Origin of the sequence: Paenibacillus sp. FSL M7-1046, assembly GCF_038007405.1 — a bacterium.
GTDB lineage: Bacteria > Bacillota > Bacilli > Paenibacillales > Paenibacillaceae > Paenibacillus_AQ.
On record NZ_JBBOXB010000001.1, the window covers coordinates 2,825,068 to 2,940,410 of the forward strand.

Annotated in this window: 103 protein-coding genes and 1 riboswitch (1 of these 104 running past the window's edge); of the genes, 88 read left to right on the forward strand and 15 right to left on the reverse strand. The window is 47.9% G+C overall.

Features of this window, described 5'->3' with window-relative positions:
* The 4 genes from NYE29_RS12335 to NYE29_RS12350 form a co-directional block, all read right to left on the reverse strand.
* A protein-coding gene (locus tag NYE29_RS12335) for a carbohydrate ABC transporter permease (RefSeq protein WP_038597501.1) crosses the window boundary here: on the reverse strand, positions 1–105 show its start. The gene continues 735 nt to the left of window position 1, outside the view; only the first 105 of its 840 coding nucleotides appear in the window; it begins with the start codon at positions 103–105; its stop codon lies beyond the left edge, outside the window.
* Complete coding sequence (locus NYE29_RS12340) at positions 98–1,042, reverse strand: carbohydrate ABC transporter permease (protein ID WP_052092358.1); 945 nt, start codon at positions 1,040–1,042, stop codon at positions 98–100. The genes NYE29_RS12335 and NYE29_RS12340 overlap by 8 nt, the downstream gene beginning before the upstream one ends.
* Positions 1,043–1,154: 112 nt before the next feature.
* Positions 1,155–2,420, reverse strand: coding sequence for a response regulator (locus NYE29_RS12345; protein WP_340896195.1), 1,266 nt, complete (start codon positions 2,418–2,420; stop codon positions 1,155–1,157).
* Positions 2,420–4,216 (reverse strand): sensor histidine kinase, encoded by a 1,797-nt coding sequence (locus tag NYE29_RS12350; protein WP_340896196.1) that lies wholly within the window; start codon positions 4,214–4,216, stop codon positions 2,420–2,422. Before NYE29_RS12350 ends, NYE29_RS12345 begins: the two co-directional genes overlap by 1 nt.
* Before the next feature lie 317 nt (positions 4,217–4,533).
* Here NYE29_RS12350 and mobA point away from each other — a divergent pair, with 317 nt between their 5' ends.
* The 4 genes from mobA to NYE29_RS12370 all read left to right on the forward strand — a co-directional run bounded on the left by mobA (position 4,534) and on the right by NYE29_RS12370 (position 8,833).
* Entirely contained in the window at positions 4,534–5,187 is a 654-nt protein-coding gene (mobA, locus tag NYE29_RS12355) for a molybdenum cofactor guanylyltransferase (protein ID WP_340896197.1), read from the forward strand.
* 115 nt (positions 5,188–5,302) lie between these two features.
* A complete protein-coding gene (locus NYE29_RS12360) occupies positions 5,303–7,168 on the forward strand; it encodes an ABC transporter ATP-binding protein (RefSeq protein ID WP_340896198.1) in 1,866 nt (621 codons plus the stop codon).
* Positions 7,098–7,778 (forward strand): response regulator transcription factor, encoded by a 681-nt coding sequence (locus NYE29_RS12365; protein ID WP_340896200.1) that lies wholly within the window; start codon positions 7,098–7,100, stop codon positions 7,776–7,778. The genes NYE29_RS12360 and NYE29_RS12365 overlap by 71 nt, the downstream gene beginning before the upstream one ends.
* Positions 7,775–8,833, forward strand: a complete 1,059-nt coding sequence (locus tag NYE29_RS12370; protein WP_340896201.1) for a sensor histidine kinase — start codon at positions 7,775–7,777, stop codon at positions 8,831–8,833. The genes NYE29_RS12365 and NYE29_RS12370 overlap by 4 nt, the downstream gene beginning before the upstream one ends.
* Here NYE29_RS12370 and NYE29_RS12375 read toward each other — a convergent pair.
* The 3 genes from NYE29_RS12375 to NYE29_RS12385 form a co-directional block, all read right to left on the reverse strand.
* Positions 8,826–9,569, reverse strand: a complete 744-nt coding sequence (locus NYE29_RS12375) for an SDR family oxidoreductase (protein ID WP_340896203.1) — start codon at positions 9,567–9,569, stop codon at positions 8,826–8,828. The genes NYE29_RS12370 and NYE29_RS12375 overlap by 8 nt on opposite strands.
* Positions 9,570–9,722: 153 nt before the next feature.
* Entirely contained in the window at positions 9,723–10,328 is a 606-nt protein-coding gene (locus tag NYE29_RS12380; RefSeq protein ID WP_340896206.1) for a TetR family transcriptional regulator, read from the reverse strand.
* Between the two features lie 63 nt (positions 10,329–10,391).
* The gene (locus tag NYE29_RS12385; RefSeq protein WP_340896208.1) at positions 10,392–11,972 is read right to left on the reverse strand and encodes an aminotransferase-like domain-containing protein; all 1,581 of its coding nucleotides are present in this window, start codon (positions 11,970–11,972) and stop codon (positions 10,392–10,394) included.
* Between the two features lie 228 nt (positions 11,973–12,200).
* Between NYE29_RS12385 and NYE29_RS12390 the strand changes: the two genes are divergently transcribed.
* Positions 12,201–12,812, forward strand: a complete 612-nt coding sequence (locus NYE29_RS12390) for a LysE/ArgO family amino acid transporter (RefSeq protein WP_340896209.1) — start codon at positions 12,201–12,203, stop codon at positions 12,810–12,812.
* A 91-nt stretch (positions 12,813–12,903) separates the two neighbouring features.
* Here NYE29_RS12390 and moaA read toward each other — a convergent pair whose 3' ends face one another.
* Positions 12,904–13,905, reverse strand: coding sequence for a GTP 3',8-cyclase MoaA (gene moaA, locus NYE29_RS12395; RefSeq protein WP_038597474.1), 1,002 nt, complete (start codon positions 13,903–13,905; stop codon positions 12,904–12,906).
* 384 nt (positions 13,906–14,289) lie between these two features.
* On the opposite strand from moaA, the gene NYE29_RS12400 reads away from it, so the two are divergent.
* Positions 14,290–14,967 (forward strand): TorD/DmsD family molecular chaperone, encoded by a 678-nt coding sequence (locus NYE29_RS12400; protein ID WP_038597471.1) that lies wholly within the window; start codon positions 14,290–14,292, stop codon positions 14,965–14,967.
* A 133-nt stretch (positions 14,968–15,100) separates the two neighbouring features.
* Here the strand turns inward: NYE29_RS12400 and NYE29_RS12405 are convergent, their stop codons facing one another.
* Both NYE29_RS12405 and NYE29_RS12410 read right to left on the reverse strand, forming a co-directional pair.
* Complete coding sequence (locus NYE29_RS12405; RefSeq protein WP_340896214.1) at positions 15,101–18,301, reverse strand: efflux RND transporter permease subunit; 3,201 nt, start codon at positions 18,299–18,301, stop codon at positions 15,101–15,103.
* A 114-nt stretch (positions 18,302–18,415) separates the two neighbouring features.
* The gene (locus tag NYE29_RS12410; protein ID WP_340896215.1) at positions 18,416–19,330 is read right to left on the reverse strand and encodes a TetR/AcrR family transcriptional regulator; all 915 of its coding nucleotides are present in this window, start codon (positions 19,328–19,330) and stop codon (positions 18,416–18,418) included.
* Positions 19,331–19,557: 227 nt separating this feature from the next.
* On the opposite strand from NYE29_RS12410, the gene cls reads away from it, so the two are divergent.
* Positions 19,558–21,066, forward strand: coding sequence for a cardiolipin synthase (gene cls, locus NYE29_RS12415; RefSeq protein ID WP_340896217.1), 1,509 nt, complete (start codon positions 19,558–19,560; stop codon positions 21,064–21,066).
* A 110-nt stretch (positions 21,067–21,176) separates the two neighbouring features.
* Here cls and NYE29_RS12420 read toward each other — a convergent pair whose 3' ends face one another.
* Positions 21,177–22,712, reverse strand: a complete 1,536-nt coding sequence (locus NYE29_RS12420) for a phospholipase D family protein (RefSeq protein WP_340896218.1) — start codon at positions 22,710–22,712, stop codon at positions 21,177–21,179.
* A 258-nt stretch (positions 22,713–22,970) separates the two neighbouring features.
* Between NYE29_RS12420 and fni the strand changes: the two genes are divergently transcribed.
* From fni to NYE29_RS12690, 54 genes are all read left to right on the forward strand, one after another.
* A complete protein-coding gene (gene fni / locus NYE29_RS12425) occupies positions 22,971–24,101 on the forward strand; it encodes a type 2 isopentenyl-diphosphate Delta-isomerase (protein WP_445322206.1) in 1,131 nt (376 codons plus the stop codon).
* Positions 24,102–24,142: 41 nt separating this feature from the next.
* A complete protein-coding gene (locus tag NYE29_RS12430; protein ID WP_340896220.1) occupies positions 24,143–24,613 on the forward strand; it encodes a GNAT family N-acetyltransferase in 471 nt (156 codons plus the stop codon).
* 150 nt (positions 24,614–24,763) lie between these two features.
* Entirely contained in the window at positions 24,764–26,107 is a 1,344-nt protein-coding gene (locus NYE29_RS12435) for a S41 family peptidase (RefSeq protein WP_340896221.1), read from the forward strand.
* 189 nt (positions 26,108–26,296) lie between these two features.
* The gene (gene ychF, locus NYE29_RS12440; protein ID WP_038597457.1) at positions 26,297–27,397 is read left to right on the forward strand and encodes a redox-regulated ATPase YchF; all 1,101 of its coding nucleotides are present in this window, start codon (positions 26,297–26,299) and stop codon (positions 27,395–27,397) included.
* Positions 27,398–27,750: 353 nt separating this feature from the next.
* A complete protein-coding gene (gene prfA, locus NYE29_RS12445; protein ID WP_076109669.1) occupies positions 27,751–28,818 on the forward strand; it encodes a peptide chain release factor 1 in 1,068 nt (355 codons plus the stop codon).
* A 25-nt stretch (positions 28,819–28,843) separates the two neighbouring features.
* Positions 28,844–29,863, forward strand: a complete 1,020-nt coding sequence (locus NYE29_RS12450; RefSeq protein WP_340899692.1) for a N5-glutamine methyltransferase family protein — start codon at positions 28,844–28,846, stop codon at positions 29,861–29,863.
* 129 nt (positions 29,864–29,992) lie between these two features.
* Positions 29,993–31,177 (forward strand): FtsW/RodA/SpoVE family cell cycle protein, encoded by a 1,185-nt coding sequence (locus tag NYE29_RS12455; RefSeq protein WP_340896225.1) that lies wholly within the window; start codon positions 29,993–29,995, stop codon positions 31,175–31,177.
* A gap of 233 nt (positions 31,178–31,410) precedes the next feature.
* Complete coding sequence (locus tag NYE29_RS12460) at positions 31,411–32,622, forward strand: FtsW/RodA/SpoVE family cell cycle protein (protein WP_076109666.1); 1,212 nt, start codon at positions 31,411–31,413, stop codon at positions 32,620–32,622.
* A gap of 108 nt (positions 32,623–32,730) precedes the next feature.
* Entirely contained in the window at positions 32,731–33,480 is a 750-nt protein-coding gene (gene spoIIR, locus NYE29_RS12465; RefSeq protein ID WP_340896226.1) for a stage II sporulation protein R, read from the forward strand.
* 130 nt (positions 33,481–33,610) lie between these two features.
* Entirely contained in the window at positions 33,611–34,888 is a 1,278-nt protein-coding gene (locus NYE29_RS12470) for an L-threonylcarbamoyladenylate synthase (protein WP_340896227.1), read from the forward strand.
* Positions 34,889–35,105: 217 nt separating this feature from the next.
* Positions 35,106–35,678 (forward strand): manganese efflux pump MntP, encoded by a 573-nt coding sequence (locus NYE29_RS12475; protein WP_076109663.1) that lies wholly within the window; start codon positions 35,106–35,108, stop codon positions 35,676–35,678.
* Between the two features lie 52 nt (positions 35,679–35,730).
* Positions 35,731–36,318 carry a low molecular weight protein arginine phosphatase gene (locus tag NYE29_RS12480; RefSeq protein ID WP_076109662.1) on the forward strand — a complete coding sequence of 196 codons (588 nt, stop codon included), beginning with the start codon at positions 35,731–35,733 and terminating at the stop codon, positions 36,316–36,318.
* A 50-nt stretch (positions 36,319–36,368) separates the two neighbouring features.
* Positions 36,369–36,451: riboswitch (ZMP/ZTP riboswitch) on the forward strand.
* Positions 36,452–36,684: 233 nt separating this feature from the next.
* Entirely contained in the window at positions 36,685–37,275 is a 591-nt protein-coding gene (locus NYE29_RS12485) for a TIGR01440 family protein (RefSeq protein WP_445322207.1), read from the forward strand.
* 87 nt (positions 37,276–37,362) lie between these two features.
* Positions 37,363–38,613, forward strand: a complete 1,251-nt coding sequence (glyA, locus tag NYE29_RS12490; protein WP_038597437.1) for a serine hydroxymethyltransferase — start codon at positions 37,363–37,365, stop codon at positions 38,611–38,613.
* Between the two features lie 460 nt (positions 38,614–39,073).
* Complete coding sequence (gene upp, locus NYE29_RS12495; protein WP_038597434.1) at positions 39,074–39,703, forward strand: uracil phosphoribosyltransferase; 630 nt, start codon at positions 39,074–39,076, stop codon at positions 39,701–39,703.
* Between the two features lie 66 nt (positions 39,704–39,769).
* The gene (gene wecB / locus NYE29_RS12500; RefSeq protein ID WP_038597431.1) at positions 39,770–40,930 is read left to right on the forward strand and encodes a non-hydrolyzing UDP-N-acetylglucosamine 2-epimerase; all 1,161 of its coding nucleotides are present in this window, start codon (positions 39,770–39,772) and stop codon (positions 40,928–40,930) included.
* 179 nt (positions 40,931–41,109) lie between these two features.
* Positions 41,110–41,343: an AtpZ/AtpI family protein gene (locus NYE29_RS12505; protein WP_052092354.1), complete on the forward strand. Its 234-nt coding sequence runs from the start codon at positions 41,110–41,112 to the stop codon at positions 41,341–41,343.
* Entirely contained in the window at positions 41,336–41,713 is a 378-nt protein-coding gene (locus tag NYE29_RS12510; RefSeq protein ID WP_038597428.1) for an ATP synthase subunit I, read from the forward strand. The genes NYE29_RS12505 and NYE29_RS12510 overlap by 8 nt, the downstream gene beginning before the upstream one ends.
* Before the next feature lie 29 nt (positions 41,714–41,742).
* On the forward strand, positions 41,743–42,510 hold the full coding sequence (gene atpB / locus NYE29_RS12515) for a F0F1 ATP synthase subunit A (protein WP_076109661.1): 768 nt from the start codon (positions 41,743–41,745) through the stop codon (positions 42,508–42,510).
* Positions 42,511–42,617: 107 nt separating this feature from the next.
* Complete coding sequence (gene atpE / locus NYE29_RS12520; RefSeq protein WP_036699216.1) at positions 42,618–42,830, forward strand: F0F1 ATP synthase subunit C; 213 nt, start codon at positions 42,618–42,620, stop codon at positions 42,828–42,830.
* Between the two features lie 97 nt (positions 42,831–42,927).
* Positions 42,928–43,416 (forward strand): F0F1 ATP synthase subunit B, encoded by a 489-nt coding sequence (gene atpF, locus NYE29_RS12525; RefSeq protein WP_076109660.1) that lies wholly within the window; start codon positions 42,928–42,930, stop codon positions 43,414–43,416.
* Positions 43,413–43,964, forward strand: a complete 552-nt coding sequence (locus tag NYE29_RS12530) for a F0F1 ATP synthase subunit delta (RefSeq protein ID WP_340896236.1) — start codon at positions 43,413–43,415, stop codon at positions 43,962–43,964. Before atpF ends, NYE29_RS12530 begins: the two co-directional genes overlap by 4 nt.
* Before the next feature lie 11 nt (positions 43,965–43,975).
* Entirely contained in the window at positions 43,976–45,487 is a 1,512-nt protein-coding gene (gene atpA, locus NYE29_RS12535) for a F0F1 ATP synthase subunit alpha (RefSeq protein ID WP_076109659.1), read from the forward strand.
* A 153-nt stretch (positions 45,488–45,640) separates the two neighbouring features.
* On the forward strand, positions 45,641–46,507 hold the full coding sequence (gene atpG, locus NYE29_RS12540; RefSeq protein WP_076109658.1) for an ATP synthase F1 subunit gamma: 867 nt from the start codon (positions 45,641–45,643) through the stop codon (positions 46,505–46,507).
* Between the two features lie 120 nt (positions 46,508–46,627).
* Positions 46,628–48,025, forward strand: a complete 1,398-nt coding sequence (gene atpD, locus NYE29_RS12545) for a F0F1 ATP synthase subunit beta (RefSeq protein ID WP_038597411.1) — start codon at positions 46,628–46,630, stop codon at positions 48,023–48,025.
* 65 nt (positions 48,026–48,090) lie between these two features.
* Complete coding sequence (locus NYE29_RS12550) at positions 48,091–48,507, forward strand: F0F1 ATP synthase subunit epsilon (protein WP_038597409.1); 417 nt, start codon at positions 48,091–48,093, stop codon at positions 48,505–48,507.
* 196 nt (positions 48,508–48,703) lie between these two features.
* Complete coding sequence (locus NYE29_RS12555; protein ID WP_038597407.1) at positions 48,704–48,961, forward strand: DUF1146 family protein; 258 nt, start codon at positions 48,704–48,706, stop codon at positions 48,959–48,961.
* A gap of 197 nt (positions 48,962–49,158) precedes the next feature.
* Entirely contained in the window at positions 49,159–50,535 is a 1,377-nt protein-coding gene (murA, locus tag NYE29_RS12560) for a UDP-N-acetylglucosamine 1-carboxyvinyltransferase (RefSeq protein ID WP_076109655.1), read from the forward strand.
* A gap of 278 nt (positions 50,536–50,813) precedes the next feature.
* Entirely contained in the window at positions 50,814–51,965 is a 1,152-nt protein-coding gene (spoIID, locus tag NYE29_RS12565; protein WP_340896239.1) for a stage II sporulation protein D, read from the forward strand.
* A 61-nt stretch (positions 51,966–52,026) separates the two neighbouring features.
* Positions 52,027–52,767: a M23 family metallopeptidase gene (locus NYE29_RS12570; protein ID WP_076109653.1), complete on the forward strand. Its 741-nt coding sequence runs from the start codon at positions 52,027–52,029 to the stop codon at positions 52,765–52,767.
* A gap of 225 nt (positions 52,768–52,992) precedes the next feature.
* A complete protein-coding gene (gene spoIIID / locus NYE29_RS12575) occupies positions 52,993–53,280 on the forward strand; it encodes a sporulation transcriptional regulator SpoIIID (RefSeq protein ID WP_038597396.1) in 288 nt (95 codons plus the stop codon).
* Between the two features lie 128 nt (positions 53,281–53,408).
* The gene (locus NYE29_RS12580) at positions 53,409–54,407 is read left to right on the forward strand and encodes a rod shape-determining protein (protein ID WP_038597393.1); all 999 of its coding nucleotides are present in this window, start codon (positions 53,409–53,411) and stop codon (positions 54,405–54,407) included.
* 50 nt (positions 54,408–54,457) lie between these two features.
* The gene (locus NYE29_RS12585) at positions 54,458–55,333 is read left to right on the forward strand and encodes a flagellar hook-basal body protein (RefSeq protein WP_340896241.1); all 876 of its coding nucleotides are present in this window, start codon (positions 54,458–54,460) and stop codon (positions 55,331–55,333) included.
* Positions 55,334–55,347: 14 nt separating this feature from the next.
* Positions 55,348–56,169 (forward strand): flagellar hook-basal body protein, encoded by an 822-nt coding sequence (locus tag NYE29_RS12590; protein WP_340896242.1) that lies wholly within the window; start codon positions 55,348–55,350, stop codon positions 56,167–56,169.
* A 56-nt stretch (positions 56,170–56,225) separates the two neighbouring features.
* The gene (locus tag NYE29_RS12595; RefSeq protein ID WP_340896244.1) at positions 56,226–56,408 is read left to right on the forward strand and encodes a DNA-directed RNA polymerase subunit beta; all 183 of its coding nucleotides are present in this window, start codon (positions 56,226–56,228) and stop codon (positions 56,406–56,408) included.
* Between the two features lie 293 nt (positions 56,409–56,701).
* Positions 56,702–57,124: a 3-hydroxyacyl-ACP dehydratase FabZ gene (fabZ, locus tag NYE29_RS12600; RefSeq protein ID WP_038597382.1), complete on the forward strand. Its 423-nt coding sequence runs from the start codon at positions 56,702–56,704 to the stop codon at positions 57,122–57,124.
* A 48-nt stretch (positions 57,125–57,172) separates the two neighbouring features.
* Positions 57,173–58,891 carry a phospho-sugar mutase gene (locus tag NYE29_RS12605; protein ID WP_340896247.1) on the forward strand — a complete coding sequence of 573 codons (1,719 nt, stop codon included), beginning with the start codon at positions 57,173–57,175 and terminating at the stop codon, positions 58,889–58,891.
* A gap of 160 nt (positions 58,892–59,051) precedes the next feature.
* Complete coding sequence (locus NYE29_RS12610) at positions 59,052–61,088, forward strand: DUF5693 family protein (RefSeq protein ID WP_340896248.1); 2,037 nt, start codon at positions 59,052–59,054, stop codon at positions 61,086–61,088.
* Entirely contained in the window at positions 61,064–62,191 is a 1,128-nt protein-coding gene (gene csaB / locus NYE29_RS12615; protein WP_340899693.1) for a polysaccharide pyruvyl transferase CsaB, read from the forward strand. Before NYE29_RS12610 ends, csaB begins: the two co-directional genes overlap by 25 nt.
* Entirely contained in the window at positions 62,192–62,956 is a 765-nt protein-coding gene (locus NYE29_RS12620) for a WecB/TagA/CpsF family glycosyltransferase (protein ID WP_379145783.1), read from the forward strand. It begins immediately after the preceding gene.
* A gap of 113 nt (positions 62,957–63,069) precedes the next feature.
* Positions 63,070–64,197: a glycosyltransferase family 4 protein gene (locus NYE29_RS12625; RefSeq protein ID WP_340896249.1), complete on the forward strand. Its 1,128-nt coding sequence runs from the start codon at positions 63,070–63,072 to the stop codon at positions 64,195–64,197.
* A gap of 214 nt (positions 64,198–64,411) precedes the next feature.
* Positions 64,412–68,317 carry an S-layer homology domain-containing protein gene (locus NYE29_RS12630; RefSeq protein ID WP_340896250.1) on the forward strand — a complete coding sequence of 1,302 codons (3,906 nt, stop codon included), beginning with the start codon at positions 64,412–64,414 and terminating at the stop codon, positions 68,315–68,317.
* 255 nt (positions 68,318–68,572) lie between these two features.
* A complete protein-coding gene (locus tag NYE29_RS12635; RefSeq protein ID WP_340896251.1) occupies positions 68,573–68,914 on the forward strand; it encodes a hypothetical protein in 342 nt (113 codons plus the stop codon).
* 502 nt (positions 68,915–69,416) lie between these two features.
* Positions 69,417–72,146, forward strand: coding sequence for a hypothetical protein (locus NYE29_RS12640; protein WP_340896252.1), 2,730 nt, complete (start codon positions 69,417–69,419; stop codon positions 72,144–72,146).
* Between the two features lie 101 nt (positions 72,147–72,247).
* Complete coding sequence (locus NYE29_RS12645; RefSeq protein ID WP_340896253.1) at positions 72,248–72,787, forward strand: hypothetical protein; 540 nt, start codon at positions 72,248–72,250, stop codon at positions 72,785–72,787.
* 149 nt (positions 72,788–72,936) lie between these two features.
* Positions 72,937–73,209: an alpha/beta-type small acid-soluble spore protein gene (locus NYE29_RS12650; RefSeq protein WP_340896254.1), complete on the forward strand. Its 273-nt coding sequence runs from the start codon at positions 72,937–72,939 to the stop codon at positions 73,207–73,209.
* A 280-nt stretch (positions 73,210–73,489) separates the two neighbouring features.
* Entirely contained in the window at positions 73,490–74,692 is a 1,203-nt protein-coding gene (gene metK, locus NYE29_RS12655) for a methionine adenosyltransferase (protein ID WP_076109642.1), read from the forward strand.
* A 208-nt stretch (positions 74,693–74,900) separates the two neighbouring features.
* On the forward strand, positions 74,901–78,929 hold the full coding sequence (locus tag NYE29_RS12660) for an Ig-like domain-containing protein (RefSeq protein ID WP_340896256.1): 4,029 nt from the start codon (positions 74,901–74,903) through the stop codon (positions 78,927–78,929).
* A 357-nt stretch (positions 78,930–79,286) separates the two neighbouring features.
* The gene (locus NYE29_RS12665; RefSeq protein ID WP_445322162.1) at positions 79,287–82,019 is read left to right on the forward strand and encodes a stalk domain-containing protein; all 2,733 of its coding nucleotides are present in this window, start codon (positions 79,287–79,289) and stop codon (positions 82,017–82,019) included.
* Positions 82,020–82,076: 57 nt separating this feature from the next.
* Positions 82,077–83,234: a sensor histidine kinase gene (locus NYE29_RS12670; protein ID WP_038600984.1), complete on the forward strand. Its 1,158-nt coding sequence runs from the start codon at positions 82,077–82,079 to the stop codon at positions 83,232–83,234.
* A gap of 4 nt (positions 83,235–83,238) precedes the next feature.
* A complete protein-coding gene (locus tag NYE29_RS12675; RefSeq protein ID WP_038597350.1) occupies positions 83,239–83,961 on the forward strand; it encodes a response regulator in 723 nt (240 codons plus the stop codon).
* Between the two features lie 240 nt (positions 83,962–84,201).
* Positions 84,202–84,645 carry a glycosyltransferase family A protein gene (locus NYE29_RS12680; RefSeq protein ID WP_340896259.1) on the forward strand — a complete coding sequence of 148 codons (444 nt, stop codon included), beginning with the start codon at positions 84,202–84,204 and terminating at the stop codon, positions 84,643–84,645.
* A 94-nt stretch (positions 84,646–84,739) separates the two neighbouring features.
* A complete protein-coding gene (locus tag NYE29_RS12685; RefSeq protein ID WP_340896261.1) occupies positions 84,740–86,818 on the forward strand; it encodes a DEAD/DEAH box helicase in 2,079 nt (692 codons plus the stop codon).
* Complete coding sequence (locus NYE29_RS12690; protein ID WP_076109638.1) at positions 86,815–87,681, forward strand: ComF family protein; 867 nt, start codon at positions 86,815–86,817, stop codon at positions 87,679–87,681. Before NYE29_RS12685 ends, NYE29_RS12690 begins: the two co-directional genes overlap by 4 nt.
* Positions 87,682–87,686: 5 nt before the next feature.
* Here NYE29_RS12690 and NYE29_RS12695 read toward each other — a convergent pair whose 3' ends face one another.
* The 4 genes from NYE29_RS12695 to NYE29_RS12710 all read right to left on the reverse strand — a co-directional run bounded on the left by NYE29_RS12695 (position 87,687) and on the right by NYE29_RS12710 (position 91,068).
* The gene (locus NYE29_RS12695; protein WP_340896263.1) at positions 87,687–88,394 is read right to left on the reverse strand and encodes an ABC transporter permease; all 708 of its coding nucleotides are present in this window, start codon (positions 88,392–88,394) and stop codon (positions 87,687–87,689) included.
* A 1-nt stretch (position 88,395) separates the two neighbouring features.
* Positions 88,396–89,307, reverse strand: coding sequence for an ABC transporter ATP-binding protein (locus NYE29_RS12700; RefSeq protein ID WP_340896264.1), 912 nt, complete (start codon positions 89,305–89,307; stop codon positions 88,396–88,398).
* 97 nt (positions 89,308–89,404) lie between these two features.
* Positions 89,405–90,364, reverse strand: a complete 960-nt coding sequence (locus tag NYE29_RS12705; protein ID WP_340896265.1) for a sensor histidine kinase — start codon at positions 90,362–90,364, stop codon at positions 89,405–89,407.
* The gene (locus NYE29_RS12710) at positions 90,361–91,068 is read right to left on the reverse strand and encodes a response regulator transcription factor (protein ID WP_340896267.1); all 708 of its coding nucleotides are present in this window, start codon (positions 91,066–91,068) and stop codon (positions 90,361–90,363) included. The genes NYE29_RS12705 and NYE29_RS12710 overlap by 4 nt, the downstream gene beginning before the upstream one ends.
* A 168-nt stretch (positions 91,069–91,236) precedes the next feature.
* Here NYE29_RS12710 and NYE29_RS12715 point away from each other — a divergent pair, with 168 nt between their 5' ends.
* The 27 genes from NYE29_RS12715 (at position 91,237) to NYE29_RS12845 (ending at position 115,110) form a co-directional block, all read left to right on the forward strand.
* Positions 91,237–91,647 (forward strand): TIGR03826 family flagellar region protein, encoded by a 411-nt coding sequence (locus NYE29_RS12715; RefSeq protein ID WP_340896269.1) that lies wholly within the window; start codon positions 91,237–91,239, stop codon positions 91,645–91,647.
* A 103-nt stretch (positions 91,648–91,750) separates the two neighbouring features.
* Entirely contained in the window at positions 91,751–92,038 is a 288-nt protein-coding gene (flgM, locus tag NYE29_RS12720; protein ID WP_038597336.1) for a flagellar biosynthesis anti-sigma factor FlgM, read from the forward strand.
* A 12-nt stretch (positions 92,039–92,050) separates the two neighbouring features.
* Complete coding sequence (locus NYE29_RS12725) at positions 92,051–92,551, forward strand: flagellar protein FlgN (RefSeq protein WP_340896273.1); 501 nt, start codon at positions 92,051–92,053, stop codon at positions 92,549–92,551.
* Positions 92,552–92,568: 17 nt separating this feature from the next.
* Positions 92,569–94,149, forward strand: coding sequence for a flagellar hook-associated protein FlgK (gene flgK, locus NYE29_RS12730; protein WP_340896275.1), 1,581 nt, complete (start codon positions 92,569–92,571; stop codon positions 94,147–94,149).
* 21 nt (positions 94,150–94,170) lie between these two features.
* Positions 94,171–95,079 carry a flagellar hook-associated protein FlgL gene (gene flgL, locus NYE29_RS12735; protein WP_340896277.1) on the forward strand — a complete coding sequence of 303 codons (909 nt, stop codon included), beginning with the start codon at positions 94,171–94,173 and terminating at the stop codon, positions 95,077–95,079.
* Positions 95,080–95,164: 85 nt separating this feature from the next.
* Complete coding sequence (gene fliW, locus NYE29_RS12740; protein ID WP_340896279.1) at positions 95,165–95,614, forward strand: flagellar assembly protein FliW; 450 nt, start codon at positions 95,165–95,167, stop codon at positions 95,612–95,614.
* Positions 95,614–95,847: a carbon storage regulator CsrA gene (csrA, locus tag NYE29_RS12745; protein ID WP_340896280.1), complete on the forward strand. Its 234-nt coding sequence runs from the start codon at positions 95,614–95,616 to the stop codon at positions 95,845–95,847. The genes fliW and csrA overlap by 1 nt, the downstream gene beginning before the upstream one ends.
* 222 nt (positions 95,848–96,069) lie before the next feature.
* Positions 96,070–96,837, forward strand: coding sequence for a flagellin N-terminal helical domain-containing protein (locus NYE29_RS12750; protein ID WP_340896281.1), 768 nt, complete (start codon positions 96,070–96,072; stop codon positions 96,835–96,837).
* Positions 96,838–97,000: 163 nt separating this feature from the next.
* Positions 97,001–97,375, forward strand: coding sequence for a flagellar protein FlaG (locus NYE29_RS12755; protein WP_340896283.1), 375 nt, complete (start codon positions 97,001–97,003; stop codon positions 97,373–97,375).
* An 11-nt stretch (positions 97,376–97,386) separates the two neighbouring features.
* Positions 97,387–98,913: a flagellar filament capping protein FliD gene (fliD, locus tag NYE29_RS12760; protein WP_340896285.1), complete on the forward strand. Its 1,527-nt coding sequence runs from the start codon at positions 97,387–97,389 to the stop codon at positions 98,911–98,913.
* An 18-nt stretch (positions 98,914–98,931) separates the two neighbouring features.
* Positions 98,932–99,324: a flagellar export chaperone FliS gene (fliS, locus tag NYE29_RS12765; protein ID WP_340896287.1), complete on the forward strand. Its 393-nt coding sequence runs from the start codon at positions 98,932–98,934 to the stop codon at positions 99,322–99,324.
* The gene (locus tag NYE29_RS12770; protein WP_340896289.1) at positions 99,314–99,658 is read left to right on the forward strand and encodes a hypothetical protein; all 345 of its coding nucleotides are present in this window, start codon (positions 99,314–99,316) and stop codon (positions 99,656–99,658) included. Before fliS ends, NYE29_RS12770 begins: the two co-directional genes overlap by 11 nt.
* Before the next feature lie 123 nt (positions 99,659–99,781).
* On the forward strand, positions 99,782–101,575 hold the full coding sequence (locus NYE29_RS12775) for a motility associated factor glycosyltransferase family protein (protein WP_340896290.1): 1,794 nt from the start codon (positions 99,782–99,784) through the stop codon (positions 101,573–101,575).
* A gap of 1 nt (position 101,576) precedes the next feature.
* Positions 101,577–102,590: a UDP-N-acetylglucosamine 4,6-dehydratase family protein gene (locus NYE29_RS12780; protein ID WP_340896291.1), complete on the forward strand. Its 1,014-nt coding sequence runs from the start codon at positions 101,577–101,579 to the stop codon at positions 102,588–102,590.
* 71 nt (positions 102,591–102,661) lie between these two features.
* Positions 102,662–104,194 carry a UDP-2,4-diacetamido-2,4,6-trideoxy-beta-L-altropyranose hydrolase gene (pseG, locus tag NYE29_RS12785; RefSeq protein ID WP_340896292.1) on the forward strand — a complete coding sequence of 511 codons (1,533 nt, stop codon included), beginning with the start codon at positions 102,662–102,664 and terminating at the stop codon, positions 104,192–104,194.
* Positions 104,181–105,242 carry a pseudaminic acid synthase gene (gene pseI, locus NYE29_RS12790; protein WP_445322163.1) on the forward strand — a complete coding sequence of 354 codons (1,062 nt, stop codon included), beginning with the start codon at positions 104,181–104,183 and terminating at the stop codon, positions 105,240–105,242. Before pseG ends, pseI begins: the two co-directional genes overlap by 14 nt.
* Before the next feature lie 23 nt (positions 105,243–105,265).
* Entirely contained in the window at positions 105,266–105,991 is a 726-nt protein-coding gene (locus NYE29_RS12795; RefSeq protein ID WP_340896293.1) for a glycosyltransferase family protein, read from the forward strand.
* A 51-nt stretch (positions 105,992–106,042) separates the two neighbouring features.
* On the forward strand, positions 106,043–106,990 hold the full coding sequence (locus NYE29_RS12800) for a GDP-mannose 4,6-dehydratase (protein ID WP_340899701.1): 948 nt from the start codon (positions 106,043–106,045) through the stop codon (positions 106,988–106,990).
* 75 nt (positions 106,991–107,065) lie between these two features.
* Entirely contained in the window at positions 107,066–108,208 is a 1,143-nt protein-coding gene (gene pseC / locus NYE29_RS12805; protein WP_340899702.1) for a UDP-4-amino-4,6-dideoxy-N-acetyl-beta-L-altrosamine transaminase, read from the forward strand.
* A 48-nt stretch (positions 108,209–108,256) separates the two neighbouring features.
* Positions 108,257–109,804, forward strand: a complete 1,548-nt coding sequence (locus NYE29_RS12810; protein ID WP_340896294.1) for a glycosyltransferase family 4 protein — start codon at positions 108,257–108,259, stop codon at positions 109,802–109,804.
* Positions 109,805–109,842: 38 nt separating this feature from the next.
* Positions 109,843–110,976: a dTDP-4-amino-4,6-dideoxygalactose transaminase gene (rffA, locus tag NYE29_RS12815; RefSeq protein ID WP_340896295.1), complete on the forward strand. Its 1,134-nt coding sequence runs from the start codon at positions 109,843–109,845 to the stop codon at positions 110,974–110,976.
* Positions 110,977–111,020: 44 nt separating this feature from the next.
* On the forward strand, positions 111,021–112,010 hold the full coding sequence (locus NYE29_RS12820) for a ketoacyl-ACP synthase III (protein ID WP_340896296.1): 990 nt from the start codon (positions 111,021–111,023) through the stop codon (positions 112,008–112,010).
* Between the two features lie 21 nt (positions 112,011–112,031).
* Positions 112,032–112,268 (forward strand): acyl carrier protein, encoded by a 237-nt coding sequence (locus NYE29_RS12825; protein ID WP_340896297.1) that lies wholly within the window; start codon positions 112,032–112,034, stop codon positions 112,266–112,268.
* A 2-nt stretch (positions 112,269–112,270) separates the two neighbouring features.
* Positions 112,271–113,344 carry a 3-oxoacyl-ACP synthase III family protein gene (locus NYE29_RS12830; protein ID WP_340896298.1) on the forward strand — a complete coding sequence of 358 codons (1,074 nt, stop codon included), beginning with the start codon at positions 112,271–112,273 and terminating at the stop codon, positions 113,342–113,344.
* Positions 113,345–113,347: 3 nt separating this feature from the next.
* Complete coding sequence (locus NYE29_RS12835) at positions 113,348–114,094, forward strand: SDR family NAD(P)-dependent oxidoreductase (protein WP_340896299.1); 747 nt, start codon at positions 113,348–113,350, stop codon at positions 114,092–114,094.
* A gap of 20 nt (positions 114,095–114,114) precedes the next feature.
* On the forward strand, positions 114,115–114,645 hold the full coding sequence (locus NYE29_RS12840) for a GNAT family N-acetyltransferase (protein WP_340896300.1): 531 nt from the start codon (positions 114,115–114,117) through the stop codon (positions 114,643–114,645).
* A 267-nt stretch (positions 114,646–114,912) separates the two neighbouring features.
* Positions 114,913–115,110, forward strand: a complete 198-nt coding sequence (locus tag NYE29_RS12845; RefSeq protein WP_019915069.1) for a cold shock domain-containing protein — start codon at positions 114,913–114,915, stop codon at positions 115,108–115,110.
* The last annotated feature ends 233 nt before the right edge of the window (positions 115,111–115,343 follow it).

The window sequence follows — 115,343 nt, forward strand, 5'->3', positions numbered from 1 at the left end:
GGAGATAGCCCATAGAAAAGGAACGAGTACAAAGATCAGCGTTAAGGCCAGCGGAATGTAAAAGAGCAGCCTGCTGCCTATTTTGCGGCCGGTAGTCTTATTCATCCTGCATTCCTCCCCGGTTGAGTCTCAGGTACAGAATGACAAAGAGCATCAGGAACAGGAAGGTGACGACGCCAAGCGCCGAGCCGTATCCGTAGTTGCCCTCAAGGATCGAGGTCTTCATCATATAAATCGGCAGCGTTGTCGTCATATCCATCGGGCCGCCGTTCGTCATCGTAAAGATCATGTCGATGGAGTTGAATTCCCAGATGGCTCTGAGCAGGGTGGCGAAAATAATGCTCTCCTTCAGATATGGAAGAGTGATATGAAACAGCTTCTTCAGGGGCCCGGCACCGTCCACCTCGCAGGATTCGTACACTTCGTGCGGAATGGTCTGCAGTGCGGCGAGCAGGGTGATCGCAAAGAACGGAATACCCCGCCACAGCTCGGCGAAGACTACGGAGCCGAACACAGTGCTCGGATTAGCCAGCCAGGCGATGGCTTCATCAATGATGCCAAGCTTCATCAGGATGTCGTTGATGATCCCGATATGCTGGTTGAACATGAGCGACCACAGCATGGTCGTTAGCACGCCGGATACGGCCCAGGGAACCAGCACCAGCGAGCGGACCAGGCCGCGCAGCCGGAAGGACTGGTTCAGCAGCAGGGCAACAATCAGCCCGAAGACCAGCTGAAGGGCCACCTCGGAAAACACCCATTTCAGCGTAGTGACCAGTGTGGTGTAGAACAAATCGTCTTCCGTGAAGATATGGCGGAAATTCTCCAGTCCGATATAGCCTGCTTCCTGCAGACGGGTGAAATCGTAGCTTTGAACACTCAGGTCGAATACCCGGAATATCGGAAAGATCAGGATGCCCGCAATGAGCAGGACTGTGGGGGCGATAAGTAAATAGGGAAGCCACCCGTCCCCTTTGATGCGTTTTCTTTTTCCCGGTTTGGATAAGGCAAGCTTGCCCCCGGTTTGTCGCGTAATATCCATAACTGCACCTCCAAAACAATCGTAATTCAGATAGCGGATCAGCTGAATAAGATATATTTCAAAGGTTGTTTGTTTTCTTTAACAGTTTGCGTATAAGTTAGCGGCTGCCGGCTTAACCCTGCTGAGCCTTACGGTAGTCCGAAGGGGACATGCCGAAGTGCTTTTTGAACAGCACGCTGAAGTATTGAGGATTAGGGTAGCCTACCTTTTCGCTAATTTCATAGGATTTGTAATCTGTCTGCTTCAGCAGCTCCGCCGCCTTTTCCATCCGGATACCGGCGATATATTCGATTACGTTGATCTCTCTGTATTTTTTGAAGAGAGTGCTTACGTACGATGGTGAGATATGAACTTCACCGGCAATTGCCGCGAGACTCAGCTTCTCATTAGCGTAATGTTTGATAATATACTGCTCCATTTGCTTCAGCAGCATGTGATGCGAATGCTGTGAATGGCGCATTTCATCACAGAAGAACAGGCCGGGTTCGCCGGCAACATCCTTCATATGCGCAGCCGTCAGAGCTTTATTGTAGGAGTGGGGGATCTGGGCGAAACCTTCGCACACGCTGCCTACACCGATGCTTACCGGAATTTTAAGACAGGCCTCAATTGTATTCCTCATCTCCTCCAGCAATTGGGCAAAGGAACCGTCCGGTTGGTCCGCCTCGCCCGGTTTCTCCAGGTTAAAGAGAATATTGATTCTGTGATTGTAATGGACGAAAAAAGGCTTTGGAGCCCGGCCGCTGAACTGTTCAACGCCTATATTGCGGATGGAGAACAGCAGCAGCTCGGCGTTCTCCTCAATGCCGGGCCGGGAGAAGCGCCGCAGATCTTCGGGCTGGATTACCGCGACCCGGAAGTAGTTGCCCTCCCAGCGGATGCCGAGAAGATCCATTTCGCGGCGTGCCCAGTCGATGCTGGGAACACCGGACAGCAGATCGGAGAAGAACTTGTTTTCAATCAGGGTTTGGCTTTTTTGAGCCTTCTCCGATTCCCGCAGCTCCTGCAGCAGACTGCGCCCGGCCGCGGCCACGGACTTCAGGATGGTATCATTGTCCTCGTATTTCAGAATGTAGTCGGAAGCCTGCAGGTGGAGAGCTTTCTTGGCATAAGAGAAATCATCATAGCCGGTCAGGAAAATAATCCGGGTCAGCGGATACTCCCTGTTCACCATCTCCGCCAGCTGGAGCCCGTCCAGCAGGGGCATCTGAATATCGGTCAGCAGGATATCCGGACGGAGCTGCTGAACAAGCAGCCAGCCCTCTTCCCCGTTCGCGGCGGTTCCGGTCACCTCGATGTCTTCAGTACTCCATTTCACATTGGCCCGTATGCCTTCCCGGATCCATTTATCATCATCCACAATCAGCAGTTTCAGCATTATAATCGTTCTCCTTTCGTATCGCCTGTATAAGGGAGGTACACCTTTACCTGTGTGTACAGGCCCTCTTCGCTGTCGAGCTTTAATCCATAGCGGCTGCCGAAATGCAGGACAATCCTGCGGTGGGCGTTCCACAGCCCGTAGGTGATGGCTTCATGTCCTACCGTCTCTGATTCCAGCGAGGCGCGGAGCTGTGAGAGCTTGTCCCGGCTGATCCCGTGCCCGTTGTCATACACTTTAAAGACAGCATAATCCCCCTCACGGCGGCCGGAAATGGAGAGGAAGCCGTGGCCGTGCTTATTTTTGATTCCATGGTAAATGGCATTCTCCACCAGCGGCTGCAGCGTAAGCTTCAGAATGGGTAGCTCAAGCAGCTCGTCTTCGACTTTAATCTCGAAGTCAAATTCCTGGCTGTACCGGATGTTGAGTATCATCAGATAGCTGCGCACATGCTCCATCTCCTCACGGACCGGAATAATCTCACGGCCTTTGCTGATGCTGATCCGGAAATAGGAGGTCAATGCACTGACCATGGTGGAAGCGCGCTGCCGCTCATTCATATCAATCAGATGTTTGATGGAGCTTAGCGTGTTGTAGAGAAAATGGGGCTGGATCTGGGCCTGCATAGCCTGCAGCTCGATCTGGCGTTTCTTCTCCTGCTCACTGCGTACTGTCTCGAGCAGCTGGGCTACCGAAGCCACCAGGCCGGAGAGCCCGCGGGCCAACACGCCAATTTCATTATGCTGGTCCAGCTCAAAGCTGACGCCGAGGTCTCCCCGCTCGAAGCGTTTGACCTGCTTGGACAGGTAGCGGAGCGGGTTGCTGAGGTTGCGGGCGACAACCGCGGCAGCCACGATGAACACAATTAGGATAAACAGGATCAGAACCAGGGAGATGTATTTGATGCGGGTTGCTCCCTCCAGAATATCCTTCTCCGGCACAACCGCTGCAAGCACCCAATGATTGAGCGGCAGGGTATTGTAGGCAATGGCCATTTTCCGGCCCGCCTTGCTGTCGGCTGTCAGGCTGCCGCTGTCCTGTGATCCGTTTCTTAGTGCGTTAATGGTTTCCCCGCTGAGTTCATATTCGGCATCCAAGGTCTTGGAGTACAGCTCGCCTTCCGGGCTGATCAGCATCAGTGTCCCGCCCGGACTGATCTTTACATTCTCCATAATCTCGAGAAAATAGCTTTCACGTAAATTAATAAGGACAATGCCGCTGGCGGGGGAATGTTCGGTGCCGATCATTTTGAAGCTGCTCATAACTCTCCGCTGCTCCACCGTCTCAAAGATCGTATCCTTATGGCTGTTCAGCCAATAGTAGCCTTTCTGCGAGGTATTATAGCGTCTGAGCCAATCGTTCAGATCAATATGGACCTGCCGGGGGACATATTCCTGCTGCAGGTTGAAGGATCTTCCGTTATTGAACGCGACGAAGATGGAATCGATCATCTGGAAATAGGAATGGTACACATCGTCAAGCTGGTCGTGCAGCTTAATGAGATCGTCATACCGGTTCTGGTCGGCCGCCTGGCCTTCTCCCGAGAGAATGCTCTGCAGGGCATCATTATCCTCCAGGCGCACCAGCTGTTCGAAGATTGTGAGAAACTTGTCGTTCATGAACAGGGCTGTCTGATGAGTGGTGTCGGCGAGGGCGTAGAAAGCGTTTTCTTTTAATTGCCGACTGGACGAAAGATAGGAGAAGAATCCGGTCAGCACGACGGATAAGACCAAAATGGGCAAAAAACAGATTAACAGCTTCGATTGGATAGGCCTGTCTACGAGGTAACGTTTCATGGGATAACTCCTTTTTGCAGATAAGATTTCCATAATGTTTACGTGAACATTTATGGAATGAGCCTCGCTTATCCTTAGGCAGCTGCCGGAACCGGCGCTTAGGAGGCCTTGAATTTAGAGTCTAGCACAGACCTCTGCAAAATCAACCAGTGTCTATATTTTTTCGAATTTTGAAAAAGTTCGCCCGCGTAATAAATTTCATTTCTTTCCTGCAGCAAAGGATATTTGAAGTGATAACTCGTCAGACTTGCTGTTTTCGCGCTGTAAAGTTTGATACGATACCCATAGAGAACAGGAGATTTCAGCGGGAGGAAAAAATGACACAATACACGGGAATTATTCTGACAGGGGGGGCTTCGAGGCGGATGGGCAGCGATAAAGCGCTGCTTACACTTGCCGGAGAACCTGTGATTGCCCGGCTGGCGGACGAGTTGGCCAAGCTCGCCGAAAGTACGGTCATTGCCTGCGGCCCCCGGGAGCGCAGGGAGTACGACTTCTTGCAGCTTCCCCAGATCACGGACCATTATCAAGGCTGCGGCCCTCTGGCCGGTCTTCATGCGGCGCTCAGCCATTCACCGACGGAATGGAATCTGGTGGCGGCTTGCGATCTGCCGTTTGCTTCGGCGTTATTTCTGCAGTACATACTCAGCTGCCATGCGGCAGCGTATCCCGAGACAGTGAGGCATAGAGCCGGTTTCGGCGCGCCTGCCGCTGTTCCGGTGTCCCCCTCCGGCCGGACGCAGCCCCTGCTCGGGCTGTATCATAAGCGGACACTTCCGGTGCTGGAAGCAGCGCTGAGCGGTGGAAGATTCAAAGTCATGGAGTGCCTGGAGAAGCTGGACGTTCTATATGTTCCAGAATCCGGCTTTACGCCTAGCCAGCCGGCGCCCTCCCCTTTGTACAATATGAATACAACGGATGATTATTTGGCTGCCGTCAAGCTGCTGCCACAGTTCAAGGGTCCTTGCTGAGAGCACTAATTTTTCCTTCGTTTAACTTCAGTTTACAAAGCGGCGTTAATGTGGAGAGGAAGGCGGACAGGAGCGGGACAGCCCGAGATCTATCCGTCAGAAAAGAGGAAGTTCTATGAATAAATCCAAATCTTCACGGAAGCAGGGAGCGTCCTTGAAGCCGTTCCTGAAGCTGCTGCATGAGACTAAACCCTCCTACGGGCTGCTAGCTCTGGCGGTAGGGCTTAGTATGATATCGACGCTGGTGGGTCTGGTCATTCCTATGTTCACCAAGAATCTGGTGGACGGCTTCTCGCTGGCCTCCATCAGCAAGCTGCAGATTGCGGGAATTGCCGGAGCTTTTGTAGCCCAGACGATTGCCGGAGGCGTCTCCATTTATTTGCTGAACTACGTAGGGCAGAAGATTGTTGCGGGACTGCGCGACCGGCTGTGGCGCAAATTTCTTGTGCTGCCGGTGGCCTACTACAATGATAACCGCACAGGTGAAAGCGTCAGCCGGATGACGAACGATACCGGAATTCTCAAGACGCTGATCTCCGAGCATTTGGCCAGCTTGTTTACCGGGGTAATCTCCATCGTCGGTTCGATATCGGTGCTGCTGTATCTGAACTGGAAAATGACGCTGGTGCTGTTCACGGTGCTTCCACTGTCCGCACTCATTCTGGTGCCGCTGGGCCGGCAGATGTACAAAATCTCCAAGGGCACTCAGGATGAAACAGCATCCTTTACCGCTACACTGAGCGGTGTGCTGTCCGAAATCCGGCTGGTGAAATCTTCGGGCGCAGAGCAAAGGGAATATGAAGCCGGGCGGACCGGAATTATGAATCTGCTGTCCTTCGGCATCCGGGAGGGCAAAATCAGTGCGATGATCAGCCCGCTAGTCTCGTTTGTGTTCATGATGCTGCTGGTCGTCATTATCGGCTATGGCGGCATGCAGGTGTCCTCGGGTGCCTTGACTGCAGGTGAATTGGTAGCCTTTATTCTGTATTTGATCCAGATCGTAATGCCGCTCACGCAGCTGACCCAGTTCTTCACCCAGGTGCAGAAGGCCAAAGGTGCCTCAGAACGGATCATTGAAACACTGGCTGCGGAAGAGGAGATTTACGAAGGGGCAGAGGAAGCGGATGGATTGCAGGGACCGATTGCTATAGAGGATTTAAGCTTTGGCTATAAAACAGGTGAACAGGTGCTGGACAAGGTCAGCTTCTCCATGCTGCCGGGTCAGGTTACGGCGATTGTCGGACCAAGCGGAGGCGGTAAAACGACGTTATTCTCAATGCTGGAACGGTTCTATGAACCGCAGCATGGCGTCATCAAGCTGGGCGGGAAGCCGGTGTCGGCGTTTTCCCTGCGTTCCTGGCGCAGGCTGATCGGGTATGTCTCGCAGGAAAGCCCGCTGCTCTCCGGCACGATTGCCGATAATCTCGGCTATGGGCTGGACCGGAAGATCAGCGAGGAGGAGATGCGCCGTGCTGCAGCCATGGCCTATGCCGACGGCTTTATCCGTGAGCTGCCGGACGGCTATCAGACGGATGTGGGGGAACGGGGCGTGAAGCTGTCCGGCGGACAGCGCCAGCGGATTGCCATCGCGAGGGCGCTGCTGCGTGATCCGAAGATTCTGATGCTGGACGAAGCTACCTCCAGTCTCGACAGCCAGTCCGAAGCAGTGGTGCAGAGTGCTTTATCGAACCTTATGCAAGGCCGGACCACGATCGTGATTGCCCACAGACTGGCAACCGTGGTGAATGCGGATCAGATTATCTTTATAGAGAAAGGCCGGATCACCGGCAAAGGAACGCACGAAGAGCTGCTGCGCAGTCATAAGCTATACCGGGAATTTGCGGAACAGCAGCTGCAAATGAACACACCGCAGCTTTTGGAGGGCGGCAAAGAGGAGGCTACAGCAGAATATGGCCAAAATACTTGTAGTGGACGACGATCCGCACATCCGCGAATTGGTGGAGCTGTTTCTGAGAGCTGAGGGGATGGATGAGGTCTATGGCGCTTCCGATGGGGTGGAGGCGCTGCGGCTGCTTGAGGACAACAGCGTGGATCTGGCGATCATCGATGTGATGATGCCGAAGATGGATGGCTGGGAGCTGTGCCGCGCGCTGCGGGAAAGCTATGATTTTCCCATTCTGATGTTGACAGCCAAAGGGGAAACCTCACAAATTGTTAAAGGCTTCGAGCTGGGTACGGACGATTATCTGGTGAAGCCGTTTGAACCGCTGGTGCTGATCGCCAGAGTTAAAGCGTTGCTGAAGCGGTACCAGATTTCCTCCGCACAGAGTGTAAACGTCGGAAATTTGCGGATGAACCGCAAGACTTATGAAGCCTCCTCGGAGTTTGGGGAAATCACGCTGCCGCTGAAGGAATTCGAGCTGCTGTTCAAGCTGGCAAGCTATCCCGGGCAGACATTGACGCGCGACAGGCTGATTGAAGAAATCTGGGGTTATGATTTTGGGGGCAATGAACGGACGCTGGATGTGCATGTGGGCCGTCTGCGCGAACGTTTCCCCCGGGAAAAATATGGCTTCAATATCCGTACCATCCGTGGGCTGGGTTACCGTCTGGAGGTGGTTAATGGATGAGAAGACTTGGCAGGATTGTGAGAGAGATCCTTGGAATGGGGATATTGATCGCTGCCCTCTATGTTTCCTGGAATGGAGGATATTACGGAGTAAAGCTGCTGTCGGGACATTTTGAATGGTCCCTGTCCCCTTATAGATCGGGGCTGCTTATTATGGCGCTGCAGTTTCTCATTTTTTTCGTTGTGGGCGGTATCGTAGCTCTTATCGGACATGCCAGGGGGGATGAGAGAGCTTTCTATATTCCCATCCTGACAGCAATGCGGCAAATTTCCAAAGGCAATTTCAAGGTGGAGCTGGAAAACAGCAAGCGTTACGGGCAGTTTGGCGGAATCGTGGAGGGGATTAATGAAATGGCCAGCGAGCTGGGCCGGATGGAGATTATGCGCCAGGATTTCATCTCCAACGTCTCACATGAGATCCAGTCGCCGCTGACCTCGATTCGCGGATTCGCCCGTGCGCTGCGGGAAGAGGGCCTTAGTGCAGACAACCGGAGACATTATCTGGACATCATCGAAGCAGAGGGCAGCCGGCTCTCCGGGCTCAGCGACAATCTGCTGAAGCTGTCGGCATTGGAGGCGGGCAGCTTTCCGTTTGAAGTGAAGTCATACCGGCTGGACAAACAGCTGCAAGATATGATTCTGGCCTCGGAGCCGCAGTGGCTGGATAAAGAGATCGAGTTGGAAGCCGAGCTGGAGGAGATTTCGGTGGACGCTGTGCAGGATCTGATGAGCCAGGTATGGACCAATCTGCTGCATAACAGTATCAAGTTTACCCCTGAGGGCGGGCATATCACCATACGTGTGCATCACGCAGAGGGTCAAGCCATTGTGGAAATCAGGGACAGCGGCATAGGCATCGCCGAGGAGGAGCTGCCCCGCATCTTCGAACGATTCTACAAGGCCGATAAAGCAAGAAGCGCCAGCGGAGGCGGGAGCGGACTGGGATTGTCACTGGTGAAGAAAATCGTAGATTTGCATAACGGGACGATAAACGTAACAAGCCGTCCCGGCGAGGGGACGGCTTGTACGGTGAGCCTGCCATTGCGGCTTAAATAAATCCGCCGTTTACGCGCAGCGTTTGTCCGGTAATCCACTGGGACTCTTCCCCGGCGAGAAAGCTGACGGCTCCGGCAATATCCTCAGGCTGGCCCAGGCGGCCAAAAGCATTGGCTTTCTTCAGCCCTTCAAGCTGTGCTTCGGATTTGCCTTCGAGGAATAAATCCGTGGCAACCGGCCCCGGCGCAACTGCGTTGACCGTAATGCCTTTGGCCCCGAATTCCTTGGCGAGCTGGCGGGTGAATTGTTCTACTGCACCTTTCGTTCCGGCATAGATGCTGTAAGCCGGGAACATTTGGCCATTGACCGAGGTGGAGAAATTAATGACCCGGCCGCCCTCTTCCAGATGGAAGAAAGCCTGCTGGCAGGAGAAGTAGGTCCCTTTGACATTGATAGCAAACTGCTTGTCGAATTCCTCCTCAGTAGCTGCGCCGATGAGGCTGTTTATCATGATTCCGGCGTTGTTGACCACGATATCAATCTTGCCGAACAGCTCCTTGGTATCCTTGAACAACTGCTCAATCTGCGCGGGTTTGCTGATGTCGGCCTGAAGGGCGGCTGCCTTTCCGCCTTTTCCCTGAATACCCTGCACCACAGCCTCAGCTTGTTTAGGACTGCTGGAATAGTTAATGATTACAGCGGCCCCTTGCTCCGCCAATCTCTCCGCAACGCTCCGTCCGATCCCTCTAGAGGACCCCGTAATGATAGCTACCTTACCCTGCAGGTTTTGATTCATGAATTGTTCCTCCTTAAAGTTTTGTTAGCGTTACTTCATAAGAATCTGCTTCGGAAGCATTCGCTTAGTTTTGTTAGCGTTACTTCATAATAATCTGCTCCGGACAAAACTGGCTTCGGAAGCATTCGCTTAGTTTTGTATAAGATACCGGGTTTAACTGGTGACAGCCGCGAGGCCTCTGGCAAGTATTGTCCAGAGCTGTTCAAATTCCTGTCCGATGCTCCCGCGATGCCATTCATAGGCATGGGAAGGATGGTGGAACCGGGCCGTCGCGTGAAAAAGTGAACGGGCAATCGTCTCCGTACCGGCGATTGGCATAATCATGCCTTCCTGAATGCCTTTGTCAATTACACTGCCCATCTGGCTGATAATCCGCTGAATATGGGTGTCAATGAGCTCGGAGGCTTCTTCCGTAACAGATGCATACATCTTGAACATTTCGCTGTCCTGCTCGGCGTAGTGATGTTTAAGCTCGATCAGCTTCGCGATATATTTCCTTAGCTGCTCCAGAGCATTACCGGCTGCAGCTGCCGCGATCTCTGTCAGAGGGGCAAGAATCAACTCGTCCAGCCATCTTTCCGTTACAGCCTCCCGCAATGCCGCTTTGCTGGGAAAATGCCGGTACAAGGTACCATGGCTGACGCCCAGCAGCTTGGCTACATCGGTCACTGAGGTTTTGTCAGGGCCGAACCTGCGCAAGGTCTGTTCAGCGGCGTCCAATATTTCCGTCTTGCTTAAAAAAGCGCTTGGTTTGTTCACGGGTGGATTCTCCCTTCGGTAGGTACAGCTTAACATGGTGGCTGACAAATGACAAATATTAATTTATGTCATTTGATTATTTATGATATTTGCCAAGGCTGCTATTCCGTGCTCCATCTCATCCTCAGAGGCATAGGCGAAGGACAGGCGGAGATGTCTGCTGTCGCTGCGGTCATACAGATCCCCTGTATTCAGGAGTACTCCAGCCTGTAGTGCAGCCTTGAAGAGCCGGCGCAGCGAAAGAGTTCCATTCAGAGAGAGCCAGATGTAGAAACCTCCGGCCGGAATATTCCAGGAAGCCAGCCCCGCAAAATGGATATCAAGCAGCTGCAGCATGAAATCACGCCGCTGACGCAGTTTTCCGCGCAACAGGACGAGATGCTGCTCATGATAACCGCCTTCCAGCCAGCGCGCAGCGGCGAGCTGCGACAGGGAGCTTGCGCCGTAATCGGTCTGCATCTTGATATCGGCCAGCCGGCGGACTACCGGCTCCGGGCCGACAATCCAGCCGATGCGCAGGCCGGGGCTCGCCGCCTTCGACAGCGTGCCCAGATGGAGCACTCTTCCCTCGCGGTCCCGGGCTTTCAGGGGGTTGGGCGGGCGATCATCAAGCCATAGATCCTGATAAGCCCCATCCTCGAGAATGGGCAGTCCAAGTCCGCCTGCAATGTCCATTAAGGCGTCCCGTCGTCCCGCATCCATCAGAATTCCGGTGGGATTATGGAAGCTGGGGATGGTATAGAGCATGGCCGCCTTGCTCCGGATGGCTGCGGCTGCCAGCTGATCCGGTAAGAGGCCGTCTTTGTCCATCGGCAGGCCGCTGAATTTCACCCCCGCCGACTGGAAGGCGTGGATGGAATACAGGTAGGAGGGCTTCTCCAGCAGCACCGTCGAGCCGCGCGGCAGCAGGCCCAGCGCAATGAGCTGCAGACCCTGCAGCGCGCCCGAGGTAATGAGGATGGAAGACGGATCGGCCTCTATTCCGTTCTTCGACAGCTCCTGGCTGACCGCTCTGCGAAGACTAAGGCTGCCAAGCGGCTCCTCGTAGGAGAGTGGCGGAAGCGGGTTCTGTGCCAGCTCGAGCAGCACCTGGCGCATCGACTCGCCGGGCAGCAGCCCGGGCGCAGGCTCACCGGTGCCGAGACGGATTAGCCCCGCTTCATATTCAAGCCTGTTGATGGCTTGTACCGCAGGCAGGTTAGGGTAGTGGATGCCTTCCTCCACGTAGTCATTCCAGTTGCCGCCAAGCTGGCCCGCAGCTCCAGTGGAGCGGGCCGCTGCATCCGGCCCGGAGGCTCCAGCCCTGCTTGAAGCGGCAACCCGGGTTCCTCCGCCCCGGCTGCCTTCGATCAGGCCGAGTGCAGCCAGCTGCCCGAGCGCGGTGACAACTGTGCTGCGGTTGACGCCAAGCTGACGGCATAGCTCGCGCTGCGGGACAAGCCGCATGCCGGGAGGCCAGGCGCCGCTGGAGATTTTGCCGATGAAATAGGCCGAGATTTGTCTGTGCAGCGGCAGCGGTGAAGAGGGGTCCGGCTTCCAATGGTCGCTTAAGCTTGCAGAATCATCAAGGGAAGCGGATTGGACAGGGGGAACTGCTGAGGGTGAGGCTGTAAGTGGATGGTCTGATTGGCGTTGGCGCGTCAAAGGACTAGCTCCTTTTTATAGGGTGTAAATGCTGTTGGAACAAGAATTTTGTTACTTGGAGTATATCACGCTTCGTCTGGACTTCTATATTTGGTTGGGTAGTATCCTATGGATTTGGATGGTTACCTGAGCCGTTAGGGGGAGTAGGATCAATAGTGCAGCGAAGGACGTGTATGCTGCTGCCATACGTTGATTTGAAATAGACAGCAGGCTGGAAGGAGCCGGATGATGGCGGAAGCAATAGTGCATGGAATAATATTGGCTTTTGGGCTTATTTTACCGCTGGGGGTACAGAATATATTCGTCTTTAATCAAGGAGCACTGCATCCGAAATTTCGAAGTGCCCTGCCCGTTATTCTGACGGCTGGCCTGTGCGATAGTCTGCTTATTGCCGCTGCTGTCGGCGGGGTGTCGCTGGTTCTGCTCTCACTGGATTGGCTGACGCCGGTCGTCTTGGGGGCGGGCATCCTATTTCTTTGCTTTATGGGCTGGAAAATATGGTCCGCCGCTCCGGCAAAAGGAGAAGCAAAACGGCTATCGCTGAAAGGGCAGGTGGGTTATACCTTGTCGGTGTCCCTGTTGAATCCGCATGCTCTGATGGACACGGTTGGTGTTATCGGCACCAATGCACTGCAATATGCCGGGAGTGAACGCTGGGTGTTCGCGGCAGCTGCCGCAGGGGTATCCTGGGTATGGTTCATCGGACTAGCGGCGGCAGGGAGAATGCTCGGGAAAGCCGACTCCTCCGGCAAGGCGGTCAGGCTGATGAACAAGGCTTCGGCGTTGCTGATCTGGGGAATTGCCCTCTATATGGGCTTTCAATTGTGGGAAAGCTTTTAGCTCCGATTCTGCTGTTGTGAGTTGTTTTCTCGAAAAAAAACGGATACCCTGCTGCCTGCAGGGTATCCGTTTTGACTTGCAATCATAAAGGCTAGCCGCCGATTTGCGACATGCGGCGAACCGTCGGAGTATGGCTCTGCGCCTTTTTCTCCAGCGCCAGCGCCATCTCATGGTTATGCGGCTTGTTGCCGAGCGCCTGGCGGAACAGGGCTTGAACCGCTGCCGGATCAGCGGTCAGAGGCCGTACGTTATACTCATCCGCCCAATACAGGCAGGCTTTGATATGACCGTCCGCAGTGAGCCGCAGCCGGTTGCAGTTATCGCAGAAATGCTCGCTGACGGGGTGGATCAGCCCGAAGGTTCCCTGCGCTCCGACCACACGCCGGTTCTGGGATGGGCCGTTGCCCGAGGGCAACTCCGCTTCCTCGGTTGCCCAGCCTGCTTCGGTACAGGCTTCTACGACCGTCTCCAGCGGCAAATAAGTCTGGCGCCAGGAATCGCTTGCGCTGCCGATCGGCATATATTCGATGAACCGCACATTCAGCGGGCTGTGCAGGGTCAGCGAGATGAAATCCTTAATTTCATCATCATTGATGCCTTTCATCAGCACAACATTCAGCTTGATCGGGGAGAGCCCCGCCGCTTCAGCGGCTTCTATGCCTTTCAGCACCTTGGCGACATCTCCGCCGCGGGTAATCATCGCGAAGCGCTCCTGTTTGAGCGAATCGAGGCTGATGTTCACCCGTGACAAGCCTGCCTGTTTTAGCAGTGCAGCTTTAGCCGGCAGCATGAGACCATTCGTGGTTAATGATATATCTTTAATACCCGGTATGGCAGAAATCATGGATACAAGCTTCTCCAGATCCTTGCGGACCAGCGGTTCTCCCCCGGTCAGCCGGACTTTGCTCAGTCCCAGGGGCGCCAGCGCCTCCACCACAGCGGTAATTTCTTCATAGCTCATAATCTCGTCCTGCGGTTGGAATTGCATTCCTTCCGCCGGCATACAATAAATGCAGCGCAGGTTGCAGCGGTCTGTAACCGAAATGCGGATATAGTCATGTAAACGTCCAAAAGGGTCCGTCAGCGGTTCCATAGCGTTGCTCCCTTCATTTGTGTATCTTATTTAAATTTTAAAGATTGCTTCCGCTGCCGTCAATGGTGCCGTACATTGTTAGCTTTCTCGATACGCTCTGTGGGAGTATAACGGTTGTACGGCAGGCAAAAAGAACAACCTAAATAATAGGGGACAAAAGAGGAACGGCAAAGTCTAAATTTGACAATAGTACGACAATTACGGGGAATGGTCATAAAATGCTCACTGAAAGCGCTTTACAATTTCGATATAATTTAGGTGTGAAAGATTCGTCTCTATTCTATGTTCACTTTTGCGCAGCTCACAGCTATGATACCGGGGCATGCACGTGGCAATAACAGCGGGTGCGGCATCCGGTCAAACCAAGTAGGGAGGATTTGCAAAATGACGATAACAACAGTTCCATCACTTGTCGTGCCGGAGGCATTTAGCCGCTGGCTGGAGAGCCGGGGATTAATATATCAGATTTTAGTTGATTTTTACGGGAGAAAACCAACGCTTTCGCTGGTTGCCCAGTGGAGCCGCAACCGCCAAATGAGCGTAGCCGCGGAAATGACGGAGGGCGGAAGAGAGCTGAAGCGTTATCTGTGCAGCCAGGAGCCTGCCCAGCTTCCGCTGATCTGCGAGAAGGAGAACCGCGAATACAAACGGCTGATGAACGAACTGCCGCGTGAAGCTGCCCAGTTGGGCCGTGAGCAAGAATTCTGCAACGTGCTCTCCGATGTGTACGCTTCGGCGGGGATCGTGTTCAAGAAATGCGGCGGCGAAGCCGATGACCATATCGCTATTGAGCTGGAATTTATGGCCGTGCTGCATGAACGGATGCTGTATAACAGCTTCTCGGTGAGAAGCGCCATGGAATTGCTGGAAATCCAGGAGAACTTCCTGGAAGAGCACTTACTGAGATGGACACCACAATTCTGCGAAAGACTGAATGCAGCTACAGACAGTCCTTTATATCTGGGGCTCAGCCATATGCTGGAGGAATTTCTGCCGCAGGATCTCCAGATGCTGCGCGCCTGGAAGTCTTCGCTGGAGAGCAGCGCGGCAGCCATGGTTTAGCCTGGATCAAGTAACGGTAACCGGCTGCTATCTATAGACTATGTTTACTTTCATATTAAGCACAAACAAAAGGCGCCTCTCCAATTGTGGAAAGGCGCCTTATTTATGAACTTTTGGTTAGTGTTCTTGAGTTCTATTCAATAACCTTTTTGCTGCGGAATTTCATCAGGAATTCATAGACTACAGGTACAACGACCAGTGTCAGCAGGGTGGAGCTGATCAGACCGCCAATAACGGTCACGCCAAGTCCTTTAGAGATAATGCCGGCGCTGTTCTCAAGTCCTGTAACCAGCGGCAGCAAAGCGCCAATCGTGGCGAGAGCCGTCATTAGTATTGGACGCAAGCGGGTGCCTCCGGCTTCAAGCAGTGCCTGACGGGTAGACATCCCTTCTTTTTCCTTGTGAATTACCCGGTCAATCAGTACGATCGCATTCGTTACGACGATACCGATCAGCATCAGTGCCCCCATCAGTGAAGAGACGTTCAGGGTTTCTCCTGCCAGCAACAGAGCGACGAGTGCTCCGATCACAGTGAATGGCAGTGAGAACAGGATCGCGAACGGTGCCAGACCGCCGCCGAAAGTAACAACAAGCACAAAATATACAATGGCAATAGCGGCCGCCATCGCAAGTCCGAGCTGGCCGAAGGTTTCATTGATTTGTTCGGTAACGCCGCCGAAGGAGATGGTAACTCCGTCAGGCAGCTCCAGGGCTTCGATCTTTTCCTTCACGTCATTTGAAGCGCTGTTTACATCGGTAGCAATGATTTCAGCGGTCACATTAACGCTCATTTTACCGTCAATGCGGGTAATCGAGTCCGGCGATGTGCCGTTCTCAATCTTCGCTACTTCGCCAATCGGCACTGTAAAGCCCAGCGGTGAGGTCAGTGTAGCCTCTTCCATTTCCTGAATACTGCTGTACGTATGAGTGTCGGCTTCAATATAGACATTATAGTTTTTGCCATCCACTTCCACCTCTGTCATTACAGGGCGGGCATTAACCGGACTCAGCTTCATGGCAATCTGTCCGGCAGTGAGGCCAAGCGAACTTAGCTTCGCTTGATCGGCAACCACGGTGTATTGTTCGTAACCTTCAGCAAGGCTGGTTTCCCCATCCTTGAAATTAGCGGTATCTGCATTCACGATGCCTGCTATCTCATCGGCTACCGGTTTCAACTGATCCAGAGTGTCGCCAAAAATATTCACGGTCAGCGTATTGCCGCCAAGGCCTCCGCCCATCATGCCGGACATATCGCCCCACACGCCTTCCGGCACCTCTTTGGTCAGCCCTTCAATCAGATTTTCCTTAACTGTGTCGAAATCTGGAGTATCACTGTCATAGGTAATATAGAAGAGACCTGAATTGCTGGAGCCCATTCCCATAAATCCACCGCCACCGATGGAGTATTGCATGTTGTCGATATGCTCTTGGGCCAGAATGTACTTCTCAGCCTTCAGTCCTTGTTCCTGGACATCTTCAGCGGTTTGTCCGGCTTTAGGTGCATAGGTCATGATGACACTCTTATCTTCCTGTGAAGGCATGAAGCTTACCCCGATTGGTTTGATCAGGAACAAGCTGCCAACCAGTAACAGAACCGCGACCCCGAAAGTAACCAGCTTATGGGAAAGGCACCAGTTCAGAATCTTCTGATAACCCAGAGCCATTTTGCCCGGTTTCTCTTCATGGTTTTTCTTGCCTTTCTTCAGTCCGTTACGGAACAGCGTATGCGCCAGTGCCGGCACAAGTGTAATCGCCACAACCAGAGAAGCGAGCAGGGAGAATACCATGGTCAGTGCAAACGGCAGGAACAGTTCGCCCACCATGCCGCTGACAAAAGCAAGCGGAAGGAATACGGCGATCGTTACAATTGTAGAAGACATAATCGGCACGAACATTTCGCTTGTAGCCGCGCTGATCAGCTCCCGGCCGCGCAGCTTCTCACCCGACAACGTCATACGCCGGTATATATTCTCAATGACGACAATCGAGTCATCGACAACCCGCCCGATGGCGACGGTCATCGCTCCCAGCGTCATCATATTGAGCGTGATATCCATTTGCCGCAGGCATAGAACAGCGATAAGCAGCGACAAGGGGATAGAAATGATCGAGATAATAGTTGAACGGATATTCCGCAGGAACAGCAGAATGATCAGTACGGCGAACAGAGCGCCAAAGACTGCCTTGGACAACATAGTATTTACGGAATCCTCAATCGGCTTGCCCTGGTCGAGCAGAACCGTAAGATCCATAGATTTATACTGCTGCTTTAATTCTTTCGTTGTATCTTTAACGCTGTTTACAACTTCAACGGTGTTGGCGTCATTGGACTTAACAATTTGAATCCCGATAGATTCTTTGCCGTTGGTACGGGAGATGGATTCGGACTTGCCGATAACCTCAATGGAGGCAAGCTCACCCAGCTTCACCGTCGGCAGGCCTGTTGGTACTGCAGCACCTGCGCCCGCGCCTGTTCCAGCGGCACCAGTACCAGTACCGGCTGCACCGGCACCACCGGCAACAGCACCACCACCGGCACTAGCAGCACCACCAGCAGCACCTGAACCTGCTTGTGCACCCGCAGCTGAAGGCACAAGCGGAATCGTCAAATTCTTAAGATCGTCTACTGTGGTAATATTGCCGTCTACAACAACGGCCTTTTGTGATTTCTCCATTTCGAACAGTCCCAGCGGAACACGCAGAGAGGAGGCTTGAACGAGGCCTTTAATGGTATCCTCTGTCAGCCCGTATTGCTTCAGTTTTTCCTGGTTGAATTTCAGGGAGACTTCCTTGACGTATTGTCCGGAAATCTGCACGGAAGCAACACCTTCGATATCCTCCAGGGCAGGACGGATATCATTCTCCGCGATGCGGGTCAGCTCTTCCAGATCCCCGGACTTGTCATCGGACAGACTCAGCGAGATAACCGGCAGTGAGCTAAGGCTGAAGCGGGAAATGGTCGGCTTCTGGGCATCATCCGGCAGAGCGACATCGTTCAGGGCTTCACGAACGGCTGCTGTGGCATTATCCAGATTCGCGCCGTAATCAAACTCGATTTGGATGTTGGAAGCATTCTCGAGCGAGGTGGAAGTGATCATCTTGACGCCATCCACATTGCGGAGCTTCTGCTCCAGCGGCTTGCTGACATCATTCACAACACCCTCCGGTGCTGCACCTGGATAAATCGTTGTTACACTGAGATAAGGTATACTGATATTAGGCAGGGTTTCCTGCTTCATGGTCAGGCCGCTGTACAAACCGGCGAATACGATAATAATGGTTAGCAGCCATATCGCGAATTTGTTCTTAAGCGAGAAATTAATTAAGCTTTTCATAAGTAGTGTTTCTGCTCCTCTCGGACTTTCCTATGGAAAGCCTCTATTTATAATTTACTGGTACTGCCTATCCGGACTTCCTCTCTCTGTTTCCACTTCCTTTGGTCTTAAGGGTTAATATAAACCGCATGTGTTCTGCATGTAAGGAGAAATCAGCTTATTCAAATCCTGCAGTTCCTTGTCCAGTACAGGGTAGCTCTGCAGGTTGGCCAGCATTCCCCGGATAATTGCCTTACGTGGGTGTGGCATGAGAATCTCACTTTCCAGAATCCCCAGAGATTCAAGCCCTTCTTCCAGACTTTGCGTGTCTACGGCGGGAGTAGCGCTGAGCAACACTTTCATTTCTTTGATCAGCTGCAGCGGACTTTTGCGCGGGGTGTCCCCATGTTCCTCGAGCCACTGTGTGAGGTAGGTAGAGGAGATCAGGGGATCAGGCTTATCGGCGAGCAGGCCCGAGACGACGATGTCCAGCAGATCCACTAGATGGTCGGCCATACGTGCGATTGATACAGGTGACCCTTGATTGAAAATAACCCGGATATAGGAGTGGATCATCCCGCTCCCAAGCAGGCTTAGGTCTCCTGTGTAAGCCAGAATATCGGGCCCGTACAGGGTTTCGAGTTTATTCTGGAACCAGGTCAGCAGGGGAGCGTTGCTCTTGCGCAGCCATTCCGGCACTTCCATTACGCCTTTTCCGGCAAATTCCTGAATTTGACGCTGCAAAAACTCGCGAAGCTCGTATACATGATTAAGCACGATCTCGATCTGGTTACGCAGCTTCTCCCGCGGGCTTCTCCGGCTCTCCAATTCCTCACGCTGCAGGGGATCACGAATCATGCGGAAGCAATATATGTAAATGCTGCGTTCCAGCTCTTCCTTAGACTTGAACACCAGGTACAGGCTGCCCTTGGAGATTCCGCATAGCTCAGCAATTTCCTGCATGGAGGTGGAGGATGAGCCTTTTACAGCGAATAGCTGCATGGCTGTTTTGATAATCTGTTCTTTTTTGTTTGCGTTTTTGTCAATCACAAAGAGGTATAACTCCTTTCCTGACTATTGGGTTCTGTAAATGACCCTAAGGTCAAGCCGATTATATTATATATTTTGCGGCAATACAAATTTCTGTATGGAGAGTTTAGCTTATTATTGTAATTTTTGTTTTGCAGACGATTCCAGTAGGAAGAAAGAGATTATTCATGTAATATATAAATGTGTCATTTTAGTGATGTACGGAAGAAAGAGAAGGTAGGTTGCATATGAGAAGAGGATTGCAGGCGATAATCATTATCGGGGCTTTGCTGGCATTTTATTATTTTGGTTTTGGTTTACTTGGAAGTACCGCCGGTACGATCATCAGTATTTTCTCCACGTTGACCGTCATCTCGATCGGGCTGGGGATTTTTATGGAGAATCGCAACCCCTCCACAACGATGGCCTGGATTCTGCTGCTTGCCCTGATTCCGGTAGTGGGACTCGTCTTTTATTTCCTGTTCGGACAAAATGTGTTCAAACGGCGTAAATATGATAAGAAGGCCCAGCGGGACCTCATGGCTTATGAACGGATTGAGAATGATGCCCTGCGCATGCACCAGGACTGGTCGGTCTTTGATCCTGCCCGCCAGAAGCTGCTGGGATTATCGCAAAGGCTCGCGCGGACGCCGGTTTCTTTTAATTCAGAAACGCGGATTCTTACCAATGGGGAAGAAACCTTCGGCACCCTGCTGCTGGAGCTGCGGCAGGCTCAGCATCATATTCATATGGAATATTATATTTTTCGGGCCGACCATATCGGCACCCGCATTCAGCAGATTCTGATCGAGAAGGCCCGTGCGGGCGTTACGGTCAGATTTATGTACGACGCTGTAGGAAGTATTCAGCTTTCCAAAGCGTTTCTTAAGGAATTAAGCGATGCAGGAGTGCAGGTTGCCTCATACGGCAATTCCACATCTTTTTTCTCCAGCAGGGTTAATTACCGGAATCACCGCAAAATTGTTGTCATAGACGGCGATGTCGGATTTATGGGCGGGCTTAATGTTGGTGATGAATACTTAAGCCGCAGCAAGACGTACGGCTTCTGGCGCGATACCCACATGCTGCTCAGAGGCGAGGCAGTACGTACGATGCAGATTATCTTCCTGCAGGACTGGATGCATACAACGGGTGAGAAAATACTGGAGCAGGACTACCTCTCGCCACAGCTGCGGTTCACAGCCGGGGATGGAGCTGTGCAGATTATTGCCAGCGGACCGGATAACGAACGGCGTGCGCTGAAGAATATCTTCTTCTCCATGATTACCTCCGCCGAGAAATCGGTCTGGATTGCCAGCCCTTACTTTATTCCGGATGAGGATATCTTGACCGCACTGCGTGTAGCGGCAATGTCCGGGCTTGATGTGCGGCTGCTGTTCCCCGCCAAACCGGATAAATGGCTGCCGTTTCTGGCGTCGCATTCCTATTTCCCGGCCTTGCTGGAATCGGGTGTGAAGATCTACGAATACGAGAAGGGCTTCATTCACTCCAAGCTGCTGATTACCGATGGCGAGATAGCCACAATTGGTACTGCAAACATGGACATGCGCAGCTTTCACTTGAACTTTGAGGTCAATGCGCTGCTGCTGCAGACAGAGAGCGTCTCCCGGATCGTTGCTGATTTTGAACGGGATCTGCTGTCAACCCGCCAGATTGTACATGAGACCTTCATGAATAAACGTCTCCTGGAGCGGATGCTGGAATCTGCAGCCCGGCTGATGTCGCCGCTGCTCTGAGTACGGAATGATAACGGACAAGTAAAAAAACGCCGGAAGAAGCTGAGTGCAGCTTTCCGGCGTTTTTTTTGAAAATATAAGAAACAGGAACTGCTTGATGTTTCTGTAGATCAGAATGTTGTCAGACCCAGGCGGGTCTGCATCCGGTAAATTATATATTTGAGCCAGGTCACCTCGCTTTGGTAATCCTCCAAGGGCAGACTGTACTCCGCCCCCTCATTGTTCCAAAGTGTGTTGAAGTAGCTCTCCATCTCCGCATAGAGCGGCTGATCCTGCGGCACGGATACCCAGAGATTATTCTCCAGATTGTAGTCGTCCAGGTTGCGGGCCGTGAAGTTGGTGGAGCCGCCCAGGACGATTGAGTTGCCGGCCGCTTTGGCAATGAACAAGAGTTTGGTATGATACTGCTCCTTGCCCGTATTGTACCAGCGGATGGCAATGTTGCCATCCGAACGCCGGTTCAGTTCCCAGGCCACCGGACGGTTCGGGATGCCGATTTTATCACGGCCGAAGGCGTTTTGGTTCGGGTCCAGCAGGAGGCGCACCTCTGCGCCGCGTGCGGATGCTTCCTGCAGTGCATCAATAATGGTGTCGTCGGCAAGATAGAACATGCCCATCCAGAGGATGTCGCCCTTCTGGGCCGCACGGATTCCTTCAAGGGCGTATTTGTTTACCTTGCCCTCAGTTAAATATCGTACCTCCAGCGGACCGTCTGCTGCAGTTTCGCTCCCCGTGAGTACGGGGTCTTTGCCAAGCAGCGGACCTGCTCCGGACAGGTCTGCCGCGGCCTGCTCAGTCTTCAGGATATCGGCAATAACGGGACCGCTTACCTCCAGTGCGATATTGGAATGGTAAGCACTGGCATCGTGGACATTGCCGGAGGAGATCAAAGCTGTATTCTCGCTGACTACAACTTTGCGGTGATTGGCCTTTACATTCAGCAGCTTCATATATGAACGGGCTGTGATATCAGGCCCTCCGCTGGCCATAAGATTAGGAATCCAGCCTGTACCGGTTTGCCCAAACCACTGGATGAAGGTCCGCCATACGGCTGAGTAGGCAGGAGTAGAGTCGCGCAGCGCGTCTACATCAGTCAGAATGACTTTGATTCCCGCGGCTTTCATCTCTTCCAGCAGAGGATTGGGGGCAGAGCCGTAATTAGTGTTGACCTCATCGGTGATAAAGACAACATCCATAGCGGGGTACGCTATTTTCTGCGCGATAAGCTTATCGGAAAGCTCCCGGCTGACCGCAGGAAACTGCTGATCCTTATGGGTATACCCATTGAACAGAAATAAGTCAACGACCAGAAACTCCCGCGACTCTTCGATAATTTGCAGCATCCTCGGCAGGATCTGCTCTTCCCGGTGCTGCGACCCGTTGTCGCCCTGGTAGGTCAAATCATGCCAAAAGTGTACATTTTGAACCTTGTACACTGGGCTTTCAGAAGAAAGGCCCGGAGGCAGCGGTTTATGGGTCTGGTAAATCATTACACCGGCTAACCATAACACGAGCACAGTAGCAGCAAGCAGCCATAAGCGGCGGCGTGGGAAGAGGCGTTTTTTTGCAGCAAAGGATGAGTCCAGTTCCATATTATAAGTAGATTGAAGGGTTCCGGGCATAATGGGATGTTTGCGTCGATTCATGGGTTAATCCTCCTGAGTGTGCCGCAGTGTCAAGCCAGTTCTTGCAGCCTGCGTTGGCATTGTAACAACCTATTAACGCCCGTGGGGGAGAAGTGAAGCAGCACCTGCGAAATCGACCAATCTATAGTATGGCTGAACCTCTGATACCTTATGCCATTGTCCTGACGTGGTACAAGGGGGCTCCCATTCTGTAAATTGCTCTGCGGCGATGCTATAATGAAGCATGCTATGGAAATGGAGGGAGTCAGGATGAATCATATGCCGCAGGATGAAGGGCCCCGGCAAGTAAAGGAACGTTTCAGCCCGGAGCCTGGCGGAGATCCGCAGACTGCAGACAGTGCAGGGCATACATCTCTGCTGCCTTCATCCACAACGGGTGAGCGCAAAATTGAGCATGTACGCCTCTGCCTGAACGAGGAGGTCGGCGGCACCGGGATAACGAGCGGGTTCGAGCATTACCGGTTCCGGCATAATGCGCTTCCGGAGCTGAACTTTGACGATATCGCGCTGCGTGCGACCTTCTTGGGGAGGGAGCTGCGCACACCGCTGCTGATCAGCTCCATGACCGGCGGGAGCAAAGCTACCGGGGCAATCAATGCCCGGCTGGCGGAAGCAGCCGAGCGCCGGGGCTGGGCGCTTGGTGTAGGTTCGGTGCGTGCGGCTGTGGAACGCTCTGAGCTGGCCGAGACCTTTCATGTACGCAGCATGGCCCCGGGAATTCCGGTTATCGCCAATATTGGCGCTGTGCAGCTAAGCTATGGCTTTGGCGTGGAAGAATGCCGCCGGGCGGTGGAGATTGCCGGCGCCGACTGGCTGGTGCTGCACCTGAACGGGCTGCAGGAGGTATTTCAGCCGGAAGGCAACACAGGTTTTGCTTTCCTGCTTCAAGAGATCGAGAAGGTATGCCGGACGCTTGAGGTGCCGGTAGGCGTGAAAGAAGTCGGCTGGGGCATCGACGGCGAGACAGCGGTCAGGCTGTACAATGCCGGTGCGGCTTTTATCGATGTGGCCGGTGCAGGCGGCACCTCCTGGAGCCAGGTCGAGAAGTTCCGCAGCAGCGATCCGGTGCGGCGCGCGGCGGCGGAGGCCTTTGCCGACTGGGGAATCCCCACCGCCGAATGTATTGCCGAGGTGCGGGCGGTTTCACCGCAGGGCGCGCTTATCGGCAGCGGCGGGCTGAGGCATGGAGTAGATGCGGCGAAGGCGCTGGCGCTTGGCGCTGATCTGGCCGGCTTCGGTCGGAATCTGCTGGGCCCGGCAGTGCAGTCTGAGGAAGCGCTGGACCATGCGCTGGCACAGGTGGAGCTGGAGCTAAGGACGGCGATGTTCGGCATTGGCGCGCCGGATCTTGCAGCTCTGCGCGGCAACCCGCGACTGATCCGCAAGTAGGGGCGAGCGAAGATTATGGAGTTAAGGAAGGATTACAAATCATGATTAAATTAGTCCAAATGGACGAAATGGCTTTTCAATTTTTCTGGAGTCAATCGACCCGCGATTATGCGGAGGATAAGATCAAAGCGGGGGCATGGGATGCCGAGACTGCGCTCAGGCAGTCTCAGGAAGAGATGGTGCGTTTCCTGCCCAAAGGACTTCACACAGACGGGGCCTACCTGTATTCTGTTATGGAAACAGAAAGCAATACTCAGGCCGGTTATATCTGGTTTAATGTAACGGAAGCACGCACCGGACGGGAAGCTTTCATCTATGATATTTATATTTTTGAGCCGTATCAGGGCAAAGGTTATGGCAAACAGGCCCTGCTTGCGCTTGATGAGTCCGCCCGGGAGATGGGTGTTTCCAAAATCGGCCTGCATGTCTTCGGACAGAACAACCGCGCTTTCGAGTTGTACAAAAAGATGGGCTACCTCGTTACGGACATCACCATGTCCAAAACGCTTTAAGAAGCCCGGCTCATCGCAGCACACAGAGACCTCGTAAAGGGGTCTTTTTTGGCGTTCTCCAGAACGCTTTGGATTAGAAAAATGTGACTTATCTGATTTAATTCGGATGAAAAGGAAAATATGATTGTCTTTATTAAGGAGAGATAAATTATGCAAAAGACAATTCATTCTAACAGAGCAACGGTAGGTTTAAGCCTTATTCTCTTATTGGCCTTGACCGGCTGTAATGGCGGGAATTCGGGCAATCCGGATGGTGCTGCCGCCTATCCTGATTCAGGATCCGGTCCCGGGACCGCTGCGGCAGAGGTTGCTGCTGCACCTTCTGCAGTTCCGGCAACCGCACTTTCGGCCGAATCCACCTTGACCAGAGAGCAGAAACATGAGGATTTTGAATACATGTACAAGATTCTGCAGGAAAACTATCCGTTTTTTGAAGTAAACAAGCGGGCAAATGGTGTCGACTGGCTGGCGGACAAAGATAAGTATTTGGAGAAAGCTGAAGAAACTCCGACGGACCTTCAGTTCTATGGGGCATTAAATGAAATCCTTGCGGATTTGCACAATGGACATACTTATATGCTGGAAAAAGAAACGTACCAGTATTACCGGCAGATCTTTGATGGCAATCCTGTCTATAAACCATGGAGCGATATCTTGGAGCAGAAACAGGTAAAGGATCGTTACGGGGCTGTCGAAGCTGCGGCCACACCTGGGGAGAGCAGCCGTGGAAGTCAGGCTGAACCCACAGAATCCTCCACCCTTTTCCACCGAATCCTTGAACCCGGGAAATCGGCTTATTTGCAGGTGGAAAGTTTCGGGACGGAATACACAGAACAGGATGGGCCTGCCATTGCGGATTTTTTAAGCGAGATCAAGGACTATCCAACGCTTATCCTCGACATACGGGGCAACGGTGGTGGAGATCAGTGGTACTGGATGAGCAATATTGTAGCAAAGCTTACGGATAAAAAACTCCCGTATAAAGAATATTTGCTCTTTAGAGGCGGAGAGTATGAGCAGCCGTTTCTGGCAAGCAGAGGGTTTGGGGAGGTGCCCGTTAAGGGACTGGAGCAGGAAAAGCTGCCGAAGCTTCCACCTGAAGCTATGACGGATTTCAAATCTTATTTTGTGAATACCTATGATATTACTCCCGACCCTGTAGGGTTTAAAGGCGAGATCTATTTGCTCGTTGACAGGAATGTTTACTCCTCATCGGAGAGCTTTGCGACCTTTGCTAAAAGCACGGGGTTTGCTACCCTGGTGGGTGAGAAAACGGGTGGGGACGGCATCGGGGCCACACCGCTTATCGCTGCTCTGCCTAATAGCGGATTTGTGCTCAACTTTCCGGTGGTTCTTGGTCTGACTGCAGATGGATCCGCTAATGATGAATTCAAGACCATGCCCGATGCTGTTGTGAATGCCGAAAAAAACAGAGACTGGCACAAAGACGAAGCGATCCAGAAGGCACTGGAGCTGGCTGCCTCACGGCAATAAGCACGGCTATCTAATGCCAGCCGTTTAACCGCCATGCGCAGCGAAAAGCCTGCCGCCTCCGCCCTTTATCTGACACATCCCCCGGACATCCGCTGTTGCTGGAGATTTTGTTCTAATATATAATGGTTTAGATCAAGTCAGTAATTATGCGGGCGATCAATACAACCGAAAATAGGAGTTGTCATATAAATGGCTTTGAAAGCTGGAATTGTTGGACTTCCAAATGTTGGTAAATCCACTTTATTTAATGCAATTACGCAAGCGGGAGCAGAATCCGCAAACTATCCTTTCTGTACGATTGACCCTAACGTCGGTGTTGTAGAAGTGCCGGATGAACGTCTGGATAAGCTGACCGAGCTGGTGCAGCCGAACAAGACAGTTCCGACTGCTTTTGAATTTGTGGATATTGCCGGACTTGTGCGCGGCGCGAGTAAAGGCGAAGGTCTTGGCAACAAGTTTCTGGCCCACATCCGTGAAGTGGATGCCATTGTTCATGTCGTACGCTGCTTTGTGGATGAGAACGTAACGCATGTGGACGGTAAAGTGAACCCGATCAGCGATATCCAGACGATTAACCTGGAGCTGATTCTGGCAGATCTGGAAAGCCTTGAGAAACGGATTGAGCGGTCCCGCAAAAATATCAAGGGCGGCGACAAGAAATATGCCCAGGAAGTTGAACTGCTGGAACGAATCAAGGAAGCCCTGTACGAAGATAAACCAGCACGCAGTGTAGAATTGTCCGATGATGAGCTCCTGATCGTGCGCGATCTGCATCTGTTGACCTTGAAGCCGGTGCTGTATGCGGCGAATGTGGGCGAAGATGAAGTGTCCAGTGCCGACAATAACCCGTACGTCCAACAGGTCCGTGAGTTTGCCGCTGCCGAGAATGCAGAGGTTGTGCCTATCAGCGCCAAAGTGGAAGCGGAAATTGCCGAGCTGGAAGGTGAAGACAAGGCGATGTTCCTTGAAGAGCTGGGCCTGCAGGAATCCGGCCTGAACCGCCTGATCAAAGCAGCCTACAAGCTGCTGGGATTGTATACGTATTTCACAGCCGGCGTGCAAGAGGTTCGTGCCTGGACCATCCGCCGCGGAACAAAAGCACCTGGCGCAGCCGGTGTCATTCATACCGACTTCGAGCGCGGCTTCATCCGGGCGGAAGTTGTAGCGTATGCTGATTTGGTAGCCGCAGGTTCGATGAACGGTGCCAAGGAACGCGGACAGCTGCGTCTGGAAGGTAAGGAATATCTGGTACAGGACGGCGATGTCATGCATTTCCGTTTCAACGTATAAAACGTGTAAACAGTCTTTGCTTTGCGTTTAAACGTCAAGAAGGGGAGCCATTTCGGGGTGGATGTTCACCTCCGGATGGCTCCTTTTTATAAATAATAGAAGTGTTTATATGCTTCAAGCTATAAATTATCCTTTTATTTCTCGCTGGAACGGCAGAATAACCTCACCGCAGGTTCTGCATAATAAGGTGCGGAAGCTCTGTGTTAAAAAATCCCTCAAATCTATACGGGGGCAATGTAGCCAATTGGCATAATCGGTGGTATAATATAAAGTCGTATATCTATTTTTATTGTATCTAATAATGCAAACATTATTTATTGAATATGAAATTGAATCAGGAGAGGTGAATTCCCTTGTTGGACCGATTGCAATCCCTGGCGGACCGCTATGAGAAACTCAGTGAACTGCTTTGTGACCCGGATGTTGCAAACGACAGTAAGAAACTGAGGGACTATTCCAAAGAACAATCTGATTTGCAGCCTGCTTTTGAGGCTTATACCGAATATAAGAATGTAATGGAAGAGCTGGAAGCGGCAAAGATGATGCAGGCTGAGAAGCTCGATGATGAAATGAAGGAAATGGTCAAGATGGAAATCGACGACCTGTCCTCACGCCAGACCGTGCTGGAGGAGAAGATCCGCCTTCTGCTGCTGCCTAAAGATCCTAATGATGAGAAGAACGTAATTGTGGAAATCCGCGGCGCTGCCGGCGGAGATGAAGCAGCTCTGTTTGCTTCCGATCTCTACCGCATGTATACCCGTTATGCAGACGCACAAGGCTGGCGCGTAGAGCTGATGGATGTGAATACAAATGACCTGGGCGGCTTCAAGGAGGTCATCTTCCTTATTAACGGCCGTGGTGCTTACAGCAAGATGAAATTCGAAAGCGGAGCACACCGTGTGCAGCGCATTCCAACGACGGAATCAGGCGGACGTATCCATACGTCTACTTCTACCGTTGCAGTTATGCCTGAAGCTGAAGAATTTGAGATCGAAATTCATGATAAAGACATCCGTGTCGACACCTTCTGCTCCAGTGGTGCGGGCGGACAGTCCGTTAATACTACCAAGTCTGCCGTACGCGTAACCCATGTGCCTACAGGCATCGTGGCTACCTGTCAGGATGGTAAATCGCAGAACTCCAATAAGGAAAAAGCGCTGCAAGTGTTGCGTGCCCGGATCTCAGACTTGAAACGCCAGGAAGAGGAAGCTAAATATTCCGGCGAGCGGAAGAGCAAGGTCGGCACAGGTGACCGCAGTGAGCGTATCCGTACGTACAACTTCCCGCAGAGCCGGGTTACCGATCACCGGATCGGACTTACGCTGCACCGTCTGGAACAAGTAATGAACGGAGATATTACCGAAATTATCTCAGCACTGTCTATTGCGGAACAAGCGGAATTGATGGAAAAAGGAGAATAATGCTTTGAAACACGACTCTTATGTCATGCCTTACGTGCAAAGCATCCGGGAAGCCTTTGCGGAGGCTTCTTCTTTTTTGGCCGGACATGGGTGCGTTGAGCCGCAGCGCAGTGCGCAGCTTCTGCTGGAGCATGTGCTGGGCCTGACCGGGGCGGCGTATTATATGGCGCTGGCTGATCCTTTTCCGGCAGCGGTGAAGGATGCCTGGGAAGCCGGAGTTACCCGCCGTGCAGCTGGGGAACCGGTGCAGTATATTATTGGCGAGCAGGAATTTTACGGACGGGCCTTTGAGGTGACGCCGGATGTGCTAATCCCCCGGCCGGAGACGGAGCTGCTCGTCGAAGCCATTCTGCGCTACGCTGCGGAGCTGTGGCCGGACGGGATGGTGAATGCAGGAGCGGGAGAAGCGCAGGGAGCTGCGGACAGCTCCGTGCATACAGGCAGTGCAGCCGGAGCTGAAGCGGCTGCACCCAGCACAGAGGCAGGCGGCAAGGAAGCCAGCCCCGCCAGCGGCGCAGGGGAAGCACGCGCCGCCCGTCCGCTGACCGCCGTCGATATCGGCGCCGGCAGCGGAGCGATCTCCGTCACGCTGGCGGCGGAAGCGCCGGCGTGGGTGGTCTGCGCCGGCGATATCTCGCCGGGCGCACTGGCGGTGGCCGCGCGCAACGCGTTGCGGCACGGCGCGGCAGTGGACCTGCGGCTCGGCGATCTGCTCGAGCCGTTTGCGGGGATGGAGACGGATATTCTCGTCTCCAACCCGCCGTATATTCCCGGCGGCGACATCGCCGGGCTGCAGCGCGAAGTGCGCGACCATGAGCCGCGCACCGCGCTGGATGGCGGCGATGACGGGCTTGACCCTTACCGCCGCATGATGGAGCAGCTGCCGCTGCTCCCGGCCCCGCCGCGGCTGGTCGGCTTTGAGCTCGGCCAAGGCCAGGCCGGGCAGGTGGCCGCGCTGCTTGCGGCGGCGGGCCACTGGAACGAGATCGTGACCGTTGACGATCTCGCCGGAATTCCGCGCCATGTGCTGGGCATCGCACGATAGGAAGCAGGAAAGTTAAGTGTTAGAAGATGGAATTTTATTTTTGCTGCCCCTTCCTTTACAATAGATTTTGACGGAACTTCCCTGCAGGCATGAATCTGGAAGAACCAGTACAGAGTAAGGAGACAGAATATGCTTCAGAAGATTAAAAAGATTGACGGCGTCATCGTAATGATTCTAGTGCTGTTGATGGTCGTCAGCATTTTTTCCATATACAGCGTCACGCATGGAAGGGAAAAACTGGACGGGGCACATCTCCGGATGATCAAATTTTATGTGCTCGGCATTATTGCTTTTGTCGGACTGACGTTTGTGGATTACCGGATACTCGTTAAATACGCTTTGTATATTTATATTACAGGGATCGGAATTCTGGTTCTGGTCAGCTTTGTGGGCGCAGAGCAGAATGGCGCCCAGGGCTGGATTAAGTTCGGAGGATTCAGTCTACAGCCCGCGGAGCTGTTCAAACTGATCCTGATTCTTTTTCTAGCGGCCGTGCTTGTCCGCAAGAACAGAAACAAACTCCGCTTCTGGAGTGATGTCGTACCATTGGGCCTGCTTACATTACTGCCGTTTATGATCGTCATCAGCCAGAATGACCTGGGTAACGCGCTCTCTTATCTTGTGATTCTGGTGGGGCTGTTATGGATCGGCAATATCAAATTTTCACATGCGCTCATTGGACTGCTAGTAATAGCCAGCGCTGCTACCGCTGGGATTATGAGCTATATTCACTATCACGATGAAATTAAGGGGTTCCTTGACGATATTGGGCGTTCACACTGGATTGAACGGTTTGATCCTTGGCTTGTGCCCGATAAAGCAACGGCCAAAGCGAGCTATCATACCAAAAACGCCAAATTGGCAATTGCCTCGGGCGGCATGAGCGGCGAAGGGTATATGCAGGGGACTTCCGTACAGACGGACCGTGTGCCGTACACCTATTCCGACTCCATCTTTGTTGCGATTGCCGAGGAATTCGGCTTTGTCGGCTCGGCGCTGCTGCTGCTGCTTTATTTTATTCTGATTCACCGGATGATCCTGATTGCGCTGGAGTGCAAAGACCGGGGCGGGCCTTTCCTGATTGTAGGGATTGTCGCAATGATGCTATATCAAATCTTCGAGAATATCGGGGCTTTTATCGGTTTAATGCCGCTTACCGGAATCACCCTGCCGTTTGTCAGCTACGGGGGCACCTCGCTTATGATTAATATGGCCAGTATTGGCCTCGTCATGAGCGTGCGGCTGCATGGACAGGATATTGAGGAGGATTTGCCGACATCTACTTTATACCCTTCCCCTGCCAAGCAAGGATAGTTTCGCTACTAAATAACAAACCGCTGGAGAACATCTATGCAGATGAACTCCGGCGGTTTTTTTCTATGATTAGGTTTGAAATGGGAGTGTGAGTGATCAGGAAGATTATGGGCCTAAGCTATAAAATTGTATCCAGGCTGTAAAATGTTTTACAATGGGAATAAGTGGCTGCTATACTGTGCTGTTATGTTGTACATAAGTCCAAAATCCGGATAACTTAAGGAGTTCGCCCTATGCTGCAAAGGCTCAAAAAAATTGACGGCGTCATCATTGTTATTCTGCTCTTGCTGATGTGTATCAGTATCTTTTCTATATATAGCGTCACTCAGGGAAGAGAAGGCATGGGCGGAATGCATATTCGAATGATCAAATATTATGGGGTGGGTTTTGTTGGCTTTGCCGTGCTGATGATATTTGATTACCGGCTGCTCGTTAAATATGCGCTGTTTATTTATATTATGGGCATTGGGATCCTGCTGATGGTCAGCTTCTTTGGAAAGGTGAAGAACGGGGGCCAGGGGTGGATCGGAGTCGGTGAATTAAGCTTTCAGCCGGCCGAGCTATTTAAGCTGATTTTGATTATTTTTCTGGCTGCCGTGCTGGTACGCAAAAATAAAAATCAGCTGCTGTTCTGGCGGGATGTCGTGCCGCTCAGTCTGATCGCACTGGTTCCCTTTCTTCTCGTCATCAGCCAGAATGACCTTGGCAATGCGCTGAGCTATCTCATCATTCTGCTGGGCGTCCTGTGGATTGGCCATATTAAATTTTCGCATGCCCTGATTGGGCTGCTTATTATCGGAGGCTCCGCGACCGGCTTTATTTTGACCTATATTAACTATCATGATCAAGCAGTAGTTTTTATTAAAGAAACTCTGGGGCGCGATCATTTTATCAGACGCTTCGATCCTTGGCTCGTTCCTGATGTGGCGAGCAAGGATGCGAGTTATCAGACCCGGAATGCCAAGATTGCCATTGCTTCCGGAGGGATGAACGGAGAGGGGTACCTGGAGGGAAGCTCCGTGCAGAACAATATGGTGCCTTATTTGTATTCGGAATCAATTTTTGTGCAGATCGCGGAGGAATTTGGATTTGTTGGATCGGCAGTACTGCTGCTGCTCTATTTTATCCTGATTCACCGGTTGATTCTGATAGCCCTTGTCAGCAGGGACCGGGCAGGACCGTTTCTCATCGTAGGGATTGTAGCCATGCTGCTGTATCAGATTCTGGAGAATATCGGGGCTTATATCGGTTTAATGCCGCTGACGGGAATTACCCTGCCCTTTATCAGCTATGGAGGAACTTCGATTCTGATTAATATGGCCAGTATGGGCATTGCCATGAGTGTGCTTTTATACGGACAGGATATGGAAGAGGATCTGCCGATGCTTGCCGCTCCCTCAGCCCCTGCCGGCAAATTCAGCAGCATGATTCCGTTTGTGAAATAGCGGATATCGAACTGCTAATTATAAATTAATAGATTGCTAGGTTTGCAGCCTCTCTTCCCTGGACATACTAGGGACATAAGAGTTTCATAGGGAGAGGGGCTGCAGGAGATGGATGTCAATAAACCGGGAATACAGGATTCCTTGCGCGTAACCGTTAAGTATACTGCCATTTTAGTTTGTTTTTTTATGATCCTGATGATGGCCTGGGAAGGGCAAAAAAGCGATGCGGCGATAGCGGAGGTTACCATTCCTCAGGATTCGATCCGTTTGCGCATTCTGGCGAACTCGGATATGACGGGCGATCAGCTGGTCAAACGCCAGATCCGGGACTCCATTGTTGAACAAATGAACCAGTGGGTAGCGGAACTGGAAGATCCCCAGAGCCTGGAGCAGGCGCGGACATTGATCCGGGGTCATCTGCCGGAGCTGAATGCGCTTGTCGCGGACGAATTGGAAAAGCGGGGGATTGAGTACACCTATAAGGTGGAACTGGGTGTGGTTCCTTTCCCGACCAAAATGTACGGTGGTACGGTGTATCCGGCCGGGGAATATGAAGCGGTACGGGTTACGCTCGGTGCAGGCAAAGGGCAGAACTGGTGGTGCGTACTGTTTCCGCCGTTATGCTTCATTGATGCAGGCTCGGGAGATGCGGCTGCCTCCTCCAAAGGAGCAAAGACCGTTTCCGCTGCTGGAGCGGAGGATGGAGCCAAGGTGAAGGCTGCGGAAGCGGGCAAGGTGGCAACCGTTTCGGCTGAGAATGGCAATGGGGATGAACAAGCTTCGGCTCCGAAAGTGCGGTTCTTTATCTGGGAACTGCTGCACAATCTCTGGAGCTGGATCAGCGGATTATGGTCTTGAGCAGATATTAGTCTTTCTGGCTCGTGGTTGCGAGATATGTTACGATATATGATGAACTTGAGCGGATTTGCTGCGGCCCCACCTGGTGGGGCCGTTTTTAAGATTTAAAGAGATGATAAGGTGATGAAAAATGACAGAGCAGAAAGATTACCCGTTCGCGGCCCAGCGCCGGAGCGGAAACATAAAGAATACGGTTTACTGGGAGCTGGATTCCGTAAAGGAAACTGGAGATCACCCGGCTGCGGCTCCGGTGCTGCGGAGTGAGGCGGATGAGCGGGCAATCACGGCGGCTGCAGCCATGCTGCGCGAAGGCGGCACGGTCGCATTTCCGACCGAAACGGTGTACGGGCTTGGTGCGGATGCCCGGAATACCTCTGCAGTAGAGGCGGTTTTTGCGGCCAAAGGGCGCCCTTCCGACAATCCTCTAATCGTGCATATTGCGCAGCGGGCGGATCTGGATGACCTTGTGACGGAAGTGCATCCGGTGGGCGCGGCATTGATCGACGCATTTTGGCCCGGTCCGCTGACGCTCGTACTCCCGGTTCGGCCCGGCGTGTTGTCTCCGCTGGTGACGGCCGGGCTTGATACGGTCGGCGTGCGTATGCCTGACCACCCGCTTGCGCTCGCGCTGCTGGGCGAAGCCGGCTGCCCGGTTGCCGCGCCCAGCGCCAACCGTTCCGGGCGGCCAAGTCCGACACTGGCCGCCCATGTGATGGAAGACCTCGCCGGATACATCGGCGGGGTTCTGGACGGCGGCGCCGCCGGGGTCGGCCTGGAGTCGACCGTCGTGCAGGTGCAGCCGGACGGGACGGTCGCTGTGCTCCGTCCGGGCGGCATTACCGCCGAGCAGCTGGCGGCGGTTGCGGGTGCCGGGGCTGTGGACACCGCCCCGGCCGCTGCCGTGGACTTTGCCGCCGGTGCAGCCGGCCCGTCCACGGCCCGAGTGGATGCGGACGCCGGTACCGGCTCCGCCTCCGGCCAGCCTGCCGGCGCGGCGCAGGCCGCCGGTAACAGCAGCCCGGCGCCGCGCGCGCCGGGCATGAAGTACACGCACTACGCTCCGCGCGGCTGGCTAGGCGTAGTGCGCGGCGTTTCCCCGCAGCGCGTGGCGGGGACCGCCGCAGATCTGCTGCAGGCGGCGCAGCGGAACGGCGAAGTGACGGGCCTGCTCCTCTTCGAGGAACACCGGGCCCTGTATCCCGCCGTTCCGGCCGCCTGCGTCGTTTCCCTCGGCTCGCTGGACTCGCCGGAGGAAGGGGCGCGCTCCCTGTATGCCGCGTTGCGGCGCTTCGATGAAGCGGGAGCGACCTACATCCTGGCCGAGGCTTGCCCGGAGGCCGGTCTCGGCGCAGCCATCATGAACCGGCTGATGAAAGCAGCCGGTGGATCTGTGATCGACGCCGGATAATTTCCGGCTCCGCTCACAGAGTGCCCTGCGTTGAAGTCCCGCAGGGGCACCACGGTCCGGTGCAATGCCGGTCGAGTCCCTCCCGGCCGCCTGATTTTTAACCAAAATCCTTTCACCCAGCGGTTTCCCCGCCTCCGGCCTCTCCCGCTCAGTCATGATTGCCGTCTTGTCCGCATATCGTTGTTGTACAAGACTATCGGACTTTGGGGGTATAGGCATGGGCATAGCAGGGGAATATGCTGGCTGGGGCCAGCTTGTAACGATTGCCATTATGGCAATCGCACTCGGGATGGACGCATTTTCGCTCGGTGTAGGAATCGGGATGAAAGGCATCCGTCTTTTGCATGTGCTGCATCTCAGCCTGCTTATTGCTTTTTTTCATGTGCTGATGCCGCTGCTTGGCTTGTTTACCGGCAGCTATGTGGGACATCTGCTTGGCCAGGTAACAACTTTCGCAGCCGGGGGGCTGTTAATTCTGCTCGGCGGACATATGGTGTTCAACTCTTTCCGGGCCGGTCATGATGGAACACGGTCTATGGATCACCAGACCTTCTGGGGCATGCTGCTTATCTCACTGAGTGTAAGCGTGGACTCTTTTTCTGTTGGGGTATCGCTTGGTATGTTTGTGAATAGCATAGTTTTAACTGTTCTGGCTTTTGGCGCCTGCGGGGGACTTATGGCGATTACCGGTCTGCTGCTGGGCAGGCGGGTCAGCCGTGGACTGGGCGATTACGGGGAGGCGCTGGGCGGAGCGATCCTGCTGGCGTTTGGATTGCTGTTCATCTTCTGATACAATAACGGCAAAAGAAATTTATTTTATATTTTATTTGGAGGTGGAAAGCATGCTGCATATTTTATTCGTCTGCACCGGGAATACATGCCGCAGTCCTATGGCTGAAGGGCTTCTGCGGAAACTTGCGAAGGAACGCGGAATCGAGCTGGAAGTGCGGTCTGCAGGCGTATCTGCCATTTCCGGCACTTCCATATCCAGACACGCTGGAGCAATCTTGCGGGAAGAGGGCATTAATGATCAGATTATCTCCTCACAGCTGAACGCAGAGATGGTGTCCTGGGCGGATCTGGTGCTGACCCTGACGGGGGGGCATAAACGGCATTTGCTGCAATATTTTCCTAGCGCGGTTACGAAGACGTATACCTTGAAAGAATATGTCCATGATGAAGAGGCGGTTAATAGCGATATTCAGGAGCTGGACAGCTTGTATGCAGATGCGGAACTAAGCATAGCACTGGGCGGAGAGCCGAAGGCGACCGATTTGCAGCGGATAATCGAGATCCGCCAGCGGATTCCAAGCTTTGATATTACCGACCCTTATGGCGGTTCCCGTGAGGATTATGAGCTGGCAGCAGCGGAAATCCGTACCGCTCTTTACAATCTGCTTGATAAATTGGAATCCTTACGCCGTTTGTAAAGAAGGTTGATTTTTCGCAGCCTTTCCTTTAAGATGAAATAAATATTATCCGGTTCCGGTGTAACTGGCGACAAATGTGGATCAAACCACGATGGAGCACTGGAATAAACGGCCGGTCGCCTGGGCAAAAGAGCACATCCGCAGCTTCCTGCGGACTGCTCTTTTTTGTTTAAAATGTATGTAAGATTAAGCTGCGCTTTATCTTTCAGCGTTCATTCCCTGCTGTGGCGCAGCGGTACCTCTGCAGTAAAAACACGGTTTGGCTTGAACTGAGTTGCAGTCAACGTTGAGGAGGCAGAAGTGATGGATGAAGTCATGAAGCAGGACTCTTGGGAAGAACGCGCTCCCGGCAGTCCGGCCGGGGAAGTGGTGGAACCGGGGGGGACTGAGCTTTCCTTGGCTGCTGCCACCGCAGCAGTCGTAGGCGAACTGGCGGAAGCCGGCAAGCTGGGGCCGGGAAAAATCCTGGTCGTCGGAGTCAGTACAAGCGAAGTAGCCGGCGTCCGGATTGGAACCGGCGGGGCGCTTGAAGTGGCAGAGCAACTGCTGCAGGGTGTTCGCCAGGTTGCTGATAAATGGGGGTTTCATCCCGTATACCAATGCTGTGAGCATTTGAACCGTTCGCTTGTCATGGAGCGTTCTTTGCTGGAGTCGCTCGGACTGAGGGAGGTTTCGGCGGTGCCGATACCGGGAGCCGGCGGTTCAATGGCTGCCGCAGCGTACCGCTCGATGGCCGACCCTGTTTTGGCTGAAACGGTGGAAGCCCATGCCGGGATTGACATTGGTGAGACGCTGATCGGCATGCATCTGCGCCGGGTGGCGGTTCCGTTTCGCCCGAGTTTGCGCTATATCGGTTCGGCCAGAGTCAATGCGGCCTGGAGCAGACCGCCTCTTATCGGAGGGGAACGTGCGGTATACCGTACACCGGAAACCAGTGGTGCACAGCTCTGCGATTAAGCAGGGCAGCGGCTTTTAGGCAATACATTAACAATCAGGGATTAAATAAGTACAACATAAACTAAAGCACTAGGGAGGAAATCAAAAATTATGGAACAATTGCGTAAGAGTGACCCTGCAGTACTGGAAGCCATGGGACTGGAACTAAGCCGTCAGCGTGCCAACATTGAGCTTATCGCTTCGGAAAATATCGTCAGTGAAGCAGTAATGGAGGCCATGGGCTCCGTACTCACGAATAAATACGCCGAAGGTTATCCTGGCAAACGTTACTATGGCGGTTGTGAAGATGTGGATATCGTGGAGAATCTGGCCCGCGACCGTGCCAAACAACTGTTTGGTGCCGAACATGTCAATGTGCAGCCGCATTCCGGCGCTCAGGCCAATATGGCAGTTTATCTTGCCGCGCTGAATCCTGGCGATACTGTACTGGGGATGAACCTGGCGCATGGCGGCCATTTGACACACGGCAGTCCTGTGAATGCCTCCGGCTTGCTTTATAACTTTGTTGCTTATGGTGTGCAGGAAGACACATTCCTGATCGATTATGATGAAGTGCGCAAAGCCGCCTTCAAACACCGTCCTAAATTGATTGTAGCCGGTGCAAGTGCGTATCCGCGGACGATTGATTTTGCAGCACTCGGTTCCATTGCGAATGACGTAGGTGCACTGTTCATGGTCGATATGGCTCATATCGCAGGGCTGGTTGCTGCTGGTGTTCATCCGAGTCCGGTTCCGCATGCCCACTTTGTCACTACAACAACGCACAAAACCTTGCGTGGTCCGCGCGGAGGCATGATTCTCTGCAGACAGCCATGGGCCGCGGCCATTGATAAAGCTGTATTCCCTGGTTCCCAAGGCGGACCGCTGATGCATGTGATTGCCTCCAAAGCGGTTTCCTTCGGCGAAGCATTGCAGCCATCCTTCAAGACCTATGCCGAGAATGTGGTGAAGAACGCTAAAGTACTTGCGGAGACGCTGATCGGAGAAGGAGTTAACATCGTTTCCGGCGGTACGGACAACCATCTGATGCTGCTGGATACCCGCAATCTGAGCATTACCGGAAAAGATGCGGAGAAAGTACTGGATTCCATCGGTATTACCGTGAACAAAAATGCAATCCCGTTTGATCCTACCAGCCCATTTGTAACCAGCGGCATCCGGATCGGAACACCTGCGGTTACTTCGCGCGGCATGGACGAGCAGGCTATGGTAACAATCGGCCGTATTATCGCAAACGTGCTGAAGAATCCGAAGGATGAAGCTAAATTGACTGAAGCGGCCCGTGAGGTCGCCCAGCTTACAGATCAATACCCGATTTATCCGGGTCTTCAGTACTAAATATCCACTTTGCGGCCAGACTATTCCGAGCTTAAAAACTTTCGCCTCCGTTGCGCCGGTATCCCGGCTGCTTCGGGGGTTTTTTTGGAAGATGATATAAAGAAGCGAGGTCTTCATGTGACATAATGTTCACATTTTAAAATTGAAAACAGACTGATGTTGTCGTGAAATATTCATGAAAGTTCATGGAGTTTTCATTAAAATAAGTGAAAAAAATGTGAATAGTATTAAATGCATCAAATAGAACAAACTAAAGCGCACTCTATTTCCAAAGTACTCGGGATTTTCCTGACTGTACTGGAAGGAATAGCTTGCCTTTGTTTATGCTTCCGTGAAAAGGACTAAGTCATCGTAGGTGAAAAGAGCCTCCGGTGATGATATAATAGACAGGATTTAGCCACGGAAGAAGCAAAAGCGCTTTCTATGGCGAACAAGACTCACAATTACCGGAGGGACAGAAATGGGAAAATTGGTGATTTGCGATCATCCTTTGATTCAGCACAAACTAACATTTATTCGCGATGTGCGGACCAACACGAAAGAATTCAGAGAGCATGTCGATGAAGTTGCTACACTGATGGCTTATGAAATCACGCGGGATATTCCGCTGGAGACAATTACTGTGCAGACGCCGGTGGCCGAAACACAGGGCAAGGTTATCTCAGGAAGAATGCTTGGCTTGGTACCGATCCTGCGGGCCGGCCTGGGAATGCTTGAAGGCGTTCTGAAGCTGCTTCCGGCAGCTAAAGTAGGACATGTAGGTTTGTTCCGTGATCCGGAAACCCTTCAGCCTGTCGAATATTACATTAAGCTTCCTACGGATGTGCAGGAACGGGAATTGATCGTTATCGACCCGATGCTGGCAACAGGCGGCTCTGCAATTGCAGCAATCACTTCTTTGAAGAACCGCGGCTGTACCCAAATTAAGATGATGAATCTGATTGCCGCCCCTGAAGGTGTTGCCGCTGTACAAGCAGCCCATCCTGATGTGGATATCTATGTGGCAGCACTGGATGACCATCTGAATGAACACGGGTATATCATTCCGGGGCTTGGCGATGCCGGAGACCGGTTATATGGAACCAAATAATCTCTAGAGAAGTAATATAGAATAAACGTAAAACAAGCATCTATTTTAAAAGAGAGGGTGGGGGTTATGTCCAAAATTAAAGTAATGACGATTTTCGGAGTGCGCCCCGAGGCGATCAAGATGGCGCCTCTGGTCCTGGAACTGAACAGGCATCCCGAGCACATCGAATCTGTTGTATGTGTGACCGCGCAGCACCGTGAGCTGCTGGATCAGGTGCTGGAGGTCTTTAAAATCACGCCTGACTACGATCTGGATGTGATGAAGGACCGCCAGACGTTGAATGAAATCACCATTCGGGTGCTGGAAGGACTTGAACCTGTACTGCGTGAGGCCAAACCTGATCTCGTGCTGGTGCATGGAGATACACTGACGACTTTTCTGGCCAGTTATGCCTCTTTCCTGCAGCAAATTCAAGTAGGACATGTTGAGGCGGGACTTCGGACCTGGAATAAATTGTCCCCGTATCCTGAGGAAATGAACCGCCAGCTTACGGGAGTCCTCGCGGATCTGCACTTTGCTCCGACAGATTTGTCGGCAGGGAATTTGAGACACGAGAACAAAAAAGAGTCAAGCATTTATATCACAGGCAATACAGTTACCGATGTGTTTCAATATACCGTACAGCCGGACTACCGGCATCCTGTACTGGATTTTGCTTCAGGAAAAAGACTAATTTTAATGACGGCGCACCGCAGAGAATCTCAAGGCGAACCGCACCGTCATATTTTCCGTGCTGTCAAAAGAATCGCTGATGAATTTGAAGATGTAGCCATTGTTTATCCTGTGCATCCGAGTCCGGCAGTCAAGGAACCGGCGCATGAGATATTGGGCGGACACCCGAGAATCAAGCTGATTGATCCGCTGGATGTCGTTGATCTGCATAATTTTTATCCGCATACCCACCTGATTTTGACCGACTCCGGCGGCCTGCAGGAGGAAGCTCCCTCCTTTGGAGTTCCTGTGCTTGTGCTGCGTGATACAACCGAGCGCCCGGAAGGGATCGAAGCCGGAACATTGGAGCTTGTGGGAACGGACGAGGAGAAGGTGTATCAACGGACACATGCTCTTTTGACCGATCAGAATCTGTATCAGTCGATGAGCCGGGCCGCCAACCCGTATGGAGACGGCAAAGCCTCCGAGAGAATTGTCAATGCGATTTTGCACCATTTTGGAGCCGTTGAAGAGCGTCCTGAGGAATTTCACAGAATGTTCACAACTAATAATTAATGGCACAACGACTAATATACTAAAGTGAATAAAAACAGCATACAGTGAAACTGTACGGTTTATATGGTTTTGGTAGGCTTTGCTGTGATTATTTTCATGTTTTCAAGCACTTTTGAGCAATTTTCAATGAATTGACAAAGAGTCTGGATATTCAGTAAAATTAGTTGGGATTGTAGCCTATGAAGGAACAAAAGGACGAAGCCGGACTGGGACGGACCGCTTTAGTCATCGGAAGTGCAGGCACTTTGCTTGCCGCTTACATTATTATAGGTTTTTTTGCGGCAAGATGGCTGCAAAATCAGATGGACGGCCCCAAATCCTGGCTGGCCATCGGTACAATCACCGGGATGCTTCTCGGGATCGTTAACGTCGTCCTGCTAATCAAAAAATTTCTGGGGGAGCAAAATGGATAATATGACTCCCATGATCAATTCCGTTACCAGGATTACTCTCGTTGTGATGTCCGGATTGTTAATGGGATGGGCACTTCATCATGAGACCCGTACCGTGACACTGGGAATGGCGCTTGGTTTGTTAGCGGGATTGGTCAACTTTCGTTATCTTGCCGCCAAAGTAAGGCGGGTAACAAAGTCGGCTGCAAACCACGAGGGGAAGGCATTCAGCCTTGGTTTTCTTACACGGATCTGTTTTGCGATTCTGGTCACCATGTTTTCGGTCAAGATCGAGCATTTCTCGCTGGAGGCAACCATTGCCGGCCTGTTCATTCCCCAGCTTCTCTCTATTCCTGTGGGGATATATTTAGGTATTAGGAATAAGTTGTAGCCAGATTAAAGAGAAAGGGGGATGATACTATGCATGAAATGCCATTAATCTATTTCGGCGGAATACCGATTGATTTATCCGCTGTTCTGATGCTTTTAATCAGTTCGCTGGTAGTGTTCATATTGGTGATGATGTCTGTCCGCAACCTGTCCGTTGAGAATCCGTCCAAACTTCAGAACTTTATGGAGTGGGTGGTGGAATTTGTACAGGGAGTCATCAGCAGTGCCATGGACCTGAAGAAAGGGAAACCTTACATTTCACTGGGGTTGACGCTGATATTGTTTATCTTTGTCTCCAATCTCCTGGGTCTGCCGTTTTCCTTCATCACTGAAGCTGATAAACCGGTGTACATCTTCGGACATGTAATCGAAGCGACCAAAAACTTGGCGCATGGCGAGCATGCGGAGATCTTGTGGTATAAATCGCCGACTGCCGATATCAATGTCACCGCAGGGCTGGCGATCATCGTGTTTGTATTGATGAACTACCTCGGCGTTAAGCTGAATGGCAAACATTATTTCAAACACTACATTGAGCCGTTTCCAATTTTCTTGCCGCTGAACATTATTGAGAACCTGTCAAAGCCGGTGGCGCTTGCCATCCGTCTATTTGCCAACATTTTTGCCGGTGAGGTTTTGATCACGGTTATTCTGAAGCTGGGATTCCTCGGTATTCCATTCTTGGCAGTCTGGCAAGGCTTCAGTATCTTTATAGGAGCGCTTCAGGCATTTATCTTTACGATTCTGACGATGGTGTACATCGCGCAGATGACGATCCACGAGGAAGAAGCACATTAATGAACTGCCGTGAGGAAAGCGGCAGCCGCCGGAACACTCTTCGCGGGAGATTTTTATATCATTAAACAAATACTAAATGATTCAAAATTAAAGGAGGATATTTACAAATGGAATTTTTGGCAGCAGCAATCGCGGTTGGTTTGGGCGCACTCGGTGCAGGTCTTGGTAACGGTATGATCGTCAGCAAAACGGTAGAATCCATCGCTCGTCAACCGGAAGCACGTAACGCACTGCAGACAACAATGTTTATCGGTGTAGGTATCGTCGAAGTAATTCCGTTGGCCGCAACAGTTATTGCATTCCTGATCATGTTTACTTAATAAACCGTTCTTACGGTTTGGCGGGGAGGGCAAGTGCCATCCGCGCCTTACTTTTGTATATGTCCGCACACCGCGGTAACGGAAAGGAGTGACCACAGTGACTATAGTTTGGACGAATATAGTTTTTTCAATTGCCGCATTTGTACTTCTCTACTTCCTGCTCAGCAAATTTGCATTCAGCAAATTATTCGCAGTTATGGAGAAACGCCGTGAACTGGTGATGCAGCAGATGGATGAAGCAGCTAAGACCAGAGAGCAGGCGGTCGCTTATGTAGAAGAACAGAAGCAGGCTCTGCAGCAGGCGCGTCAAGAGGCACAACAGATCATTCAACAATCCCAGGCCACAAGCAGCAATCAGGCAGACCGGCTTATGGATCAAGCTAAAGCTGAGGCTGCACGTCTTAAGGACGAGGCTGTCCGCGATATTTCCAATGAAAAGAACAAGGCTGTGGAAGCCCTGCGCAGCGAGCTTGGAACGGCTTCGGTCCGCATTGCTTCCAAGCTGCTTGAAAAAGAAGTCAAGGCTGACGGCGAGCAGGAACAGCTTGTCGATCAATACCTCAAAGAGGTAGGAGGCCGCTCATGAGCCGCGATACGGTAGTTGCTGGGCGCTACGCCAGAGCATTGTACGGTGCAGCGGTGGAGAAAGGCATTACGCTTGAAGTGGAAGAACAGCTGAAGGCAGTGGTCGAGGTACTGCATCTTGATCAAGAGGTGAAACGGTTCATTCATGCACCGCGCATCTCCAAGTCCGATAAGCTGAAGGTGCTTCGCACAGCATTTCAGGATAAGCTCTCTCCAACGGTGATGAACATGGTGGAATTGCTGGTTGAGCGGGGCAGAACCGATATTTTTGCTGAGCTGCTGGAAACATACATCAAAATTGAAGGAGACGCCCTCGGTATCGGCGATGCTACTGTGTACTCTGCTTATGCGCTTAGTCAAGAAGAGCAGGATACTGTGGCCGCAGAATTCAGCGAGCTTACTAAACGCAAGATTCGTGTTACGAATCTCGTGGATAAGAGCCTGCTGGGCGGACTTAAGGTCGTAATCGGCGATACGCTGTATGACGGCAGTTTGTCCGGCAAGCTGGAGCGTCTCGAGAAATCTTTTAACGATAAGCATAGAAGATAGGGGTGAGGATATTGGGCATCAGACCTGAAGAGATCAGCACTTTGATCAAAAGTCAAATTGAGCAATATAAAGCCGATATCGAAGTGGCCGAAATTGGCACCGTCATTCAAGTCGGAGACGGTATCGCCCGTGTCTACGGTCTGGAAAACGCAATGGCAGGCGAGTTGCTGGAGTTCTCCAACGGAGTAGTGGGCATGGCGCTCAATCTGGAAGAAAGCAACGTCGGTGTTGTTATTCTGGGTGAGTATACGGCGATTCGTGAAGGCGATCAAGTTAAACGTACGGGACAAATTATGCAGGTACCGGTGGGCGAAGCCCTGCTGGGCCGTGTAGTAAATGCCCTCGGCCAGCCGCTGGACGGCAAAGGTCCGATTGATACGACGGAATTCCGTCCGGTAGAGAACAATGCACCGGGTGTTATCGACCGTAAATCGGTTCATGAGCCGATGCAGACCGGTCTTAAAGCAATTGACGCGATGGTGCCGATTGGCCGCGGACAACGCGAGCTTATCATTGGTGACCGTCAAACCGGTAAAACAGCTATCGCAATTGATGCGATCATCAACCAAAAGGGCAACGGCATGAAATGTATCTATGTTGCCATTGGTCAAAAACAATCCACAGTGGCGCAGGTTGTAGAAACACTCCGCCGCCATGGTGCTTTGGAGTATACAATTATTGTAACCGCGTCGGCCTCCGAGCCGTCCCCACTGCTGTATATCGCTCCATACTCAGGTTGTGCAATGGGTGAGTACTTCATGTACAAAGGCGAGCATGTCCTTGTCATTTATGATGACCTTTCGAAGCAAGCCTCCGCTTACCGCGAATTGTCCCTGCTGCTCCGTCGTCCACCAGGCCGCGAAGCATTCCCGGGTGACGTTTTCTATCTGCACTCCCGTCTTTTGGAACGTGCGGCTAAGCTCAGCGATGAGCTAGGTGGTGGTTCATTAACCGCACTGCCTTTCATTGAAACCCAAGCCTCTGACGTTTCGGCCTACATTCCTACGAATGTAATTTCGATTACAGACGGCCAAATCTTCCTTGAATCCGATCTGTTCAACTCTGGTCAGCGTCCGGCGATCAACGTCGGTATCTCTGTATCCCGTGTAGGGGGATCAGCGCAGATCAAAGCTATGAAGAAGGTTGCCGGCTCACTCCGTCTGGATCTGGCCCAATACCGCGAACTTCAGGCATTCTCCCAGTTTGGTTCCGATCTCGATAAATCTACGCAAGCCCGTCTGAACCGCGGTGCCCGTATGATGGAGATTCTGAAACAGGGCGTAAACCAGCCGTTGTCTGTTGAGCATCAGGTGCTCAGCTTGTATACCGCTGTTAAAGGCCACCTGGATGATATTCCTGTCAAGGACGTAAAACGCTTCGAGAAGGAATTCCTGGCGTTCATCGACAGCAGCGCTGCCGGCATTATTAAATCCATCACTGATACAAAGGATTTGACGGCAGACAACGAGACAGCACTGAAAGAAGCGATCGAGAAGTTCAAAAGAGGCTTCGCGACCAGCTAATCGCAAATAACTGTCTACCCATGCTTTGAAACGGGCTTTGGCTCTGCCAAAGCTCTGATATATGCTTACGAAGTTAACTTTGACTTCTTCAAAGCTCAGTTTATGCTTACGAGGTCAGCTTTGACTTCGTCAAAGCTTTAAGGTGGTGAAATCATGGCAAGAAGTATGCGTGATATTAAACGTCAAATCAAGAGCGTTCAAAACACCAGACAGATCACTAAAGCAATGGAGATGGTAGCCGCCTCCAAGCTGCGCAAAGCGCAGGAGAAAGCGGAAGCTGCCCGTCCGTACTCACAGAAGCTGAAAGAGGTCGTATCGAGTATTGCTGCCGGTACACAGGACTTGCAGCATCCGATGCTGGTCAGCCGTCCCGTGAAGAAGACCGCCTATATTATTGTTACTTCCGATAGAGGTCTCGCGGGTGGATACAATGCCAATATCCTGCGTAAAGTGACGATGCTTCTGGCAGAGCGGCATAATTCCAAGGACGAATATGCGCTCTTCGTCATCGGCCGTAAGGGCCGTGATTTCTTGCGGCGCCGTGAATACCCGATTGTAGAGGAAGTTACCGAGCTGTCCGATACACCGAAATTCTCTGATATTAAGTCGATCGCCTACTCGGCGGTTCAGCAGTTTGAGACAGGTGTATATGATGAGCTTTATATCTGCTATAACCGGTTTCTGAATGCCATCAGCCAAGTGCCAACCGTTGACCGTCTGCTCCCAATGGATGCAGTGGGTGAGGGGCACACAGGCGCAAGTGCAGCCTATGAATACGAACCTTCACCGGAAGGCGTACTGCAAGTGCTGCTTCCGAAATATGCCGAAACTTTGATTTATAGCGCAATTCTGGACGGTAAAGCCAGTGAGCTGGGTGCGAAGATGACAGCGATGGGCAGTGCCACTAAGAACGCGTCGAAAATGATCGGAGACCTTAGACTTACGTACAACCGTGCCCGTCAGGCGGCGATTACGCAGGAAATTACTGAGATCGTTGCCGGAGCAAATGCGCAGTCTTGATCTATAAGAAACGGGTGCCGTAGAGCGATACAGCGTACCGCTCGCTTCAGGGGCATAGACTCCTGAAGACAGCACTGCCGTTTCTTCTCAATGTAACAGCTTTCGAGGAGGGAAATGAAGATGAACAAAGGACGCGTTGTAAGCATTATGGGTCCGGTTGTTGATATTGAATTCGAACGCGGCCAGTTGCCCGAGATTTTCAACGCTATCAAGATTGAAACCAGCTTGGAGAACGGCCGCATTATTGATCTGACGCTTGAAGTTTCCAATCACCTGGGTGACAATCTGGTCCGTTGTATCGCCATGTCGTCCACGGATGGTCTGGTTCGCGGATTGGACGCGATTGACCAGGGTGGACCGATTTCGGTTCCCGTTGGCGCAGCTACACTCGGCCGGGTATTTAATGTACTTGGCAACCCTATTGATAACGGTGCTGAGGTTGTCGCAGAGAAGAATCCGATTCACCGTCTTGCCCCGACTTATGATGAACTGTCGACCCAAGCGGAAATTCTGGAAACCGGGATCAAGGTTATCGACCTGCTGGCCCCATACGCCAAAGGCGGTAAAATCGGCCTCTTCGGCGGTGCCGGTGTAGGTAAAACGGTAACTATCCAGGAACTGATCAACAACATCGCTCAAGAGCACGGCGGTATTTCCGTATTCGCCGGTGTTGGTGAACGGACCCGTGAAGGTAATGACCTTTATCATGAAATGACCGACTCCGGCGTTATCAAGAAGACGGCCATGGTGTTTGGACAAATGAATGAGCCGCCGGGCGCACGTCTTCGTGTAGCCTTGACCGGTCTGACCATGGCGGAGTATTTCCGTGATGTGGAAGGCCGCGATACGCTGCTCTTTATCGATAATATATTCCGCTTTACCCAAGCAGGTTCCGAAGTATCAGCCCTGCTCGGCCGTATGCCTTCAGCGGTAGGTTACCAGCCAACGCTGGCAACAGAAATGGGCCAATTGCAGGAGCGCATCACTTCCACCAAAAAAGGCTCCGTTACCTCCATTCAAGCGATCTACGTACCGGCGGACGATTACACTGACCCGGCTCCGGCAACGGCATTTGCCCACTTGGATGCAACGACCAACCTGGAGCGTAAAATCTCCGAAAAGGGGATTTTCCCTGCGGTAGATCCACTGGCTTCCAGTTCGCGTATGCTGGCTCCCGAAATTGTCGGCGAAGAGCATTACAACGTCGCACAAGGCGTTAAGCAATTGCTGCAGCGCTACACTGAGCTTCAGGACATCATCGCCATCCTGGGGATGGATGAACTGAGTGAAGAAGACAAGGTTATTGTAGCCCGTGCCCGTAAAGTTGAACGCTTCCTGTCCCAGCCTTTCCATGTGGCAGAGCAGTTTACCGGCTTTAAAGGCAAATATGTGCCGATCAAAGAAACTGTGCGCAGTTTCAAAGAGATTCTGGAAGGCAAGCACGATGATCTTCCGGAGGCAGCTTTCCTGTTTGTAGGTACGATTGAAGAAGCGGTCGAAAAAGCGAAATCCATGTAATTCTGAGCTTTAGATCATGCTTTCGATGCGAGCTTTACTGGGTAAAGCTTTGAGGAGGAATGGAAGTGAATACCTTTTTGTTGGAAATTGTCACGCCGGAGCGTCTTGTCTACTCCAAACAGGTTAACAGCCTGACAGTACGGGGAGTCAATGGCGAGCTGGGCATTTTGCCGGGACACATTCCGCTTGTGACTCCACTTCAGGTTGCTCCGCTCACTGTAAAATCGGACGGTGTTTCCGTCACTATCGCCGTTCATGGCGGGTTCGTAGAAGTGCATAAAGACAAGGTGACAGTTCTGGCTGAAAGTGCCGAGCTGCCTAAGGATATCGATGTTGAACGCGCCGAAGCGGCTAAAGAACGGGCACAACGCCGTCTTCAGACCCGCAGCAAACAGGATGAGATTGATCACCGCCGTGCGGAGCTGGCGCTGCAACGCGCCGTTACACGGATTAAAGTGTCCACCGGAAAAGGACAACAGTAGCACGAAATGCAGTCAAGCCTATAGCTTGGCTGCATTTTTTTTGGAATAAAAAACCTGTAAAAAATGAACATATTGTCATGAACCTGGGGCTTAATGGGCGAAATGTTTAAAAATTCGTAAAAGTACTGGATTCTTTTCATCTGCGCAAGTATGATATAAGAGTCGATTTCCAAGTAACATTAACACGGGAGGTAACATGGAACAAATGATCTACGATGATTTATCCAGCGCGATCGGTACCAGCGGTTTGGTTTCGATGATCGTTTCTTTGCTCTGTGTCGTATTATCTTGGTGGGCACTTCAGAACCTTAAGCTCGATTTGGTCATAAGATATCCCAAGAGCCCTCAAGGAAGACTGCTCCATCTGTTGCTGGCTATCGTCCTCGGTCATTTCGTGGCTGGGTTTCTGCTGGATTACCTGGGCTGGAGCGGGCTGCTCCGCAATGTGTTTTAATGCAAGTGAGTTTGGTTATATCTGTATAGGTCTATGGATGCGAAAAAGGTGTCGAATAATAAGGTTTTATTATGTCAACACTGAAGTTTAAGGAACGTGCCCGCACATCGGGCGCACAGACGGAATATCCGATATTTTAACAAATGAATCTTAAATTCAAAATTATTTCAGAAATATGGACGCGGAGGGAAACCGAAATGAGCAAATTTATCGTCCGCGGTGGCAACAGATTGACCGGGAGCGTGAAAGTAAGCGGCGCAAAAAATTCCGTACTACCGATCATAGCCGCCTCTCTATTGGCAGAAGAAGGAGTTAGCGTCATTGTGGACGCACCTCCGCTAGACGATGTAATGACTATCAGCAAAGTGCTGGAATCTCTGGGTGCAGGTGTTACATACCAGAACGATATCATCGAGGTTGATGCTAGAAACATCACATCCTGTGAAGCGCCTTATGAATGGGTGCGGAAAATGCGGGCTTCTTTTTTGGTGATGGGTCCTTTATTGTCCCGTATGGGTCATACACGCATTTCTCTGCCCGGCGGCTGCGCCATCGGTACAAGGCCGATTGACCAGCATCTGAAGGGATTTGAAGCGCTTGGTGCCGAGATTAGCTTGGGCCAAGGCTACATTGAAGCGAAATCAAACGGTCGACTGCGTGGAGCCAAGGTGTATCTGGATGTGGCCAGCGTGGGCGCGACTGAAAATATAATGATGGCCGCAGCACTCGCCGAAGGCGTGACTGTGATTGAGAATGCCGCGAAAGAGCCGGAAATTGTCGATTTGGCTAACTACCTGAACGGGATGGGCGGCATTGTACGTGGAGCTGGGACCGGCGTCATTCGTATCGAGGGCGTAGAACGGCTTCATGGTGTAAAACATCATGTGATTCCTGACCGGATTGAAGCAGGTACCTACATGGCAGCTGCAGCGATCACAGGCGGGGATGTATATGTTGAAGGTGCGATTGCTGATCATCTCGGACCTGTAATTGCCAAGATGGAGGAAATGGGCGTTACGATCATTCCTGATGAGAATGGCGTGCGCGTCATTAGCGACAAGCCACTGAAGGCTGTTGATTTGAAGACATTGCCGTATCCGGGTTTCCCTACCGATATGCAGTCGCAAATGATGGCGCTGCTGCTTCGCTCCGTAGGTACCAGTGTCGTAACGGAGACCGTTTTCGAGAACCGGTTTATGCATGTGGATGAATTCCACAACATGAACGCCGAGATCAAGATTGAGGGCCGTTCAGCGATTGTGACCGGCAATGCTCAGCTTGTCGGCGCTAAAGTGTGCGCTACGGACCTGCGTGCAGGCGCTGCGCTTATTTTGGCGGGACTTGTTGCCGAAGGGACTACGGAAGTGAGTGGTACGCATCACATTGACCGCGGGTATGTGAATCTGGCCGAGAAGCTGTCGGGACTTGGTGCAGACATTTGGCGGATTTCCATGGAAGAGTCGGTTGTAGCGGCATCCAAAGAAGAAATCGCCAAACCGGAAGCTACCAAAAGCGAATCATTCAAAAGCGATGAGCTGAAGCCACGCTTTCAGATTCAGCCAACCTGGGTATAATCGTAAATAATATAAATGGAATAAGCTGCTCCGCATTTGCGGTGCGGCTTTTTTTAATATAAAAATTTCTATGCTTCACGCTATAAATTATCCTTCTATTTCTCGCTGAAACGGATACCGTCCTTTTGGGGACGGCAAAGCTGTTTCCACTTGTGCTGATTGAAATTTTGCTAACTTCACGGCAATTTGATTCTCTCACTCTCAGAATAGCGTTCTAGCAGTTGTGGAAAACTCATATCTATAAGAATCACCGGTGACTTACGGAAGGAGCCATAGAGATGAAAGATTTCCACTACTTGCGGCGCAAATTCAAACGCCGTTACGCACGCACCCGGCGCGGAGCGCCCCGTATCCAGCGGCTGGCCCCGGCCGCCTGGCTCGCAGCGCCGCTGCTGGCGGCGCTGCTGCTGCCGCTGGCGATTGTCCCGCTGCGCGGAGGTGGACAGCCAGCGCCCAAGGCCGTGCCACAGGCCACGGAACGGCCTGTGCTGCCTGAGGCGGCTGCGGGAGAGGCCCCGCAGCCGGAAGTGCATGTCTATTTGTCGCAGAGCGGACAAATAGAGACCCTGCCGCTGGAGGAGTACGTCAGCGGCGTGCTGGCGGCCGAGATGCCGGCGGACTTTGAGCTCGAAGCGCTCAAAGCGCAGGCCGTGGCCGCCCGCACGTTCATTATGCGCCGCCTAGTGGCCGGCGACAGCAGTGGCGTGCCCGTTCCGGGCGCGGATGTGACCGATACGGTAAGCCATCAGGCTTACGTCTCGCAGGCGGCGCTGGAACGGGATTGGGTGCGCGGCGGCAAAAGCGCCGGGCTGGCCAAACTCCGCCGCGCGGTCCGCGAAACGCGCGGCGTCATTATGACCTATAAGGGGCAGCCGATCACCGCCTCCTTTTTCGCCTCCAGTGGAGGCTATACGGAAAATTCGGAAGACTACTGGAATGCCGCCGTGCCTTATTTGCGCAGTGTAGCCAGCCCATGGGAGCAGGAGATTACACCTAATCTCGCGGCAACATATACCTTTAGTATTTCAGAGCTGATAGGCAAGCTGGGGTTAAGCGGCAAGGCTTTGCCTGCTTCCAAGGATCTTGCAGCTTCCGGTGGAGCGAAGCCGGTCTCCTCTTCCTCTGCACAGATGCCTGTAAAAGTGCTGTCGCTGACTGCGGGACACCGGGTCAAGGAAATCTCGATTGGAGGAACCGTATTTACCGGACGGGAAGTGCGTGAGAAGCTGGGGCTGCGCTCCAGCCAGTTTACCTGGAAGCGAAAGGGCAGTGAGATTATAATTACAACTTACGGGAATGGACACGGAGTCGGTATGAGCCAGTGGGGGGCAAACGGCATGGCCAAGGAAGGCAGTACAGCGACACAAATTCTCAAACACTATTACAGCGGTATCTCATTTGTTCAAGTCTCAACTCTTCTGAAAAAATAACTTGAAAGATACGTATAAAAGCGAAGCGCCCGGTAACACTGGTTACTGAGGTGATAAACATATGAATGAACAAGAAAAAAACAAATCAACCCATGATGAATCTCTCAAAAACAAGCAGGGAGATTCAGGCGCTAAGCCTTCTTCATGGAACAGGCTGTTTTCCAAACGGTGGGTATTCCCGGCAGTCTACACGGCGGCAGCGGCTATTATACTAACCTTGGTGTGGGTCTATCAGGATGCCGGCCAGAAGCCGCTGAACTCCGACACCAACGCAGTCGTTTCACAGGATTCCGCTAAACCCAGCAAAGAAGCCGGTGCAGCAAACGACCCTGAGGCTTTGGAAGTTGTCGCTTCGGCAGAAACTCTGACCTGGCCTGTAGCCAGCCCCGGAGAAGTGGAAGTGGTAAAACCGTTCTATGATGAGAATGGGACAGAAGAGAATCATGTAGCGGCTATGGTGCAGTACAATGACACCTTCGTGCCGAATGTCGGAATCGACATCGCACGTGAGGACAACAAGACGTTTGATGTCAAGGCAGCGCTTAGCGGTGAAGTAACACGGGTTGAAGATGTTGCAGTGTTCGGCAAGGTTGTAGAGATTACCCATCCGAACAATCTGAAGACGGTATATCAGAGCCTCGGCGACACCAAAGTGAAGCAAGGCGATGAAGTAAAGCAAGGCGACACGCTGGCAACGGCCGGACGCAGTGAAATTGAGAAAAATCTTGGCAATCATGTGCACTTTGAAGTGTACGAGGATGGCAAGGTAGTCAATCCTTCGGATCTGCTGCCGCAGCGTTAAGCATAACTTTTAGACAGGAGGCGAATGCCTCCTGTTTTTTTGTTGCTGTGTTCTGCGGAGCATAGCAGGACAGAAGTAAGCTGTTTTCCGCCGAAATGGGCCCTTCTTACGGTTGTCCAGGAAATAAAATGAGCCTTCCAGGGCTTGTCATCCCCTGAAAGCGCGAATATATAGGCCCGCCCCTCATATAATGTACCAAACTATCCACAGTTGGGAGGCGGGAGCGTGCACGATTACATCAAAGAACGTACGATCAAAATCGGACGCTGCATCGTGGAAACCAGGCATACAGTCCGGACCATTGCCAAGGAATTTGGCGTTTCAAAGAGCACGGTGCATAAAGACTTAACCGAGCGTTTGCCGGAGATCAACCCTGATTTGGCCGATCAGGTGAAGCACATTCTCGAATATCACAAATCAATCCGTCATTTGCGGGGGGGAGAAGCCACAAAAATTAAATATAAGAAAACGACCGGTAAAAAACGTGAGGTTGCCGTAGCCGCAAAGCCATGATATTTTCGGAATTTTAAGCAATAATTCAGGTTTATTACATTGTGTATATCCCCTAAAGTATGGTATTTTTAAATTTGGTACTCACTAACTAATCTCATTTAAAATAACACTTTGGGGGCTCTTTCATTATGCTTAGCAAGGATATCGGAATCGATCTCGGTACGGCCAATGTGCTCATTCATGTTAAAGGGAGGGGAGTCGTTCTGGATGAACCCTCCGTGGTCACACTTGAAAGTGATACGAAGAAAGTCCTTGCGGTAGGTGAACAGGCGCGTCGCATGGTAGGACGGACACCTGGCAACATTACAACCATTCGTCCTCTTAGGGATGGCGTTATAGCTGATTTTGCCGTTACGGAAATGATGTTGAAATATTTCATCGACCGCGTTGGCGGCCGTACCTGGTACGCTAAGCCCCGCATTTTGATCTGTGCCCCCACGAATATTACATCAGTTGAGCAGAAATCGATCCGTGAAGCGGCGGAACGCAGCGGGGCCAAGGATGTTTATATGGAAGAAGAACCCAAAGCCGCGGCAATTGGAGCGGGTATGGATATTTATCAACCAAGCGGAAATATGGTCGTCGATATCGGCGGCGGAACGACGGATGTAGCTGTCCTGTCCATGGGCGACGTCGTTACCGCCTCCTCCATCAAAATTGCAGGGGACAAGTTCGACGATGCCATTTTAAAATATATCAAACAGAAATATAAACTGCTCATCGGTGAGCGCACGGCTGAGGATATTAAAGTCACCATCGGAACAGTCCGGCCTGGCGGCATGCAGGCGGAAATGGATATTCGCGGCCGGGATATGGTCAGCGGACTTCCACAAACACTGACCATTAACTCCGGTGAGGTTAAGGAAGCATTATGGGATCCGGTTTCCTCTATTGTCGCTGCGGCAAAATCAGTGCTCGAGCGTACACCGCCGGAGCTGTCGGCCGACATTATCGACCGCGGGGTTGTACTGACCGGCGGCGGCGCGCTGCTTAACGGGCTGGACGAGCTGCTCTCGGAGCAGCTGCATGTTCCTGTCTGGGTAGCTGAGGATCCGATGCACTGTGTGGTCAAGGGAACGGGGATTATGTTGGATCATTTGGACAAGGTCGTTAAGAAAAAGTTCTAAGCTGCCGATAATAAAGGATAATAGCAGATTCAGGAAGGAGAATTGCCCTCATGATTAGAGGATTATATACGGCCGCTGCAGGGATGGTCACGCAGCAGCGCAGACATGATACGGCGACGCAAAACATTGCCAATCTGAATACAACGGGGTACAAGCAGGTCGATAGTGTCAGCCATGCCTTTCCCGATGTATTGATTTCAGCCATGAGTGGCGGCACCACGAAGCCGGTAGGCCGCCTCAACACAGGGGTTTTTGCAGAACAATCTGTTTCTCAATATTTGCAGGGCGATCTGATTGAAAGCGGAAAGTCGATTGACTTTGCCTTATCTACTGACTTACAGGTCGCGGACCCTGCTACCGGAGACAACATAGCTTTTGACGGGTCGGGCAAATATGTAACTCCTGAAGGCGAGGTTATCTACCGGCCGCAGGCATTTTTTACAGTTCAAGATAACGAAGGCAATAATTTATATACACGCAACGGAAGCTTCAGCGTTAGCGCGACCGGACAGGTGCTCAGCGCCGGAGGTTTTAATGTTCTAGATGCTAACGGCAACCCGCTGGTCTTGACAGGCCCGCAGGATAATCTTAAAGTGGACGGGCAGGGTAATCTGATCAATACGGCTACAGGGCTTCCTTCTGGAACCAAAATTGGTGTCAGTGTAATCTCGAGACCGCAGGAACTAGTGCGCGACGGTAACGGTGTCTTCCATGCCGATGATATTGAGGCTGCGGAAATCCGCTATGCTAACGCAGGAGATAACCTGCAGGTGCGTCAGGGATATTTGGAGAATTCCAATGTGGACCCTACCCAGGTAACGGTTGATATGAATGCTGCATACCGGGCGTATGAGGCGAACCAGAAAGTCATTCAATTCTACGACACCAGTCTGCAGAAGACCGTCAATGAAGTCGGTAGAGTATAGAGGGGGATTAATCCATGAACAATTCGTCAATCAGCGCTTCTGTCTCAATGTCCAGCCTTCAGCAGCGTCTGGATATTATCGCGGATAACTTTGCTAATATGAGTACTAATGGCTATAAGAGCAAAGAAGGTTCGTTTGAGGACGTTCTGACCCGTGTTCAGCAGCAGTCCAAAGACTACGATCAGCCCGGCCGCAGCATGCCGCTTGGCTTCAATATCGGCTTTGGGGTCCGTGTGCCTGGGGTTAAGACCAACTGGGAAGAGGGTCCGCTTCAAGAAACAGGGAATCCGACCGATCTGGCGCTGCAAGGTAACGGGTTATTTGGGGTTCAGGTGAATGGGGCTACCGCTTATACACGGCAAGGGGATTTTCATTTTACACCGGATGCCTCCAACCCCGATAATATGATGTTGGTAGATAATACAGGCAATCCTGTATTGAATACAGATGGTAACCCTTTAACAGTACCTGCGAATGTAAGTGCCGCTATTGATGAGAGCGGCCGGGTGCTCACGAAGACCAGCGAGAATGCACCGGCCCGGGTAGCGGGTACAATTATGATTGTAGAGCCGTTAAGCAAGAGTGCGATGCAGGCAGTCGACGGTAATTTTTACGTGCTTGCTGACGGAGTCACAGCGCAGCAGGCCTTCCTCCAAAGAGCACCGGGAGAAGCCTCTGCAGTAGGAGTGCGTTCCGGATATCTGGAACAGTCCAACGTTGACCTCAGCAAGGAAATAACGGAAATGATGCAGATTCAGCGCACCTATCAGCTTGTCTCACGGGCACTTTCCTCCAGTGACCAGATGCTTGGCCTGGCCAATTCTATGCGCGGGTAGGTGAAGGAATGAGTCGTCAGGACAATAGGAAACCGGAAGAAGATCAACGGCAGCCGGTGAAGAAGCGGAGAGTATCCACATGGGCCATTATCCAGTGGATTATGATTCCCTTGCTGCTTGTAGCTGCGCTTGCGAGTGGTCTTGTGGTCGGTTACGTCGTTCTAGGCAAAAAGGAATTCAGTGATGTGCTTCTGTGGAGTACCTGGAAGCATGTATATGATTTGGTGTTCGCACCTTAAATATGAGGTGTTTTAAAGCTCCCTGGTTGTCTAAGGGAGTTTTCTTTTTTATACTGGAAAATGTATAATGATTGGGGACCAAGGAACGCCAAAAAGGGCCCTCTCCGCCATGCTGCCGCGTGCGGTGGAGAAAGCCCCTTATCTTAACCTCCACTGCTGCAGGTGGTGAAGGATAATTATAGTTTTTACCGAAGCCGCCAATATTTATGCAGACTTTGTAAAAGAATAAAATCAAAGTACTGCCCAGCGGATTGTTTAAACACGCGGTTACATCCGAAAGGAGCTTTGCGACAATGCTGGATATCAATCAAATTCAAGAAATAATACCCCATCGGCCTCCATTTCTGCTGGTGGACAAAATTACAGAAATAGAAATGGGCAAACGGGCTGTCGGCATCAAAAATGTTACGGTAAATGAACCGTTCTTCACCGGTCACTTTCCGGGTTATCCGGTAATGCCCGGCGTTCTGATTACAGAAGCTCTGGCACAGGTAGGCGCCGTAGCTATTCTGGGACTTGAAGCCAACCGGGGCAAAATCGGTTTTCTGGCCGGACTGGACGGTTTCCGTTTCCGTGGCCAGGTAGTACCGGGAGATACGCTAACGCTTGAGGTGGAGATTACCCGGCTTAAAGGCAGCATCGGAAAAGGCCAAGCCACCGCGAAGGTGGAGGGCAAGATTGTAGCCTCTGGCGAAATTATGTTCGCGCTCAGCTAGCACCTGTTATACAATCATATATCATAATATGGATAAGGAGAGATTCATATGACTGAATTAAGCCCGAAAGCGCTTGAAACATTGACACGTTGGCTGCAGGACCCTTCTGTGGATGAGAACACGAAGGCAGAACTGAACCTTCTTGCGAATGAAAAACAGGAACTGGAAGAACGCTTTTATAGAGATTTGGAGTTTGGTACAGGCGGATTGCGCGGGGTTATCGGCGCAGGCAGCAACCGGATCAACCGATATACAGTAGGCCGGGCCACTCAAGGTTTCGCTAATTATATACTGGAGCAGCATACTGGAGAAGGCAGACCTTCCGTAGTCATCGCGCATGACTCCCGCCGCTTCTCACCCGAATTTACGCTGGAGGCTGCGCTTGTGCTGGCCGGAAACGGCATTGAGGCTCATTTGTTTCCATCCCTGCGTTCGACGCCGCAGCTTTCCTTTACTGTCCGTCATTTGAAGGCGTCAGGTGGCGTTGTTATCACGGCAAGCCATAACCCGCCGGAATACAACGGTTATAAAGTTTATAATGCCGAAGGTGGACAGCTGGTACCGGACGAGGCGGAGAAAGTCATTTCCTACATATTGGAGGTTGATTCCTTCAATGGCGTAAAGCGGATTTCCCGTGACGAGGCAGAAAGTCAAGGCTTGCTGCATTGGCTGGGAGAGAAAGAAGATGAAGCCTTTACAGATACAGTAGCTGCTGTGAGTGTTGCCCGTGAAGAGATCACTTCTACTCTTGGCAAAGATTTCAAGATTGTGTACACTCCGCTGCATGGAACGGGCAATTTGCCGGTCCGCAGTGTACTGAAGAAGATCGGCTTTACGCAGGTCCATGTGGTGCCGGAGCAGGAGCAGCCGGATTCTGAGTTCTCGACGGTGAAATCACCGAATCCCGAGGAGCGGGAAGCCTTTACCCTGGCTATAAAACTTGGCGAAGAATTGAATGCCGATCTGCTGATCGGTACCGACCCTGATGCAGACCGGATGGGGGCCGTCGTACGGGACAATGAAGGGAACTTCGTTGTTTTATCTGGTAACCAGTCCGGGGCCCTGATGATCCATTACTACCTGAGCCGTTTGCAGGAACAAGGCAAGCTGCCGAAGAACGGTGCTGTTGTCAAGACCATCGTGACGAGTGAAATGGGCGCAGCGGTTGCCGAGCATTATGGTGCTACTGTATTCAATACGCTGACCGGCTTCAAATATATCGGGGAGAAAATGACCCAGTTCGAGCAGTCCGGGGAGTACACGTACCTTTTCGGTTACGAAGAGAGTTATGGTTATCTTGCCGGCAATTATGCCCGGGACAAGGATGCCGTTCTGGCTTCCATGCTGATTGCAGAAGCTGGGGCATATTACAAAGCACAAGGCAAGACGCTTTATGATGTGCTTCAGGAGCTGTACCGCAAGTTTGGGTTCTTCCTGGAAAGTCTGGAATCACGGACGTTGAAGGGTAAAGACGGTGTGGCCCAGATTCAGGCAATTATGAATGACTGGCGCAGCAATCCCCCGCAGGAAATCGCAGGTGCTTCTGTAAGCGAGGTTCTGGATTACTCTCTGGGGCTGAATGGCCTGCCTAAGGAAAATGTGCTGAAGTATCTGTTATCCGACGGCTCCTGGTTCTGCCTGCGGCCTTCCGGTACAGAGCCGAAGATCAAGGTGTATTTTGCGGTTCGCGGTGAATCGCTCCAGAATGCCAAGGATAAGGTTGCTGCACTTACGCAGCAGGTTATGGCCCGCGTTGACGGGAAATAATACGAGATAGCTAACTTCCCGCAGAAACGGATACTGCTCCTAACCGGATGCACATCCGTTTCTGCTTGAGTTTAGAGCGATTTTAATTAATATGTAGCTTGGCAGTGAAGACTGTTTATAAACGGTACTAGGCTTCAAAGTGAAAGAGGAGGTACTTTTGGTGCAGCAGAAATGGCAACGATGGAATATAGCTTCGCGAAAGTGGTTGTGGATTATCGTAATAATTGGTGTCTTGGCTGCTCTCCCGGTTGTTTATGACCGGCTGCAGACGGAGAAATCATCCAAAACGGTTGAATTTGTATTTGATTACCGCGATCTGGTTGAAGTGGCCAGCTACCGCTCTAATCCGAAGGATTATATTTCCGACCAGCTTGACCGTTTAAAGGATGCCGGCGTTCAGAGCATGGCAATTTATGAAAGTACGCTTGAGGATTACCGTAAGGCCCGCCGTTTGATGTTATGGGGAGCGGCTGATATCGCTAATCTTACCGACACTGTGATTCCGGAGAATGAGAACTATACATATGTCCTCTTTACGAGCGCAGATAATAGTGATGCACTCTCGTCGATGATACGTGAAGCGTTCAGCGGTCTTGACATTGGAACGGAGGACTGGAGTTTCCGCGGACAGCAGGGTCTGATCATTAAGACTCCGATTGAAGATGCTACAATGAAACCGCTACAGCCGGATCCGATGACGCTGGACATGCTGCATGGCAAAGGGTTCAACATTGTCCCCCGTCTAGTGGACTCCTTAAAGTATAACCAGGAAGCAGTACAGAAACTGCTGGACCGCTATGAGGAACTCGGGGTCAAGCGGATTCTTTTCGAAGGCGAGTCGGTCAAGGGATATAATGATGACGCTGACTTAAAGAGTTTAGACGCCTTTGGAAAACTTATGAAGGAACGCGGAATGGGGATTGCTGCAATTGAGAATATTAAGGCCCAGCAAAAAGGTTTTAATAAACTCGCCTATGAGCTCGACTATAACGTCGCACGGTTGTATTCTCTCAGTGAAAAAGATTCCGGCTTGTCACCGGAAATCATTGCTGACCGTTTCGCGCTTGCAACCAAAGACCGTAATATCCGGATGATTTATCTCAATACGATTCCGGCAAGAAACACCGCTAAAGCTCAGGTGACCGACACGTTGGATAACCTCATAACGAGTCTAAGCGATCCCGGGGGTGCTGTAGATAAAATTGAGGATAACGGTTTTACCCTGGGACAAGCTACGGCTTTTGAAGTCGTAGACTCCTCCTATCAGCGGTATTTCAAGCTTGGGGCTGTGATTGGTGCGGTATCCATGGTTGCTTTGCTTGTCTCTTTTTTCATTCCATGGCTCACACTTCCTGCCTGGGTACTGGGATTGCTGGGAAGTGCCGGACTGCTTGTAGTAAAGCCTCAGCTTTTTGAACAGGCGTTGGCACTTGCGGTAGCTATCAGCGCCCCGACTGTGGCGACAGTAATGGCGATCCGCAAAATCAATGAACAGGGACCGCCGCTTCGAACCAATAAACTAACCTATACGGTCATGAGTCCCAAGCGGCGTTTGGTGCACAGTCTTGTACTTTATGTGAAGACAGCACTGATCTCGCTTAGTGCCGTACCGTTTGTAATTGCACTTCTGAACAACATTACGTACAGCCTTGTGCTCAATCAGTTCCGTGGTGTCAGCCTGCTGCACTTGGCGCCGATTGCCTTGACTGCGCTGTATGTGCTTCTGTACCGTGGTGAATTCACTTTTAACAAGACAGGCCAGCTGCTGCGTACTCCCATTACACTCATAATGGTTATCGCTGCCGGCGTTCTGGCGATCATGGGCTGGTATTACTTAACCCGGACCGGCAACAGCGGCAGTGTAAGTCCATTGGAGATGGCTCTCCGGACCTTCCTGGAGAATACAGTTAATATCCGGCCGCGCAATAAAGAATTCCTGCTGGCACATCCGCTGTTCATTTTGGGCGCTTTCATGGCCTATAAATACCGGAATGCTGCGTTTATTATGATTATTGCGGTTATCGGCCAGCTTTCGATGGTGGATACCTTTGCCCATATCCATTCACCTGTGTTGATCTCCCTGATCCGCGGATTGCTTGGGCTGGGGATTGGTCTGATTATCGGGCTCATCGCTGTTGGCGTATGGCAGATTGCAGAAGGGTGTTGGAAACGATGGTCGCCGCTGCTCAAAAAATAATCCTCTCCGGCTATTATGGCTTCCGCAACAGTGGGGATGAGGCAGTACTGCAGTCTATTCTAGATGCGCTGCAGAAGCATTCACAAGCTGCCGGCATACCGGTTGAACCTGTTGTATTATCCATTGATCCGGAGTGGACAACAGCTACTTATGGTGTAAAAGCTGTCCACCGGATGAAGCTGGGTGAGGTACGCCAGGCCATTTACGAGAGTGCAGGTCTCATCAGCGGCGGCGGAAGCCTGCTGCAGGATGTGACAGGCAGCAAGAGTATTCCCTATTACCTGGGGATTATAAAGCTGGCTCAATGGATGAGAAAGCCGACATTTATTTATGCCCAGGGCATCGGTCCGGTAAACCGGAAGCTGTTCCATCCGCTGATCAAATCCGTTTTCCGCAAATGCAGCTATGTGTCTGTGCGGGATGAGCAATCTCGCCAGCTGCTGCAGACTATGGGGCTTGGCCGGGAACTTGTTGAGGTTGTTCCTGATCCTGTGATGGGACTCTCTCTTCCCGAGGGTTCCCTAGAGGAGATTACCCGCGACACTGCATTGAAGACCATCGGGATATCGGTGCGTTACTGGGAGCAGTCCCGTAAGGAATTGGATGCCATTGCGCAAGGCCTGCTAAAAGCCTGTGGGCAAGTTCCGCTGCATCTGCGCTTCCTGCCTTTCCATCATTCCTCAGATAATGAGGCTTCCCGTTATGTGATGCAGAAACTGGAGGAAGGTATTACACGTCAGGGCGGCAGGATCAGCATCTGTGAAGATGCGCTCCATCCCCGGCAGATGTTGCGCGAGGTAGGAGAATGCGATATGCTGATCGGGATGCGACTGCACAGTCTCATCTATGCTGCCGGAAGGCGTGTGCCGCTGATGGGGATCTCCTATGATCCTAAGATAGATCACTTTCTTGATCGGATCGACTGTCGGCCCATCGGTTCTACGACTTCGCTGGACGGCGGAGAAGTTGCCGCTGAAGTTCTTCATCTTCTGGAAGCAGGAGATGATTGGAAACGTAAGCGTGAGCCGCTAATTGCTGCCTTAGTAGAAGAAGCCGAGGCTCCTGCCCGGCAAATTGTTGAATATTTCCACCGCAAAGGATGATTGATAGTGAAAGCGGAAAGTCCGGTACCTACAGTTCCAATTTTTGGCATAAGGGTGTCTAAAATCGATATGAAAGCCACAGTCGCTTATTTGACAGAAGCTGTCCGCAACCGTGAACCGCATCAGGTAATTACTGCTAATCCGATCATGGTTATGACCGCGCTGGAGAATCCCGCTTACATGGAGATCATGAAATCGGCGGAGCTGGTGGTGCCTGATGGGACAGGCGTCGTGTGGGCTGCGGAATATTGTCGTGAACCCGTAGCGGAGCGTGTGGCCGGATTTGATCTTTTACATGAATTGCTGCGCCAAGGCGAAAGATATACCTGGAAGGTCTATCTGCTGGGCTCTACCCCGGAAGTGATTCACGAGACGTCTTCCCGGTTACAAACTCAGTATCCCGGGATCGTAATCTCGGGATATCATGATGGTTTTTTTGGACCTGACGACGACGAAAAGATTATTTCCGGAATTCTGGAGGCTCAGCCGGATCTGCTCTTTGTTGCCAGAGGCGCTGACAGCCAGGAACCTTGGATTGCCAAGTACAAATCCAGACTGAACATTCCGGTGATGATGGGTGTCGGAGGGAGCTTTGATGTGATCTCGGGCAAGACCAAACGGGCTCCCATAGCCTTCCAGAAACTTAGAGCGGAATGGTTATATCGTCTTCTTAAAGAACCGACACGCTATAAAAGAATGCTTGCGCTGCCGAAATTCGCAGTAAAAGTGATGCGTGAGAAAGATAAAGTGACAAAAGCTCAGTAAAATGCGGATATTCACCGTGAAAATAAGAATAGCAGCCCAAAAACGGAATTGGAATTTGTATTTAGTTCAGCGTATAATTCAATGCGGTAGAGAAATGGGGGTCGACTGATCAAATGTTAATCATATACATCGCCGGATTTATTGTGTGCATGGGACTCGCCTTACTCTTGACGCCGCTGGTGAAGAAATTCGCTATTAAGATTGGCGCTACAGATGTGCCGAATGCCCGTAAAGTGCATACGAAGATTATGCCCCGCCTTGGCGGACTTGGTATTTTTCTGGCGTTTGTGTTGGGCCTGCTTGCCGTATTGCCAATTATTCCTTATGACTTCACTCCGCGGGAGGTAAGCTTCATCAAAGCGCTGCTGTGTGGCGGCGGAATGATTGTTCTGATCGGCGGTTTGGATGACCGGTTCGAACTTTCGGCAAAGGTGAAGCTGCTGGGCCAGATTGCGGCTGCCTGCATAGTAGTCTTCGGTTTTGGTATTACTGTTGATTTCGTAAATATTCCTTTTCATAATACGTATTCTTCGCTGGAAAGCTGGATTGCTATTCCACTGACTATTTTCTGGATTGTTGGTGTCACGAATGCCGTTAACTTGATTGACGGGTTGGACGGGCTTGCTGCCGGGGTATCCGGTATCGCAATTGCCACCATTGCAGTGATGGCCTTCTTGATGGGAAATACAATGGTTGCTCTCCTGTGCCTGCTGCTGCTGGGCAGCATCATAGGATTTCTTTTCTTTAATTTTCACCCCGCCAAAATTTTTATGGGTGATACAGGTTCACTGTTCTTAGGCTTTTGCTTGGCTCTGCTTGCACTTCTTGGGTTTAAGCAAATTGCCGTCGTTTCTTTTATTACACCGCTCCTCATTATCGGAGTGCCTTTGTCTGATACCTTTTTTGCCATCGTACGCCGCAAGCTGCAGAAGAAACCAATATTCGCACCGGATAAAGGCCACCTGCATCATTGCCTGCGCGAACTGGGGTTCAGCCACCGTCAAACGGTACTGATCATTTATGGAATTGCTACATTTTTCGGTGTATTGGCTGTTATCCAGACCTCTGCCTCACTTTACGAAGCAAACTGGGTTACTTTTGTAGTCATTTGCGTAATGCTGTTCTTCCTGCAAATTGGTGCGGAGATTACTGGTGTCATCAGTAAGACCAAACGTCCTGTGATTGACTTTTTCCTGAGAATGCGAATAAAGGTTAGTCAGGAACGAGGCTCGAAGCTGTAGGATTTGTTTAAGATTTGTAATGCTATTAATATATATTTTTTTTGAAAAGCTCATCCTGATGTAGGGTGGGCTTTTTGTATTTCAGAGGCTATTATTGAAGGAATCTGATACTGCACGAATAATAAGTGTATAGAAAATTCAAGGAATTCCTTCAAATTATCTTCTGTAGGACCGATAAAATAATTAACATCATCAAAAGGGAGAGATTAATGACATGCAGCGCATGAGAAAGCCATTTGTATGGACGCTTCTGTTCGCCTTAATTGTATCTTTAATTCCAACTGGACTTATGAATACTGCAGTGGCTGCAGATACGCTTAAGCCTACCAGTTATTTTACGCCAGATAATACGAAATTGAGAAACACTGTTGATCTGACATTACTGCCTCCAATAGAAAAACAAATCTCAAGAACCAATGTATTGCAAGTAACGGATGCTAATTTAGTAGTCACAGGAACGTTTACAAAGGTTACGAGTTCTACTCTGGGGGCCAATGTACAACGTTTAAACTGGGAGAATAATAAATGGGTAGAGGACACTACACACTTAACACCTGGTGTTGTGCAGTTAGATATTGATAGTCCCGACAATCGCTTTAGCGCAAATCTGACATTGTTTCCAGGCATGAATAAGATTATTCTTACGGGGTCACAGGGAAGCAATGATCGCTCTGAGGCTTTTTATGTACTATTTGATCAGGTTCCTTATGTCGAGAGACTTCAAGTTCTGGGTGGCTCAGAGAAGCTTAATTTGAACGAAGGAGCACAATTGGTCGTAGCCAACAAAGAAATTACACTTGAAGGTAAAGCGTTAAATGCAACAAAGGTTACTGCTGCCATTAATAATGAAAGTGCATCAAACACCTCTTTACTGCAGGATGGAACGTTCTTCTCACAGCGTATGGCGCTTAATCCGGGTGTCAATAATCTGAAATTAGTCGTGCAGAATGGCTCAGATACGTTGAGCTTTGAATATACGCTTTTTTATTATGATGAGAAGAATCCTATAGTTAAAATGTATTTGGTTGATTCGCACAGTCAGGGTCAGGACCTGCTGTACAGTGATCAGCCGGTGATGACTGAAGATTCAGATACTGCAAAATTAATTGTTCAAATGATGGTTCAGGATAATGCGGGAGTCCCTTTCGCGGGTTCGGCAGTAGTGAAAATGGATGGAGCAGTGTCAACGCCTACCTATGGGAGCAGTATAACATTGGACAGTGCTGGTCTTATCGCTTTGAACGCGGGAGATGAGGTCTTGGTACCTTCTCCTATCAAGAATACACCTTCATATCGGCTGGTTTCTTTTGAGATGCCGCTGACCCTAAATAAAGATACGGCAACACCAGCCAACAGATTAGAGACACAAACACATAATCTTTCAGTAGCTTACGGAACCAAAACCATTAACCGTTCCTTTGATTTTCAGTACATGAAGGATAGAATTGTAATCACGGATGTGAAATATCTTCCGGGATATGATGGAACAGGTGATATTCCGCCTGGAGTAGCTCTGAATGGGGCTAAGGTAAATTCCGGTGAATTCTACATCTTAGTTAAAACAAATACTGCAGCAGCAGCTCCTGTGGAACTGCTTGCGAGTTATTTGCCTATTTCCACTAAGGGTTTGACACCAGAGTGGGTTAAATCTGTTTCAAGTACGCAGTACATCTTTAAAATATCGGATTTCCAAAACGGTAACCAAACCGTTCGATTCAACATTAAGGGATCCACGGCGTATAAAGATGTTAATATTTCCTTTGCCTCAAAAAACTATATTTATGTATCCAACCTCACAGATGGGCAGAGTATTGTTATTGATTCTAAAGCCAGTAAGACCCTTAATATTAAAGGCCAGTATATTGATTTCAATTTAAGCAGCCCATATTTCCTGGCTGAGATGTATGTGAATGGAACGAAAATAAGACCAACGGGAGCAACTACTACTTGGCTTAATAGCAATGGTGGATTTGATGTTGATCTACTTATTGATGCCACTATGGGTCCATTAGTGTTTGGAGAGAATAAAATTGTCTTTACAGGCACAGGTACGGATGAAAAGGGGCAAACCCGGGAAGTCCGCAAGGAACTGCGCATTTACATTCTCGATGAGAACGTATCAACCATAAGTAAGTTTCAACCAGCTGTCGGTACTGCAAGAAGTTCGTTTCCTGATCCAACCTTTGGACCAACGGATGAACTGCTGACCAAACTATTTAACTTAACTCCTGATTTTATATATAAAGACAATCAGTATACAACCAGCTTGAAAACTTATGATCTGGTTCTTAGAGGTAGCGGAGCGGTAAAACTCAATTTGAATATAGGAACAAAAAATATCCTGTCACTCGATATTCCTGCCAATGCGAGTACATCGATTACTCCCAGCCCGACTTTTGCAGATAAAACCTATACCACCAGTTTTGCCGGAAGTCAAAAAGACTTTGTAATGCGGATTCAGGATCTTGTGAATGATACGCCAGGAACGTATGTTTACACTCTTGAGCTGATAAACAGTACAGGAGCCAAAACCAGTCAGAAGCTGGAGATTGTTAGAGAAGTAAGTGCGTATCGTATTCTCTCTCCTCAGCCTTCTGTAGGTACTCAATATGTTGTTAATAAAAACTTTGTTCATTTTGATATTGAAGCTGAAGGGGCTACAGATGTCATCATAGACAAAGAAAAAGCAGTCAAACGTACGGATTTGGGGCCAGGGAGATTTGCACTGGACTATGTAGGGTTGAAGGCAGATAAAGCTAACAGCATCAAAATTCAAATTGTTCGCGGTGCTACGACAAGTACAGACACTATTTCAATATTCTATACCGGTACAGTAGCAGTCGATGCACAATACATGTCACCTAAAACAGCAGACAAATACAGTGTGTTTAACAAAGCAGTGGAATTAACCTTCCCTAAAGGAACGGTAATGCAAAGTACGGATACGCGTAATTTGACGAAGTACTATCCTAATAACAAGCTGCGGTTTGGGATTGCAGACCCAGCCACGGGTGTTGTAGAACGGCGTAACGATTATGGGAACGTCATCGGCTTCCCTGAAACCTTTAAAGAGAGTGGCATACCAACTTGGACGATTCCAGATGAATTTACGCTCCGGTTCAATTCTCCTTACGAGAGCAGCAATTTTGGACGTATATCGGAAGTGTATTGGATCAGCGGAGGATTGGGTGAGCTTGGAACCACATCAACGCCAGGGCATATTCCAGCTACGAATGGTTTAGCTCCTTATTCTGTAGATGGATTGTTTGGAGATCCACAGACTCCTGCGGAACGTATCATTACACCGTCTAAGCGGGGGAAATTGACATTGGCCTTTGACCCGAATGTTGTACAAGACGCGGGAACTATTGTTACGGTCTTCAAATACAACAGTAAAAGGGAATGGGAGAATATTGGCGGTACTGTAGATACCAATAAGCACACGATCTCCGTTCCTTTTGATGAATTTGGGTATTATAAGGTAATGAAAATGAGCCGAGGCTACAATGACGTCACGAATCATCAATGGGCCAGAAATATTTTGAACGCTCTTTACTCAAAGGGTATTATGAAAAATCTTCGGTTTGAGCAATTTGGAACAGACGATCAAGCGACACGAGGTGAATTCGCGACACTTCTGGTTAAAGGGTTGAATCTTCCACTTAACTATGATGACAACAAGACGTATTCCGATCTGGTGCCTGGAGCAAGTTCAATCACATGGGACTATGCCCATATTGAAACTGCGTCGAGAGCAGGCATAGTGACTGGACTTACCGATGGAGTATTTGCTCCGGATCAGCCAATTACTCGAGAGCAGGCAGCTGTAATGATTGCCAGAGCCCTGAAATTGAAATTGGCAGCTAACGATCAGAAATTAAAGGATTCAGTCGCCAAGTCGTTTTTGGATTCCGGTAAAATAGAATCTTACGCCTTGTCGGCAGTCCAAGCGGTTTCGAAGGCGAAAATTATGAATGGCGCTGAAGTAAGCATAGCTGGTCAAAAGAAGGCTTCTTACAACTTTAATCCTAAGTCTAATATGACCAGAGCTGAGGCAGGAAAGATCGCTGTGGAACTGTTAAAGAAGAGCACCACCATCTTCCCTAAAACCCTGAGCTAGATACATTTTAATTTGTTATGATATTACGGAGGGCTGGTTACTTGCCCTCCGTTTTGTATGCAAATTAATATGTAAAGGGTATGCCTTTATAAATCAATTCTCTTTGGGTATAATAAGAAACGAACTATATATAGCTCTTCGGAGAAGCTGTGACTTTATGCAGGTTGAATTTCCATTTAGATAACTTTGTAATCTGCTCCCATTTACGGTACAATAAATTAGAAAATAATATTTTCTGAAAGGTGAAAGCCATCCATGAAACCGATTTTAGCAAAAGCACAATTGGATTATATGAAAGCAAAGAATATGTTTGAGAATAGAGCGAAAATCCTGGAAAAGGAAATCACAGCAAAAAGAGCATTGCAGGAAATTTCACAGGATCTAATGGAGGAACTTGTACAAGCTACAGGATTCCATGATGCATATAATGATCTTGTTATTGCGGAGAATGCATTAATTGAGTGGTCTCATACTACAATTAAGCATGAGAAGAGCTATCGGGAGAACCGCGCGGCGATTGATGCGATGTACGAGAATGTCAATTCAAGCCCTGAGAAGCGGCAGGAATTGATTCAGCTATCGATGAAGATCCGTTAGTTATATGCTTTAAAGTGAAAGCGCCGGTTACGGCGCTTTTTTGTTTTGGCTGATAAAGAAATTTCCGGGTTTGAAAAAAGGTGATTATGTTTATTAACTTAACAAATATTGTTTAATGACGTTTCGAAAGTTCATGTGCTATACTGTTTCCCGTAGTCACCCATGATTAGCAATAGTTAGTAGAACTACATATGCTCTTCTATTGGAGCGGCAACGGGATGCCAAAAAAACTTTTTTTGAGCAAGGCGCAACTTTTCCAGAACTTCTGCGTTTAAAGTGTAGAGTCATTTGCACCAGACATTTGGGATCACCCAAATTAATGAAGGCGCAGTGATTGGAAAAATTAGCTTTACGTGACTTGAGGCACATTGTATAATACTTAGGTAGAATTAGGAATCTAGTATTGTCATGCCTTAAACCGGTTTACCAGTTTCTGTGATACCCGTCACAGACATTATTTATACTTAATATGCTCAACTCGGGAAAGGGGGTGCATCGGCTAATGAGTGACATGAGCTACCCAACTAAAGAAAAATCTCAGTTCATGAACGTCCAAGGAGGAGAAAAAAAGGTTATGAAGAAAATTTTATCCGTAGCATTATCTACAGCAATGGCATTCTCGATGTTTGCCTCTGTAGCATTTGGTGAAACTGCAACAACTCCACAAGCGAAATTTGATGCTTTGGCAGCGAAAGGTATTCTTGAAGGGTACCCAGACGGTCAAGCTCATCTTGAAAAAGATCTGACTCGCGCTGAATTCGCGAAGATCGTGACTAAATTGTTTGATCTTCCAGAAGTAGCTCCTACAACATTGTCTTACAAAGACAAAGGTTACACTAAAACTATGTGGGCAGTGCCTTACATTGAAGCTGCAACTGCAGCTGGATACATGAAGGGAACTGACACTGTAAAAGGTCTCTTTAACTTCAATGGTAAAGTTACAGTGCAAGAAATTGCAGCTGTACTGCACCGTGCTTTGAAACTTGAAACCCCTACTACAACTGACAACAATGCAGCTGTATGGGCTAAGGGTTATGCACAAGCAGTTGTTGAAGCTGGTCTGGTTGCAAAGGGTGTTGATTTCAAATCCAACGCTACCCGCTCTTTGGTAGTAGAAGCTGCTTATGCTGCTGCTAACTACTCGAAAGCTCCTACAGTAGTTTCGGGTGATGCTTTGAACCCAACTAGCGTATTGGTGACTTTCTCTGATAAATCTACAACAACTGTAACTCTGACTACCGCTTTGGTAGAAGGCGTTGAAACTACAGTTCCTTTCAAACACAACAACGTTGATTACAGCGTGAAGGTTACTCTTGCAGCTCCTAAGGTTGTTTCTGTAACGGCTCCAAACTCTAAGCAATTGCAAGTAACATTCAACCGTGCAATTGATACTTCAACTGTCGTTTCTAACGATAAGCTTAAATCCGGTGTTATCAAAGTAATTCCTTTGAATAACCAACCTGCTATTACAGTAGATGGTGCTGAAGTGAGCGTTAACGCTGCTGGAACTGAAGCGGTTGTTACCTTCCCAGGTCTTGAATTCCTTAAAGGCCAATACACTGTTGTTGTAACAGATGCAGTTAAGACAAGTGCTGGTACAGCTCTTGCTAATTACAGCGCTTTGTTGACTGCTGCTGATACAGTAGCTCCAACAGTTGCAAGTGTAACTGCTGTAGCTAAGGATACTACTAACAAAGTGCTTGTGAAGTTCAGCGAGCCAGTTAAACCGGCTGGAATCATTGCTAGCGTAAACGGTGTATCCGCTACAGTAACTCGTGAAACTTACGACACCTTCAGCTTAACTGCAGGTACATTGAAGACTGGTACAACTTATGATGTATCCTTGTTGAATGTTAGTGACTTTGCTGGCAACCTGGCAAGTCCTAATCCGATCAAAACAAGCGTAGCTGTAACTTCTGATACTGCTGCTCCTACAATTACTTCTGTTACTGCAGTAGGTGATAGCCTTATCACTGTTAAGTTCAACAAGAAAGTTAACTATCAGTCCTTGATTGGTAACGTTAAATTCTTGAATACTTATGGAGAGTCCCAAGGAACACTTAGTGTAGAGTCAACTTCTGACAGCGACACTATTAAGTTTAAAGTTCCTGGTGGATTCAAACTGCCAGACTCCGGTTCTTACACTGGATCACTTGTTTTCGGAGCAACTGTTAAAGACACATTGGGCAACACGCTTGGTACACCAGTAACTCAACCAATCACACTTGTGAAGGATACTACGGCTCCTGTAGCTTCTAATGCAGTATTCAGCACTGATAAAGGTCTGGTTGTACCATACTCCGAAGATGTTACGCTGGTAGGTGGAACACCAACATTGATTAGCGACTCTACTGGTCTAGTAGTAACTGGTGTTGATTTCAGTGGTGCTAAGATTGTTGACGGTACTAAGCTCACATATCCAAATGTGAAGGGTCTTAGTGGAACGTACACTCTGCGTCTTCCTGCTGGTATAGTAACAGATTTGGCAATTGCTAAGAACAAGTCAGTTGGCACTACTATTAATGTCAGTGCTGCAGCTGCAACTACAACTGACAGTGAAAGACCTGTAGTTACAAGCATCACTTACTCTGAGGGTGTTAAAGCTGATACTGAAGTTGTCTTCACCGTAACAGTTAAAGACAACGTTGGTCTGAATGTGGTATCCCTGCGTGATGTTAACAGTTATACTTTGGGTAGCAAAGCACTTCCTACAAATTCCTACGCTCAGCTATTGAGATCTACTGGAACTGCAACAGCTCCTACAGAAGCAGTAGTTGAAGTACGCGTTCCTAAATCAGCAATCAGCAAAACTGAAGCAATTGAATTTATTGCATTCGGTGTTACTGATACTGCAGGAAATGGTACATTAGGCGCTACTATTAAGCCAGTATTGGCAGACGGTGTTAAACCAACCTTGGATTCAGCAGCTGTTTCTACTGGAGATACTTCACTTCTGCAATTGACATTCTCCGAGTCGATCGAATTTGCTACTCTTAAGGCTAGCGACTTCGTAATTTTTGTGAACAACAGCTCGACTCCAACAGCAATTACTGGTGGTTTCACTGCCGGTGTTGGTAACGATGCAGGTAAATACTATGTTAGACTTGCAGGATATTCTGACCTCAATGCTAACAACGTAAACAGTATTACTGTTAAAGTTATCGATGGTGCAACTGCTGCAGATAAAGCAGGTAACACTATCGTTGGTGATAAGACAGTAAACGCTAAGTAATCTCCGATTACCGAAGCAAAGAATAGCCTCTTCGGAGGCTATTCTTTTTTTTAGATTTTTTATGTAATAGGACTTACAATCCCAGTACATTGGAGGTTAGTATGAAACCAACTTATAAAATAATGACAGCAGCTGTGCTTATTACAGGCAGTCTGTGGGGTGGATCCCTCTTTTTTGGTGAAGCTGACGGCGCCAGTGTAGGCAACCAGCCAGGAACGTCTGAAGATCCTGTAGTAACCAAAAGCTATGTGGATCAACAGATTCAAAAAGCGCTACAGGGCGGAACTATCGCTACACAGGCTCCAGCAGCGACACCAACTCCTGCAGCAACCCCTACGCCTACAGCAACACCTAGCCAGAATAAAGGCGATGAAGTTGAGATCGTTGATGTGAAAGCAGGTCAGACTCTGATTGCCGGAGCGGGTGCCGAATTTATCGTTCGCGCCGGAAAGGCGGCTATTTATTCTCAGGACAGCAATGGTGTTGCTGATTTAACTGATGGAGCGGATCTGGTTAACGGTACTGCTGTACCATCCAATCATCTGTTATCTTTCCCTCGTGCCGGACGGGGCATAGTGGTACAAGACGGTCAGGCTGGTGGGCTGGTGGTTATGGTGCGCGGAGCCTATACATTGAAATAGGCTCGAATATAAATAGGATGTCCTAATATCGGATTCGTCATACTTCGGCACAGTTTACCACTGTTGACAAACATTGAGGCGATTGAGGCCCTGGTAAAGAGCACACAATACTTCCTGTAATCTTAAAAAAATTCAGGAGGTGCTGTAACATGGCACGTACTAACCGCACAGTTGTACCGGAGAGCCGGGCAATGCTTAAACAGATGCAATATGAGATCGCTGCTGAATTTGGACTATATGGAGCTTCTTACGGTGGCGGGGCTGACACAGAGTTTGCTTCTGAACTTGGGGCTTTGGGTGGTGCTGGTGGAATAGGGCGAAGTCAGTACCTCGGACATCTTACATCCAGAGATAACGGATCTGTAGGTGGGGAAATTACAAAGAGACTGGTGAAACAAGCAGAGCAGTCTTTGTTTACTTAATACCCGAACCACTCTAGGGTTTGCGGGGAATCATTGTTTTATTAAATAAGCTAGTACCTTACGCTATGACGGGTAACACTGGCTATAATTGACACCATCCGGCAAATAAGATAATATGACTTTTGAGGAAAGCCATAAACCTTTTCCATGCGGAAAAGGTTCATTTTTTTAAGATATGCGGTATTCCGATATTTATACTATACTTATTTTATGTGGCCTGTTATTTGTTAAGGAGCCCCCTTATACAGTGTCAGACTATCCATATGGGAGGTTATTGTACATGTCGATTAAAGGACGTCATTTATTTACTTCCGAGTCCGTAACGGAGGGACATCCGGATAAGATCTGTGATCAGATCTCTGATGCGGTACTGGATGCTTTTCTGGCTAATGATCCAAACGCACGTGTCGCCTGTGAGGTAGCGGTAGCAACGGGTCTTGTGCTCGTCATTGGCGAAATTAGTACAAAGTCGGAGTATGTAGATATACCGGCCATTGTACGTAATACGATTAAGGAAATTGGCTATACACGGGCGAAATATGGCTTTGATTATAATACTTGTGCCGTTCTCAGCTCGCTGAATGAGCAGTCTGCAGATATTGCCCAAGGTGTAAATGCTGCGCTGGAGAACCGCGACCCTGCACAGGTTGCTGAAGAAACCGCCAACATTGGTGCCGGTGATCAGGGGTTGATGTTCGGGTTTGCTACGAATGAAACACCTGAGTTGATGCCGTTACCCATTGCTTTATCTCACCGTATTGCCCGGCGCCTGTCTGAGGTCCGCAAGAATGGCACTTTGGAATATTTGCGTCCTGATGGCAAGACACAGGTGACCATTGAATATGATGGTGAAAAACCGGTACGCGTAGATACTGTAGTGGTATCCACACAGCATGCTGAAGAAATTTCGCTTGAGCAAATTCAGGCTGATATTAAAGAACATGTTATTTTGCCAGTTGTTCCTGCCGAATTGCTAGATGAGAATACTAAATATTTCATTAATCCGACAGGCCGTTTCGTTATTGGCGGTCCGCAAGGTGATGCAGGCTTGACTGGGCGCAAGATTATTGTCGATACTTATGGCGGATATGCCCGTCATGGTGGAGGGGCATTCTCAGGGAAGGATCCGACTAAGGTCGACCGTTCCGCAGCTTACGCCGCCCGTTATGTCGCCAAGAATTTGGTGGCCGCTGGTCTTGCCGACAAATGCGAGATTCAACTGGCCTATGCCATTGGCGTTGCTAATCCTGTCTCGATTAATGTAGATACATACGGAACAGGTAAAATCAGTGAGGAAAAAATGGCTCAGTTAATCAGCAGCAACTTCGATTTGCGGCCGGCCGGAATCATTTCCATGCTGGATCTGCGCAAGCCGATTTATAGACAAACTGCAGCTTACGGTCATTTTGGACGTACGGATATTGATCTTCCTTGGGAACGTGTGGACAAGGCAGAAATGCTTAAAGATCAGGCTGGGATATAAATTATAGCTTTAGAATCAGGCTCGTAAAGGCAATTCTTCGTTTCAAGGAAGAGCTGCTTTTACGGGCCTTTTTGTATGCTCATGCTGAAATTATAAATAAGTCAACTTATCTTATAGAGGAACTCTTCTAAACTTTGGAAGCCTTTTAGCCGAAATATAAGAATATATGTAAAGACGAAAGTATGGCTTGAGAGGAGTCTATCACCGCATGAAAAGGAAAATTTCAATATTAGTAGCACTCATTCTGGCAGGGGATCTGCTGCTCAGTGCAGGGTATTCGTCAATCGGTCCCGGGAATTCAGCAGTTTATGCTGCAAGCGAATTCAGCATGGTGACTTCGCCAACAGCAGGTGAGGTCAATGTAAATGTATCGTCCTCCATTAAGCTGAAATTCGATCGTCAGGTGTATCCGCAGAGTGGAGATATCACCCTTACTACGCGAGACGCAGGCACGCCATATGTGACGGTGCCTATCGGCAGTTCTGGGCTAATCAGCAATTCTACGGAATACGAAGTTAAATTAGGCAAGCAGCTGGAGAAGAACAAAACCTATACTGTCACTGTTCCCAGAGGACTATTTAAGGACGGGGCAGGTGCTGACTCAGCGGCTGCTTCATGGACATTTACCACATCACCTGAAATGAACCTGAATATTGGGGCAAGCGAATTCAATCCGGCGAACTATTCACGGGTAGATTCCACAACGCTGACTCAGCTTAGCTTTAAGCTGAACAAGAAGCTGCAAAAGAGCGGTGGATCCATTAGACTCATTTCCTCGGCAGACAATTCGGTTGTTCAGGAATTCAAGGTTAATGATGGAGATTATTCAGTCAATTTGCAAAGCGATGAATCTTCCACGATAGTGAGATTGAATCTTGCGAGTAGACTTACGGCCGGAAAAAGTTATTATGTTCTAATCGATCCTTACGCCTTTAAAGATGATGAGAATAAAACCTTCGCTGGAATAACCAGTGGGAACATCTGGAGTTTTTCCACAAAGGGAACAGGCGCTGCGGTAAATGTATCCCCAGCCAGTGGTGCTACTGCCGTATCCCCAGCCGGCAACATTCAGCTGAACTTTGACCAGCCGATGACGCCGGTTAATGGAGTGATCACATTATCTTCCACTAATGCAGCGGATACAAGATACTTTGATGTGAACTCCTCGGCTGTTACCGGTGGTGGGACCAGAACTATAACGGTAGCATCGACATCGGTGACGAGTCCGCTGATGAATAATACTATTTACACAGTCACTATTCCTGCAGGCGCGTTTAATGACCAAGATGGCAATGCTTTTCCTGCCTCAGGAACACCGTATGTATGGAGTTTTACAACCACTTCACAGACAGGGTACGCTGTAGACTCGCTCAGCCCGGCAGACCGTAGTGAATCTGCGGCGCTTGATCAGCCCATTAAGATTACCTTCAACCGTCCAAGTAAATATATTGAGACGAATCCTGTGAGCCTGTATAAGAGTAATGGAACTAAATTAGGATCAAAAGTAATCGTAAATAACGACACTGAATTCGTAATCGTGCCTTCAAATACGCTCGAAAACGATACGGTTTATTACGTTGATGTTCCTCCAGGTGCTTTTGTTCAAAAAAATAATCCAAATTCATATGAGGGACTCAGCGGGAAAAACTCTTGGAGTTTCCGGACGGTAGCATTAGATAAGAGGGCACCGGTTCTGGTGTCTACACAGCTTGAAAGTAACCGCACAATCCGGCTGAAGTATGATGAAGCAATTCGTCCGGCAGTTGCTCTGCTGTCTTCCAGCTTTAATGTAACCGTCAACGATGAGAGAAGGACAGTAGAGAGTGTATATATCCAAGGCGACAGTGTGTATGTAACCCTTAGTACGGGTGTAGCAGTAGGCCAAGTTGTCAAAATAGCCTATACGGGTGGCCTTAGAACGATTCAGGATGCCGCCGGCAATGCAGCATCTACGTTTTCACTACGACAGGTAACGAATACAGTCCAAACGGCACTTCCTGCACCTAAGGACGGAATTTTGTCAGGCAAGACTTTGACACTGAATTTCAATGATACGCTTAAAGCGATTTCCACCAACGCCTTCAGCCAGTTTTCTGTTTATGCAGATGGTGTTTCACTTGGAGTGGTTTCCTCCACTTCCAGTGGCTCCACGGTCGTCCTGGGGCTAAGTAGTGATGCACCGAATGGACAGACGATTCGCCTAGCCTATTATGCCGGATCTTATCCTGTCCAAGATCAATATAGCCAGAATATAGCGAATTTCAACGATTTTTATATCCGTAATACCAGTGATTCAACTGCACCTGTTTATCAAAGCGCTTCAGGCTCTGGAAATAAGATTGTGCTTACATATAATGAGGGATTGTCTACGGCCAATTTGCCTATGAACAGCCAATTCTCCGTACTTGTGGGGAATACACCTAATTATGTGACAAACGTAGAAGTAAGCGGGAATCTGGTAACCTTGACGCTAGCGAGTGCCTTGAACACGAATAACTCCACTACGATTTCTTATGTACCGGGAACGGCCGGAATCAGTGATCTGAACGGCAACCGGGCCGCTTACATTAACCTGCAGCCAGTTTCGGTTTCAGGCACCAGCAGTAACAGTAACGGTACAACAACAGTGCCGTTTATTAATTCAGCGACCATCTCCGGTGATGAGCTTATTGTAAACTTCAGCAAAAATATGCAGGCGTCCTCAAGCTTGTACACCAACCAATTTGGCGTGAGAGCAGATGGAAGCAGTGTGGGTGTACAATCGTATACTGTATCGGGAAGTACATTGAAGCTGCTGTTGTCCACGGTAGTCAAAACCGGACAAACCGTCGTTTTATCCTATATGTCTGGTTCCGGAAATATTCTGGATCTGAACGGCAGTGCGCTTGCTTCATTCAGCGCGCTTTCTGTTCAGAACCTCACCGGTGTAGGCACATCGGCAACCGGGCGTCCTTCGTATCTGGGAACTTTGGCAGCAAGTGAATTTGGCAAAGAGTATCCGCTATTGAAGGGGGACTCCGCAGCTTCTGCGGAGGACCGTTCCGTATATAACCAGTCGGTAAAAAGATATACTCTTACGGCTGACCGTTTAACTGCCAGCTATGATTATCTCAATAAAACGGGCAGTCCGTCTCTGGCATTCGAAGTACCCTCCACGGAATTGGGGGCCTATGTAGTTGTACCGCTGAAGCCCCTGCTAGAAGCAGTAAAACGCGACAGTAAGGCAACCTTTGCTATACGTTATGGTGACAGCCTGTACAATCTTGCACTAAATGACATGGATTTGACCGGCCTTGCGTCCAAGTTAACTACAGACAGCAGCAATATCTCGCTGGTGCTAAGACTTGAAAAGGTACCTTTCGGCACATTTGGGCCACTTGAGGCAACGCTTAAAACTCAGGGACTGCAGAGTGTAACCAGCCTTGTGGATATCCGTTTGACCGCTGCGGTCAGCGGCAATTATTCCAATAGTACGGTTCTAAATGTTCCGGGTGAATATACGGCCCGTACAACTTCTTCTTTAGTCAGTGACCAGACTTTAGCAGCCAGACTGGACCTTGTCTATTCTGAAGCAGCATATCTGCCTAGCAAAATCAGCGGGGCAGGAAGCTATACCTTCATTCAGGCGAAGGTGGTAGGGAATCAGGTGGTAGGAACGTTCCTGTCTACCCGGGGCTTTTCAGATATGAGCAGGCACTGGAGCAAATCAAGTGTAGCTTTGCTGGCAGCCAAAAACATTATAGACAACAGCTACGGCAGCACCTTTAAGCCGGAGCAGAAGATTACCCGTGCCGAGTTCGCGGTGATGCTAAGCAGAGGACTTGGGCTGCTTGGTGACCGTGAGACAGCACAGCGCTTCAGTGATGTTCAAGCTTCTACCCAAATCGGAGATGCTATAGGCGCAGCGGCCAAGGCCGGAATTATAACCGGCAATACGGATGGTACATTCCGTCCAAATGCCAATATTACCCGTGAGCATATGGCGACAATGATGATTCGGGCTATGGAATACACCAAAAATCCGATTACGCTTAGCGGCACAACCACATCCGTACTTTCGGCCTTTAAAGATAAGAGCAAGGTTTCGGGTCAAAGCGCCGAATTTGTGGCCAAAGCTGTGCAGGAAGGAATTATTCTGGGTATGCCTGGCGCCCAGTTTCAGCCTCAAGGCAATGCCACCCGCTCTCAAGCAGCAGTAATGCTGCAGCGGATGCTGACAAAGGCCGGTTTCTTGTAAAAAGTTAAGAATTTATATGTTTCACGCTATAAATTATCCTTCTACTTCTCGCTGAAACGGATACCGTCCTTTTGAGGGCGGCGAAGTCGTTTCCACTTGCAAGCGGTATGAGTACCTAAGTGTGCCATTTCTACCGACAATAGTTGTATGTCCGCTCTCAAGCGTCCGGTTTTGCGCCGGGCGCTTTTTGTCAGTTCAAATTGATGAATCTAGTAATATTCGCAACTTTTTCCCATAAATTCAGTCTATTAAAGGTATAACGGGAACATAGAAAACGGTTTATAGATTTTTGAAAATAGATGTGAACCTATGGGGAAGTTTAAATTTTTAACAATGAGATGGGAGAGTTACGCTGAAATGAATGAAGTATTCAAGGACAAGAATAGCAGAGCAGATTTACGGGGAATGAAAATGTCGCCAGCTAAAAGATGGATCGCCGCTTCATTGGCAGGAGTGCTGTGGATCATGCCGGTAATCGGCAGTGAAGGGTTGCCGCATTTCGGGCCGGGAACCGCATCGTTGGCTCAAGCAGCAGCCTCTATCAAAGTAACCAAATTGGGTGAAGAGGTAATCACTTCAGGGGCAGTGATGATGAAATATAAATTCTCCACCACCCGCTCCGGCAAAAATGCGACAGGGCTCGCGGATGTAATTCGTGTAGATCTGAGCAACCCCTACGTATCTCTAGACGTTATGACCGGCAAAGGCGGCAACTTGACTACGCGCCAAAGCACAGGCGGTATGGCTGCGGAAACCGGAGCAGTGGCGGCAGTTAATGGAGACTATTTCAATACAAATGGTGAAGGCGCGCCTATCGGTGGACAGGTAACGGGCGGCGTCGTTGTTTCAACGCCGTCGCAGCTTAATGGAATGTACGCCTTTGCTGTTACCAAGGACCGCAAGCCTGTGATCGACGAATATACGTTTGAAGGGCTGGTGACGGCGGAGGATGGTTCACAATTCCCGTTATCCGGCATCAACAAAGGAGCCTATACTCCGGATGGAGGCGGTTCCACATACAGCCATGCCAATGCAGCCTATGTTTATACGGATGCCTGGACAGCACGGGAGCGGCCAAAGGACAGCTCGGCCAGCCCCACAGAGGTTCTGGTTGAAAATGATATCATTACCCAGATTTCAGAAGCCGGTAAACCTCTGGCAATAGCAGTTCCTAAAGGTGCCTATATTCTGCGGACACATGGACTAGCTTCGCAGTTTGTTACGGGGCACCTGGCTGTAGGGCAAAAGCTGGTCACAGACTATACGCTACGCTCCAAAACAACGCAGCAGGAGCTCGATCCCGCCAATCTGCAGATGATGATAGGTGGACATACGATACTGGTCAATGGCGGCCAAGCTGCGACCTTCTCGCGCTCAACCAGCAGTCTTGGCGGTTACCGTGCCCGCACAGCACTGGGGTATTCACAGGATGGACAGTATGCCTATGTTATCGCAGCCGAGAAGAATGACAACAGTGCCGGAATGTCGCTGGCAGAGCTGCAATCCTTCATGACGAACATCGGTGTCTGGAAGGGGCTCAATCTGGACGGAGGCGGCTCCACAACGATGGTAGACCGGCCTTTGGCCGAAACCTCCACCACTCTTACGTTTAATACAGAGTATGGCAAAGAGCAGCGCAGCATTGTCAACGGGCTTGGAGTATTTACATCTGCTCCAAAAGGCGAAGTGAAAGGGATTAAAATCAGCGGCAGCCCGGTGCTTCTGATCGGACAAAAGGAAAGCTATTCTTTAAAAGGCTATGATACGTACTATAATCCAATCGATGTAGCTGCAGCAAACCCGGCTTGGGTAGCAAGCAATGGCAGTGCAAGTGTAAGTACGGGGGAAGTGACCGGAGTGAAACCGGGGACAGTCACCTTGACAGCGACCAGCGGTACGGCCAGCGCGTCTACTAAGGTCACTGTTCTGGGTGGTGAAGATCTGAACGGTTTGTCTGTTGGAACGGCTACAGCGCCTCTTACGGCCGGTGCATCGGTATCCGTGCCTGTGACGGCAGCTGCCAAGAGCGGAGCAACAATTTCAGTGCCGAATTCAGCACTCAAATGGGAGTTTGTCGGTTTTAAGGGCAGTGTGCAGGATGGCAAGCTCACAGTTGATTCTGTCAATCATGGTGTGACTACCGGATATGCGATCGCCCGTTATGACGGCTTCAGCACTGCAGTTGTATTGTCGGCAGCGGCTGCTTCTACCTGGGAAGACTTTGAGAATGTAACTTATCCGATTGCCTTTACTTCCAATGTCAACACTGTAACAGGAACTGCGGGGGTTACGGCCGGCAGTGCTGAACGGGCAGGCTCCAAGGTGCTGTCGCTCAGCTATGACATGACGGCCGGCAGTGGCAAAATGTATGCCTACGCCCAATTCAATGGTACGAGCGGTAAAAGCATCCCGGCAGCAGCGACCTCAATGTCGATTGATGTCATGGGCGATATGAGTTTGAATTGGCTGCGGGCTGAAGTAGTGGACAGCAGCGGAACTACAGCTTATATTGATTTGGCCAAAGTTATCGACTGGAACGGCTGGAAAAGCTTGAATATTGATTTGTCAGGCTCCGGAATTAAATTCCCTGCTTCCTTAAAGAGATTGTATGTGGTGAATGTAGAGGAAGGACAAGACGAGCGGGCCAAAACCGGCACCGTTGCTTTTGACAATCTTTCCTTTGTGATGCCGTCGCTTTCCAGTGAAGCTGGGCTCCCGAAGGGAACCGCTGTAATGAAAATCGGTTCCAAATCCATGGCGCTGAACGGAACGGATAAACCCATTGATGTAGCTCCGGTTGTTAAGGGGGAGAGTACTTATGTGCCGATTAAATATGTGATGGACGCGTTTGGCGGCAGTGCGGGTTGGAATTCAAGCACCAAGAAGATCTTGGTTTTGCGCGGTGCAAAAGTTATGGAACTTACTGTGAATAGCAAGGAATATGTGTTGAACGGGAAACGGCAGAGTGCTGAAGTAGCCCCTTTGATCCTACAGGGCAGGACTTTAGTACCTCTAAGATTGGTCTCAGAACAGCTAGGTTTGACCGTAAAATGGGAACAGAACACGAAGACCGTAACTATCGAATCGTGATATGTTAGTATAAAGGAAAGCCTTTAATACGATTCGATAGAAATGGGGCAAGCATCCGTGGAATTTCAGGCCGATGCGATAGATCGCGTCATTAAGAATACCATCGACGTGATGGAGAGCAGCAAGTATCAGATATTTGAAATATTGCAGGTTGCACGGGATGAGCTTGTTGCACTCACCAAAGAACTGCAGCGCGTTATGGAAGAAACGGATGAAACATTGCAAAAGGTAGACAAACTGGAGCTGCAGTACCACCGCTCCCGCATCCGGCTGACTGAGGTTAGCCGGGATTTTGTCCGCTACTCGGAGAAGGATATCCGGATTGCGTATGAGAAGGCGACAGAGCTTCAGCTTGAGCTCATGATGACAAGGGAAAGGGAAACCTATCTCCGGAGCAGACGGGATGAACTGCAACAGCGGGTTCGAAGTGTGGAGAACTCAGTGGAACGTGCCGAATCGATTGGTTCGCAAATGAGCGTTGTCCTGGAATATTTGTCCGGAGAACTAGGACAAGTGACTAGAATTGTCGAAACTGCGAAGAACAGGCAGATGATCGGACTAAAAATAATCCTGGCTCAAGAAGAGGAACGGAAGAGAATTGCCCGGGAAATTCATGACGGTCCCGCTCAAATGCTGGCGAATTTAGTCCTTAGGACGGAAATTGTAGAAAGAATGCTGGTAAAGCAGGAATTTGCCCTGGTGCAGGACGAAGTAATAGACTTAAAGGGACAGGTTCGATACAGCCTCGAAGAAATGCGCAAGGTGATTTTTAATTTACGTCCGATGGCTCTCGATGATTTGGGGCTGATCCCGACACTCCGTAAATACGTTCATGATTATGAGGAGAAGACGAAGATCAGAACCTCCTTTGAAACGAGGGGTAAGGAGCACAGGCTGTCTTCTGCCATGGAGGCGGCGGTGTACCGCCTGGTTCAGGAAGGTTTGTCCAATGCGGCCAAGCATGCCTTTCCCAGCTATGTGCTAGTAGAGATCACTTATCAGGCGCAGCTGATTAAGATCGTCGTAAAGGATAATGGATTAGGCTTTAATGTTAAGAAGGTAAGCGAGCAGAGCAACCGTGAAAGCTTTGGACTGGTAGGCATGCGGGAGCGGGTGGAACTGCTTGAAGGAAGAATGGAAATTTTGTCAGCAGAGAATCAGGGCACAACAATTGTAATCCACATTCCGACGAATGTGGATAAGGGAAAGGAGTAATGTGATGGAGAACCAAAGTTCTGGCAAATCGCCCATTAAGGTTCTTTTGGCCGATGATCATCAATTGTTTCGTGAAGGGCTGAAACGTATTTTAAATATGGAGGATGACATTGAAGTCATTGGCGAATGCGGTGACGGCATCCAGGTGTTGGAGTTTTGCAATGTCAATAAACCGGATATCGTGCTTATGGATATCAATATGCCTATCGAGAACGGTGTGGAGGCTACTCAAAAGCTGCGTGAAATGTTCCCCGAAGTCAAGGTTATTATTTTGTCGATTCATGATGATGAAAGCTATGTATTTGAAACACTGCGCAAGGGCGCCAATGGCTATTTGCTGAAGGATATGGAGGCAGAGTCGCTTATTAACGCCATTCGTTCCGTCTGTGAAGGCCATGCATTTATCCATCCCAAGGTTACGGGCAAGCTGATTAATCAGCTGCGGCGCATGACCTATCTCAATGAGACGGGAGCAATGACCGAAACAGCCGTTAAGGAAGCAGGCGTCAAATTCGTTGCAGGCGACAACAATCCATTGACCCGGCGCGAGGCAGAGGTACTGCGGCTGATGGCCGAAGGCAAGAGCAATAAGATGATCGGAGAATACCTCTTTATCAGCGAGAAAACTGTTAAGAACCATGTTAGCAGTATTTTGCAAAAAATGGAAGTTGACGACCGTACTCAAGCAGTCATTAATTCCATCAAATACGGCTGGGTAACCCTATAACAGGCTTAACCTTAACTGAACGTTTTGGAGAATCCCAATGATCCGGAACAACATTACATAACAGACTGCAGCGATTCAGCTGTAATCAAACGTATTGTTTCAGTGCACAGTTATATTCGATTTGGCAAAACGCTGATGTAAATATGTACCCGGCTATACCCAGTCTTGTTGGAACCATGGGCAGGCACCGACCTTTTAACTCCGGCATATAGTGTCGGTATACAGAGGAGGTGCATCTCCATGGTAGCCCAGTTAATCTGGATTGCGGTTATATACGGATCCGCAGTTGTCCTTGTTCATATTTTGCGCAACCGGGAACTGACCCGGCAGACGGCACGTTCTGGGAAGCGGCTGCATTATATTCTCATTACCCGTAATCATGAAGCTGTTGTCGAGTGGTATATCCGGGTAATCGGTATTCATGCTTTTCTGACCGGAAAGTTATTTCGGGTGACAGTAATGGACGATGATTCAAGTGATGCTACGATAGCTGTGGCCTCCAGATTGGCTTGCAGCGGTTCCTCCATTAATGTTTCCCGGTTCATGCACAATCGTAGCTTACAGGCAGAAAGCCCGTTACAGCAGGGTATATTGGTCGATTTGCGGTTTCCCGGCACAACTGCTCCGCTGCCATTTATGCGGATGCCGGAAAGCGGGGGATATCAATCAGAGCGCGGCGAATGAGAACTAAATACGCAAGAATCGGGTGAAGCACACTCTCCATGAATGGAGTGGTGTGCTTTTTTGTGTCTCAGGATAAATTAAGGAGAGATTGCGGATGAGGGTTGCCCTATATGCTGTGAAGAATAAGGAACGCTGGCACCTGTGGGTTTCGCTAAATATCCAGGTAGACAATGTCTGGTGGAGCGGGGTGGGAGGTGAAGGCTGGAATGGACAGTCTGCGGACAAACGGGTATTGCTTTCTGCGGATCTACCGCTCGGTTGGGCAGTCAAACTTCGTGACAATGTCAAACCTGTGAAGGGCATGCAGGAATGGACGGAAGAACATTGGGCCGGTTATCTGGCTAATCTATTGCAGGCTGAGATTAATGAGGAGAGGGAAGCGGGGGGCGAATGGAAGAACAGTACCCAGGTTCATCCAACCGATAGTTTTAAGGAGCAGACTAAGCGTTTTGCACTCAGCGCGCAGGCGGATCGCTTAGTGGAGGCACTGTCCGGCCGGTCTTTGCTGCAGTCTGAAGTTGAAGCACTGCTGGAGGAGAAGGATCCGCTACTGGCAAACACTTGGCAAGCTGCAGCGCAGCTCGCACATTTGCAGGGGCGGCTGAAACTTGAGACCGCTTGCAGCAGGGCTGAAGAGAGCCAGGGGAAACTGCGGCGATGGAGCTCGGGGGTAGGAAAGAGAGCTAAGCAGACTGAGAGCTTACAGAAGGCTGCAGGTGAGGTAAGGAGAGAGCGGGGAAGTAGGGAAGTAGGTGGCGATACATTGAGAGAGAGCGAAGGCGGGGATTTCCGTGCGCGGCTGCCCAGCGCAGGCGGCCTCCTGCGTGCGGCGGCGCTTCGCCTGCCGCGGCTCCGCTTGCCCCTGCGCGGCGCTGTCGCCCGCCGCGCGGACATGCGCTGCCTGCGCTGCGGCAGCGTCGCCACCGGCCGCACGGCCTGCGCCGCGTGCGGCCTCGCCGGCTGCGCCTACTGCGAGGCCTGCCTCGCGCTCGGGCGCAGCCGGGCCTGTGCGCTGCTGCTGCGCAGCGCGGCTCTTCCGGCCGTACGGTGTACGGCCGGTGTCAGTCCCACCGTAGCAGCGCGCCGGTGGGGGCTGAGCAGCGCACAGGCGGGAGCCGCCGGCGCTGCACTGGGGTTCCTGGCGGAGCCGCGCCAGCGCTCCGCCGCCCAGGGCCCAGAGCGGTTCCTGCTCTGGGCGGTTACAGGAGCGGGAAAGACGGAGATCACTTTCCCGCTCCTGGAGGCGGTGCTGCTCGCCGGGGGACGCGTGCTGATAGCGACGCCGCGCCGCGACGTCGTACTGGAGCTGGCTCCCCGGCTGGGCCGGGCGTTCCCGGACAGGACGCTCTCCGTGCTGTACGGCGGCAGTCCGGACCGCTGGGGCCAGAGCCAGATGGTGCTGGCGACCACCCATCAGCTGCTGCGTTTTCATCAGAGCTTTGATCTGGTCATAATTGACGAGCTGGATGCATTCCCCTATGTCAATGATCCAATGCTGGCCTTTGCGGCTGAGCATGCGTGTAAGCCGGACGGCCGTTTTATCTATTTGTCGGCGACGCCGCCACCGGAGCTGCAGCGCCAAGCACGCAACGGCAGACTTCCGCATGCCAGAGTGCCTGTGCGTTTTCATGGCCATCCCCTGCCCGTGCCGCAGCATCTGACCATGGCGCCGGTGCAGCTATGCCTGAAGCGCAGAACTCTGCCCGGGAAGTTTAAGAAGGCACTAGGCAGGTCTTTTGCCCGGGAAGCGCAGATATTTGTGTTTGTGTCGCGGATTTCCCATATTGCCGGACTGCTGTCGCTTCTGCGGCGGAGTTTTCCGGGCAAAACCATTGAAGGCACCTCATCCCAGGACCCCGAAAGAGCAGAGAAGGTGGCGGGATTCCGCAGCCTGGCAATCTCCCTGCTGGTGACAACTACGATTCTTGAACGGGGAGTAACAGTCCCGCGAAGCGATGTGTTTATTCTGGATGCTGACAGTGGTCTGTTCGATGAGGCCTCACTTGTCCAGATGGCAGGCCGGGCCGGGAGGTCGAAGGACGATCCAGACGGATCGGTGATCTTCTTATCTCCGCAGTGGACAAGGTCACAGCGCGGAGCCATTTCGCAGATTCGGACAATGAATGCCATTGCCCGCAGGCAAGGGTTGATAAGCAAGGAGAGATGGATATGAAATTCTCACTCTTAAAGCTGGCAAATGTTCGATCCTTATTTGCCCCTTCCCTGCAGCAGTGCCTGATCTGCGGGAAACACAGTCAGCCCGCAACAGAACTGCCTGGAATCTGTGCGGGCTGTGAAGCGGCAATTCCCTGGATTCGCTGTCCACGCTGCAGTAAATGCGGACGCCATGTCGGCTGTCCCGATTGTACCCGCAGCAGCGAGCCAGGTCCTATCGTGTGTAACCGCAGTGCGGTTGCTTATACGAGTGTGATGCGTGAGCTTCTGGGACGGTACAAATATCGCGGCGATGAGAAGCTGGCTTCAATGCTTGGCCTGATGCTGGACAGGGCATATTCCATTCTGAAGGAAGAACGGGAGCAGCTAATGCACAGCAGCCGTCCGGTGCAGAGCAGATTCTCAAACATCATTCTTCCTGCCAGAAAAAACGAGCGGAATCGCTTCTGGGCGGCCGACTTGCTGGTTCCTGTACCTGTCAGTGACTCCCGGCTCGTGGAGAGAGGATTCAACCAGGCCGAGCGGCTGGCGGAGATTATATCCCGGCGCAGAGGGATACCGCAGCTCCCTCTGCTGATCCGTACCCATCATACCGGCAAACAGAGCTTTAAGACCCGGGCCGAGCGGCTGGCAGATATGAAGCACGCTTTTGCCGCTAGCCGAGATTCTAAAGTTCTATCAAGTTTTGAAGATCTGTTGGAATCATTGAATCCGCAGGACCGGCCTTTGCAGATTATCATTGTTGATGATATCTATACCACAGGAAGCACCATCCGTGCGTGTGCGGAAACGATAATCCGGCTAAGCGCGAGTTTGGGCTGCACTGCGGAAATATACAGCTTGACCTGGGCCAGATCTTAGAACGGTCATTTTACTTCCATTTTGAAGGTATGCATGAGCAGCGCAGCCAGCGAGACCGGGAACACAATTACAATCAGCATTACGATCTTTCCGGTCTCGATGTTACCAATATCGGATACATATGGGGCAGCCACCACGGAAAAAGGCGAATACCAAAAATATTTGCTGCCGCTGACTCCAAGACTCAGATTAGCAATCGTAGCGGCCACTGCCACCAGCACGGGTACAAGCAGGGAGCGGCTGATCTGACTAAATAGAGCAAAGAGCGGCAGAACCGCAAGCTGACCCAGCAGGAACAGCCCTGCGCGTGCTAATTGATCGTTCAACAGTTCTGCAGGTAACGGCTCTCCTTTAAAAATCCAAATGGTAATATACAATCCTATAAATTCAATAAACTGGCTGACCAATAAAATCAGGGAAGCTATGAATAGTTTGGTGAATATAATTGATATTCTGGAGCGTGGATAAGTGTATAACACGGAAGCCGTAAAATCTGTATATTCCTTGGAGATGATCTGACTAGCTATTAGAGCAATCCAAAGGGTTACCGTCATGAATGGATACATCAGCTTTTCATTCGAGAGATAACCTTCCCAGGACATGGGCTCTCCAAGGCGCATTACCATAAACAACAATGGGCCAAACAGGCTTACTGCGGGGAGAGCCCAGAAAAGCGGTGATTTTCGGAACTTAAGCCATTCACAGTACAGCATGTTAGTTCAGCTCCTTTTGGCTGGTGACATGAATGAAGAAATCCTCGAGTGAGTCGGCGCGGATGGCCAGCTCTTTCACTTCAATCCCGTGCACCACCAGCTGGCGGTTGATTTCACCGCTGTTGTCGAAGCCCTCGTACAAACGGAGCACTCCCTTTTCCCATACCTGAAACTTGTGAATTCCAAGCTGGCGCTCCAATAACACGGCCGTCTGCTGATCATCGTCTACCTTAAGCTCAAGATAGTGGCGGTTTTTGCCCTGAATTTCTTCGTAATCCAACTGCTCAATGAGTTTGCCTTTATGCATAATACCGATCCGGTTGGCCATAAGCTCGATTTCGCCCAAAATATGACTGGAGATCAGCACGGTCAACTCCCGCTTCCTCTGCAGGTCTACAATAAGTTCGCGGGTATCCTTAATGCCAAGAGGGTCAAGTCCATTAATCGGCTCATCCAGGATAAGCATGTCCGGACGATGCATGAGTGAACGTGCAATGCCGAGGCGCTGGCGCATGCCGAGTGAGAGCTGTTTTGCTTTTTTATGTGCGGCCTGCTGCAGACCGACCAGCTTCAGATGCTCCATCACCGATTCCTTCTCGGGAATGCCGCTCATCCGGCGGTGAATTTCAAGATTCTCGGCGGCTGTCAGATGTGGATAGAATCCCGGAGTTTCGATAATAGAGCCAATCCGGCTGTAAAGCGATCTGTGCAGCGGATTATCAAGCCATTCGATGCTGCCGGAGGTAGGCTGGATCAATCCCAAAATCATGCGCAGGGTCGTAGTTTTGCCGGCTCCGTTCTGGCCGAGAAGACCATAAATATCACCTTGGCGCACGGTCAGGTTCAAATTTTCAACCACGGCCGAGTTTCGGTAGCGCTTGTTTAAGTCACGGGTTTGCAGAATAGGAATCATTGATTGTCTCTCCTCAGTAAAGGTATGGACTCAGCTTAGAGGAATACCCTTACTTAACTATGACTTAATTCTTACTTTTTCTTTAATATTCCACAATTCAGCAAGAGGAAGCCTTAGGCAGCTGCAAAATAAAAGAGGTGCGTTCCCCCGGTATCGAAGCGGCATGGAGACTTCCCCCCAGCTTGAGCGCCAGCTGTCTGGCTATCGTGAGTCCCAAGCCGCTGCCGCTGCTGCCGGATGTGCGGGCAGGTTCAAGCGTGTACATTCTTTCGAAAATAAGCTTCAAATTCCCTGGCGAAATCCCTGGTCCGTTATCCCAGATTTCAAGCGAAATGTGATCCTCCGTTTCGGTGAGCCGCGCCCCGATTATTCCGGAGGAAGCCCCGTGCCGCAAGCTGTTGGACAGCAAATTGCCTACGATGCGTTCCACAGCCATGCTATCACCAAGCGCATACAAGCGTTTTTGCGGAATCTCCACAACAGGCTCCAGGGACAGGTTGAGAAAAATAGGATAGAGGCCGACCAGCATTTCCTTGGTTAATCTGTTCATGTCTATGGGGACGTTTTGCAGGGGGAGATCCCCGGCTTCAATCTTCGCCAATTGAAAAAACTGATCCAGCAGCTCATACATCGAGCGGGATTTCTTATAAGCGATGTTCATGAATTGTTTCTGCTCCGCACCACTCAGATTCTCATCCGTTTGCAGTACCTCCAAATAGCCCATCACAGAGGTCAAAGGGGTGCGTAAATCATGCGAGATATTCGATACCAGCCGTTTGTGCGCGTCCTCTGCTTGCCTTGTACGCGATTCAGCATTTTGCAGACGGTCCAGAACACTGTTAATGCCGGAAGCTAACTTGCGAAGTATAGGATTTTCGCTAAAGATCCGAACTCGCTCATTGGGCAGGGCCTGTCCGGGTTCTGTGAAGGTAGTCTTGTTCAAAAGAAACTCATGGACATTTTTCAGTTCACGATGAAGCCGCAGTAAGCGGAAGGCAAGGACAATGACCAGCAGGACAGCAAGAATCAGGCTGATAAGAAGGAGAAGAACTGTCATGCTTCACCCCATTTGTAGCCCATCCCCCAGACTGTGATGATATGCCGGGGGAGAGAAGGGTCCTCTTCAATTTTGGAGCGCAATCTGCGAATGTGTACAGAAATGGTGTTTTCCGCACCAGCACCAGCATAATCTTCACCCCAGATTCGGGTATATAGATTTTCCCGGGTAAACACTTTTTTGGGATGAGAGGCCAGCAAATAGACGATTTGAAATTCCGTGGCCGTCAGACCGAGGGAGACACCGTTTTGCAGGACTGAGCACTGTTCGGGATCAATTAGTAGATCGCCACAGGAGATGTATGGATTGCTCTGTTCAAGTAGGGGATCGGCTGAAAAATCAATATACCGCCGGATAAGCGCCTTTGCACGGGCTATTAATTCAAAGATACTGAAAGGCTTAATAATATAGTCATCAGCTCCACTGCCGAGGCCGATGATTTTATCCGTTTCCCCGTCTTTGGCGGTCATAATTAGCACGGGCACGTAGCTGACCGCACGGATTCTTCTCAGTACCTCCAGTCCATCCATACCTGGCAGCATCAGATCGAGCAGTACAAGCTGGAAGGGGCCGTTATTCTCAAAAGCTGCCTTTGCCTCAAGACCGTTCCCGATCCGCATGCATTCCATGCCTTCCTTATGAAAATATCGTTCGAGCAGCCCGGAAATTTCCTGATCATCTTCAATGACAAGAATACGAATCATGTGATTTCTCCTTTGATATGACCGTTTAGCATATTTTTTGCTATTATAATATAATTAAAGCGATTTTTTAGCCGATACTAATCATAGACGGAATTTCTACTATCATGTAATCTAGAGCATAAGACGTACGATCAATGCAAAGAATGTAAGAAGGGAGCCGCTGCCGAGATGAATTTAGACAATTGTCCAAAGTGCGGCCGGTTATATGTCAAAAATATCATGGACCTGTGCCAGTCCTGTCTCAAAGAGCTTGAACATCAATATGAAATCTGCGTAGAATATCTGCGCAAAAACAGAGGCACCAATATTCAGGAGCTGTCCGATGCTACGGAGATTCCGATCAAGGAAATCACCCGTTTTATTCGCGAAGGCCGAATTTCCATAGCAAATGCGCCTAATATGATGCTGCCGTGCGAAGTGTGTGGAACCTTGATCCGTGAAGGGCATATGTGCGACAGCTGCCGCTCCCGTCTGACGAAAGATCTTGCAAATGCTGCTAAAGAAAGCGCTGCTGCGGAACCTGTTAAGAAGTCATCTGAGGGTGCCTACCGGGCAGTCGATAAGCTCCGCGGTATATAAATTCTGTAAAAAAACGTTTGCAGCTATAAAGAATGTTTCAACGTAGGCCGATAAACTTATTAAAGATTATCGGCTTTTTTATATCAAAAGGAAGGTGGAAGTTATGAAAATTAACGAGACCGGACGAATTAATGCGATTAATCCGTATCAACGCAGTGCGGAATCGCAAAGGCAGGAACAAATGAAGAAGAGTACGCGTAAAGATGAGGTTTCTATTTCCGACGAAGCTATTAAGCTCTTGCAAGCCCAGAACAGCGGCAAGGTTGATGCAGAACGCGCACTTAAGATTGACAGCTTGAAGCAACAGGTCTCCGCAGGTACCTATGAAGTAGACGCAGCCAAACTCGCAGAGAAACTCGCCCCTTATTTTAAGCAATCCTCCGAGAATTAGGTGAACCCATCCATGACACTTACACCATTGTTAGAATCCTTGGAACGGCTGGATGAAGTACATGTTCATATGCTTGCTCTGGCCGATTTCAAGAGGCAGACCATTAAGGAAAACAAGGTAGAAGATCTTATCAAGATTCTCAACAAGGAATCTAAGCAATTAAAGCTGATCGAACAGCTGGAAGAAAAGCGGGGGCAAGCGGCGTATGCTTTTTTGCGGGGGGTCGGGATAAATTCCAACCTGAACCTCAATCTGACCGAACTATCCCGGCTCGTGTTTGATCTGGAAGACAAACACAAACTGCTGGAGCTCCAGAAGAAGCTTTCAGGAACCTTGCAGAAGCTTAAAGAAGCAAATACGCTGAACCAGCAGTTGCTGCAACAAGCGCTCTCGTATATAGATTTTTCGATTGAAAGCATGTCTTATTATTCTGAGACAGAAGCTACTTATCATCATCCGGCGGGAAAATTAGCTGGGGTGCAACGCTCCGGACTTTTTGATTCTCGGGCCTAATTTTGGAGGAGTAAAAGATGACTTCAACTTTTCACAGTATTGAAACCGCCAAACGAAGCCTGAATACACAAACGGCAGCGTTAAATACAACAGGACATAACATCGCCAACGTAAATACGGAAGGCTACTCAAGACAGGTTGTGAAGATGCAAGCCTCGCTTTCAATGGAAGCTTATGGATTCTTGCGCTCAACAGCAGCCGGTCAGATGGGTGCCGGGGTCGAATTCACATCGATTGAACGGGTGAGACAGAGTTTTCTGGATGATCAATTCCGCAATGAAAGCTCAAATTCAGGCAGCTGGGATATCAAATTCGATACCCTGCAAAAGCTTGAATCTATTGTGAATGAGCCATCAGATACTGGTATTCGCAAGGTTCTGGATAATTTCTGGAGTGCCTGGTCTGATCTAAGTCAGGACCCGGAGAATATTACCAACCGTAAGATTATCAAAGAAACGACCCAGGCGCTTACAGATGCAATGAATCAAATCAGCACCCAATTGGATGCCTTGACCTCTGACCTGACCAGTAATGTTTCTCTCAAAACTACAGAAATTAATTCTTTATTGCAGACTGTAGCAGATCTTAATAATAATATTACCAAGCTTGAGGGCTTGGGTGATAATCCTAACGATCTCCGGGACCAGCGGGACTTGGCCATCGACAAGCTCTCCAAGCTTGCCAATGTTCAGGTTACCCAGCTCAGTGACGGCTATCAAGTGACATTGGGCGGTCAATTGGTTGTGACTGGTGATCAGGTAACAGCAGTAACGGCGGAGGGTCTAAAGGCCGCATATGATGGAGGGACACTTACCGGTGGTGAAGTCTATGGCATGTTTATGTCCAGGGATAAATACGTAACCGATTATAAGAGTCAGATGAACCAACTGGCCAATACCCTTGCTAATGGTGACATTGAAATCACCTTGCCTGCCGGAACAGTTTTACCTGAAGGTACTGTCCTGAATACCGGAGCCAATAACACACCTGTTACATATTCGAATGCGAATAATAACCGGACGATAACAGCGGACACCAAAGTAACCGTCAAAGGAATTAATGGACTGCTGCAATTAGGTTACACTGTGAGCGGCACAACACCGGAGAAGGGGCTCGCACTCTTTACTTCCAAAGATAGTGGAGCAATCACAGCGGGCAATATTACGCTTAATCCGTTAATTGCAACCGACCCTAACAAAATCTCCACATCCATGCGTGTCACTGGGGTTGGCACCACCAACGAGAAGGTTGTTATCGGAAATAACGATATGGCATTAGCTATGGCAGGACTAAAGACAGCCAAATTTGACTTTGGAGCTGCTTTGTCTACACCAGGCACAGTTGATGATTATTTCAGCTCTATAGTAGGAGAACTGGGTGTTCAGACACAGGAAGCTGAACGTCAAGCCAAGAATGCGGAACAGCTGACAGAGCAGGTAGCGTTGAATCGTGCTTCAGTCAGTGGAGTATCGCTGGATGAAGAAATGACAGATCTGATCAAGTTTCAGCATGCGTACAGCGCAGCTTCCCGGTTCATGACCACGTTTGATGAGCTCCTTAACAAACTAATTAACGGAACAGGCCGAGTAGGTCTCTAATCTACGGAAGGAGGTACATCAATGTCTATACGCGTAACTCAAGGAATGATGAGTATGCAGACGCTCAGCAATCTGAACAGAAATAACAGCACTAGAAGTGATCTGTCCAATCAGGCCTCCACCGGCCGCAAGATCAATAAACCTTCCGATGACCCGGTGGGTGTGACATACTCACTTCGTTACAGAGCGGAGCTTGCTTCTAATGAACAATTCCAGAGCAATGCTGACGCAGCCGTGAGCTGGCTTGATTTTACCGATACAACCATGCAGCAGGCAACAGATGTGATGAAAAGGATGAAAGAATTAACGATACAAGGATCTAATGGAACACTACCTCAATCTGGACGAGATGCGATTAAGTTGGAAATTCAACAATTAAAAGAGCAAATGGGCAATATTGGTAATTCTCAAATAAGAGGAAAGTATATTTTTAATGGTCAAAATTATGATAAGGTTCCATATGAGTTATCTGGCACAGTAACGAGTTTTTCTCAAATTGATACGGATTCTGGTTCGGTTAATTATGCCATTGGTGATCAATCGACATTCCAAGTGAATACTCCAGGTAACGATTTTTTTGGGAAATCTACGGATGCTGATAACGTTTATAAAGTAATGGATGATTTAATAGCTGCACTTGCAAGCGGTGATACGTCACAAGTAGCCGCACAAACCGCTAATATGGACTCGAGAACTAATAAAATGCAGTCTGCTCTGTCTGAAGTGGGAGCGAGGACAAATCGAGTGGAATTGGTTCAGGCCCGGTTAGATGACCGTAATTTAAATTTAACTACGCTGCAGTCCAAGGTAGAGGATGCAGATATTGCCGAAGTGTTAATTAAGTCAACAACTGCTCAGACTATTTATGAGGCTGCTTTAAAATCTTCAGCTCAAATATTACAACCATCGCTAATGGATTTTATGAGATAGACTTGATTCTTTGAAACCGAAATGAGAAGCTATGGACAAAGCAGTCCATAGCTTCTTTTGTTAATATCCCAAGGAGGATGAGAGAATGACATCAGACCATGTACATCATGAGGGAGCAAATTTAACTATAACACCCATATATTCATTTCCAAAAGGATTGCCAGGTTTTGATCAGTTGAAAGAGTTTTTACTTCAGGAGCACAACGAGGTATTCAGCTTATTAAGCGCTATAGACCAACCAGAGATTAGTTTTATTACGGTTAATCCATTTGATTTTATACCAGATTACGAATTTTCCCTGTCTGATGATACGATGTTGGATATAGAAGTCAACAATCGCGAACAAGTTGCAGTGCGTTGTATCGTGACATGGCATAGTGAGCGAGAGAAGATAACGATTAATTTGCTAGCCCCTCTTATCTTTAATGTTGAATCTTTTAAAGCCAAACAAATTGTATTACAGAATACCATATATACTACTAAACATCCTTTGTGGTCAGAGTCTGAAACAGATGGTGAAGGCGGTGATTCCTGATGCTGGTGCTCACACGAAGAAAAGGGGAGTCTATTGTTATCCAGAATGATATCGTGATTACAGTGCTCTCTGTTGAAGGCGACGTCGTAAAAGTTGGAATCTCTGCTCCGAGGGATATTGATATCTATCGAAAAGAGATTTTTGAAGCTATCCAGCAGAATAACCAAAGTGCAGCTATGGATTTGGAAAAAATAAAGAATGTTATGTCAGATCTCGATGGAACAAACAAATAATAATCATCAGAGATTGAGAAGTATGCATTGATTTGTATGAATTCCTCTACGGATTAAAAATAATTACTAAAGTCAAAGAAAAAAATGATATTGACTATAAACAATGCTACCCGTTAAGTCGATATATAATTTAGAGCGGTAATTCTTCAGGGCGGCCGACCTGTGAAGACGCTAATACCACATGGATGTGGGAATAAAACCATTTCAGGGAGGAAATATCAAATGATTATCAATCACAATCTACCGGCTTTTAACACACACCGTAACATGGGTCTGAATAATGCTGCAGCAAGTAAGAACATGGAGAAATTGTCTTCAGGTTTGAAAATCAACCGCGCAGCTGACGATGCTGCTGGTCTCTCCATCTCCGAAAAAATGCGTGGTCAAATCCGCGGTTTGGAACAAGCACAACGTAACGTTCAAGACGGTATCTCATTCGCTCAAACAGCTGAAGGTGCAATGAACGAAGTATCCTCCATGCTGACTCGTATGAAAGAACTGAATGTACAAAAACTCAATGGTACTTATGGTGCTGGCGATAAATCTAATATCAATGCTGAATTGAATCAATTAGGTTCGCAAATTGATAGCATCATGTCTAAAACTACATTCAACGGAATCAAAATTACTTCTAATGTTAGTGTACAGGCTGATGACAGTAGCTTTAAAATTGCCATTACTGGTGTAGCAACAAGTGGATTTACTGGCCTTAAATCTACAACTACACTCACTAACGTAAGTACTGCTATTGAAAAAGTTGCAACTCAACGGGCTAACCTCGGTGCTGTACAAAACCGTCTGGAATACACTTCCAACAACCTGGGAACTACTGTTGAGAACTTGACAGCCTCCGAATCCCGTATCCGTGATACTGATATGGCTAAGGAAATGGTTGCTCTCTCCAAGAACAACATCTTGCTGCAAGCATCCCAATCTATGTTGGCACAAGCCAACTCCGCTCCACAAGGCGTATTGTCCCTGCTTCGTTAATTTTTACTTTAAGCATTTCATTCAAAGATCCTGCATTTGCAGGGTCTTTTTTTTGTTATTCCATAAACATTTCAACAGGTTGACCGATATATAAAGTAACAGCTTGGGATTTCTAACCGGACAATATTATGTAGATAATCTAGCGACAAGCGAGGGATTAGATATGGACTCATGGATTTCTACCAGTTCAGGAGTAGGTGCACAGGTACAACATCCGAGTTTTGGAAAAAAAGATGCTGTTACGAGTGATGACCCGACATCTTCTATAGCACAGAAGACAACCCAATCTGTGAGTACGGGGGATAGCCAAAAGTCACATGAACAAGTTGTTGCAGAACTGCAAAAGGCAATTGATGCAATCCAAGGGCCGCAAAAGTCATTGGAGATCTCTGTACATGAAAAAACGCATGCCATTATGATCAAAGTACTTAACAAGGAGACAGGCGAGTTAATACGCGAAGTACCACCAGAAAAAATTCTGGATTTAGCAGCACGGATGATGGAGATAACAGGAATAATTGTTGATAAAAAAGTATAAGGAGGCGCTATATGGTAACAAGAATTAGCGGATTAGCTTCGGGGATGGATATTGACTCTATAGTGAAAAAATTAATGACAGCAGAAAGTGCCCCCCTTAATAAATTAAACCAACAAAAACAGCTAATGGAGTGGAAGCGTGATAACTATCGTCAAACCAGTGTTAAACTGGTCTCATTTCTACAAGATAAATTAGATACGTTAAGTAAAAGCAGCTCCCTCAGTGCACAAAAAGCTACTACGACAGGTAATACAACTTCTGTTAGTGCTATTGCTACCCCCTCTGCTAGTGGTTCCCTTGAGATCACAGTTACTTCATTGGCTACGGCTGCTAGAATAACATCCTCAGCTCCCCCTACCAAAAGTGATGCAACAACCACTGATTGGGGAGATGTAAAACTATCAGCAATTACTGGTTCTGGTATTGATTCCAATAGTACTGCCAAAGTTGCAGTTACAATTGGTGGCGCCAGTATCGAAATAGATCCCCAGACCGAAACTTTAAGCTCTTTTGTAAATAAGATCAATGACAGTACAACTGCTGGTGTATCAGCTCTGTATGATTCTGCAACTGGTCAAGTATCTATAACAAGCAAGAGCACTGGGGCACAGGGCAATACTATTAAGTTAGATGGAGCTGGAGCAACAGTATTTACAGCCTTAAAGTTGGACGGCTCATTTTTAAGTGGAGGAGCAGATGCCAAGCTTAATGTTAATGGCATGGACATTACCCGCTCGACTAACAGCTTTACTATGAATGGCGTTCAACTGACGCTTAATAGCGGCAGTGGAGGGGTCTCTACTAAAATTGAAGTGAACAAAGACGTTGATACACTTGTTTCTGCTGTAAAAGGTTTTGTGGATGCATATAATGAAGTTATGACCTTTATGAATAGCAAAGTTAGTGAGGCACGTTATACCAAGTACACACCTCTTACTACTGAACAAAGAAAGGATATGTCTGATTCCGAAGCTGAGCTTTGGGACTCTAAGGCAAAGAGCGGAATGCTCAAAAATGATAGTATTTTAGCCTCAGCAATCTCAAGCATGCGAACAGCAATGGTAGAAGGAGTTCAGCTAGCTGATGGTTCGAAAATAGACTTTACTCAGTTGGGTATAACAACGGGAACCTATGAAACTAAAGGTAAATTAAGTCTGAATACGGATAAGCTGAAAACAGCATTAGAAGAAAATCCAGACATAATTAATGATTTTTTGGGAAAAAATTATTCAATTTCATCTTTGAATAACACATATACATCAGATGATGGCATATTAGCGCGTATGAAGAAAATCTCTAATTCAACACTTGTGAAATTAGCTGAAACTGCAGGTACATCTAAGTTTAGCTCTGATTTAACAGCATCATTCATGAGTACTAGTACGATGGGGGAAACACTGACTAGCTTGGATAAAAGGATTAGCGAACTTACAGCTAAATTAACAATGAGGGAAACGAACTATTACAAAAAGTTTACAGCAATGGAAACAGCCATAAGTAAGTACAATAATATATCATCAAGTCTAATAAGCTCTTAGTAATAAGGGGGAGGAAATTTGATTAACTCGCCGTATCAAAAATATCAACAAGCCCAGGCACAGACGGCATCTAAGCCAAAACTTTTAATCATGCTTTATGATGGTGCTATTCGTTTTGTGAAGTTAGGCATGGATGGCATTTCACAAAAAGATTATGAGAAAGCTAATAATAACCTTTGCAAGGCACAGGCTATTATTAATGAGTTGATCTCAGCTTTGGATTATAATTTCCCTATTTCAAATGATTTGCTTAAAGTGTACGAATATATGCAACATAGATTGATTGAGGCAAATGTAAATAAGAAAAATAGGCAGGCAGAAGAAGTTTTAGAATATTTAATTGATCTTAGGGAAGCTTGGTTTGAGGCCAGCAAGTCACAGGGATTAAATACGGTGCAAGATGGAAGATAAACATTTCCAGTTACTTTTTACAGAGTTACAAAGAATATCGGCACAAGCAATAAGTGATATTTCTGCAATGGACACAGATGAATTAGTGGCATTTGTAGAACGGAAAGAAGAGATTGTAAGCGCCATGAAGCCCTATCTATCATTGATTTCTTCCAAAGATAAACAAATAATTGATCAGATGCTTAAAGATGAGCAAGTTATTGTGGATAGAATGTATGAATTGAAGAATGAAGCTGGAGAATGGCTTCAAAACCTAAGTACCGTTCGTGTTCAACAAAATGCATACAAACAATCTTTTTCAATAGACAGTCTATTCATAGATCATCGTAAATAAGGACAAATAAAATGAAACCCTCAACCATTTTATGGATGAGGGTTTTCATTTTTAAAAGGTTCATTCTTATGGGATAAAGTCCGATATATACAATATAAATTAATCCGGAATGGTGGTATCGCCGTGTCATATTTCCAACAGAACCAGGCAGTGTTACGACTACGTTTTCCTCATGTTGCTGATAAAGTATCTAATATAGAAGAGCAAGATATTGAATTAATTAAGTATTCTGAACCGGTTGAAAAAGATGAGAATTGGCTTGAAGCTGTAAGAGGTTCGGTAGGTGACTTAAGTATTATTCTTTTGTATGGATTTGGACAAGGTATAAGCATAGCTGATTTAGTGGAAATGTATCCAGATCGTTTATTATTTGTATACGAACCAAATGAAGAGAATTTCCACGATAGTTTGAATACGATGGATTTAACGCTGATACTGGAGCATCCAAATTTATATTTTTTAGCAGTTGGTAAAGCACAGTTAAAAGCTTTATTTTATTCTATTTCTACACACTTGCGTAAAGATATGGCTTTTGTAGCGTTAAGACATTACCTGGAACGCAACGTAGATTCTCTTCAAGATATAAAAAAGAAATTTCAAGAGTACTCTGAAACGTTTGATTCAAACAAACTTACACGAAATTTATTTCGTAGAGATTGGATCCGAAACAGTATGTATCATATGGCAGGAATGCTGTCTTCGCCAAGTATTAGAGAATTCTATAAAGATTATGAAGATGCTACAGCTGTTATCATTGCTTCAGGCCCATCTTTGCAAGCGGATATTGAATGGGTAAAGCGAATTAAACCCCATGCTTTAATTATATCTGCTGGTTCAAGTATTCAAGCATTAGTCAAGAATGGAATAGAACCCCATTTAGCTACTCTTTTAGATGGCGGAGTAATTAATAACAAAGTTTTTGCGGATCCTGCTACTTTAAAAGCTCCCTTTCTATTTGTTTCATCATCTTATTATGGAATTTCAGATAAAAAAGATAAACACAAGATTCACGCTGTCGTTAAAAATGATGAAGTTGCACAATACTTTATGGGTATAGACACCGACGAAGCGGAGATCATACCAACCTCAACAGTGACAGGAACTGCTATACAAGCGGCAGTATGGTTAGGAGTTAAAAGGATTGTCATGATGGGGCAGGATCTCTCCTTCCCGAATAAAAAGTATTATGCTGATGGTATTGGTCATAGTGAACTTAATATACTAAATTCTATGGTGAAAAATTCTGATCACAAGGTATTAAGTGTTCAAGGAAATTACAATGCTACTAGTTCGGCTTTTATGTCCATGAAGGACGGATTGGAGAATCTAATTTCATCTCTTCCTGATATAGAATTCATAAACTCTACTCGTAATGGCGCTGTAATTGAAGGTACTTTGTGGAAACCAATTGAGCAAGTATATGAGCTATTAGCTGAAGAGATTATAGATCAAAGAGCAATTGAAAATTTAATTGATAAAAAAGAGTTTGCTGAATATAATGAAGCTCTTGAAAAAGTGGGAAATAGAATTTCTTCAACCGTACGTGATTTTTCTGGAATTATTAAGGATTTCAAAATACTCAAAAAATTATTTAGTGATATAAGAGAACTAAGTCGTACCAATCCTCTTAAATGTCAGCGAAAAATCGTGAAAATTGAGCAAGTATGGGGTGGTGTTGTAAACCGCCCTTGGTTTGAAGCATTGATTGAGACATTATTGCCGATAGAATTGCAGGAATACGATAGGGAATTACCCTCCATTATATTGGAGAAAAACTTAGTGCAAAAATGTAATCTTATTGAAAAGTATCTTGGAACACTGGTTAAACAAATTGAAAGTGAAATTCCCTTCCTGGAAGATGTGTTTATAGAATCCTTGCGAAGAATTGAAGCATTATGCGATAAAGGGGGCAGATAACTTGGAAGAGGGACTTTATAGTGGAAAGAGGATATTAGTAACTGGTGGAACAGGTACGATAGGCCGCCACTTAATACAAAGGCTATTAATGGAAAACCCAAAGGTTATACGTGTCTTTAGCCGGGACGAACACAAACAATATGAAATGGGTATAGATTTCAAACAAGATTCAGAACATTTAAGATTCCTAATTGGAGATGTTAGAGATCAGCAACGTCTTAACAGAGCCATGGAGGATATTGATTATGTATTTCATTGTGCAGCCATGAAACATGTTCCTGCATGTGAATACAACCCTTTTGAAGCAGTGCAAACAAATGTTATAGGGACGCAGAATGTTATTCAAGCGGCAATCGAAAACAAAGTGAAGAAGGTATTGTTTATAAGCACAGATAAAGCTATTTCACCCACCAATACTTATGGTGCCACTAAATTAACAGCAGAGCGCTTAATTTCGGCTACAGAGTATCATAAAGGAGCAAAGTCCACAATATTTTCATCTGTACGCTTTGGAAATGTAATGGGTTCCAGAGGATCCGTTATACCATTATTTAAGAAGCAAATCTCCGAAAAGCGTATGATTACACTGACAGATCCAAATATGTTAAGGTACATGATGACTCCTTTTCAAGCTATTGAACTTATACTTAAAGCTAATGAGATGGCATTAGGTGGAGAAGTATTTGTGTTAAAAATGCCACTAATAAAAATTGGTGAATTAGCAGAAGTTCTTATAGAAGACGCTAAGATAAGATATGGAATTACAGAAGAAATTATTATTGATGTAATAGGACTTCGTCCCGGTGAAAAAAGGTTTGAAGAGCTAATGACAGATGATGAGGCAGTAATTGCTTATGAGACATTTGATATGTACATTATCCCGCAACATGGGAAGAATAATTCTAATTATTGGAGAGAGAGTGATAAAGTTCTAGAGAAACCTTTTCCTAATGAAGCCCAAATTATTAAAAAAGATCAAATAAAAGATTGGTTGATTACAGAGCAAATAATGTAAGGTGATAAATGATACGTTTGAATTGTTTTAAAACAGCTACAGGAACAGAATAAATCAAAGGAAGTTATTTGATGAAGTATTTTATTCGTGCAGATGCATCGGAGAAATTAGGTATAGGACATGTTATGAGATGTCTAGCATTAAGTTCAGAACTCATTGAACAAAAGCATGAAGTGATATTCATCAGTAGAGAGCTTAACCCATTTGTTTCTGAATTAATTAATATGCAGGGTTGCTCAATTATCCAAATTGAAACCCCATTACTCTTGGGAAGTGCTTTGGAATCAGAGCTTATTATCCAACTTATCAATAAGGACTATAGACTAACAAATGAAGATTGGTTAATTATAGATCATTATTCTCTGGATTACAGGTTTGAATCCCACCTTAGAAGCTTGTTTAATAATATTTTGGTCATTGATGATCTAGCTGATAGATTTCACGATTGTAATATTTTACTGGATTCTGGGCTAGACAAAACTAAAGAGATTGAATATAACAGGTTAATTCCTAAATCAGCAATAAAACTCTTAGGACCATCGTATGCTTTACTTAGGAGAGAGTTTTTCGATGTGAGGCAAACCATAAATAGTAACGGAGAACATGTACAAAATGTTTTGGTTTGTTTTGGCGGAACGGATCCTACGAATGAAACACTAAAAACGATCAGAGCTTTAGAACCCTGTCTAAACGATATTAGTAACGTTAAAATTATCTTAGGAAAGACGAATCCTCATATAAAGGAACTAACAAATTTATATGAGAAAAATAATAAACTGCAATTCTTAATCCAACCCAGCTCAGTTGCATTAGAAATGGCTTCTTGTGATTTAGCAATCTGCGCAGGTGGAAGTATGACCTGGGAAAGATATTGTCTGGGTTTGCCCGGAATAGTCATAGCTATAGCGGATAACCAACTGAAAATTGCTCAGCAAGGTCATTTAATGGATATAGATAAGTATTTAGGCTTTCATCAATTTGTAACAGAGGAAGATATTAGACAGATATTTGAAAGTATAATTCATTCAAAATCGTGGCTTCAAAGCGCTAGGCAAAAAGCAAGAATGATAATTGATGGTAAGGGGGTATCGAAGGTAGTGGATCTATTAAGCATGAAGCAGAATTCCCTAGTGCTACGAGATGTAGGGCGGAATGAAATTTTATGGATGTGGGAATGCCGGAATGATGCGGAATCAAGGTCCAATTCAGTTCATACTGATGAGATACCCTATAGTGAGCATGTCAAATGGGTAGAACAAAGTAAATCAATGTTAAAAAGAAAATTGATGATTGCTTGGGATGGAGAATTAAAGATTGCAGTGGTGAGACTGGATAAAGATGGCGATAGTGCTATTGTTAGTCTAAATGTGGCAAAGGAGCATCGAAACAAAGGGAATGCTCTGAAAATATTAAAAGAGCTTGAAACTACAGTAATAAAGTGGGATCGCAGGATTCATACTTTACATGCCCTGATAAGAACAGAGAATACAGCTTCAATAAGGGTATTTTTAAAAGCAGGTTATAAACAATGTAGCAATGATAATGAATTTATAAAGATGCAAAAAAAATTGTTTAAAAGAAGGTTAGAAGATGAGGAAAGATGACATGAATATAATTATTGATGGCAGAGTAATTGGGAAGGGATATAAACCATTTATCATCGCAGAGATGTCTGGAAATCATAATCAGTCTTTAGAACGAGCGTTGGCCATTGTAGAGGCAGCTGCAAAAACAGGAGTGGACGCTATTAAGTTGCAAACGTATACTGCTGATACAATGACACTTAATGTTGACTCCTCAGACTTTATGATTAGTGAGGAGAAAAGCTTATGGAAAGGGAATTCATTATACAATTTGTATAAACAAGCATACACTCCGTGGGAATGGCATTCAGAGATCTTTAAGAAGTGTAAAGAATTAGGTCTCATTGTCTTTAGTTCACCTTTTGATGAGTCAGCAGTAGATTTTCTAGAAACGTTAGAGGTACCTGCATATAAGATTGCCTCTTTTGAGAATACAGATCTTCCACTGATTAAAAAGGTGGCTGCTACTGGTAAGCCTATAATTATGTCTACAGGTATGGCGTCTGCTGCTGAATTGGATGAGGCAGTACAGACTCTTAGAGAGTCAGGGTGTGAACAGTTAGTACTATTAAAATGTACTAGCACTTACCCCGCAGAGCCTACTAATTCAAATCTTGCAACTATCCCACACATGAAACACCTATTTAATTGTGAAGTAGGATTGTCTGATCACACTTTGGGAATTGGAGTATCGATAGCAAGCGTTGTTCTGGGGGCGACCGTAATCGAGAAACATTTTACATTATCAAGAGCAGATGGCGGTGTGGATTCTGTTTTTTCTATGGAACCTCACGAAATGAAAAGTTTAGTTGAAGAAACTATAAAGGCATGGCAGTCTATAGGTCAGATTTCCTATGGTGCTACCGAAAGTGAAAAGGATTCAAGAAAATTAAGAAGATCTATTTATGCATCTGAAAATATAAAAAGCGGTGAAAAGATTAGTATGGAAAATATTAAAATAATTAGGCCTGGTTATGGCCTCCCGCCAAAATTTTTAGATATGGTAATGGATAGAACTGCTGTGGTGGATATCCCAAAAGGGACACCAATAACTTGGGATTTAATCTAGTATACTAAAAATTGGGGTGCATGATGAACTTTGTTGCCATTATTCAAGCTCGTATGGGATCTACCCGTCTCCCAGGTAAGGTGTTAATGCCGCTTGGTGATACTTGTATTCTTGATTACGTTGTTACTCGCTGTCAGAAGATTCAAAAAGTTACGCAAGTGGTAGTCGCTACTTCAATTTTGAAACAGGATGATGATATTGAAAACTGGTGTAAATTAAATGGTGTGAGTTGTTTTCGTGGTTCGGAAGAGGATGTATTAGAACGGTACTATGTATGTGCTCAAAACTATAAATCCGATTATATATTACGAGTAACAGCTGATTGCCCATTCGTAGATTATGAGTTAGCCAGTTTAATGATTGAAGCTATGGTAACTAATCCATCCGATATATTGTTATATGAGGGGCAGATACCCCGTGGGTTGGCTGTTGAAGTGATTTCCTTACAAGCATTGGAAAAGGTTAATCTTCAAGGGACTGAGTCTAGGCATCGTGAACATGTCACTTATTATGCCTACGAAAACAAAGAAAATTTCACCTGTGTCTCGTTAAAGTTACCTAAATATTTAGATCACCCTCAATTAAGAATAACAGTGGATACCCCTGAGGATTATGAGGTTTGCCAATTGATAGCAGAAAAGTTTGTGGATAATAAAACAATTAGCTCTGCAGAAGTGATTCAATATCTTTTGAATTCTCCCAAGGTATCTGAGATTAATGCACACATCGAACAAAAACCTGTAATTTAAAAATTAATTAAGTTTGTAGGTAATCATGTATATCTAAAAGGAGTGGGGATAATAAATATTTTACTTACTGGAGGAGCCGGTTTTATCGGTCGTTGGGTTGCAAAGAGGTTATTGGACGAAGGGCATCAGTTATGGATTATAGACGACCTATCTAATGGTCGAGAAGAAAATATTGAGGAATTCCGCGAACATGCGTGTTTACATCAATTTATTAATGGAACAATCCTAGATGTTGCTCTTTTAAGTCATTTGTTTAGTGAAAACAATTTTGAAGTATGCTACCATTTGGGCGCTTCAATTAATGTACAGGATTCCATTGATAATCCATCCACCACATTTAATAACGACACTGTAGGCACATTTAATATTCTGGAGCAATGCCGTAAATATCGTACTAAAGTGGTATTTATGAGCACCTGTATGGTATACGACCAATGCAGCAAAGGAGACGGTATATCAGAGCTACATCCTACAAAGCCAGCCTCCCCTTATGCTGGCGCAAAGGTTGCCGCCGAGAATATGGTTCTCTCGTATTTTTATGCTTATAATCTGCCTACGGTGGTAATACGTCCCTTTAATACTTACGGACCGTTCCAAAAGACAGGTGGAGAAGGCGGAGTAGTTGCGATCTTCATTAAAAATCAATTGAGTGGTAAGGATCTTAATATTTATGGAGAAGGTACGCAAACTCGTGATCTTTTGTATGTAGAGGACTGTGCTAAGTTTGTAACAGCGGCAGGTTTCTCCGATACAGTAAACGGTGAGATTGTAAATGCTGGATTAGGACGGGATATTGCAATTAATGATTTGGCACTGCTTATTGCAGGAGATTCATCGCGAATTAAGCATAAAGAACATATTCATCCGCAGAGCGAAATTCAGAAGTTACTATGTAATTCGTCGAAGGCCAAGCTTCTGCTGAATTGGGAGCCGGAAATTAGTTTGGAAGAAGGAATTGCACGTACTACCGAATGGATTAAGTCTGGAGGTCTTGATTAAAATAAAAAAGCTCAAGGGGGAGACTTAGTGTCTGATAAATCTAATGGATTTTCTACCAATCCGGTTCGCTCAACGATGTTGCCATATGGACAGCAATGGATTGACGAACAGGATATTGAAGCTGTTGTAGAAGTACTTAAGGGAGATATGATTACCCAAGGGCCTGCTATCGAAGCGTTTGAGAATAAGGTTGCTGCGTATGTAGGAGCTAAGTATGCTGTTGCTTTCACAAATGGAACTGCTGCGCTTCATGGAGCTTGTTTTGCTGCTGGGATCGGGGAAGAGGATGAAGTGATTACTACACCCATTACTTTTTTGGCCAGCAGTAATTGTGTACTCTACCAGGGCGCGACCCCGGTGTTTGCAGATATTGACATGAATACGTATAACGTAGATCCAGCAAAGATAGAATTGAAAATTACAGAACGGACAAAGGCGATTATAGCTGTAGACTTCACGGGGCAGCCTGTAGAAATTGATCGGATTTCAATGCTTGCTCGTGATCGGCAACTGGTGCTCATTCAAGATGCAGCCCATTCTCTTGGAGCTAGTTTCGGGGGGCGAAAGATTGGTTCATGGGCGGATATGACAATGTTTAGCTTCCATCCTGTTAAGCATGTAACAACAGGTGAGGGGGGCATTATCACAACCGATAATGAAGAGTATTATCGTAAGCTTATGCTATTTCGCAGCCATGGGGTGACTAAGATTCCGGGAGAAATGACTAAGAATGACGGACCCTGGTACCATGAGATGCAAGAATTGGGATATAATTACAGAATGACGGATTTACAAGCTGCACTAGGTGTAAGTCAGATGGATAAATTAGATAGTTTCATTGCAAGAAGACGTGAGATTGTATCAATGTACAATAAACGGCTAAGTAATTTACCAGGAGTTATAATTCCGACGCAGCATCCTAAAGCAGAGTCCAGCTGGCATCTCTACGTTATACGTATTCTACCTACATCTTCTCAAGGAAGCCGTCGGGAATGGTTTGAGGCTTTGCGTGCAGAAGGAATCGGCGTAAATGTACATTATATTCCAGTTTATCTCCAACCTTTTTATAAAAAAATGGGATATCAGCCAGGTTTGTGTGAAAATGCAGAGCATTATTATGAAACTGCAATAACGTTACCTTTATTTCCAAAAATGAGCAATAGCGATGTGGATGATGTAGTAGCAGCTATTGTGAAAATATCCAAAAGATTTTCATGAAGATGTCATTTTTGGTGAATAATTATATTCAAAGTTTAAGGAGATATTATGAATCTCACAAGTGAAATTCTAAAAGATTTAGTTTATAACTCCGACCTTTCAATAGGACAAAGTGTTAAACAGTTAGAAAAGGCGTTTTTTGAAATAAGGAACTCTGAAAAGGATTATGCACTGATCGATATTATTGCTGTGATAGATGATAGTTCAAAGTCAATGCACTGGAAGTTAGAGTGCTATATTCTTTCCTTTTTACTAGATTACTCTAGAGAAGAAAAATACTTGAACAAATTAATGTCTCATTTAGAGAGCAATCCTGAAATTGATACCAATGAGTACAACTTCTTGTACTGGCAGCTAACCAGAACTATGTTTGTGTCACCCAAATTAAATACGAAGATTAATCAGATTCGGATGCGGAAGATATATGCTCAAATGTTTAGTTTTTTTAATGAGCAGATTCAGCAGGAAAACAATTGGATTCCTTCGGACGAGAGGGATCAAGGGTTAGTTATCGTTATGACTGGCCAATTGACGTCGCTGCAGCACGCTCCTACGCAAATTGCTTTAGAAAATTGCTATACACTTATTAAAAATTATAATAAGAAAGTGTTACTGATAAATGCTGCTAATATGCCTAGAAGTATGTGCCTTCCATATTACTCACCACAATTATGGCAATATATAAATGAGTTTATTAACAGAAATATTCTTACCTATCAGGATATTGAAATTCCCTTTTATCAATTTGTTGAAGAGATGCCCAGCGGTGAAGAGATGGATTCTGTTTTAAAGACTGTAATGGAATTGAAGCCGGAATTCATCTTATCTATTGGAGGTTCCAACGTAATTGCGGATCTTTGTTCCAATTTTGTTCCAGTAGTTACAATACCTTGCGTGGTTGAAATTCCGATCTCAGAAGGTACATTTCTTGTACTCCCAAAGAAAATTACTAATGATGATACCGCTGTGATAAGCAAGTTAACCCAGTCCATAGACAAAGTTATTGAGAGCGAAGTAGCTTATAAGCCAAAAGAAACAGAAATTGAATTTAATAGATCAGATTGGGGTATCCCTGAGGATGATCATGTAATAGTGATAATTGGAAACCGGTTAAATGAAGAAATGTCCGAAGAATTTATAGGGTCTTTAAATAAATTGCTTGAGAACAATTTGAAAGCACGCCTTGCAATAATAGGAGATTTTAGTATTAGTGAGAGAATTGCAGGGAAATACAAGAGCTTTAAGGAACGAACCATACTTATGGGTTATCAAAAAGATCTTTCAGCAGTTTTTTCAATTTGTGATATCTATTTAAATCCGCCACGTACAGGCGGAGGGACCTCAGCTGCAGATGCTTTATACAGGGGAGTTCCTGTATTAACATATCCCTTTGGGGATGTATCTTATGTTGTAACGGACAAATATCATATCGAGAATTTAGATCAAGTGGAAGAATATCTCGTTAATTGGAAACAGAAAGAGTTTAGAGAGTTAGAGCGGGAAGCTGCTTTGAGAAGAGCTGATGAGATCTTTGACTCCAGTAGAGTTTTATCGAATCTTGTCAATGAGATGAGAAAGTCATCTGCGTTCCATTAATAATGGAAAGAGACTTGTCACATGAAGGAGTATGTTAAATGATACCATTTAATATCCCGGGGATAACTGGAAAAGAACATGAGTATATACAAGATGCTTTGCAAAAGAGAAAACTCTCTGGGGATGGCGAATATACAGGTCTTTGTAATAAATGGTTTGAAAACAAGTTTGACGCAACAAAGGTTCTCTTAACTACTTCTTGTACACACGCTTTAGAGATGGCTGCTATTTTAGCTGAGATTGGACCTGGTGATGAAGTTATTATGCCTTCGTATACCTTTGTATCATCAGCAAATGCCTTTGTAATGAGAGGGGCGAAAATAGTATTTGTAGATATCCGTCCAGATACCATGAATATTGACGAAAATTTAATTGAGGCAGCTATTACCTCTAAGACTAGAGCAATTGTACCAGTTCACTATGCAGGTGTTTCATGTGAAATGAACAAGATAATGACGCTCGCCAACAAATATAACTTAGTCGTCATTGAAGATGCAGCTCAGGGTGTGATGAGCAAGTACAATGATAAGTACTTGGGTACAATAGGCCATATAGGGTGTTACAGCTTTCATGAGACTAAGAATTATAACTGTGGAGAAGGTGGAGCCATAGTATTAAATGATGCCAAGTTTGTAGAAAGAGCTGAAATTATAAGAGAGAAGGGAACAGATCGATCCAGGTTCATTCGAGGACAAGTGGATAAGTATACTTGGGTAGATATCGGATCTTCCTACTTACCAAGTGAGCTCAACGCAGCATTTTTGTATGCTCAATTAGAGCATGCCGATAAGATAAATGATAATCGGCTGCGAAGCTGGTCGCAGTATTATACTGAACTTATTCCTCTAGAGAAAAAAGGATCTATTAGCATTCCAATAATTCCGGATGCATGTAAACATAATGCACACATGTTTTATATTAAGGTTAGCGACTTAAAAGAGAGAACAGAACTGCTCTCTTTCATGAAAGAAAACGGTGCACTTGCTATATTCCATTATATACCCTTACATTCAGCAAAGGCAGGTAAAGTCTTTTCTCATTTTTATGGCGAGGATAACTATACGACTAGCGAAAGTGAGAGGCTGTTAAGACTTCCGTTGTACTATAACATACAAGTTCATGAAATTAAGAAAATTACCGATTTAATATATACATTCTTTAACAGAAGATAGTCTAAAAGGTAAGGGGTTTCAAATGGAAGGAGGTGATCATTAAGTTGAACGTTAGTTATATCAAGGCTATTGAATATTACCTGCCAGAGATCATAGTCAGCAATGATGAACGTACAATGAAAAAAATAGGAATCTCCGAACGACGGATAGCAGAAGTAGATGAGTTTGCTTCTGACTTGGCAGTTATGGCAGCAAAAAAACTTTTTGATTCGGGAGTAGTAGAACGGCAAGAAATAGATTTTCTGATCTATTGCACACAATCCCCTGACTACATCTTGCCCAGCACTTCTTGTATTATTCAGGCACGTTTAGGACTGCCGATAAGTTGTGGAGCATTCGATTTTAATTTGGGTTGTTCAGGATATGTGTATGGTTTGTCTATAGCAAAAGGTCTCATTGAGAGCGGAAGTGCAAGAAATGTATTGCTACTTACAAGTGATACATATAGTAAACATGTTAATCCAAAAGATCGAAGTGTTGAGGTTTTATTCGGTGATGCGGCAACCGCTACACTGATTTCCCATCATGAAGAAGATGAGATTAGATTAGGACCTTTTGTATTTGGTACTGATGGTAAAGGTGCAGAAAACCTCATCATTCCCGCAGGAGGCTTAAAGGAGCCTATCTCTAACCTGAATAAAGAGGAGACAGAGGATACCTTCGGAAACATACGGTCACGTTGTGATTTGTATATGAATGGTCCTGAGATCTTCAACTTTACATTAAAAGAAATTCCAGAGGCAATCCAAAGATTACACGCTAAAAGTGATACAAGCATGGAAGACTATGACTATTTTGTATTTCATCAAGCCAATCAATTCATGCTGGAACATTTACGAAAGAAGTTGCACATTAATAACGAGAAGTTTTCAATACAATTAAAAGATATAGGCAACACTGTATCATCTTCGATTCCTATTGCACTAAAGAGAGATTCACACAAATTACAACAAAATGATTTAATTATGTTAGTTGGATTCGGAGTAGGCTATTCATGGGCAGCCTGTTCTTTTAAATGGAGTATAATAAAATAAAACTTTTGGAGGGATTTAGTTATGAAATTACAAGAATTTATTGAAGAAGTGGAAAATGCAGTGCTGGATGTGCCTGCAGGAACAATTGAATTGGATACGGTTCTTAAGGAAATTGAGGAATGGGACTCCATGGCAAGAGTGGCTTTAAATGCAGTATTGGATACAAACTTTGATTTTACGCTTAATTCTGAGGAATTAAAGAATATTGTCACTTTTTCCGATATTGTTTCCAAGCTTGAAGGAAAGCTGGAAGCTTAATTATGCCTACTCAAACTATAGAACATATGAATATTGCGGGGGTTTGCTGTTCACTGCCTGGGGAGCCTATTCAAATAAAGGATATACCATCGACTTTTACGGAAAAGGATTTAAAAAAATTCACTAAAATGACTGGGGTCCAGCAGCTTTACCGTGCTGACCCTTCACAAACTACTGCAGATTTATGTCAAGCGGCAGCTGAACAGCTATTACATGATTTGAACTGGGATAAATCAACGATTGATGGAATTATTTTTGTTTCCCAGAATCCTGATTATGTAATACCCGCAACTGCATGTGTTTTGCAACATAAATTAGGGCTGCCGACAACATCTTTTGCATTTGATGTTAATTTGGGCTGCTCAGGATATGTGTATGGAATCTGGATGGCGGGCAAGATGCTTGATCGGAATTCTTGCAAACGGATCTTGCTGCTAAATGGGGATGTTTCAAGCTTCTCCTCTTCTCCAGAGGATCATTCTGTCAGTCTTTTGTTTGGTGATGCCGGGGCAGCTACTGCAATCGAATATAGGGAACAATCAGGACAATCCTCTTTTGTATTAGGAACAGATGGCTCGGGGTATGAGCATTTGATCATTCCGGGTGGGGCAGCAAGAAATCGCAGAACTTCAGAAACAAGTATCCGGAGTGTTGATCATGATGGCGTTGTTCGTTCACAAGACGACATTTATATGAATGGAATAGAAGTGTTCAATTTTACACTACGAGAAATACCTGCATTAATAAGCTCTGTCCGTGAAATACAAGGCTGGACTGATTCTGAAGTGGATTCCTACGCTTTTCACCAGGCTAATAAATTTTTGCTGGAGCAATTAGTCCGGAAGATGGGGATAACTGCAGAAAAGCTTCCAATAAATATTGGGGAGTATGGTAACACAAGCTCTGCTACTGTTCCACTTGTTCTTCTTGATATTCTAAAAAATAGGGAGAAAGAAAATCGATTGAATATTGTATTGGCCGGCTTTGGGGTAGGACTCTCTTGGGCAGCTGCGGCATTGAATATGGAACATACCAAATATTCAGAGATTGTCTATCTTGATAAAGGAGAATGCTAATTTATGTATAATCCTTTCAGTCTTATAGGAAAAAATATATTAGTGACTGGGGCTTCATCTGGTATAGGAGAGGCCACTGCTTTGGTTTTATCCAAATTAGGAGCAAATGTCATAATTTCAGGGCGCAATCAAGAGCGCTTGGAAAGTGTATATTCTAAATTGGACCCTCAAGGACAACATATAATTTCTCAATTTGATATGCAGAATACAGAGCAAATACCTGGATGGATACAAAATCTTCTTAATGAACGAAAGCTATCATTGGATGGCTTTATTCATTCGGCTGGCATTGTTAAGCTTTCTCCTCTTCGTACGTTGACAACAGCACAGATTAATACAGTAATGAATGTGAATTTATACTCAGGAATAATGTTATTAAAAGCATGTGCTAATAAAAAAGCTTCAAATGAAGGTTCATCTTTCGTATTTATCTCATCTGCTAACGCTTCTTTAGGCGCTCCTGGTAACTCAATTTATTCCGCTAGTAAAGCAGCAATAGACGCTATGGTGAGATGTTCAGCAGTGGAACTTAGTCCAAGAGTAAGAGTGAACAGCATTGCTCCTGGTCTCGTAGAAACTCCGTTGTTAGAGACCACCCCGAACAAGGAGAAAATAATCGAACAACATCCCTTAGGCGTAGGGCAACCAGAAGATATTGCCTATGCTGCTGCTTATCTGTTATCCGATTCGGCTAGATGGGTTACTGGGACAACGATGATAGTTGACGGAGGTTTCTCAGTATTTAAGTAGTACCGTAGTAGGAGGATAAAATGAAATGGGATAGCATCTACTTCTCACGCTTAACAGAGGATGATTTAGAGCTTGTGAGAAATTGGAGAAATGATGAGAAAATAAGTAAATTTATGCAATATAGAAGTTATATTAGCCCGGAAATGCAATTAAAATGGTACAAAACAATTAATAATACTGAAAATTTTTATTTTATAATTATGTATGATGAATTGAAAATTGGTTTAGCAAATATTAAAGATATAGATTGGGATAGAAAATGTGGTGAAGTAGGGATATTCATTTATGAGGAAACCTACCTTAATTCCCTACTTCCTTATGTAGTATCACTTAAAGGATTAGAGTTGGATTTTAAAGAGTATAATCTCCAGTATGTATATGCACACATCCTGAAAACCAACAAAAGAGCTATTCGATTTAATAAGTCTTTTGGTTTTGAACTAGAGCCTCATCAAGAAACTGTAGAAAACCAAAAATATATATTAACTAGAGAAAATTATGAGAAGAATGCTTATTCTTTAGAAAAAATAATTAGAAAATCAATGAATTAATTTGAAAAGAGCCTTTTAAAAAAAGATTTCTCAACTCACTGATTCAATAGTTTAATAGTGGGTTATAGTTTCTTAAACGATAATCTATACTATGTTTTGATAGCGTCTTTTGTAGGATAATGTTGAAAGCAATAACTTAATGTTTTAATGGTATTTTATTGCAAGTAAACATTTTCTTTTCCAATTGACAATGAAGAAGCAGCGGTGGTATAGTCGACTTGTGAGCAAGACTCACGTTCATCTGATGACGAAGGGAATGTTTAATCAATGGAAGGTAAAGTTAAATGGTTTAACGCAGAAAAAGGTTATGGCTTCATCGAAACTGCCGATGGTGGCGACGTATTTGTACACTTCTCCGCGATTCAAACTGACGGTTTCAAGACTTTGGATGAAGGACAATCCGTAGAGTTTGATATCGTAGAAGGCGCACGCGGACCACAAGCAGCTAACGTCATCAAATTATAATCATCCGGCGAAGCCGACCTACATATATGGTAGATGGTTAGCAATTGAGACTACGCTAGCGCGGACCTTGGGATTACTCCCGAGGTCCTTTTTTGTTGTTCAAGTAATTAACAGAGTAGCAAAATAAGAAAGAATGTGCGTAGGTTAAATCAACAGTTCCCAACATTTTACCAATTTTTTGTTAGATTCACCCTTGTAGAGGGTAATGTAAGACGTTGGGCTCTCAATGTGCC

Excerpts from the sequence above, each read along its gene's own strand:
- NYE29_RS12750 (WP_340896281.1), top strand. The coding sequence starts at position 96,070 with ATGATTATCAATCACAATCTACCGGCTTTTAACACACACCGTAACATG.
- NYE29_RS12470 (WP_340896227.1), top strand. The coding sequence starts at position 33,611 with ATGACAGAGCAGAAAGATTACCCGTTCGCGGCCCAGCGCCGGAGCGGA.
- NYE29_RS12405 (WP_340896214.1), bottom strand. The coding sequence starts at position 18,301 with ATGAAAAGCTTAATTAATTTCTCGCTTAAGAACAAATTCGCGATATGG.
- NYE29_RS12625 (WP_340896249.1), top strand. The coding sequence starts at position 63,070 with ATGTTAATCATATACATCGCCGGATTTATTGTGTGCATGGGACTCGCC.
- NYE29_RS12690 (WP_076109638.1), top strand. The coding sequence starts at position 86,815 with ATGAAATTCTCACTCTTAAAGCTGGCAAATGTTCGATCCTTATTTGCC.
- NYE29_RS12360 (WP_340896198.1), top strand. The coding sequence starts at position 5,303 with ATGAATAAATCCAAATCTTCACGGAAGCAGGGAGCGTCCTTGAAGCCG.
- NYE29_RS12450 (WP_340899692.1), top strand. The coding sequence starts at position 28,844 with ATGCCTTACGTGCAAAGCATCCGGGAAGCCTTTGCGGAGGCTTCTTCT.
- csrA (WP_340896280.1), top strand. The coding sequence starts at position 95,614 with ATGCTGGTGCTCACACGAAGAAAAGGGGAGTCTATTGTTATCCAGAAT.
- NYE29_RS12700 (WP_340896264.1), bottom strand. The coding sequence starts at position 89,307 with ATGATTCCTATTCTGCAAACCCGTGACTTAAACAAGCGCTACCGAAAC.
- NYE29_RS12430 (WP_340896220.1), top strand. The coding sequence starts at position 24,143 with ATGATTAAATTAGTCCAAATGGACGAAATGGCTTTTCAATTTTTCTGG.
- atpG (WP_076109658.1), top strand. The coding sequence starts at position 45,641 with ATGGCAAGAAGTATGCGTGATATTAAACGTCAAATCAAGAGCGTTCAA.
- NYE29_RS12845 (WP_019915069.1), top strand. The coding sequence starts at position 114,913 with ATGGAAGGTAAAGTTAAATGGTTTAACGCAGAAAAAGGTTATGGCTTC.
- NYE29_RS12480 (WP_076109662.1), top strand. The coding sequence starts at position 35,731 with ATGCTGCATATTTTATTCGTCTGCACCGGGAATACATGCCGCAGTCCT.
- flgL (WP_340896277.1), top strand. The coding sequence starts at position 94,171 with ATGTCTATACGCGTAACTCAAGGAATGATGAGTATGCAGACGCTCAGC.
- NYE29_RS12455 (WP_340896225.1), top strand. The coding sequence starts at position 29,993 with ATGCTTCAGAAGATTAAAAAGATTGACGGCGTCATCGTAATGATTCTA.
- NYE29_RS12770 (WP_340896289.1), top strand. The coding sequence starts at position 99,314 with ATGGAAGATAAACATTTCCAGTTACTTTTTACAGAGTTACAAAGAATA.
- NYE29_RS12590 (WP_340896242.1), top strand. The coding sequence starts at position 55,348 with ATGAACAATTCGTCAATCAGCGCTTCTGTCTCAATGTCCAGCCTTCAG.
- atpD (WP_038597411.1), top strand. The coding sequence starts at position 46,628 with ATGAACAAAGGACGCGTTGTAAGCATTATGGGTCCGGTTGTTGATATT.
- ychF (WP_038597457.1), top strand. The coding sequence starts at position 26,297 with ATGGCTTTGAAAGCTGGAATTGTTGGACTTCCAAATGTTGGTAAATCC.
- NYE29_RS12365 (WP_340896200.1), top strand. The coding sequence starts at position 7,098 with ATGGCCAAAATACTTGTAGTGGACGACGATCCGCACATCCGCGAATTG.
- NYE29_RS12350 (WP_340896196.1), bottom strand. The coding sequence starts at position 4,216 with ATGAAACGTTACCTCGTAGACAGGCCTATCCAATCGAAGCTGTTAATC.
- flgK (WP_340896275.1), top strand. The coding sequence starts at position 92,569 with ATGACTTCAACTTTTCACAGTATTGAAACCGCCAAACGAAGCCTGAAT.
- moaA (WP_038597474.1), bottom strand. The coding sequence starts at position 13,905 with ATGGAACCGCTGACGGACCCTTTTGGACGTTTACATGACTATATCCGC.
- NYE29_RS12370 (WP_340896201.1), top strand. The coding sequence starts at position 7,775 with ATGAGAAGACTTGGCAGGATTGTGAGAGAGATCCTTGGAATGGGGATA.
- NYE29_RS12725 (WP_340896273.1), top strand. The coding sequence starts at position 92,051 with ATGACACTTACACCATTGTTAGAATCCTTGGAACGGCTGGATGAAGTA.
- fliD (WP_340896285.1), top strand. The coding sequence starts at position 97,387 with ATGGTAACAAGAATTAGCGGATTAGCTTCGGGGATGGATATTGACTCT.
- NYE29_RS12530 (WP_340896236.1), top strand. The coding sequence starts at position 43,413 with ATGAGCCGCGATACGGTAGTTGCTGGGCGCTACGCCAGAGCATTGTAC.
- NYE29_RS12685 (WP_340896261.1), top strand. The coding sequence starts at position 84,740 with ATGAGGGTTGCCCTATATGCTGTGAAGAATAAGGAACGCTGGCACCTG.
- NYE29_RS12665 (WP_445322162.1), top strand. The coding sequence starts at position 79,287 with ATGAATGAAGTATTCAAGGACAAGAATAGCAGAGCAGATTTACGGGGA.
- NYE29_RS12435 (WP_340896221.1), top strand. The coding sequence starts at position 24,764 with ATGCAAAAGACAATTCATTCTAACAGAGCAACGGTAGGTTTAAGCCTT.
- pseC (WP_340899702.1), top strand. The coding sequence starts at position 107,066 with ATGTTGCCATATGGACAGCAATGGATTGACGAACAGGATATTGAAGCT.
- cls (WP_340896217.1), top strand. The coding sequence starts at position 19,558 with ATGAGAAGAGGATTGCAGGCGATAATCATTATCGGGGCTTTGCTGGCA.
- NYE29_RS12555 (WP_038597407.1), top strand. The coding sequence starts at position 48,704 with ATGGAACAAATGATCTACGATGATTTATCCAGCGCGATCGGTACCAGC.
- NYE29_RS12460 (WP_076109666.1), top strand. The coding sequence starts at position 31,411 with ATGCTGCAAAGGCTCAAAAAAATTGACGGCGTCATCATTGTTATTCTG.
- NYE29_RS12795 (WP_340896293.1), top strand. The coding sequence starts at position 105,266 with ATGAACTTTGTTGCCATTATTCAAGCTCGTATGGGATCTACCCGTCTC.
- NYE29_RS12635 (WP_340896251.1), top strand. The coding sequence starts at position 68,573 with ATGAAACCGATTTTAGCAAAAGCACAATTGGATTATATGAAAGCAAAG.
- NYE29_RS12640 (WP_340896252.1), top strand. The coding sequence starts at position 69,417 with ATGAGTGACATGAGCTACCCAACTAAAGAAAAATCTCAGTTCATGAAC.
- NYE29_RS12475 (WP_076109663.1), top strand. The coding sequence starts at position 35,106 with ATGGGCATAGCAGGGGAATATGCTGGCTGGGGCCAGCTTGTAACGATT.
- NYE29_RS12505 (WP_052092354.1), top strand. The coding sequence starts at position 41,110 with ATGAAGGAACAAAAGGACGAAGCCGGACTGGGACGGACCGCTTTAGTC.
- atpE (WP_036699216.1), top strand. The coding sequence starts at position 42,618 with ATGGAATTTTTGGCAGCAGCAATCGCGGTTGGTTTGGGCGCACTCGGT.
- NYE29_RS12660 (WP_340896256.1), top strand. The coding sequence starts at position 74,901 with ATGAAAAGGAAAATTTCAATATTAGTAGCACTCATTCTGGCAGGGGAT.
- NYE29_RS12825 (WP_340896297.1), top strand. The coding sequence starts at position 112,032 with ATGAAATTACAAGAATTTATTGAAGAAGTGGAAAATGCAGTGCTGGAT.
- NYE29_RS12710 (WP_340896267.1), bottom strand. The coding sequence starts at position 91,068 with ATGATTCGTATTCTTGTCATTGAAGATGATCAGGAAATTTCCGGGCTG.
- NYE29_RS12830 (WP_340896298.1), top strand. The coding sequence starts at position 112,271 with ATGCCTACTCAAACTATAGAACATATGAATATTGCGGGGGTTTGCTGT.
- NYE29_RS12585 (WP_340896241.1), top strand. The coding sequence starts at position 54,458 with ATGATTAGAGGATTATATACGGCCGCTGCAGGGATGGTCACGCAGCAG.
- spoIID (WP_340896239.1), top strand. The coding sequence starts at position 50,814 with ATGAAAGATTTCCACTACTTGCGGCGCAAATTCAAACGCCGTTACGCA.
- NYE29_RS12340 (WP_052092358.1), bottom strand. The coding sequence starts at position 1,042 with ATGGATATTACGCGACAAACCGGGGGCAAGCTTGCCTTATCCAAACCG.
- NYE29_RS12570 (WP_076109653.1), top strand. The coding sequence starts at position 52,027 with ATGAATGAACAAGAAAAAAACAAATCAACCCATGATGAATCTCTCAAA.
- fabZ (WP_038597382.1), top strand. The coding sequence starts at position 56,702 with ATGCTGGATATCAATCAAATTCAAGAAATAATACCCCATCGGCCTCCA.
- NYE29_RS12390 (WP_340896209.1), top strand. The coding sequence starts at position 12,201 with ATGGCGGAAGCAATAGTGCATGGAATAATATTGGCTTTTGGGCTTATT.
- NYE29_RS12755 (WP_340896283.1), top strand. The coding sequence starts at position 97,001 with ATGGACTCATGGATTTCTACCAGTTCAGGAGTAGGTGCACAGGTACAA.
- NYE29_RS12705 (WP_340896265.1), bottom strand. The coding sequence starts at position 90,364 with ATGACAGTTCTTCTCCTTCTTATCAGCCTGATTCTTGCTGTCCTGCTG.
- NYE29_RS12375 (WP_340896203.1), bottom strand. The coding sequence starts at position 9,569 with ATGAATCAAAACCTGCAGGGTAAGGTAGCTATCATTACGGGGTCCTCT.
- fliW (WP_340896279.1), top strand. The coding sequence starts at position 95,165 with ATGACATCAGACCATGTACATCATGAGGGAGCAAATTTAACTATAACA.
- flgM (WP_038597336.1), top strand. The coding sequence starts at position 91,751 with ATGAAAATTAACGAGACCGGACGAATTAATGCGATTAATCCGTATCAA.
- metK (WP_076109642.1), top strand. The coding sequence starts at position 73,490 with ATGTCGATTAAAGGACGTCATTTATTTACTTCCGAGTCCGTAACGGAG.
- murA (WP_076109655.1), top strand. The coding sequence starts at position 49,159 with ATGAGCAAATTTATCGTCCGCGGTGGCAACAGATTGACCGGGAGCGTG.
- wecB (WP_038597431.1), top strand. The coding sequence starts at position 39,770 with ATGTCCAAAATTAAAGTAATGACGATTTTCGGAGTGCGCCCCGAGGCG.
- NYE29_RS12680 (WP_340896259.1), top strand. The coding sequence starts at position 84,202 with ATGGTAGCCCAGTTAATCTGGATTGCGGTTATATACGGATCCGCAGTT.
- mobA (WP_340896197.1), top strand. The coding sequence starts at position 4,534 with ATGACACAATACACGGGAATTATTCTGACAGGGGGGGCTTCGAGGCGG.
- NYE29_RS12400 (WP_038597471.1), top strand. The coding sequence starts at position 14,290 with ATGACGATAACAACAGTTCCATCACTTGTCGTGCCGGAGGCATTTAGC.
- NYE29_RS12715 (WP_340896269.1), top strand. The coding sequence starts at position 91,237 with ATGAATTTAGACAATTGTCCAAAGTGCGGCCGGTTATATGTCAAAAAT.
- NYE29_RS12835 (WP_340896299.1), top strand. The coding sequence starts at position 113,348 with ATGTATAATCCTTTCAGTCTTATAGGAAAAAATATATTAGTGACTGGG.
- NYE29_RS12650 (WP_340896254.1), top strand. The coding sequence starts at position 72,937 with ATGGCACGTACTAACCGCACAGTTGTACCGGAGAGCCGGGCAATGCTT.
- NYE29_RS12810 (WP_340896294.1), top strand. The coding sequence starts at position 108,257 with ATGAATCTCACAAGTGAAATTCTAAAAGATTTAGTTTATAACTCCGAC.
- NYE29_RS12605 (WP_340896247.1), top strand. The coding sequence starts at position 57,173 with ATGACTGAATTAAGCCCGAAAGCGCTTGAAACATTGACACGTTGGCTG.
- pseG (WP_340896292.1), top strand. The coding sequence starts at position 102,662 with ATGAAGTATTTTATTCGTGCAGATGCATCGGAGAAATTAGGTATAGGA.
- upp (WP_038597434.1), top strand. The coding sequence starts at position 39,074 with ATGGGAAAATTGGTGATTTGCGATCATCCTTTGATTCAGCACAAACTA.
- NYE29_RS12630 (WP_340896250.1), top strand. The coding sequence starts at position 64,412 with ATGCAGCGCATGAGAAAGCCATTTGTATGGACGCTTCTGTTCGCCTTA.
- NYE29_RS12510 (WP_038597428.1), top strand. The coding sequence starts at position 41,336 with ATGGATAATATGACTCCCATGATCAATTCCGTTACCAGGATTACTCTC.
- rffA (WP_340896295.1), top strand. The coding sequence starts at position 109,843 with ATGATACCATTTAATATCCCGGGGATAACTGGAAAAGAACATGAGTAT.
- atpB (WP_076109661.1), top strand. The coding sequence starts at position 41,743 with ATGCATGAAATGCCATTAATCTATTTCGGCGGAATACCGATTGATTTA.
- csaB (WP_340899693.1), top strand. The coding sequence starts at position 61,064 with ATGGTCGCCGCTGCTCAAAAAATAATCCTCTCCGGCTATTATGGCTTC.
- NYE29_RS12580 (WP_038597393.1), top strand. The coding sequence starts at position 53,409 with ATGCTTAGCAAGGATATCGGAATCGATCTCGGTACGGCCAATGTGCTC.
- fni (WP_445322206.1), top strand. The coding sequence starts at position 22,971 with ATGCCGCAGGATGAAGGGCCCCGGCAAGTAAAGGAACGTTTCAGCCCG.
- NYE29_RS12645 (WP_340896253.1), top strand. The coding sequence starts at position 72,248 with ATGAAACCAACTTATAAAATAATGACAGCAGCTGTGCTTATTACAGGC.
- NYE29_RS12695 (WP_340896263.1), bottom strand. The coding sequence starts at position 88,394 with ATGCTGTACTGTGAATGGCTTAAGTTCCGAAAATCACCGCTTTTCTGG.
- NYE29_RS12675 (WP_038597350.1), top strand. The coding sequence starts at position 83,239 with ATGGAGAACCAAAGTTCTGGCAAATCGCCCATTAAGGTTCTTTTGGCC.
- NYE29_RS12840 (WP_340896300.1), top strand. The coding sequence starts at position 114,115 with ATGAAATGGGATAGCATCTACTTCTCACGCTTAACAGAGGATGATTTA.
- NYE29_RS12420 (WP_340896218.1), bottom strand. The coding sequence starts at position 22,712 with ATGAATCGACGCAAACATCCCATTATGCCCGGAACCCTTCAATCTACT.
- NYE29_RS12345 (WP_340896195.1), bottom strand. The coding sequence starts at position 2,420 with ATGCTGAAACTGCTGATTGTGGATGATGATAAATGGATCCGGGAAGGC.
- pseI (WP_445322163.1), top strand. The coding sequence starts at position 104,181 with ATGAGGAAAGATGACATGAATATAATTATTGATGGCAGAGTAATTGGG.
- spoIIR (WP_340896226.1), top strand. The coding sequence starts at position 32,731 with ATGGATGTCAATAAACCGGGAATACAGGATTCCTTGCGCGTAACCGTT.